Annotated in this window: 90 protein-coding genes and 1 other annotated feature; of the genes, 48 read left to right on the plus strand and 42 right to left on the minus strand. The window is 40.9% G+C overall.

The window, feature by feature from the left end; translation table 11 throughout:
• Positions 1–170: 170 nt before the first annotated feature.
• Complete coding sequence (gene rhtA, locus PSF27_RS00270; RefSeq protein ID WP_206085363.1) at positions 171–1,058, minus strand: threonine/homoserine exporter RhtA; 888 nt, start codon at positions 1,056–1,058, stop codon at positions 171–173.
• Between the two features lie 339 nt (positions 1,059–1,397).
• Between rhtA and PSF27_RS00275 the strand changes: the two genes are divergently transcribed.
• The 4 genes from PSF27_RS00275 to PSF27_RS00290 all read left to right on the plus strand — a co-directional run bounded on the left by PSF27_RS00275 (position 1,398) and on the right by PSF27_RS00290 (position 5,287).
• Positions 1,398–1,973 carry a TIGR00730 family Rossman fold protein gene (locus PSF27_RS00275; protein WP_206085364.1) on the plus strand — a complete coding sequence of 192 codons (576 nt, stop codon included), beginning with the start codon at positions 1,398–1,400 and terminating at the stop codon, positions 1,971–1,973.
• Positions 1,974–1,998: 25 nt separating this feature from the next.
• On the plus strand, positions 1,999–2,457 hold the full coding sequence (locus PSF27_RS00280; protein WP_272680663.1) for a GNAT family N-acetyltransferase: 459 nt from the start codon (positions 1,999–2,001) through the stop codon (positions 2,455–2,457).
• A gap of 186 nt (positions 2,458–2,643) precedes the next feature.
• Positions 2,644–3,483 carry a taurine dioxygenase gene (tauD, locus tag PSF27_RS00285; RefSeq protein WP_206085366.1) on the plus strand — a complete coding sequence of 280 codons (840 nt, stop codon included), beginning with the start codon at positions 2,644–2,646 and terminating at the stop codon, positions 3,481–3,483.
• A gap of 205 nt (positions 3,484–3,688) precedes the next feature.
• Positions 3,689–5,287, plus strand: a complete 1,599-nt coding sequence (locus PSF27_RS00290) for an ABC-F family ATPase (RefSeq protein WP_206085367.1) — start codon at positions 3,689–3,691, stop codon at positions 5,285–5,287.
• Between the two features lie 80 nt (positions 5,288–5,367).
• On the opposite strand, the gene PSF27_RS00295 is transcribed toward PSF27_RS00290, so the two are convergent.
• The 3 genes from PSF27_RS00295 to moeA all read right to left on the minus strand — a co-directional run bounded on the left by PSF27_RS00295 (position 5,368) and on the right by moeA (position 7,886).
• Positions 5,368–5,703, minus strand: a complete 336-nt coding sequence (locus PSF27_RS00295; protein WP_206085368.1) for a zinc ribbon domain-containing protein YjdM — start codon at positions 5,701–5,703, stop codon at positions 5,368–5,370.
• Positions 5,704–5,886: 183 nt separating this feature from the next.
• Positions 5,887–6,639, minus strand: coding sequence for a molybdopterin-synthase adenylyltransferase MoeB (gene moeB / locus PSF27_RS00300; protein ID WP_272538814.1), 753 nt, complete (start codon positions 6,637–6,639; stop codon positions 5,887–5,889).
• A 5-nt stretch (positions 6,640–6,644) separates the two neighbouring features.
• The gene (gene moeA, locus PSF27_RS00305) at positions 6,645–7,886 is read right to left on the minus strand and encodes a molybdopterin molybdotransferase MoeA (RefSeq protein ID WP_272680624.1); all 1,242 of its coding nucleotides are present in this window, start codon (positions 7,884–7,886) and stop codon (positions 6,645–6,647) included.
• Between the two features lie 250 nt (positions 7,887–8,136).
• Here moeA and PSF27_RS00310 point away from each other — a divergent pair, with 250 nt between their 5' ends.
• The 3 genes from PSF27_RS00310 to yeiB all read left to right on the plus strand — a co-directional run bounded on the left by PSF27_RS00310 (position 8,137) and on the right by yeiB (position 11,322).
• Positions 8,137–9,318 (plus strand): YbfB/YjiJ family MFS transporter, encoded by a 1,182-nt coding sequence (locus PSF27_RS00310; protein WP_272516337.1) that lies wholly within the window; start codon positions 8,137–8,139, stop codon positions 9,316–9,318.
• A 201-nt stretch (positions 9,319–9,519) separates the two neighbouring features.
• Positions 9,520–10,179 (plus strand): GTP cyclohydrolase I FolE, encoded by a 660-nt coding sequence (gene folE, locus PSF27_RS00315; RefSeq protein ID WP_206085371.1) that lies wholly within the window; start codon positions 9,520–9,522, stop codon positions 10,177–10,179.
• Between the two features lie 3 nt (positions 10,180–10,182).
• Positions 10,183–11,322 carry a DUF418 domain-containing protein YeiB gene (gene yeiB / locus PSF27_RS00320; RefSeq protein ID WP_272680625.1) on the plus strand — a complete coding sequence of 380 codons (1,140 nt, stop codon included), beginning with the start codon at positions 10,183–10,185 and terminating at the stop codon, positions 11,320–11,322.
• Between the two features lie 13 nt (positions 11,323–11,335).
• Here yeiB and sanA read toward each other — a convergent pair whose 3' ends face one another.
• On the minus strand, positions 11,336–12,040 hold the full coding sequence (sanA, locus tag PSF27_RS00325; protein WP_206085373.1) for an outer membrane permeability protein SanA: 705 nt from the start codon (positions 12,038–12,040) through the stop codon (positions 11,336–11,338).
• A gap of 375 nt (positions 12,041–12,415) precedes the next feature.
• Between sanA and PSF27_RS00330 the strand changes: the two genes are divergently transcribed.
• The 5 genes from PSF27_RS00330 to PSF27_RS00350 all read left to right on the plus strand — a co-directional run bounded on the left by PSF27_RS00330 (position 12,416) and on the right by PSF27_RS00350 (position 17,261).
• On the plus strand, positions 12,416–13,108 hold the full coding sequence (locus PSF27_RS00330; RefSeq protein ID WP_206085374.1) for a carbohydrate-binding family 9-like protein: 693 nt from the start codon (positions 12,416–12,418) through the stop codon (positions 13,106–13,108).
• A 170-nt stretch (positions 13,109–13,278) separates the two neighbouring features.
• Positions 13,279–14,196, plus strand: coding sequence for an N-acetylmuramic acid 6-phosphate etherase (murQ, locus tag PSF27_RS00335; RefSeq protein WP_206085375.1), 918 nt, complete (start codon positions 13,279–13,281; stop codon positions 14,194–14,196).
• A 58-nt stretch (positions 14,197–14,254) separates the two neighbouring features.
• Positions 14,255–15,616 carry a PTS transporter subunit EIIC gene (locus PSF27_RS00340; protein WP_206085376.1) on the plus strand — a complete coding sequence of 454 codons (1,362 nt, stop codon included), beginning with the start codon at positions 14,255–14,257 and terminating at the stop codon, positions 15,614–15,616.
• A 17-nt stretch (positions 15,617–15,633) separates the two neighbouring features.
• Positions 15,634–16,479: a MurR/RpiR family transcriptional regulator gene (locus PSF27_RS00345; protein ID WP_272680626.1), complete on the plus strand. Its 846-nt coding sequence runs from the start codon at positions 15,634–15,636 to the stop codon at positions 16,477–16,479.
• The gene (locus tag PSF27_RS00350) at positions 16,479–17,261 is read left to right on the plus strand and encodes a sulfite exporter TauE/SafE family protein (RefSeq protein ID WP_206085378.1); all 783 of its coding nucleotides are present in this window, start codon (positions 16,479–16,481) and stop codon (positions 17,259–17,261) included. Before PSF27_RS00345 ends, PSF27_RS00350 begins: the two co-directional genes overlap by 1 nt.
• Positions 17,262–17,306: 45 nt before the next feature.
• Here PSF27_RS00350 and PSF27_RS00355 read toward each other — a convergent pair whose 3' ends face one another.
• Positions 17,307–18,206 carry a rhomboid family intramembrane serine protease gene (locus tag PSF27_RS00355; protein ID WP_272680627.1) on the minus strand — a complete coding sequence of 300 codons (900 nt, stop codon included), beginning with the start codon at positions 18,204–18,206 and terminating at the stop codon, positions 17,307–17,309.
• 161 nt (positions 18,207–18,367) lie between these two features.
• On the minus strand, positions 18,368–20,065 hold the full coding sequence (locus tag PSF27_RS00360; protein ID WP_206085380.1) for an NAD-dependent malic enzyme: 1,698 nt from the start codon (positions 20,063–20,065) through the stop codon (positions 18,368–18,370).
• Positions 20,066–20,468: 403 nt separating this feature from the next.
• On the opposite strand from PSF27_RS00360, the gene PSF27_RS00365 reads away from it, so the two are divergent.
• The 4 genes from PSF27_RS00365 to PSF27_RS00380 are packed head-to-tail and all read left to right on the plus strand — an operon-like array spanning position 20,469 to position 23,854.
• A complete protein-coding gene (locus PSF27_RS00365; RefSeq protein WP_272680628.1) occupies positions 20,469–21,104 on the plus strand; it encodes a hypothetical protein in 636 nt (211 codons plus the stop codon).
• On the plus strand, positions 21,097–21,732 hold the full coding sequence (locus PSF27_RS00370; protein ID WP_272680629.1) for a hypothetical protein: 636 nt from the start codon (positions 21,097–21,099) through the stop codon (positions 21,730–21,732). Before PSF27_RS00365 ends, PSF27_RS00370 begins: the two co-directional genes overlap by 8 nt.
• A gap of 32 nt (positions 21,733–21,764) precedes the next feature.
• A complete protein-coding gene (locus PSF27_RS00375; protein ID WP_272680630.1) occupies positions 21,765–22,463 on the plus strand; it encodes a hypothetical protein in 699 nt (232 codons plus the stop codon).
• 8 nt (positions 22,464–22,471) lie between these two features.
• Complete coding sequence (locus PSF27_RS00380) at positions 22,472–23,854, plus strand: serine protease (protein ID WP_272680631.1); 1,383 nt, start codon at positions 22,472–22,474, stop codon at positions 23,852–23,854.
• A 110-nt stretch (positions 23,855–23,964) separates the two neighbouring features.
• On the opposite strand, the gene cdd is transcribed toward PSF27_RS00380, so the two are convergent.
• The 3 genes from cdd to PSF27_RS00395 all read right to left on the minus strand — a co-directional run bounded on the left by cdd (position 23,965) and on the right by PSF27_RS00395 (position 26,219).
• On the minus strand, positions 23,965–24,852 hold the full coding sequence (cdd, locus tag PSF27_RS00385; RefSeq protein ID WP_272538806.1) for a cytidine deaminase: 888 nt from the start codon (positions 24,850–24,852) through the stop codon (positions 23,965–23,967).
• Between the two features lie 204 nt (positions 24,853–25,056).
• Entirely contained in the window at positions 25,057–25,752 is a 696-nt protein-coding gene (locus PSF27_RS00390) for a CidB/LrgB family autolysis modulator (protein WP_206085389.1), read from the minus strand.
• On the minus strand, positions 25,752–26,219 hold the full coding sequence (locus tag PSF27_RS00395; protein ID WP_272538805.1) for a CidA/LrgA family protein: 468 nt from the start codon (positions 26,217–26,219) through the stop codon (positions 25,752–25,754). Before PSF27_RS00395 ends, PSF27_RS00390 begins: the two co-directional genes overlap by 1 nt.
• A 305-nt stretch (positions 26,220–26,524) precedes the next feature.
• Here PSF27_RS00395 and PSF27_RS00400 point away from each other — a divergent pair, with 305 nt between their 5' ends.
• Genes PSF27_RS00400 through PSF27_RS00415 form a run of 4 tightly spaced genes read left to right on the plus strand, consistent with a single transcriptional unit; the run spans position 26,525 to position 29,925 of the window.
• Positions 26,525–27,553 carry a threonine aldolase family protein gene (locus tag PSF27_RS00400; protein ID WP_272680632.1) on the plus strand — a complete coding sequence of 343 codons (1,029 nt, stop codon included), beginning with the start codon at positions 26,525–26,527 and terminating at the stop codon, positions 27,551–27,553.
• Positions 27,554–27,585: 32 nt separating this feature from the next.
• Positions 27,586–28,098: an MFS transporter gene (locus PSF27_RS00405; RefSeq protein ID WP_272680633.1), complete on the plus strand. Its 513-nt coding sequence runs from the start codon at positions 27,586–27,588 to the stop codon at positions 28,096–28,098.
• Positions 28,089–28,736: an MFS transporter gene (locus tag PSF27_RS00410; RefSeq protein ID WP_272680634.1), complete on the plus strand. Its 648-nt coding sequence runs from the start codon at positions 28,089–28,091 to the stop codon at positions 28,734–28,736. Before PSF27_RS00405 ends, PSF27_RS00410 begins: the two co-directional genes overlap by 10 nt.
• Entirely contained in the window at positions 28,714–29,925 is a 1,212-nt protein-coding gene (locus PSF27_RS00415; protein ID WP_272538801.1) for an ATP-grasp domain-containing protein, read from the plus strand. The genes PSF27_RS00410 and PSF27_RS00415 overlap by 23 nt, the downstream gene beginning before the upstream one ends.
• Before the next feature lie 88 nt (positions 29,926–30,013).
• On the opposite strand, the gene metG is transcribed toward PSF27_RS00415, so the two are convergent.
• Positions 30,014–32,041: a methionine--tRNA ligase gene (gene metG, locus PSF27_RS00420; protein ID WP_272538800.1), complete on the minus strand. Its 2,028-nt coding sequence runs from the start codon at positions 32,039–32,041 to the stop codon at positions 30,014–30,016.
• Positions 32,042–32,309: 268 nt separating this feature from the next.
• Between metG and apbC the strand changes: the two genes are divergently transcribed.
• From apbC to asmA, 6 genes are all read left to right on the plus strand, one after another.
• Positions 32,310–33,422, plus strand: a complete 1,113-nt coding sequence (gene apbC, locus PSF27_RS00425) for an iron-sulfur cluster carrier protein ApbC (RefSeq protein ID WP_206085392.1) — start codon at positions 32,310–32,312, stop codon at positions 33,420–33,422.
• Between the two features lie 197 nt (positions 33,423–33,619).
• On the plus strand, positions 33,620–34,180 hold the full coding sequence (locus PSF27_RS00430) for a LemA family protein (RefSeq protein WP_272680635.1): 561 nt from the start codon (positions 33,620–33,622) through the stop codon (positions 34,178–34,180).
• A gap of 85 nt (positions 34,181–34,265) precedes the next feature.
• Positions 34,266–35,222 carry a zinc metalloprotease HtpX gene (gene htpX, locus PSF27_RS00435; protein ID WP_272680636.1) on the plus strand — a complete coding sequence of 319 codons (957 nt, stop codon included), beginning with the start codon at positions 34,266–34,268 and terminating at the stop codon, positions 35,220–35,222.
• Between the two features lie 181 nt (positions 35,223–35,403).
• Positions 35,404–36,048, plus strand: a complete 645-nt coding sequence (gene udk, locus PSF27_RS00440) for a uridine kinase (RefSeq protein ID WP_272680637.1) — start codon at positions 35,404–35,406, stop codon at positions 36,046–36,048.
• 38 nt (positions 36,049–36,086) lie between these two features.
• The gene (gene dcd / locus PSF27_RS00445) at positions 36,087–36,668 is read left to right on the plus strand and encodes a dCTP deaminase (protein ID WP_206085396.1); all 582 of its coding nucleotides are present in this window, start codon (positions 36,087–36,089) and stop codon (positions 36,666–36,668) included.
• Between the two features lie 131 nt (positions 36,669–36,799).
• A complete protein-coding gene (gene asmA, locus PSF27_RS00450; protein ID WP_272680638.1) occupies positions 36,800–38,638 on the plus strand; it encodes an outer membrane assembly protein AsmA in 1,839 nt (612 codons plus the stop codon).
• A 79-nt stretch (positions 38,639–38,717) separates the two neighbouring features.
• On the opposite strand, the gene PSF27_RS00455 is transcribed toward asmA, so the two are convergent.
• Positions 38,718–39,251, minus strand: a complete 534-nt coding sequence (locus PSF27_RS00455) for a hypothetical protein (protein ID WP_272680639.1) — start codon at positions 39,249–39,251, stop codon at positions 38,718–38,720.
• Positions 39,252–39,439: 188 nt separating this feature from the next.
• On the minus strand, positions 39,440–41,023 hold the full coding sequence (locus PSF27_RS00460; RefSeq protein WP_272680640.1) for a TerC family protein: 1,584 nt from the start codon (positions 41,021–41,023) through the stop codon (positions 39,440–39,442).
• A gap of 241 nt (positions 41,024–41,264) precedes the next feature.
• On the opposite strand from PSF27_RS00460, the gene gndA reads away from it, so the two are divergent.
• Positions 41,265–42,671, plus strand: a complete 1,407-nt coding sequence (gndA, locus tag PSF27_RS00465; RefSeq protein ID WP_272680641.1) for an NADP-dependent phosphogluconate dehydrogenase — start codon at positions 41,265–41,267, stop codon at positions 42,669–42,671.
• Positions 42,672–42,865: 194 nt separating this feature from the next.
• Positions 42,866–44,059: a multidrug effflux MFS transporter gene (locus PSF27_RS00470; RefSeq protein ID WP_272680642.1), complete on the plus strand. Its 1,194-nt coding sequence runs from the start codon at positions 42,866–42,868 to the stop codon at positions 44,057–44,059.
• A gap of 56 nt (positions 44,060–44,115) precedes the next feature.
• On the opposite strand, the gene PSF27_RS00475 is transcribed toward PSF27_RS00470, so the two are convergent.
• Positions 44,116–46,986, minus strand: a complete 2,871-nt coding sequence (locus PSF27_RS00475) for a M66 family metalloprotease (RefSeq protein WP_272680643.1) — start codon at positions 46,984–46,986, stop codon at positions 44,116–44,118.
• 353 nt (positions 46,987–47,339) lie between these two features.
• Between PSF27_RS00475 and PSF27_RS00480 the strand changes: the two genes are divergently transcribed.
• Positions 47,340–47,981 (plus strand): CatB-related O-acetyltransferase, encoded by a 642-nt coding sequence (locus PSF27_RS00480; RefSeq protein ID WP_272680644.1) that lies wholly within the window; start codon positions 47,340–47,342, stop codon positions 47,979–47,981.
• A 46-nt stretch (positions 47,982–48,027) separates the two neighbouring features.
• Here the strand turns inward: PSF27_RS00480 and PSF27_RS00485 are convergent, their stop codons facing one another.
• Positions 48,028–48,525, minus strand: a complete 498-nt coding sequence (locus tag PSF27_RS00485) for a YbaK/prolyl-tRNA synthetase associated domain-containing protein (protein WP_206085404.1) — start codon at positions 48,523–48,525, stop codon at positions 48,028–48,030.
• A 333-nt stretch (positions 48,526–48,858) separates the two neighbouring features.
• Between PSF27_RS00485 and PSF27_RS00490 the strand changes: the two genes are divergently transcribed.
• Both PSF27_RS00490 and PSF27_RS00495 read left to right on the plus strand, forming a co-directional pair.
• A complete protein-coding gene (locus tag PSF27_RS00490) occupies positions 48,859–51,036 on the plus strand; it encodes a TonB-dependent receptor (protein ID WP_442958933.1) in 2,178 nt (725 codons plus the stop codon).
• A gap of 55 nt (positions 51,037–51,091) precedes the next feature.
• Positions 51,092–52,078 (plus strand): ABC transporter substrate-binding protein, encoded by a 987-nt coding sequence (locus tag PSF27_RS00495; RefSeq protein ID WP_272680645.1) that lies wholly within the window; start codon positions 51,092–51,094, stop codon positions 52,076–52,078.
• Positions 52,079–52,112: 34 nt separating this feature from the next.
• Here PSF27_RS00495 and hisIE read toward each other — a convergent pair whose 3' ends face one another.
• The 8 genes from hisIE to hisG are packed head-to-tail and all read right to left on the minus strand — an operon-like array spanning position 52,113 to position 59,189.
• Positions 52,113–52,724: a bifunctional phosphoribosyl-AMP cyclohydrolase/phosphoribosyl-ATP diphosphatase HisIE gene (gene hisIE, locus PSF27_RS00500; protein WP_206085407.1), complete on the minus strand. Its 612-nt coding sequence runs from the start codon at positions 52,722–52,724 to the stop codon at positions 52,113–52,115.
• A complete protein-coding gene (gene hisF, locus PSF27_RS00505; protein ID WP_272680646.1) occupies positions 52,718–53,494 on the minus strand; it encodes an imidazole glycerol phosphate synthase subunit HisF in 777 nt (258 codons plus the stop codon). Before hisF ends, hisIE begins: the two co-directional genes overlap by 7 nt.
• Positions 53,476–54,213, minus strand: coding sequence for a 1-(5-phosphoribosyl)-5-[(5-phosphoribosylamino)methylideneamino]imidazole-4-carboxamide isomerase (gene hisA, locus PSF27_RS00510; RefSeq protein WP_206085409.1), 738 nt, complete (start codon positions 54,211–54,213; stop codon positions 53,476–53,478). Before hisA ends, hisF begins: the two co-directional genes overlap by 19 nt.
• 5 nt (positions 54,214–54,218) lie before the next feature.
• On the minus strand, positions 54,219–54,812 hold the full coding sequence (gene hisH, locus PSF27_RS00515; RefSeq protein WP_272573462.1) for an imidazole glycerol phosphate synthase subunit HisH: 594 nt from the start codon (positions 54,810–54,812) through the stop codon (positions 54,219–54,221).
• Positions 54,812–55,879: a bifunctional histidinol-phosphatase/imidazoleglycerol-phosphate dehydratase HisB gene (gene hisB, locus PSF27_RS00520; RefSeq protein ID WP_272680647.1), complete on the minus strand. Its 1,068-nt coding sequence runs from the start codon at positions 55,877–55,879 to the stop codon at positions 54,812–54,814. Before hisB ends, hisH begins: the two co-directional genes overlap by 1 nt.
• 13 nt (positions 55,880–55,892) lie before the next feature.
• Positions 55,893–56,963 (minus strand): histidinol-phosphate transaminase, encoded by a 1,071-nt coding sequence (hisC, locus tag PSF27_RS00525; protein WP_272538790.1) that lies wholly within the window; start codon positions 56,961–56,963, stop codon positions 55,893–55,895.
• Between the two features lie 3 nt (positions 56,964–56,966).
• On the minus strand, positions 56,967–58,283 hold the full coding sequence (hisD, locus tag PSF27_RS00530; protein ID WP_272680648.1) for a histidinol dehydrogenase: 1,317 nt from the start codon (positions 58,281–58,283) through the stop codon (positions 56,967–56,969).
• Positions 58,284–58,289: 6 nt separating this feature from the next.
• On the minus strand, positions 58,290–59,189 hold the full coding sequence (gene hisG, locus PSF27_RS00535) for an ATP phosphoribosyltransferase (protein WP_206085414.1): 900 nt from the start codon (positions 59,187–59,189) through the stop codon (positions 58,290–58,292).
• A 40-nt stretch (positions 59,190–59,229) separates the two neighbouring features.
• Positions 59,230–59,356, minus strand: a sequence feature (His leader region).
• A gap of 267 nt (positions 59,357–59,623) precedes the next feature.
• Here hisG and PSF27_RS00540 point away from each other — a divergent pair.
• The gene (locus PSF27_RS00540; protein ID WP_272680649.1) at positions 59,624–60,451 is read left to right on the plus strand and encodes an SDR family oxidoreductase; all 828 of its coding nucleotides are present in this window, start codon (positions 59,624–59,626) and stop codon (positions 60,449–60,451) included.
• Here the strand turns inward: PSF27_RS00540 and PSF27_RS00545 are convergent.
• On the minus strand, positions 60,444–61,067 hold the full coding sequence (locus PSF27_RS00545; RefSeq protein ID WP_272680650.1) for a glutathione S-transferase family protein: 624 nt from the start codon (positions 61,065–61,067) through the stop codon (positions 60,444–60,446). The two genes, PSF27_RS00540 and PSF27_RS00545, sit on opposite strands and share 8 nt — an antisense overlap.
• 230 nt (positions 61,068–61,297) lie before the next feature.
• Here PSF27_RS00545 and PSF27_RS00550 point away from each other — a divergent pair, with 230 nt between their 5' ends.
• On the plus strand, positions 61,298–62,503 hold the full coding sequence (locus tag PSF27_RS00550; protein WP_206085417.1) for a serine hydrolase: 1,206 nt from the start codon (positions 61,298–61,300) through the stop codon (positions 62,501–62,503).
• Positions 62,504–62,733: 230 nt separating this feature from the next.
• On the opposite strand, the gene PSF27_RS00555 is transcribed toward PSF27_RS00550, so the two are convergent.
• The 3 genes from PSF27_RS00555 to ybjG form a co-directional block, all read right to left on the minus strand.
• Complete coding sequence (locus PSF27_RS00555; RefSeq protein WP_272680651.1) at positions 62,734–64,101, minus strand: L-serine ammonia-lyase; 1,368 nt, start codon at positions 64,099–64,101, stop codon at positions 62,734–62,736.
• Positions 64,102–64,175: 74 nt separating this feature from the next.
• Positions 64,176–65,492 (minus strand): serine/threonine transporter, encoded by a 1,317-nt coding sequence (locus PSF27_RS00560; protein ID WP_206085419.1) that lies wholly within the window; start codon positions 65,490–65,492, stop codon positions 64,176–64,178.
• Between the two features lie 852 nt (positions 65,493–66,344).
• Positions 66,345–66,953 (minus strand): undecaprenyl-diphosphate phosphatase, encoded by a 609-nt coding sequence (gene ybjG, locus PSF27_RS00565; protein WP_272680652.1) that lies wholly within the window; start codon positions 66,951–66,953, stop codon positions 66,345–66,347.
• A 193-nt stretch (positions 66,954–67,146) separates the two neighbouring features.
• Here ybjG and PSF27_RS00570 point away from each other — a divergent pair, with 193 nt between their 5' ends.
• Complete coding sequence (locus tag PSF27_RS00570) at positions 67,147–67,575, plus strand: secondary thiamine-phosphate synthase enzyme YjbQ (RefSeq protein ID WP_272680653.1); 429 nt, start codon at positions 67,147–67,149, stop codon at positions 67,573–67,575.
• A 253-nt stretch (positions 67,576–67,828) separates the two neighbouring features.
• Here the strand turns inward: PSF27_RS00570 and PSF27_RS00575 are convergent, their stop codons facing one another.
• The gene (locus PSF27_RS00575; RefSeq protein WP_047756603.1) at positions 67,829–68,092 is read right to left on the minus strand and encodes a GrxA family glutaredoxin; all 264 of its coding nucleotides are present in this window, start codon (positions 68,090–68,092) and stop codon (positions 67,829–67,831) included.
• Positions 68,093–68,250: 158 nt separating this feature from the next.
• On the opposite strand from PSF27_RS00575, the gene PSF27_RS00580 reads away from it, so the two are divergent.
• The 3 genes from PSF27_RS00580 to rlmC all read left to right on the plus strand — a co-directional run bounded on the left by PSF27_RS00580 (position 68,251) and on the right by rlmC (position 70,367).
• Complete coding sequence (locus PSF27_RS00580; protein WP_206085422.1) at positions 68,251–68,586, plus strand: YbjC family protein; 336 nt, start codon at positions 68,251–68,253, stop codon at positions 68,584–68,586.
• Between the two features lie 122 nt (positions 68,587–68,708).
• Positions 68,709–69,224, plus strand: coding sequence for a YbjN domain-containing protein (locus tag PSF27_RS00585; protein ID WP_206085423.1), 516 nt, complete (start codon positions 68,709–68,711; stop codon positions 69,222–69,224).
• Positions 69,225–69,233: 9 nt separating this feature from the next.
• A complete protein-coding gene (rlmC, locus tag PSF27_RS00590; protein ID WP_272538782.1) occupies positions 69,234–70,367 on the plus strand; it encodes a 23S rRNA (uracil(747)-C(5))-methyltransferase RlmC in 1,134 nt (377 codons plus the stop codon).
• A 67-nt stretch (positions 70,368–70,434) separates the two neighbouring features.
• Here the strand turns inward: rlmC and artM are convergent, their stop codons facing one another.
• The 6 genes from artM to PSF27_RS00620 all read right to left on the minus strand — a co-directional run bounded on the left by artM (position 70,435) and on the right by PSF27_RS00620 (position 75,874).
• Complete coding sequence (artM, locus tag PSF27_RS00595) at positions 70,435–71,103, minus strand: arginine ABC transporter permease ArtM (protein ID WP_206085425.1); 669 nt, start codon at positions 71,101–71,103, stop codon at positions 70,435–70,437.
• Entirely contained in the window at positions 71,100–71,840 is a 741-nt protein-coding gene (artQ, locus tag PSF27_RS00600; protein WP_047756239.1) for an arginine ABC transporter permease ArtQ, read from the minus strand. The genes artM and artQ overlap by 4 nt, the downstream gene beginning before the upstream one ends.
• A gap of 12 nt (positions 71,841–71,852) precedes the next feature.
• The gene (artJ, locus tag PSF27_RS00605) at positions 71,853–72,596 is read right to left on the minus strand and encodes an arginine ABC transporter substrate-binding protein (protein ID WP_272680654.1); all 744 of its coding nucleotides are present in this window, start codon (positions 72,594–72,596) and stop codon (positions 71,853–71,855) included.
• A gap of 18 nt (positions 72,597–72,614) precedes the next feature.
• The gene (artP, locus tag PSF27_RS00610; RefSeq protein ID WP_206085427.1) at positions 72,615–73,343 is read right to left on the minus strand and encodes an arginine ABC transporter ATP-binding protein ArtP; all 729 of its coding nucleotides are present in this window, start codon (positions 73,341–73,343) and stop codon (positions 72,615–72,617) included.
• A gap of 98 nt (positions 73,344–73,441) precedes the next feature.
• Entirely contained in the window at positions 73,442–74,923 is a 1,482-nt protein-coding gene (locus PSF27_RS00615) for a DUF2867 domain-containing protein (RefSeq protein ID WP_206085428.1), read from the minus strand.
• A 51-nt stretch (positions 74,924–74,974) separates the two neighbouring features.
• Positions 74,975–75,874 (minus strand): lysine exporter LysO family protein, encoded by a 900-nt coding sequence (locus PSF27_RS00620; RefSeq protein ID WP_206085429.1) that lies wholly within the window; start codon positions 75,872–75,874, stop codon positions 74,975–74,977.
• Positions 75,875–76,249: 375 nt separating this feature from the next.
• Between PSF27_RS00620 and PSF27_RS00625 the strand changes: the two genes are divergently transcribed.
• From PSF27_RS00625 to macB, 3 genes are all read left to right on the plus strand, one after another.
• The gene (locus PSF27_RS00625) at positions 76,250–77,914 is read left to right on the plus strand and encodes an ATP-dependent nuclease (RefSeq protein ID WP_206085430.1); all 1,665 of its coding nucleotides are present in this window, start codon (positions 76,250–76,252) and stop codon (positions 77,912–77,914) included.
• A gap of 148 nt (positions 77,915–78,062) precedes the next feature.
• On the plus strand, positions 78,063–79,169 hold the full coding sequence (gene macA, locus PSF27_RS00630) for a macrolide transporter subunit MacA (protein ID WP_272680665.1): 1,107 nt from the start codon (positions 78,063–78,065) through the stop codon (positions 79,167–79,169).
• Between the two features lies 1 nt (position 79,170).
• The gene (gene macB / locus PSF27_RS00635) at positions 79,171–81,114 is read left to right on the plus strand and encodes a macrolide ABC transporter ATP-binding protein/permease MacB (protein WP_272680655.1); all 1,944 of its coding nucleotides are present in this window, start codon (positions 79,171–79,173) and stop codon (positions 81,112–81,114) included.
• A gap of 58 nt (positions 81,115–81,172) precedes the next feature.
• Here macB and PSF27_RS00640 read toward each other — a convergent pair whose 3' ends face one another.
• The gene (locus tag PSF27_RS00640; RefSeq protein ID WP_272680656.1) at positions 81,173–82,606 is read right to left on the minus strand and encodes a hypothetical protein; all 1,434 of its coding nucleotides are present in this window, start codon (positions 82,604–82,606) and stop codon (positions 81,173–81,175) included.
• 486 nt (positions 82,607–83,092) lie between these two features.
• Between PSF27_RS00640 and PSF27_RS00645 the strand changes: the two genes are divergently transcribed.
• The 4 genes from PSF27_RS00645 to PSF27_RS00660 all read left to right on the plus strand — a co-directional run bounded on the left by PSF27_RS00645 (position 83,093) and on the right by PSF27_RS00660 (position 87,207).
• A complete protein-coding gene (locus PSF27_RS00645; RefSeq protein ID WP_206085434.1) occupies positions 83,093–84,439 on the plus strand; it encodes a purine-cytosine permease family protein in 1,347 nt (448 codons plus the stop codon).
• A 10-nt stretch (positions 84,440–84,449) separates the two neighbouring features.
• Positions 84,450–85,283 carry a nitrilase-related carbon-nitrogen hydrolase gene (locus tag PSF27_RS00650; protein ID WP_206085435.1) on the plus strand — a complete coding sequence of 278 codons (834 nt, stop codon included), beginning with the start codon at positions 84,450–84,452 and terminating at the stop codon, positions 85,281–85,283.
• Entirely contained in the window at positions 85,280–86,029 is a 750-nt protein-coding gene (locus PSF27_RS00655; RefSeq protein ID WP_206085436.1) for an IclR family transcriptional regulator, read from the plus strand. Before PSF27_RS00650 ends, PSF27_RS00655 begins: the two co-directional genes overlap by 4 nt.
• A gap of 245 nt (positions 86,030–86,274) precedes the next feature.
• Positions 86,275–87,207: a DUF1177 domain-containing protein gene (locus PSF27_RS00660; RefSeq protein ID WP_206085437.1), complete on the plus strand. Its 933-nt coding sequence runs from the start codon at positions 86,275–86,277 to the stop codon at positions 87,205–87,207.
• 76 nt (positions 87,208–87,283) lie between these two features.
• On the opposite strand, the gene cspD is transcribed toward PSF27_RS00660, so the two are convergent.
• Entirely contained in the window at positions 87,284–87,532 is a 249-nt protein-coding gene (gene cspD / locus PSF27_RS00665) for a cold shock domain-containing protein CspD (protein ID WP_272680657.1), read from the minus strand.
• Between the two features lie 391 nt (positions 87,533–87,923).
• Here cspD and clpS point away from each other — a divergent pair, with 391 nt between their 5' ends.
• Positions 87,924–88,244 (plus strand): ATP-dependent Clp protease adapter ClpS, encoded by a 321-nt coding sequence (clpS, locus tag PSF27_RS00670; RefSeq protein ID WP_272573472.1) that lies wholly within the window; start codon positions 87,924–87,926, stop codon positions 88,242–88,244.
• 31 nt (positions 88,245–88,275) lie between these two features.
• On the plus strand, positions 88,276–90,561 hold the full coding sequence (gene clpA / locus PSF27_RS00675) for an ATP-dependent Clp protease ATP-binding subunit ClpA (RefSeq protein WP_206085440.1): 2,286 nt from the start codon (positions 88,276–88,278) through the stop codon (positions 90,559–90,561).
• A 62-nt stretch (positions 90,562–90,623) separates the two neighbouring features.
• Here clpA and infA read toward each other — a convergent pair whose 3' ends face one another.
• The 6 genes from infA to trxB all read right to left on the minus strand — a co-directional run bounded on the left by infA (position 90,624) and on the right by trxB (position 98,411).
• Entirely contained in the window at positions 90,624–90,842 is a 219-nt protein-coding gene (infA, locus tag PSF27_RS00680) for a translation initiation factor IF-1 (RefSeq protein ID WP_004244560.1), read from the minus strand.
• 141 nt (positions 90,843–90,983) lie between these two features.
• On the minus strand, positions 90,984–91,685 hold the full coding sequence (gene aat, locus PSF27_RS00685; RefSeq protein WP_206085441.1) for a leucyl/phenylalanyl-tRNA--protein transferase: 702 nt from the start codon (positions 91,683–91,685) through the stop codon (positions 90,984–90,986).
• A gap of 8 nt (positions 91,686–91,693) precedes the next feature.
• Entirely contained in the window at positions 91,694–93,436 is a 1,743-nt protein-coding gene (cydC, locus tag PSF27_RS00690; RefSeq protein ID WP_272538774.1) for a heme ABC transporter ATP-binding protein/permease CydC, read from the minus strand.
• A 2-nt stretch (positions 93,437–93,438) separates the two neighbouring features.
• A complete protein-coding gene (cydD, locus tag PSF27_RS00695; RefSeq protein ID WP_272538773.1) occupies positions 93,439–95,205 on the minus strand; it encodes a heme ABC transporter permease/ATP-binding protein CydD in 1,767 nt (588 codons plus the stop codon).
• A gap of 397 nt (positions 95,206–95,602) precedes the next feature.
• Positions 95,603–97,282, minus strand: a complete 1,680-nt coding sequence (locus tag PSF27_RS00700) for a DUF7057 domain-containing protein (RefSeq protein ID WP_272680658.1) — start codon at positions 97,280–97,282, stop codon at positions 95,603–95,605.
• Positions 97,283–97,451: 169 nt separating this feature from the next.
• The gene (gene trxB, locus PSF27_RS00705) at positions 97,452–98,411 is read right to left on the minus strand and encodes a thioredoxin-disulfide reductase (RefSeq protein WP_206085445.1); all 960 of its coding nucleotides are present in this window, start codon (positions 98,409–98,411) and stop codon (positions 97,452–97,454) included.
• 538 nt (positions 98,412–98,949) lie between these two features.
• Between trxB and lrp the strand changes: the two genes are divergently transcribed.
• Both lrp and PSF27_RS00715 read left to right on the plus strand, forming a co-directional pair.
• Positions 98,950–99,444, plus strand: a complete 495-nt coding sequence (gene lrp, locus PSF27_RS00710) for a leucine-responsive transcriptional regulator Lrp (RefSeq protein WP_004918089.1) — start codon at positions 98,950–98,952, stop codon at positions 99,442–99,444.
• A 413-nt stretch (positions 99,445–99,857) separates the two neighbouring features.
• Positions 99,858–101,815 (plus strand): DNA translocase FtsK 4TM domain-containing protein (locus PSF27_RS00715; protein WP_272680659.1); only part of this gene is annotated, 1,958 nt, incomplete at its 3' end.

A 101,815-nucleotide genomic window follows, 5' to 3' on the forward strand; every position in this document is an offset into this window, starting at 1 on the left:
ATTTTTTGCAATAAGTGCGATAGGTCAAGGTTATATTAATTTAAAACAATTTTAATAAATAAATATGACAAGAAAATGAAATGTTAATGGCAAGATAACAGGTTAATAAACCGAATGAATAAGTTTATTAACCTAATTAATGCTTCAAAAAACAAGATATTATTTGTTTTTTATGAGACTTCTTCAATTTTTGATTTCGGTGAGGCTGTGGATGTTGACCCGATAGAGGCACAAACAATACACAGCAGAGCCAGCCATTGGGTTAATGTCAGGTGCTCTTGCAAGAAAACAATACCGAGGAATGCGCCCATGCATGGCTCTAGGCTCATTAATGTGCCAAACGTTTTTGCTGGTAGGCGTGTTAAGGCAATCATTTCAAGGGTATAAGGAAATGCTGTCGATAAGATGGCAACGGCTAAAGCGAGGGGTAAAATTGCTGGGTCAAACATCACCTCAAAGCCTGTCTGCATAAGTCCGATAGGGAAGAAAATCAGAGCAGATATAAAGGAACCAACTGCCACGGTTGCTGCGCCGTAACCAGCACCTGCACGTTGGCCAAATATAATGTAAATTCCCCAACATACGCCAGCCCCTAGCGCATAAATAGCGCCGAGTGGGTCGATGGAATTAATGTTATCACCGATAGGTAGCAAAAAGAGTAACCCTGCAATAACCAGCCCAATCCACAAAAAATCGATAGGTCTGCGAGAAGAAAACATTGCAACCGCTAATGGGCCTGTAAATTCCAGTGCGACAGCAATCCCAAGAGGGATGCGCTCAAGTGATAGATAAAATAGGTAATTCATTGTTCCGAGAGATAGCCCATACGTTAACAATGGAACCAATGAGCTTCTTCTAAACTTCAAGCGCCAAGGTTTAAAAATAACAAACAAGATGATGGTGGCCAGCAATAAGCGTAAGCCTGTTACACCTGGAGCGCCGATAAGAGGAAATAGTGTTTTAGCTAAAGAAGCGCCACTTTGAATTGAGGTCATTGCTAGCAATAATAACCCTATTGGTAATAGTGGAAATGCGCTCTTTTTGGTATCGGCAGACATAAATAATAAAACCTCAGAAAAACGTCACTAAGTCAGTAAACACGCGATAACAGTGATTCGTGTTAAATAAAAATTAAAATATTACAATGAAAAATAATTTCACAGGATTATCGCATAAAATAAGACTGCTTTATATTTGTTTATTACCTTATAGCACTCGCTGATGGGGGATAAAATGTGATATAGGGAAATCGATATTGGTTTAGTGAAATAGCAATGGTATAAAAAGAGATTAATAGGGTTTTATTATGGCAAATAATCTGGGTTGAGCTTCTTTAACGCTCCCGTATAATCCTTTTTTTACCAAAAAGTCATAATAAAATGAAAAACGAGGACGTAATGGGAACAATTAAAAGTATTGCAGTATATTGTGGTTCTAGCATGGGTAAACATGAAATCTACCAGCAAAAAGCTATTGAGTTTGCTAAAGAGATGGTCAAGCGTGATATTGCATTAGTATATGGTGGTGCCAGTGTCGGTATCATGGGGACAATCGCAGATACTGTTTTATCGTTAGGTGGAAAGGCAATAGGTGTTATACCGTCATTGCTCGAAGAGCGTGAAATTTCACATAAGAACCTGACTGAACTGTATAAAGTTGAAACAATGCATCAGCGAAAAAATAAAATGATTGAGCTGGCGGATGCTTTTGTTGCTTTACCAGGCGGATATGGCACGTTAGAAGAATATGCGGAAGTGTTTACATGGAGTCAAATTGGCCTGCATACCAAGCCTTGTGCGTTGTTTAATATCAATAATTATTGGCAGCCATTAATTGATATGACAAATAAAATGGCGGATGAAGGTTTTTTACACGAAAAGTATCGTCATATGGCGATTGTCAACGATTCACCAGCAGCGTTAATTGATAGTTTTGAATCTTATATTGCACCACCAGTAAAAACATACGATTAAACTGCGTAAAAATAATGGGAAAATGATGATAAGAGAAGCTACACGTGATGATTTAAATGCTGTTTTATCCCTCTATCAAACCTTGTTTACGGAAATGGCCTTACTTGACTCTGAGCGTATGAAGCCTGCAGAACAATCACAAGAATTTATTGAAAATGCTATTGTTGATGATAAGTTTCATCTATTAGTCGCGGAATTTGAAGGCGAAGTTAAAGGGTTTTGTATTGCCGAGCACCAATCTGCGGCTCCCTATAATTGTATGGTTCCACGGGATTTTGCCTACGTTTTTGATTTGATTGTTTCCCCAGATTCTCGTGGTGAGAAAACAGGGCATCAATTACTTGATGGTATGAAACATTGGGCGAAAAACAAGCAGTTTAGCCACTTGGAGCTATCGGTGTTAGCACAAAACCATAATGCGATTCGTTTTTATGAGCGTGAAGGTCTATCTGAAATTACTCGCACCATGGGCATTAAGTTATAATTTACCTCATGTCGGCCGAAGACGGCCGATATATCCTATTTTACATATAAATTAGCAATCTATTACTAAGATAATTATATTTCTAATATATTGTTTTATATTAACTTTATTTTTTTTGATATTTTTAAAAAGCCTAATTTAGATTACTTTTATTTTTACATTAAAACTGAAGTGATTAGGAATTATATGGAATATCCTTTTAAAATAAAGCGAGTTTCACCCGCATTAGGCGCTCTCATCAGTGGTATCGATTTATCTCAACATATTGATGATAAACAGTTTACAGCGCTGAACTATGCGTTGCAGGCATATCATGTCCTTTTTTTTAGAAACCAACCTATACAACCTGAACAGCAAAAACAATTAGCTGAGCGGTTTGGTTTATTACACACACATCCCATTTACCCTCATACGCCTGAATGCAAAGAAATAATGGTACTTGATACGGATGAACAGAACCCACCCGATAACGACAATTGGCACACTGATGTTACATTTATTGAAACACCGCCAATGGGGGCGGTATTAGCGGCAAAGCATATTCCAGAATTAGGAGGTGACACATTATGGGCCAGTGGTGTGGTGGCTTATAGTGCATTATCTGCTCGGTGGAAACATATGCTAGCGGGTCTTCAGGCAGTACATGATTTTACAAAGTCATTCCCAGAGTATCGTTTTAGCCATTCAGAAGAAATTCATTCGAGATGGTTGAAAGCCAAAGAAAATAGCCCACCCGTATCACACCCTGTCGTTAGAACTCACCCAATTTCAGGGCGAAAAGCGTTGTTTGTTAATGAAGGCTTTACTACCCGTATCATTGGGTTAACGCCAAAAGAGAGCGAAATAACATTAGGTTTTTTGTTCCAACATATTAATAAACCAGAGTTTCAGGTGCGTTGGCAATGGCAAAAAGATGATATGGTGATTTGGGATAATCAAATCACTCAGCACTATGCGACAGCAGATTATTTACCCGAAAGGCGTATTATGCACAGGGCAACAATCATTGGCGGCGTACCTTATTAGAATGATTGCAGAATGACAATTATCAAAAACAGAACAAGATCTAAGCGCTCGATTATGGCATAATGCGCCGCTATTTATATCCGTCGTATTACATATCATAGAAATCGCTGTTTTCTTTACTGTTTAAAGCAGTGTTGTTGGCTTTTTCTATGATGCGCATTCTTTAAGACAGGTAACTCTACACCGTTTAATTTAAGGCATAGCAGTGTTAACAACCAACAATATCACTATGCAGTTTGGCAGCAAGCCACTGTTTGAAAACATTTCAGTTAAATTTGGTACAGGCAACCGTTACGGTTTGATCGGCGCAAATGGTGCGGGTAAATCGACGTTTATGAAGATCTTAGGTGGCGATTTAACCCCAACAGCGGGTAACGTCAGTACAACAGATCCGAATGAACGTATTGGTAAGCTTCGCCAAGACCAGTTTGCATTCGAAGAATATACGGTTCTGGATACGGTCATTATGGGCCATACTGAACTGTGGAATGTGAAACAAGAGCGTGATCGTATTTACGCACTACCTGAAATGAGCGAAGAAGATGGCTACCGTGTTGCTGACTTGGAAGTCGCATATGGTGAAATGGATGGCTACAGTGCGGAAGCTCGTGCGGGTGAATTATTATTAGGTGTAGGCATTCCTGTTGAGCAACATTATGGCCCAATGAGTGAAGTTGCACCAGGCTGGAAACTACGTGTATTGCTGGCACAAGCCTTGTTTTCTAACCCAGATATTTTGTTACTCGATGAGCCTACGAACAACTTGGATATTGATACTATCCGTTGGTTAGAGCAAATCCTGAATGATCGTAACTGTACTATGATCATTATTTCCCATGATAGGCACTTCCTCAACACAGTTTGTACGCACATGGCAGATTTAGACTATGGTGAGTTGCGTTTATTCACGGGTAACTATGATGAATATATGATTGCAGCGACACAAGCGCGTGAGCGCTTACTGTCTGATAATGCGAAGAAAAAAGCGCAAATTGCTGAACTGCAATCTTTCGTTAGCCGCTTTAGCGCTAACGCATCTAAATCAAAGCAAGCGACATCACGTGCACGTCAAATTGATAAAATTCAATTGGATGAGGTTAAAGCGTCTAGTCGTCAAAACCCATTTATTCGTTTTGAACAAGAGAAAAAACTGTTTCGTAATGCCCTTGAATTAGAGGCAGTAGCGAATGGTTACGATCAAGGCCCACTCTTCAAAAACGTTAATTTACTGCTTGAAGTGGGTGAGAAAATGGCGGTTATCGGAGCCAATGGTATTGGTAAAACCACTTTCTTAAAAACCTTAATGGGTGAGCACCCAGCAACAAGTGGGATGGTTAAATGGTCAGAAAATAGTCGTATTGGTTATTATGCACAAGACCACGCCGAAGATTTCGAAACTGATCTAAATGTTTTTGACTGGATGAGCCAGTGGAAAAACGAAGGTGATGATGAGCAAGCGGTGCGTAGTATCTTAGGCCGTTTATTATTTTCACAAGATGATATTAAGAAAAAAGTGAAAGTGTTATCGGGTGGTGAGCAAGGCCGTATGCTATTTGGTAAGTTGATGATGCAACAACCAAACATTTTGATTATGGATGAACCAACCAACCATTTAGATATGGAATCTATCGAGTCATTGAACTTAGCACTGGAGATGTACCAAGGAACGTTGGTGTTTGTTTCCCATGACCGCGAGTTTGTCAGCTCATTAGCAAGTCGTATTTTAGAAATCAAAGAAGATAAAGTGATTGATTTCAAAGGTACTTATGATGAGTACCTGACAAGCCAAGGCGTTGTTCTTTAAATAAGCTTTTCTCTAACATAAAGCCCCAGTAACGTGTATGTTACTGGGGCTTTTGTATTTAAAACAGAATTAGCTTTAACTTAGTTCTTTTTCACAAACTCAGATTTCAGCTTCATTTGGCCAAAACCATCAATTTTACAATCGATATTGTGGTCACCTTCGACTAAGCGAATGCCCTTCACACGGGTACCGATTTTGAGCATGTTAGAACTGCCTTTAACTTTCAGGTCTTTGATTACGGTGACTGTGTCGCCATCCGCTAACAGATTGCCGTTGGCATCTTTAACAATCAGTTCATCAATCTCTGCCACGGGTTCTGCGTCATTCCATTCGTGCGCACATTCAGGGCAAACATACATATCATTATCAGTATAGGTGTATTCAGACTGACATTTCGGGCAAGGAGGGAATTGCATATTCATACTCTCAGTAGCATTATAAAATAATAAAACGTGGTGATATTTATACGTACAGGTACCACAAAAGAGGAATAGTATAAGCTCAAAGGGCCATTAATTTGTTTTTTCGGAATAATCTTAATTTTGTACTTGGAAAGAGATTAATTAGGCGAAAATATTTTCGCCTAATTAAATAACTAGCTAGTTTGAGTTGCAGACTTCACAGTGCGGGTCTTTGCTCAGTTTAAATTGGCGAAAATCCATCGCCATCGCATCAAACAATAAGACTTTGCCTGAATTCACTTTGCCATAGTTGGCGAGGAGTTTAATGGTTTCCATTGCCTCTAATGTGCCTATAGTCCCAACTAGCGGAGACATCACTCCTGCCTCGACACAGGTTAAGCTATTTTCCCCAAACAAACGGCTTAAACAGCGGTAACAGGGGGTATTATCTTCATAAGTAAAAACAGACAGTTGGCCTTCCATACGAATGGCTGCGCCAGAGACTAACGGTGTTTTCTGCGCTAAACATAAACGGTTAAGTTGCTCACGAATAGCGACGTTATCGGTGCAATCTAAAATCACATCATGGCGAGTGATTAATTCACTAAGCTGCGCATCCTCAAGTTTGGCATTAACCGTATCAATATGAATATGTGGATTAATTGCACAAAGTTGCCACTTTGCAGAATCGACTTTGGGTTCGCCAATTGTGGTATCACGGTGCAAAATTTGTCGCTGTAAGTTAGAAAGCGATACGGTATCAAAATCAACTAATGTTAAATAACCAACACCCGCCGCAGCAAGGTATTGCGTTGCCGCGCAACCTAGCCCACCTAAGCCAATGACCAGTACTTTGCCCGCTTTGAGCTTTTCTTGCCCGTCAAAATCAAAACCGCGAAGAATTATCTGACGGTTATAACGCAGCATTTCGTTATCGCTAAGTTCTTGCACGGTAATTATTCGCTTTTCAATAAGTAGTTAAACATTTCAACATCAACGGTTTCACCTGCTTCTACTCGACCACGTTCTCTTTCTAGCACGATAAAGCAGTTGGCTAAGCTAAAGGAACTAAATACGTGTGAGCCTTGATGGCCTGTTGTGGCAACTTGAAGTTGCCCTTGCTCATTGGTACTTAAAATACCGCGTTGGAAATCCAGACGACCAGGCGTTTTTTTCAAAGGTGTGGTGACGGGTACTTTGAAACGTAGTGGGGCTTGCCATTGGCTATTTCCTGCTAAGCGTGCAATCAATGGCTGAACAAGTTGATAGAACGTGAGTGCAGCAGAAACGGGGTTTCCTGGTAAGCCACAGAACCAAGAATGACTCAGTTTACCAAAGGCAAAAGGTTTTCCTGGTTTGATGGCTAATTTCCAAAAACCAATCGTGCCCAATTCATCAAGGATTTGTTTAGTATAATCGGCTTCACCAACAGAAACGCCGCCACTGCTGATCACTAAATCCGCTTGTTGATCTGCTTCAATAAAGGTTTGTTTTAGTTTTTCAGGGGAGTCAGGGATAACGCCTAAATCTAAGACTTCACAATTGAGCTTTTCTAACATCAAGCGAACAGTAAAGCGGTTGGTATCATAGATTTGCCCATCATGAAGTGGTTGACCCACAGCTTGTAGCTCATCCCCCGTTGAGAACACAGCCACTTTTAAGCGACGATAAACTGTCACATCCGCAATACCAAGTGAGGCAATCAACGGTAATTGGGCGGTTGTAAGTAGGGTTCCTGCAGGGAACACTGAACTGCCTTGGGCTATATCTTCGCCGGCTTTACGGACGTTACTGCCTTTTTTAATTGGTTGAGTAAATAGGATGCCACCATCTGTTTGTTCAGTTGATTCTTGCATAACAACCGTATCTACACCTTGTGGAATAGGCGCACCAGTCATAATACGCACGCAACAGCCAGCTTTTAGTTCACCTTCCATCGGGTTGCCTGCAAATGATTTACCCGCAACAGGCATTGGCGTTTTTCCATCCCAATCTGCAAAACGCAAACCATATCCATCCATTGCTGAATTATCAAAGGGAGGGACATTGATAGGGGAAATAAGATCAGTGGCAATAATCCGTTGCGCTGATGAAGTCAGTGGAATGATTTCTGTATCTACCACAGTTTGGGTTTCAGAAAGTAATTTTTCCAATGCAAGATCTAAAGAAATCAAATCGTTAGTATGACACTGATCCATAAATAATGGCCCTCATTATTGTGAAATGCCTTGAGGCTTAAAATGTGTTCGTAATGCACATTATGGCAGAAATCATGAGTTGGGTGAATGAATAGAAATTGATTACAGATAGCTTTTGAGCAGATATTACGGTTATAAAGAACAAATAAATGCACTAAATGATAAAACGGTTTTTGTTGTATTAATGTTAAATAGTAAAAAAGTAAACTATTCTAGGTGCAATGTTTCTAGAACGTAACGAGTGAGAATTGTGTCAATAAAGCCGATTGTAACCTCACCAAGCCGCAGTGCTGCTGCTTTTCATATTGCTTTTACAGGTTTTCTGTCGTTAATTGTGGTAATGGGAATAGGGCGATTTACGTTAACGCCTCAAGTCCCCCTAATGATTGAAGAACACCAATTAACGTTATCGAGTGCCAGTATTGTGGCTGCATGTAACTACCTTGGTTACTTGCTAGGCTCTTTTGACGCGATGCGAGCACGTTCATATGTAGAAAGGCGTATGTGGTTGGGCGTGTGGGGGGCGGTAGTGATCACGTTACTGAGTGCATTGCTTAATGGTCCGATATTACACAGTATTGCCCGTTTTGTGATTGGCTGGGCAAGTGGCATTGCGTTAGTGTTGGTCGCAGCTTGGGCCAATGAAACCTTGGCGAGACTTAACCGACCAGCTCTTAGTGTGGCGGTATTTGCGGGAACGGGAACGGGAATTTTCGTTAGTGGTATGTTAGCGGTGGCGATCCAACGATGGCATTTAACGGCGAGTGAAGCGTGGGTAATTTATGGTGTATTGGCGCTGATTTTGAGCTTGTACATCAGCCGTTATTTACCCCGCTCGGGGCAATGGCAACGGCCAGCGGGGGAAATTAAAAAATTAACCCTAACCCCTGAAATCAAACGCTTGGTTTGGTGTTATGGGCTCGCTGGGTTTGGTTATATTTTGCCAGCTACTTTTTTATCACAAATGGCCGCACAACGTTTTCCTGATAGCTTATTTGCTCAGTTTGTTTGGCCTGTTTTTGGGGCATCTGCGGTAGTCGGTATATTATTTGCGATGTTGCTGCGAAATTTATCAACAACCCGTAATCGGTTAGCGATTAGCTTATGGCTACAAGGGATGGGGATATTGCTTGCAGAAGTGATCCCGAGTATTTCAGGGCTGGTTATCTCTGCAATATTGGTCGGAACAGGGTTTATGTGTACAGTGCAATTAGCATTACAACTTGGCCGCGAGTTGGCGCCTGATCACAATCGTTTTATGGCGGGGCTGCTGACTACCTTTTACGCTATTGGGCAGTTAGTTGGGCCAACACTGTCATTTATTTCCACCGCTTTAACAGGAAAATTAGAGCCTGCGCTGTATATCGCATTTATCGCATTGGTAGTGGGGGGATTATTGGTTTACTGTCGCGGAAGTAAACCGATTTATTAATAAATATTTAGCTAATCATATTTTATAAATGATAGTGATTTGCCGTAATGGGTTTACCATAGTGAATAATGTTGTTGATGCGAATGCAAATATTTCACACATGTTGTAACGGTTGTACTGGATTATCTGCACCTGCTGTTTTAGAGTACGGCGCACACCTGCATTTTTATAAAAATAGTCACACCATTTGTGGAGGATCACATGTCATCTCTCAGTAAAGAGGCCGAATTAGTTCACGCTGCGTTGGAAGCCAGAGGGCTGGAGACCCCTTTGCGTATTCAGCCAAAATCAGGCGATGAGCGTAAGCAACTGATTGAAGGGCACATGACAGAGATCATGAAGCTGCTCAACCTTGATCTAACTGACGATAGCCTCGCTGACACGCCTCGTCGTATTGCAAAAATGTATGTTGATGAGATCTTTTCAGGATTGGATTACGCCAATTTTCCTAAAATCACATTAATTGAAAATAAAATGAAAGTGGATGAAATGGTGACGGTTCGTGATATCACGCTAACCAGTACCTGTGAACATCACTTTGTGACTATTGACGGTAAAGCGATAGTGGCTTATATCCCAAAAGATAAAGTGATTGGGTTATCTAAAATCAACCGCATAGTGCAGTTTTTCTCCCAACGTCCGCAAGTTCAAGAGCGTTTGACACAGCAAATTTTAGTGGCATTGCAAACATTACTTGGAACCACGAATGTGGCGGTTTCCATTGATGCGGTACATTACTGCGTAAAAGCGCGTGGCATCCGTGATGCAACCAGTGCTACCACCACAACATCGTTAGGTGGGTTGTTTAAGTCGAGCCAAAATACACGGCAAGAGTTTTTACGTGCGGTTCGCCATCTATAATCTATGGCAATCATTACATCATCAAGCCGTATCAAGCAGCTTGATACCGTTCGTGGCATGGCAATTCTTGGTATTTTTTTATTAAATATCTTTGGTTTTGCTTTGCCATTAGCGGCCTATCTAAACCCTTATTACACTGCCAGCACACCACCTTCTGAAGCCTTTGTTTGGATTGTATTTAATCTGTTTTTTCAAGGGAAAGTCCTCGCTATTTTTTCGATTTTATTCGGTGCCACATTAGCGCTATTGCAGCCTCGAACTTTAAGGTGGAACCATCAACGTTTGTCTATTTTAGCCTTATTTGGGGTGATTCACGGCATTGGTCTTTGGGATGGTGACATTCTACTGGCTTATGCATTAACGGGGCTGGTGGCTACGTATTTATTGAATCAATACGATGATAGGGCGTTATTGAAAATAGCGGCATCCATTTATTTCATTGGTTTACTTATTCTGCTTATTTTAGGTTGGGGAGTTGACCCTCAAGGTTTTTGGCAGACCTCAGATGAACAAATATATTTCGAATACAGTGCAAAAACAGTGGGTGGTATTGAGGGCATTATTTATCGCATGAAAGAAATCCAAGCGATGCTTGAAATGCTATTTATTCAGTATGGTTGGCAGCTTATTGCATTGATGATTATTGGAGCATTATTAATCCGAAATGGTTGGCTACGAGGGCAATTTAGTGCCATGCATTATCGCCGTATGGCGCTGTTTTTTATTGTCCCTTCGCTGCTTATTCAAGTGGTTGCGTTATATGGGCAGAGCCAGTTTGGATGGAGTTATTTTTCTACCTCAATTATTGGCTACATCATTAATGAGCTAGTCATTCCTTTTCAGGCGCTGGGTTATATTGCCTTGGTATATGGTTTTTGGGGGCAGATTCAGCATGCTGTGGTTATTTCATGGTTACAAAATATTGGTCGAATGGCGTTGAGTAACTACATTTTACAAACGCTGATTTGCACCACTATTTTTTACCATCTGGGGTATTTTGCGCAATTTACCCGTTTTGAGTTATTGGCTTTTATCCCGCCTGTTTGGTTGGCAAATATTTTGTTTTCGTATTATTGGTTACGATTTTTCAATCAAGGCCCGCTTGAATGGGCATGGCGGAAGTTAACTGAGAAATTAAACTAAGTGAATGGATGAGTTAATTTAATTTGCTGACTTCATCAGGTGATACGGCTGGGTAGCCTTTGATGCCATCTGGCATTTTTATCGGAGCAGGAATGGATTCTTGCTCACCTAAAAACTTCGGTTCACGTTTTAAAATATACACATCAGCGAGAGCGCCTAAACGAGCGAACACTTCACGGACACGAACTTTGAACATCCCAGCAGGTGCTGGAACCGCATAGCACTGTGCATCAATCCCTTTATGTTTAGCGATAAAAACGGCACGCTCACAGTGGAAGCGTTGCGTGATGATCGTGAAGTTATCGGTATCAAACACTTTTTTGGTACGGACAACCGAGTCTAAAGTACGGAACCCCGCAAAATCCATCACAATCTTAGAGGCTGGAACACCCGCTTTAATTAAATCCTTACGCATATTGATGGGTTCATTGTAATTATGAGCGCCATTATCACCACTGAGTAGCAAATATTTTACTTTTCCACTGTGATAGGCTTGTGCCGCGCCATTGATTCGGTTGGTGTAATAGAGGTTAGTGGCGCCAGAGGTGTAGTATTTGGATGTGCCAAGTACCATGCCAACATCACGGGCAGGTAATTGTGCTACATCTTCATAGATATAGGGTGCAGTATCCCAGCTAATCCAGCGATCAAGTAGAATAATGGTCGTAACTGCTATCCCTGCAAGAATAAGAAGACCAATAAGCAGACGTTTCCTCATGTCCTAGCCTTGAAAATAAAAATCATAATAAGAAGGTGTTAGCCTCAGTAGACTCGCTTCTAGGCTACTTGACTTAAATTAGTGACGCAAGTCGCCCAACGTAAAGTCATGTCAATGTTGAGGACAGATTCAAAGTTGACCGCTATTAAACCTAAAAATCGATTTAAAATTAATCAGATATTGGATGAAAAATGGGTGAGTGAAGATTATTCAAACAGTGAGTTGCTTCACATAGCGAAATTTTTTACCACAGATTGTCTGTTTGTTTTGAAATTTTAATTCTATATTTAATCTAGATGATGAAATTTCATTTCTTTTGGGGTGGAAATCATCAGTCCATAAAACAAATATGAAAATCTGATACGTGAGGGAAATATGAAACTGACCACATTACTTGCCGCTGGTGCGATGTTAGTGACAGCCAGTGTTGCGGCGAAAGAGTACCAAATCAACCATACTGATCAATTAAAATCACTAAATGATGCACAAAACGAAGCCGTATGGCAGCAAGCTGAAGTGTTAACCGATTTTATTTATCCATGGGAAAAAGAAACACCACCAAAAACCGACTTCCGTGCGCTTTGGAGTGATGATGCCCTTTATTTTCGCTTTATCGCGGATGATAAAGACATTCAGCTAGGTGATAACGCCGATAAAGACCAAGCGGTGCTAGATTCTGACCGTGTTGAACTGTTTTTTGCTACCAGCCCTGAGCTTAAACCTTATTATACTGCGGAAATGGACCCAAAAGGCCGCACGTTCGATGCAAAAGCCAACTACTATCGTGAGGTTGACCCAAGTTGGAACTGGGAAACGTTGCAAACAGTGGGGGAAATGACACCGAATGGTTATGTATTAACAGGGAAAATCGATTTGGATGAATTCACGCGTCTAAACCTGTGGCAAGACAAAGACAAGCAAACGTTAATGTGTGCTATTTTGCGTGGTGAATTCAGCGCGGGTGAAGAAAAACAAGTTCGCAAATGGATTAGCTGGATTAAACCAGATTCTGTGAAACCAGATTTCCATATCCCATCAGCCTTTGGTACCTGCAAATTTGTGAAGTAACCTGATAGCCGGTCTTTCATGGCCGGCAAACACATCATTTTTCCTTGAATGAACTGTGAGAGCGATCATATTCGCTGACGAAAATATTCATTTGTTGTGATTTTATTTGAAATTAAAATTCATATATAGTAATTTTTTATGAAATATAATTTCAATGTGAGGGCGTTTTAATGTCTCTAGCGGAAAATACACTGAGCGACTGCCTAAAAAATGAATTCAACCATGAGACATTACAGTTTTCACGGTTGGAAACGTTAGCGATGGCTACTGCGATTAACCAAGCGGATGCGACAGTTGCTGGGGCTATCCAACAAGTTCTACCGAATATTGCGCAAGCGGTTGATGCTATCGCACAGTGCATGAAACAAGGTGGACGGCTATTTTATATTGGCGCAGGTACCTCTGGTCGTCTGGCGGTATTAGACAGTGCGGAGTGCCCCCCAACCTTTGGTACCTCCCCTGAATTAGTCCAATCCATTATTGCAGGTGGCCATAATGCCATGCTAAAAGCAGTTGAAAATATTGAAGATTCAACGGATGCGGCTATTGATGAGTTAAAAAAACGCCACCTCACTGCAAAGGATGTGGTTGTCGGTATCGCGGCGAGCGGGCGAACTCCTTTTACCCTTGCAGGTATTGAGTATGCCAATGAAGTTGGGGCGCTAACTGTCGCGATCACTACGCGGGGTCATGGGTTAATCAGTGATGTGGCGAAATTAGCTATCGCTCCTGACGTTGGGCCTGAAGTGTTATCGGGCTCAACACGGATGAAAAGTGGCACTGCACAAAAAATGATTTTAGGCATGTTAAGCACATGCGTGATGGGGCGTTTAGGACGCATTCACACCAATTTAATGGTTGATGTTGTCGCAAGTAATTATAAGTTATTGCGCCGTGCAGAACGCATTGTCAGTGAAGTTTGCGGTATTGATACCGAAGCCGCAGCACAGTTATTAGAGCAAGTGGACTACCATCCGCGACGCGCAATTTTGATGTTTGAATTACAAATTAATGCACAGCAAGCAACGGAACTCGTTCAACAACATCCAAATACTACATTGGATAGCTTGTTAGAAACTCGCCGTTAATAAATGGGAAAATGCGGGTAAGTTATGGAAATAGCTTTGCCAACATTAGGGGAACGATATGGCTAATAAAATAGAACATCTGGAAGTACTCGCCAGAGAAATAGAAAAATATGCGGGCGGCTTTGAGAACGTGGCAACATTGACTCACTGTATGACTCGCATCCGTTTAGTCTTAAAAGATAATGAAAAATTTGATGCCGAAGCTTTAAAGCAAATTGAAGGGGTAAAAGGCGTTATTTTTAACGGTGAACAACAGCAAGTGATCGTTGGTATGGGAACTGCGGCAAAAGTGTTTTCTGTGATGAATAAACGTATGCAAGGCAGCGGCGCAGCAAGCATAGAAAATACAGAACCTGAAAAGAAAAAAGGTTTCTCAATTCGCCGTACCCTCAATACATTAGCCGCGATTTTCGTACCAACCATTCCTGCACTAATTGGTTGTGGTCTGATTATGGGGCTGATTAATATCGTCCGTTTAGTCGCACCTGAAGTGGTCGATCAGTTCCCTGAGCTGTTCAAGTTATTGAAGTTAATTGGTAGTGCGGTGTTTGCTTACCTATCGATTATGATTGGGGTTAATACCGCAAAAGAGTTAGGGGCATCAACATCGATTGGTGCTGTGATGGCAGGCTTGTTGTCAATGCCAGGGTTAGCGGATATCACTTTATTTGGCTCAAAATTAGTGCCAAATAGCGGCGGTATTTTTGCGGTCTTGATGGTGGTGGTGTTCTCTTCCAAATTTGAAGTGTGGTTTAGAAGCATTATCAAAGAGAGTTTAGATCTGATAGTGACGCCATTTGTGACCATTTTAGTCTCAGCGATGGTGGCAATTGCGGTATTCCAACCTGCGGGTCATTATTTAAACCAAATTTTGGCGCAAGGGGTCTCCGTTGCGTTATTAAATAGTGGTGGCGGTGCGGTCGCAACGGGGGGGATCTTAGGCGGCAGCTTCCTGTTCTTATTGTTAACAGGTTTACACCAAGGCTTAATCCCAATCCACGCAGAAATCTTACAAACTTTTGGTTTAAATTACTTATTCCCTATCTTAGCCATGGGCGGTATGGGGCAAGTGGGTTCTTGTTTCTGGGTATTCTTAAAAACCAAAAACCAACGCCTGAAAAAAACCTTAGTCGGTGCGTTACCTGTGGGGATCTTTGGTGTGGGTGAGCCGCTGTTATTCGGTGTGTCATTGCCACTAGGCAAACCTTTCATTGCGGGTTGTATTGGTGGTGCAGCGGGCGGGGCGTTAATGGCGTTTTTCCATGTGGGTATTATCATTCCATTTGGTACCGCAGGGTTATCGTTAATCCCATTAGTGGGTGATGGCCAAATCCTTGATTTCCTCATTGCTGTTGCAGGTGCATGGATTGTCGGATTCATTGCCAGTATGATAATAGGCTTCACCGATCCTGAAAAATAATTAAATAAGGAATAGCCATGTCGACACTGACGGTAAAACTGGAAAGCTTGCAGACGAGAGGTAAGGGCACTGAACAGCGGATCGCGAAATTTTTACTTGATAATCGCGAAAGCTTAATTGCCATGAATGCTGCTGAGTTAGCTCAAGCGGCAGGGGTTAGTAGCGCGTCTGTTATTCGCTTTTCACGCCAAATGGGTTACCGTGGCTATCCTGAATTTAAGGTGGATTATCTCTCCGATGAGAAGCAACACAAAGCGGAAAGCCTGTATGGTAATTTGAGCCGCAGTGATGATACGTCTCAAATTATTGCAAAAACGGGGCAAATGTTTATTTCAGCGATTGAAAAATCCCTTGAGCTATTAGAACCGTCAACGGTTGATGAGGTCGCTAAGCGTATGGTTAATGCCAAACGTGTTGTGTTGTTTGGGATTGGCTCCTCAGCGATTGTGGCGAGTGATATTTTCCATAAACTGATCAGGGTAAACAAGCACACATTATTTAGCTATGACTTGCATGTTCAACTGAGCTATTCTGCAAATTTGAGTGCCGATGATTTTGCAATTGCAGTGACTGCGCGTGGAAATACACAAGAAATCAATAACATGTTGCGTTCCGCTAAAGAGGCTGGCTGTTCTACTGTTGCCTTATGCCGTTTTGGGCAAGATGAAGCAACAAAACTGGCCGATTTCACCTTACCGTACTTTTATGATGAACAGCACACGCAGCTTGGGGTCATTACCCCACAAGTTTTGCAGATGGTGACCTTCGATACGCTGTTTTTTAAATACCTTACTCTCGCAGACAGTGATGCTGATACAGCACTGCAAAAAGGGCGGCGAGCCCTGATACAAGGCAAGAATTAATGATTTTAACGGAGTTAGCCATCGGTGCAGTGATCGGATTGATTATTAGCACTACAGGAGTTGGCGGTGGGGTGATTGTTTTGCCAATACTCACCTACTTTTTCGGCTTAAATGCATTAGCTGCGGTGGCAACAGCGAACTTTTTATCGATGTTGATGAAAATATCCTCCTCATATATGCACTTTCGCCTCGGGAATATCCCATTCAAAGGGGCAATGATTGTTTTAGCAATTATGTTGCCAAGTACGTTTTTAGCCAGTTTGTTGGTGACATGGCTGGGTAGTCTTGAGGGATATGAAAAACAAGTTGAGTGGGGGATTAATCTTCTCGTTGCAGCTGCAATTATTTTTTCCCTTTATTTATTTGTACAGAGAATGTTTTTCGCCGCGCCAGCAAAGATAACTGTAGTGCAGGCCTCCCAATTGAAGTCCATGGCACTTCCTGCAGTATTAGCGGGGATTGTTCTCGGGGCGACAGGGGTTGGCGGTGGCGTGGTCGTCTTGCCCATGTTGTTACGTTACATGCAATTGAATATTAAGCAGGCGATAGGCACCTCGATTTTTGTCACAACGGTATTGTCGGGGTCATCGGCACTGGCTTATGCGCAGGAAGGGTATACTGACTTAAAACTGGCGCTTATTTTATGTGTGGGCGCATTGATTGTCATGCCAGTGGCGAAATATTTGCTGGTTCACCTGTCAGAGCGCACATTTCAATACATTACCCTGTTACTGATCACCTGCAGTGCAGTCATGATGACACTGAATTTATTCTCTTTTTAAACAGATAGCCCTATTATTGATATTGTGAATAATAGGGCAAGTGAGCTAATCTAAATCCCATTTCTTTAAGTGATTCAGTTCTTTTTCCATTTCTTGGTAAATAAAAACGCGCTCATCATTTAGGTCTTCATCTTGCGAGGACGAATAGTGCTGCAACGCGAAAATAAGTAATCCCGCTGCAATCACTGAAATCAATAGACTGGAAAGGTGTTTCGACAACGGCGTAGATTGCGGTGCGAGAACAAAGGCTCCACTAATGACTGCCCCTAAAATAGCCCCGCCGATATGGGCTGCGTTATCAATGCCAGACTGCAAACCATTCACTAAAGTTAAAGCAATCATCCCAATGATATTATACAGCGGGCGTTTTAATTGGTTTTTTTCTTCGATGGACAAGTTGGGGTTATTCAGGGCTTTTAAAAGATAAATAACCGAAGCGGCAGCAAGCCCCATAATGGCACCTGACGCACCAATACTCACAGTGATATAAACCGTATTATCAGGTAAATATAAGCTGTTCCATGAATTCATTGATGCACGGCTGGTGGCTTCACGAATACTCTCGCTATATTGCCAATAAGCACTAAAAAAGGCTGCACCAATACCTGAAAATAGGTAGATAGCGAGGTATCTGAATTTGCCGTATGTCCGCTCACATTCAATCCCTATTACAAACAGAGCCAAGGTATTTAAGGCGAGGTGAAAGCCCCCTGAATGCAACACCATACTCATCGGGTAGCGCCACCAATCCCCCGTTAAGGAGAGTTGGTAAACATTTGCACCAAATATTAATAAGTTATTTTCTTGGGAATCAAGGGGCGCTGCATAGGTAAGCTGATAAAAATAAACGGTGATATTTATGGCGACTATCAATAAGGTGAGTGCCATGGCCCAAATGGAAAACTTCGGTTTATGGGGAGTGTGTGTCTCTAAAGGGTCAGCCATTTCAATATCCTATCTTCGCTTTATATTGATATATTAAATAAGCTAAGCCATTAGCGCAATTTACCATTATCTGAACTCGGGTATTTTCTCTTTTTTCAGACAAATAAGAAAATAAAAAAAGGCACATAAAATATGCGCCTTTCAATTTAATAAACAACAAATTAGAACGAGGTACGTTTATAAGTACGGTATTCTGGTTTCCAGAAATTACGTTCAATGGCTTCATCTAAAGCGCTGTCAGAGGTGACGGTTGCTACACCTTGAATCTGCGCTTCTTTGGCAACTTGTTTGGCAATAACGCGCGAAACATCTTGGATATCCGATAGCAATGGTAATAAAGCACCTTCGCCATTTTTTGCCAGTGGTGAACAGCTTGCTAATGCGCGGCTCGCTGCCATCAACATACCATCAGTCACTCGTTTTGCGCCTGACGCGATAACCCCTAGGCCTATTCCTGGGAAAATATAGGAGTTATTGCACTGGGCAATTGGGAAAACTTGGTCTTTGTAAGACACTGGGCTAAACGGGCTGCCTGTTGCAACTAATGCTTTTCCGTCTGTCCAATTGATGATGTCTTCTGGGCGAGCTTCAACGCGTGAGGTTGGGTTAGACAATGGCATCACAATTGGGCGTTCACAGTGTTTATGCATCTCTTTGATGATTTCTTCAGTGAACAAGCCAGCTTGGCCAGAAACGCCAATCAAAATAGTTGGTTTGGCATTGCGAACCACATCCAGCAGCGAAATTGAATCACTGTCCACATCCCAACTGGCTAAATTAGCGCTATCTTGCGTTAATTTAGCTTGGAAATCGAGCAGGTTAGGGAGTTTATCCGTCAATAAACCAAAGCGGTCAACCATGTAAATGCGTGAGCGAGCTTCTTCGTCGCTTAACCCTTCGGATTTCATTTGGGCAATAATTTGCTCGGCGATACCACAACCAGCTGAGCCTGCACCCAAGAACGTCACACGTTGGTCACTTAATTTACTGCCTGCGGCATTGCTGGCGGCGATGAGGCTACCTAATGCTACGGACGCAGTCCCTTGAATATCATCGTTAAAGCAGCAAAGCTCATCACGGTAACGGGTTAATAACGGCATCGCATTTTTCTGTGCGAAGTCTTCAAATTGCAATAAAACATTTGGCCAACGGCGCTTAACTGCTTGCACAAACTCATCGAGGAATTCGTTATATTCGTCACCGGTAATACGTGGATGACGCCATCCCATATACAGCGGGTCATTCAAGCGTTGTGGGTTATTCGTTCCTACATCAATAACAATTGGTAAGGTATAAGCAGGGCTGATACCGCCACATGCGGTATACAGTGACAGCTTACCAATTGGAATGCCCATGCCGCCGATACCTTGGTCACCAAGGCCTAAAATACGCTCACCATCTGTGACAACGATGACTTTTACATTTTGTTTTGTGGCATTTTGCAGCATGTCGTCAATATGTGCGCGGTTTGGATAAGAAATAAATAACCCACGGGCACGACGATAGATATCAGAGAAATGTTCGCACGCTTCACCCACAGTTGGAGTGTAGATGATTGGCATCACTTCCGTTAAGTGGGCATCAATCAAGCGATAAAATAAGGTTTCGTTGGTATCTTGAATGTTTCTTAAGTAGATGTGTTTATCAATATCTGTTTTAAAATCAATTAATTGACGATAAGCACGCTCAACTTGCTCTTCGATAGTTTCAACTTGTTCAGGCAGTAAGCCATGCAGGTTGAAGTTCGCGCGCTCTTCTTCAGTGAACGCACTGCCTTTATTCAATAAAGGGAATTCAAGTAAAATTGGGCCAGCATAGGGGATATAGAGAGGGCGTTTTGTTTCGTATTCATGTTCCATGAAATATCACTCTTCGGACGATTAATCAACAAAGTCAGGGTAGATCCTAAGCTAAACAGGAAATATGTACAGTAAATAATGATGCAAAATCGTTAAAAATTTTATAGACATAATAAAGAATTTAGTTAAGGAATGAAACTAAAGCGTACTTTTAGGTTGTGATTACGACGGGTAGATCACGGTTAGCAACATAATGGTTTTAATCCATTTTTTAAATTTAAAGGTGTAAATTCAGTTTTCTTTATTATTTCTTGAATTTGTTAATTGATGTTTATCTTTTGTCTAATAAATGATCTTTTAACTAAATAGCGGTAAAACTATATTTAAAAATATTATATATTGCTGCATGTTTTTTATTGATTTATTTTTATGTTGATTTTTGTCAAAATAAAAGGCGGTAAATATGAGGTTTTTATTTTTTACTTTAATTTTATTACTAACAGCATGTAATGGCGGTCAAACGCTAAAGGTAAATAATGAGGATGAAAAGAATATAACATATGGGGAATCTGAATATAAAAAGGTAAAATTACTCGCCGGGTTGAATTTCAGTTATATGTATATCGCAATGAGAATGCCTGAAAATATAACTAAATATAAGCATAACAAGTTAGCTCATGTTAGGGTTATAGCGGATTTTATAAAGCTAGATAAAAAGTGTTTTGATGAAGGAATTGATTATAAAAAAGCAATTGTTTTATATCATGAATCATTAGATAAAAGGAATGTGTCTCGTACTATTTGGTTTTTTGAACATATTTTAAATGTAATAGATGAAAACGAAAGAGATATAGTATGGAAAGCCTATCTTTATACAATAAATAAAGGTGGTAGAAAGGATGAATTAGCATTAATTATGAAAATATGGTACGCGATGTTAATAGAAGCGGCTAAGCCACCATCTGAAAAACAACAAAGAAGCATTGAATGGCTTTCTATTGCAAGACAAATTTCGACAATAAATAAGATGGAGAAACACATTAATAGTATGTGGACTAATAATCTTAAAACTAAATCTATAGGATTTAGAAATGAATAGAGCAAAAAATAATTATAACATTATTATTTTATTTATTACTTTACTGCTTTTTTCATTTAAAACTTTAGGTTTGGAACCAAAAAATAAAAAACAAAGTATATTTATAGAAATTATCCATGACTATATGTATGTCACTATGGATGAATATAAAAGACCTTTATCAAAGGAAAATATGAAGAAGTTCCACTATGAATCAGCATTGGCACATATAGAGTTTTTAAAAAATTGGTTTGATGTAAATAAGGATAAAAAAACTAGAAAAGGGGATATTAATTTTCATGAAGCTGTCATGATAAATAAAAAAGGGTTTAAGGCATCAGATTTACCTTATGATGCATGGTTCTTTGCTGATATTTACGATGTTCTTGATGATGTTGAACGAGATAAATTTTGGCAAGATATTCTTAATGCTATTTCCCACCCAGAAACAAATGCTGAGGTAAACGTATTTATTAAGCTTTGGTCAAAAATGAGGCTCGAGACAGATAGCCAATCTGTTGATAAAAAGAAGCTAAGCCAGCGGTGGTTAAATAGAATGAAAAAGATCCCCTTAGTTATTGAAATGGTAAAAACCATGGAAGCTGTTGAAGATTTATTCATTTATTCTCATCCGGAGCTTATTCAATAATTTTTAAAGTAATATTAAGGTTTAAATAGAATATGCGATTGAATATTTATTTAATATTTCCATTAATACTATTCTCGTGTGTAATTAATGCAAACAACAGACCTGGGTTTGTATGTGGGAAGTTTAATAATACAATAGTTGAGGTGCCGAGTGACTATGTGTATACCTTTGCAGAATATGAAGGGTATAGTTATTTTGACCCAAGATTTATTGAAAATAAAAAAGGGTGTGAAGCTAATTTTAGAATTCTGCCAATGAGGATGTCTTGGTCTGATTTGAAACCATCTAATGAGGTTAGTAATGATGTTAAAATTATAGAGGTTTATGTTGAACCATTAAAGGGAGACCCTGAAAAATATTTGAGTTATAGAAAACACGTGTATTTAGATATGGGGTACCTCAAAAGAAAGGGGGAGTTATATTATGATGAAGAGTTGGATCTTTATTTTACTGAAGTGACTGTAAAAATACGAAGAAGTATTGGTCATAAAGAAGATATGTATTTTAATAAAAAAGGATATTATTGGAAGAAAATTAATAATGAAGTGATTTTTTTAATTGAGTGTGAATGGTTAGCAATTGATGAGAAGTATCATAAGTGTTTTCAATATTTTTTGATTCCAGAAATAGGAACTAAGGTTAAATTTTATTTTGATGCTAAAGAATTATCTAATAGCAATATAATGAGGGAAAAAATACGATTTTTTTTACTCGATCATGTTAAAAATTAGGAGATGATATGAGAAATCAAGAAATTAGAGAGGGTGATTTAGAGTTAACTCGTAGTGATGTTTCTAATGCAATTAAAATTTTATTAGTAACCAAAGAACCAAAGTTGATGTATGAATATTTGGAAAGTAAAGGAGACCGATATGCTAAATTAGCTAATAGTGTGGTTAAAGGTGATTCTCTTTCAGGTGCTTTTGCGCTTAATTATTTAGATGAAGCTATTTTAGAGTATATTGGAGTGCAAGATGAGTTTATAATTGAGCGTATTCGCTATGATATGGCAATAGCCTATGCTCAAACCCTAAAAAATAGATTTGAAGATGGAAAGGATGTAATCTATGGTGATATAAATCACATAGAGGCTAAATTATTTCATAGTAGTGTATTTTCTTATTATAATCTTCCTTCTGATGCATGGACTTTAGAACCTGTATTTTTTGTGTTACCTAGAGAACAAAGAGAGAGTTATTGGCAGAGAGCTTTAAATTCTGTAGGTGATATAGAAAGTGAAACATTATTAAGTATAAATACTAAAGATATAATGTTTAGAGCATTATATGAAGGTCCAGCGCATATGCAGCCTAAAATACATAGTTGGATTAAACGGGTTATGGATATTGATAATGTAGTAGATGGTGTGGTGGTTACAACCAAGAAATCTTATCAAAATATTATATCTCATATAGAAGAAGATAATATGGATAGAATAAATACAATTATTTATAACACAGGAAACCCTTTAATTGATAAAGGAACAGAGCGTTTTTCATTTTGGGATTATCCTTCACAACATTTAGAACCATTTCAAGTACAAACAGATTGGCGTGGCCAAACGGAATTTACACATAAAAATCTATTGTCTGAATATTATTTAGAAAGACCTGACTATATATTACCAGAAACAGGCTTATTTGATTCACCATCAGTTAATTATCAGCCAAATGTTGCTCATTATGATCATATGATTGATGATTTAAGGGGAAATATGCCATCAATAAACAACAAATCAACATCTCCAATTAAGTATTCACATAATATGGTAGATAAATCGATATCGGAAAGCACTTATCCGAAAGCCGAACCGAATAGACAATTAGCACCACGTACAATAAACCTACTTGATGGATTAAAGTTTAAGGATAATGTAACACCAACAAATCATTATCTAGAACGTCCAAGTGTTGTTCTTCCGGGAACTCCAGAATTTAAAGATTTCCCTACAGATACAATAAAAAATAATCATCATTTTGAAAATATGGTTGGTCAGCTAAGCGATAATATGTCATCAATGGATTCATTCGATGGTTTTTCTAATAACCATTTTTCAGACAGAACAGCATCAAATATACCATCTCGGTTTTCTGGCTATTCATCAAATTCATTTTTTAGTTAGTTACTGAATTAAAGTTTTATCAATTTATTAAAAATATATGAAATATAAAAAATGGTTATTGCCAATAACTAGTCTATTGACAATAACCATACATAGAGCATGAGAGAGAATTAATCCAAATAAGCTAATTCAATATTTTGGCAACCCAGTGCTTGTAATGTATTTTCGGTAACACACCAATGTTTGATAATCGCATCTTGCTTTTCAACAAATTTAGCTTGGTCGATGGCGTGAATATCTTTACCTGAGAGGTTAATCATAATTAACGCCGCTTGCAGTGGTGGCAAACTTGGGTTGAATGCGGCATTTTCTGCGTAGCGGCCTGTAAATAATGAACCATCTTTTAACTGTAACGCAATACCTGAATGGGATTGGCTATAAGGCGCATGAGATTGGTTTGCTGCCTCGATTGCAGCAGTTAATAACCTGTCACGGCTTTGGTTTTTATAACCATGGTCGACAGGGTCTAGCAGTAAAGTGGTAATATTGAGGTCAGAAGGCCCAAAAGAGTCGGGTAAATAGTGGTGCAGTACCGCAGGTGTGCGGCCAGGTAAATTCACCATAATTTTACCACCTTCGCGTAATTCATTCATAAACTGGCGGCAGTGGCCACATGGGGTGTAATTCACAGTGATCGACGTAATTTGCTTTTCGCCTTTCATCCATGAATGGGTGATCGCGCATTGCTCCGCGTGGATCACTTGCCCCATCGAAACATGGCTAAATTCCATATTGGCGCCGAAATATAAATTACCGCTAGCGCCGCAAGCGATTGCACCAACATGGAAATGGGAGATTGGCGTAACGGCATAGGCCGCTGCAAAAGGGAGTAGTGAGAATGCTAATTCTGAGTCGCTAACACCGCTTTGCGCTTTAATGTGCTGCACTTGCTCAGCCGTTAGCATTCCAGGAAAATCGGATTTATCAATGATAGGTCTAAGTACAGACTGTAGCTTCTCTGGAAGCTCGGCCCAAGCGGCCTTAAATCTTGAATGCATGAGTTACCCTCCCTATTTAATTGTTTTCATTCTATTCAATAAAGCACATATTGATATGTGATTTAAATCACCAATTTAAATGAAACATATGAAACAAATTCTTTAATTGAGAGATATATCTCATGTTTTTAGTGTTCAATGATAAGTAAGAGAACATCGTTTTCTCTTACTCATCATACTTAACGGAGTGTTTAACTAATAAGATTAGCTAAAAAGATGCAAAATGACAGGAAATATAAATGGCGCACTTAACGAGGTGATCACCCCACAGGTCATCAATGCGAGCGAACTATAAGCTCCCTCAATGTAATTAACCTCAGCGCAACGTGCGGTGCCTAATGCGTGGGAAGCCGTTCCCATCGCAAGCCCACGAGACGCATGGGTGCGTACACGTAAAGCATCAAATAAACTGTGGCCAAACATGGCGCCTAAAATCCCCACAAACAACACACAAGCGGCACTAATTGCAGGGATCCCACCAATTGAATCGGCAACCGCCATCGCAATTGGCGTCGTAACAGATTTCGGTAATATTGAGGCGGCGATATCTGGCGTTGCCCCAAGCCAAAATGCAATTGCTGCGCCACTGAACATCGCGACGATGCTACCCGCAAAGCAGATACTAAACAAAGATTTCCATTGGGCACGAATTTGGTGCATTTGCTCATACAGGGGGAAAGCCAATGCCACAACGGCGGGTTGCAGTAAATCATTCAGGATTTTACTGCCCGCAAAATAATGCTCATAGGATGTATTGGTGATAACCAGTATGGCAATAAGCACCGCAATGGTAATTAATAATGGGTTTAATATCGGTAATTTAAATTTCACTGATAATTTGCGGGCAAGGTAAAACACCACAATTGTCAGCGGTAACGACCACCAAATGTGCGTTAACATTATTCATTCCCCTTAGTTTTATCATTATTAATCACCGAAGAAATTGGCTCTTCAGGAGGAAGGGGAACTTCATCAGGTTTAGCACCCACGACAGGGCGTTCTTTGTGGATATAGTTGGAACTGATAGCGACGACTATCATTACAATTAAGGTACTGACCACACAAGAAACCACAATCGGGAGCAGCTGTTGACTCAGTAAGTCATAGTAATTCATGATCCCCACACCGATAGGCACAAATAGAATGGTCATATTTTTCAATAAAATACTGCATCCAGGTTGTGCCCAATGTGCAGGGATAACTTGCAGCGCCAGCAGTGCAAATAAAATGAGCATACCGACAATACTGCCAGGGATAGCAAAAGGAAGTAGGGTAGAGATAAGGTTTCCGATAATCAGGCAGAGGTAAAGTATTGCGAAAGCGCGCAAATACTGCCATCCCGTTATCAGTACCTGTTTAAATGACATGAGATCCGTCCTGTAGCTTGATATCTATTCATCATACAATTAACTAGAGAGTTGTGCTATAGATCACAAGAAAATATCTTAACATTCTGCGATGGGAAACTGAAACACACAGACTGCTAATGTACTCACGAAGACAAGGTTTAAGCTAATATCTTTGAGGTATACTTTATTAAATATTTATTACGTATATCACAGTTATTATTTTTTATTTTAAAAGTAGTTGAACTATAGCGTTTAGCCGATAAATTAAATAATTAAAGAGTATTTAAAATGATTGAATAATTGAATAATAAATAAGGAAATAAATGGATTATATAGATCTCAGAAGTGATACATTAACTAAAATTTCACCCAGTGATTTAATTAATATAAATTTTAGTAAGATAGGAGACGATTGCTACAATGAAGATGAATATGTTAAAGGGTTAGAATGTTTTGCCGCAACGTTATTTGGAAAAGAATCAGCATTATTTATGCCATCTGGAACAATGAGCAATCAAATAGGTCTTAGGGTACTAGCAAATCCTGGCGATGAGGTAATTACTGAAACAGGTTATCATATTTGTTATTTTGAATCTTCTCCAACATCTGCACTTAGCGGGATTGTTATTAATAATATTAAAACAAGTAGTGGGATATTAACGGTTAAAGATGTCATTGAAGCTATAAATAATAAATCAAGGTGGTCAAATTTATATGCAATTCCTAAGGTCATCTCGATAGAAAGTAGTATTGGAACCTATGGAGGATGTATATTTCCTATTGAAGAAATTAAGGCATTAAGAAAATTATGTGATGATAGAAACATTTCATTATATCTTGATGGCGCAAGGGTTTTAAATTCATGTGAGGCACTGAGTATTTCACCAGAATGCTATGTGAAAGACATAGATCTGCTCAATGTTTGTCTTTCAAAGGGGATTGGTGCGCCTTTTGGTTCAGTGTTTATTGGAAAAGAGCGGGATATCCAAATTGCAAGAAAGCTTAGGAAGTGGTATGGCGGCGCATTGCATCAATCAGGTTTAATGGCGTTTATAGCATTAAAAAAATTAAAAGAGTACAAAGTAAATATAAGGAAAGACCATGATAATGCTCAATACTTATGTAAAATATTGGAGGTTTTTTTTGAAATAAAATACCCAGTTGAAACTAATATTATTATGGTAAATAAAAAAAATGCACATGAGTTTTCTTTATTGCTTAAAGAATCTGGTATTTTAGCAACAGCATGGACGGATGAAATTATTAGGTTTGTTACTAGTTCAAATATAAATAAAGATAAATTAAATAAATTGAATGGAATACTTAATTCAATGGGGATTTTTAGAAAATAGAAAATAGAAAATAGAAAATAGAAAATAGAAAAATGAAAAATAAAATATTAGCGTCAAGGTTTTTGTCTGGTGTTTCATTTTATAGCTTTTTACCCTTCTACTCTCTTTACTTATTAAACTATAAAGAACTTACAAAAGAAGATATTGCAATTATATTATTTGTGTTCTTATTTGTAAGTAGAGGTTTTTCTTTACTTTCACACTATATTATTTTTTTGTTAGGCTATAAGATTACATTCATTATGAGCTATCTGCTAACATCATTAGCGATAGCTATGACCTACCTTTTAAGTGATGTTAGCTCATTTATTATTTTTTCTGCAATTATAGGTGCTGGGTTCTCAATTGCGAATATATGTACTAGTCTTTTTTTGGCTGAAAACTCTTTGCATTCAAATAGAATGAGAAATTTTTCTATTTTAAATGTCATCGTTAATATATCTTCAGCATTAGGTGGCGTTTTAGGCGAGTTTTTTTACAATAAGTCATATCCTGGTGTTATTTTATTTCCTGCTTTGATTATGCTTTTTATTCAATGGGAATAAAAGACAGTGCAATCTCTAATGAGAATAATAATAATACAATAAGAGTATCTGCAAGCTTTAGTGAGTGGTGTGTTTTTGTTTTGTATAGCGCTGTTTCTTTTTTCATGATAGGTGTGATACTAAGGAATCTTGCATATCACTATGAATTATACTCAAAGATGGAAATGAAATATATTTCAGTTTCATTACTTTTCGCTTTAAATGCAGGGATTATTATTACTCTACAAATGAAAGTGACAAACTTTTTAGCGAATAAAAATCTACTTATTCAAAATATTATCTATAAAATAAGTTTATTATTAACAGTAAGTATTTTGTTTTTTTTGGATTTTAATTCGGCAACCAGTTTGTATTTATTAATTGGTCTATTTTCTTTGTGTGAGTTAGTTTGGAGTCCGTATAATAATAGCCTTTCTATTATTAAATGTCCGTTTGAGAATAAAAAAATGTCATTATCCTTATGTGTTTTTTTCTGGGGTGTTGCAGAATCATGTGGCGCGTATTTTGGCCTTATAGCAGAACTATATCAATTAAATTATGTATTGCCTTTTTTTATTATAATATTACTTATTTTTTTATTTGGGGTTGAGCATTTTTTAACTAAAAGGAATAAATATGAAAACGATAGTTTTTGTTGAATGTAATATATCAGGCACAGGAGTCAGTGCGTTAAAAATTGCCAAGCGTTTAGGTTATCATACAGTATTGTTTACTAAGGAATGTGCATTTTATCGAAAGATACCCGATAACCCAACATTGTATGTTGATGATATTATTGAGTTAAACACAGACTGCATGGTGTCTGTTTTACATAAAGCAATGCAATATAACACAGTTGGAGTTGTGGCATTTGATGACTATCGTTTAGTGACGGCGGCGGCAGTATCTCATGCCTTAGGCTTGCCATCCCCAAGTATTAAAGCTTTAGTTTCATGCCGATATAAAAATATATCGCGGGAAATACTTTCTAATAAAGAAGAAAACATTAAATTTAAAGTCTGCCAGATTGGAGAAAATATAGATTTTTCAGAGTTTACGTTTCCTTTAGTTGTCAAACCTTGTGATGATAGCGGTAGTAGTCAAGTCACGATTTGTTCTAATATTGAAGAGGCTAATATTGCTGTTACAGAGCTAATTAATTTTCGAATTAATAATCGAGGTTATAAATTATCATCGTATTATTTAATTGAAGAGTTTATTCAAGGTAGTGAATACAGCGCTGAAGTATATTGGAATATTGAATTAAATCAATGGGAAGTATTAGGTATAACCGAAAAAATAACTACGCAAGGGAAATACGCTGTAGAAATAGGGCATAATTTTCCTTGTAAATTGGAATTAAAAAATAAAATAGAGGAGACAATTATTGGCTGGTTAAACCGGCTTGGATTGTCACATACAGTTGCTCATGTTGAGTTTAAACTCGATAATAATAAAATCAGGTTAATTGAAGTAAATCCAAGAGTCGCGGGAGGGATGATTGATAATCTTTGTGAAAACGTAACAGGTTTTAGTTTAGTTGAATGTTACTTATCGTTGCATGTGAAGGGGATGTCATATATACCGCAATCTGTTGTTGAAAATCGATTTGCATCAATTCGTTTTATAACACCTACAAAATTAGGAACGATTAAAACGATTTCTACAGCACTTGTGTTATCACCATCATTACTATACAAATTTGTTTCGACCCCTATTGATGCTAAAGCTCTTAAAGATAGTTATAGCCGTCTTGGTTACATTGTCGTTTATGGAACTTGCGCTGAAGAGGTTATTACTTCGGTGGAGAGCAAATTACAGCAAATAAAAATTGAGTATATTGAGTAATATTTGGTGGTAGAAAACAACCCTAATGACTTAGTGTATAAGTATTAGGGTTGTTATAGCGTTTAATTAATAGATACTAATACAGATGTTACTTAACTTGCATACCTGGCTGTGCGCCGCTATCAGGGCTGAGCAGATAAATGTCTTTTCCACCAGGGCCTGCTGCCATGACCATACCTTCGGAAATACCAAAGCGCATTTTACGTGGAGCAAGGTTTGCGACCATCACCGTTAAACGGCCTTCTAATGCTTTCGGGTCTGGGTATGCAGAGCGAATACCAGAGAACACTTGGCGCGTTTCACCACCAATATCTAACTGTAATTTCAGTAATTTGTCTGAACCCTCAACAAAATCAGCCTGTTTGATTAGTGCAATTCGCAGGTCGATTTTTGCAAAATCATCAAAGGTGATCGTATCTTGAATTGGGTCATCCGCCAGTGGGCCAGTGACTTGCTGGATTGGCTTGATGCTCTCTTTTGATGCTTCAACCATTGCATCTACTTTTGTCATTTCAATGCGGTTAAATAGCGCTTTGAAAGGTGCAACACTGTGACCAAGTAATGGTGTGTTAATCGCATCCCAAGATAACTCAGTATTTAAGAACGCTTCTGCACGTTTGGTCAGACCTGGTAAAACGGGTTTCAGGTAAGTCATCAATATACGGAACAGGTTAATCCCCATTGAGCAGATATCTTGCAGCTCTTGGTCTTTGCCTTCTTGTTTAGCAACTACCCAAGGGGCTTTTTCATCAACATAGCGGTTAGCAATATCCGCTAGTGCCATGATTTCGCGGATCGCTTTGTTGTATTCGCGATTGCTATAATCTTCACCAATGACTTTTGCCGCATCAACAAACTGTTGATATAACTCAGGCTCTGCTAAGTTTGCAGATAACTTGCCATCGAAGCGTTTAGCAATAAAGCCTGCGTTACGCGAAGCTAAGTTAACCACTTTGTTTACAATATCGCTATTGACGCGCTGAACGAAATCTTCAAGGTTTAAATCAATATCATCGATACGAGAAGACAGTTTTGCCGCGTAGTAATAACGTAAGCAGTCCGCGTCTAAATGGTCTAAATATGAACGCGCAGTGATAAAAGTACCACGCGATTTAGACATTTTCGCGCCATTAACCGTGACATAACCATGGACAAATAGGTTAGTTGGTTTACGGAATTGGCTGCCTTCTAACATCGCAGGCCAGAACAGGCTGTGAAAATAGACGATATCTTTACCGATAAAGTGGTAAAGATCTGTTTTCGAGTCTTTATTCCAGAATTCATCGAAACTCAGGTCACCGCGTTTGTCGCACAGGTTTTTAAATGAACCCATGTAACCAATTGGTGCATCTAACCAGACATAGAAATATTTACCTGGCGCATCTGGGATTTCAAAGCCGAAATACGGTGCATCGCGGGTAATATCCCACTGTTGCAGACCTGATTCGAACCATTCTTGCATTTTGTTCGCGACTTGTTCTTGCAGCGCACCCGAGCGAGTCCATGCTTGCAGCATGTCGCTAAATGCAGGTAAATCAAAGAAAAAGTGTTCTGAATCACGCATTACAGGTGTTGCACCAGAGATAACAGAACGCGGGTTGATTAATTCTGTTGGGCTGTAGGTTGCGCTACACACTTCACAGTTATCACCGTATTGGTCTTCTGCTTTACATTTCGGGCAAGTACCTTTAACGAAGCGGTCTGGTAAGAACATGCCTTTTTCTGGGTCGAAAAGCTGAGAAATAGTGCGGTTTTTAATAAAACCGTTATTTTTCAGTTTCCCATAAATCAGTTCTGATAATGCTTTATTTTCTTCACTGTGTGTCGAGTGATAGTTATCATAGCTAATGGAAAAACCTGCAAAATCGTTCTGATGTTCTTGGCTCACTTCAGCAATCATGGCTTCAGGCGTGACACCTAGCTGTTGTGCTTTAAGCATGATTGGGGTTCCGTGCGCATCGTCAGCACAGATAAAATGAACCTCTTTGCCGCGCATTCGCTGATAACGGACCCAAATATCAGCCTGAATGTGCTCCAGGATATGACCAAGATGGATTGAACCGTTAGCATAGGGTAACGCACAGGTTACCAGTAATTTATTCGCGACTTGAGACATAGTAACTTTCTTACTTCCATTATTTGAAAAGGGTCTTTGATGTTAACCGATCAAAACCATCGCTGCTAGGGATATAAAAGATTAATTGGAAATTTGTTGGAAAAAGAAATTTTCGCCTCTTCTTGGCTTTTCCTGCGCTTGGCAATCACTATTTTTTATGTTCTCTGTTATGATTAACCTCAGTCAAAGTATATCCGTCTAATCTCAGGTAGCTTATCGAGTTATATAGGATATCTATAAGTTCAAAAATATAAATAAAGGAGCCGGGATGAACGATAAATCCCCCGAGCAGAACAAACCAGAACTGCTGACTGAACAAGTCTCCAAAGTTTTGGCTTCATTTACACACCCAACGCTGCAACGTAATCTGATTTCCATCAAAGCGTTACATCATTGTGCAATGTTGGACAATGTGCTGCACGTCGAATTAGTCATGCCATTTGTTTGGAAAGGGCCTTTCCAAACGCTGATTAGCGAAAAAACGGCAGAACTGAAGCAGTTAACTGGCGCTCATGCGGTTGAGTGGAAACTGCGTCACGATGTGACGACGCTAAAACGCGCTAACGATTTGCCTGGTATCAAGGGTGTGCGCAATATTCTGGCGGTGAGCTCAGGTAAAGGCGGTGTGGGTAAATCCAGTACTTCTGTCAACCTCGCGCTAGCACTGGCGCAAGAAGGGGCGAAAGTTGGTATCCTTGATGCGGACATTTATGGTCCGTCAATTCCAAATATGCTAGGCACAACACTAGAGCGCCCAACGTCTCCTGATGGCCAGCACATGGCGCCGATTATGGCGTATGGCTTAGCGACTAACTCCATCGGTTATTTAGTCACTGACGATAACGCAATGGTATGGCGTGGCCCAATGGCAAGTAAGGCGTTAATGCAAATGCTGCAAGACACCTTATGGCCTGATTTAGACTATTTAGTGATCGATATGCCACCAGGAACAGGGGATATCCAATTAACTCTGTCACAAAACATCCCTGTAACAGGCGCGGTTGTGGTGACAACGCCACAAGATATCGCACTGGTTGATGCCATGAAAGGTATCGTGATGTTTAAGAAAGTGAATGTGCCAGTGTTAGGCGTAGTAGAAAATATGAGCGCACATATTTGCAGTAACTGTGGCCATGTTGAGCCAATTTTTGGTACTGGTGGTGCAGAAAAACTGGCTGAAAAATACAACACGAAACTGTTAGGCCAAGTTCCGCTGCATATTTCTTTGCGTGAAGATCTCGATCGTGGTCAACCAACTGTTATGCGTGATCCTGAAGGTGAGTTTGCGGATATCTATCGTGAAATTGCATCGGGCATTTCAGCATTAATGTATTGGGAAGGGGATAAAATCCCAACGGAAATTTCATTCCGCGCGGTGTAGTTCACCATAATCTATTAGGGGCTATTTAGTGTTTAACATTAAATAGCCTTTTTTTATTTGTATTGCTTTCCTATCCAACCCACTTTCCCTTTTTCTGATTTATCTGTGGATTGTTTCTATATTGGGAAAGGATAGCGTAGAATAAAGTGATATTGTTGATGAATTCTTTTCCTATGGGCAAGGCCTAAAAGGTGATTATGAAATTTTTAATTTTTATTGTCGTCGTGGTGCTGATCGTTATTTATTTTTATAACCGTATCGTGGCATTACGCGAAGCCGTAGTTTCCAGCGAAACTGAAATTTCAGTTCAATTAGACAGACGCGGAAAAGTGTTTGATAGCTTACTTGCGACGGTGAAAAAATACTTAAGCCATGAAACGGAAGTGTTCAGTAAAATTACAGAGCTACGCACTCAGGCACAAAATTCAACGGGTGATAAAGCACGCGAAGCGGAAGATGCGCTATCCAAAATGGTGAGTAGTGGGGCGATTAATATCGCAGTTGAAGCCTATCCAGAGCTGAAATCTGATGCAATCATGGCTAACTTGCAAGAGGAAATCGTTTCTTCAGAAAATAAGCTGTCTTTTGCAAAACGCGGTTATAACCGTTCATTAGAAACCTATAATGCGTATATTGCATCCATGCCAGCTGCGCTTATTGTTGGCATTATTCCGAGCTTAAAAATATCAAAAGAATACTGGCGTCTTGACGAAGAGGCGATTAAGTCTGAAGAATCACGTCGCATTAATTTTGACTAATTATCGGTTTATCGTCATTTGGACAAATTATCGGGACAGCTTAGGACGTTCCGATAATTATCTGTGATAGAAAGCAGGGTATTTTATGGATTTTCGTAACGTCATACGTAAAAATAATATTCGGACTCGTTTTGTGGTGATGAGCTATATTTTTATTATGCTTATCATTGGGTTATTAGCGGATATTGCCACGCATCCAAATGAGCAATTAGATTTGTATGATAATGCAATGGAATTTGTGACGTTAAAAGAAATGCCAATTGCGACATTTATCGTTTTAGGTTTGACATTCCTTGGGTTGGTTTATATTCATTTTCGTGGTCATAAAATGATGTTGGCAGGGATGAATGCGAAAGAAATCAACCCAGAAAATGCCACCAGTTCAGAAGAAAAACAGCTGTTTAATATTATTGAAGAGCTGAGTTTAAGTGCAAGTTTAGGCTATATTCCTCGTTTATATATTTTAGAAAGTGATGAGCCAAATGCATTTGCCGCAGGTTGGAATGGCCGTAATGCATTGGTTGGGGTGACGCGCGGTCTGCTTCAAACGCTGAACCGCCAAGAAGTACAAGCCGTTCTGGCACATGAAGTCGGCCATATTATACATGGTGACTCGAAGCTGACTTTGTATGTGGGGATTTTAGCGAACGTGATTTTAACGATAACCAACGTATTTAGTCAGATTTTTATTCGTACCGCAGGGCGAAGCCGTAATAATGCTGCCAATAAAGCCCAAATGATTTTATTGGTGTTGAATTTTGTGTTGCCGTGGATCACACAAATTCTGTATTTTTATTTGTCCCGCACCCGTGAATATATGGCAGATGCGGCGGCCGTCGATCTCACGTCTGATAACCAAGCGATGATCAGTGCATTGAAGAAGATATCAGGGATGCATGAGACGCATCAATATGATGATACGAGTACTGGACAAGCTTATCGAAAAGCGGCTTATATTTTTAATAAGGGGGATTCTGTTTTTTCCACTCACCCGTCTATTGAAAACCGCATTGCCGTTTTAGAAGGGAAAAAGCAGTTTTAGCCACATAAATTAAAGGGCTAATTGGAAATCCCCCCTTTTTCATTAAATATTGGCGTTTTTTTTAGCGAACTTTGCCGAAGGGCGCTGGAACAACACGCCATTACCCCCTATAATTCCGCCAACGTAACATTTTGATGTTATGTATTTTCATTTCTAAAATATTTAACTAGGTTATCATTTTATGGCTGACATAGCGCATCACTGTACCATTGTAGGTATATCGGGAGCCTCTGCATCTGGCAAAAGCTTAATTGCAAGCACTCTATATCGTGAATTACGAGAAAAGGTCGGTGATCATAATATCGGTGTTATTCCAGAGGACTGTTATTATAAAGATCAAACAGATGTCCCAATGGAAGAACGGCTTAAAGTGAACTATGACCATCCAAACTCAATGGATCACAGTTTGCTTTATGAACACCTCAAATCACTAAAAAGTGGTCAAGCAGTAGAAATTCCGCAATACGACTATGTCGCTCACACTCGCAAAGAAAAAACCATTACATTCAAACCTAAAAAAGTCATTATCATTGAAGGCATTTTATTGTTAACCGATAAACGCTTACGTGGTGAGATGGATTTTTCGATTTTTGTTGATACACCACTGGATATTTGCTTGATGCGTCGTATTAAACGTGATGTAAATGAACGAGGCAGAACATTAGATTCCGTGATTGACCAATACAATAAAACGGTTCGCCCAATGTTTTTACAGTTTATTGAACCATCGAAGCAGTATGCCGATATTATTGTGCCTCGTGGCGGGAAGAACCGTGTGGCAATTGATATCTTAAAAGCGAAGATCGGGGAATTTTGCCAAGAGTAATCAAGGCAAAAACTAACATTATGAAGGGGGAAACAGCCATGCGTCTTTGTGACCGCGATATTATTCAATGGATGGATGATGGCAAATTAGTCATTAGCCCGCGCCCACCTGTTGAACGGATCAATGGTGCGACCGCAGATGTCCGTTTAGGAAATCAGTTTCGTGTTTTTCGTGGACATACCGCGGCATTTATCGATTTAAGTGGCCCAAAAGATGAAGTGAATGCTGCACTGGATCGTGTGATGAGTGATGAGATCGTGCTGAGCGAAGACGAGCCATTTTTCTTACATCCAGGGGAATTAGCACTTGCAGTGACGCTTGAGTCTGTTACGCTCCCAGATAACCTTGTGGGTTGGCTTGATGGTCGCTCATCACTGGCTCGATTAGGCTTGATGGTGCATGTTACCGCGCATCGTATTGACCCTGGCTGGAAGGGGCAAATTGTACTAGAATTTTATAATTCAGGTAAGCTACCATTAGCATTACGCCCTGGCATGGTCATTGGGGCGCTAAGCTTTGAGCCATTATCAGGCAGTGCAGATCGTCCTTATAATAGCCGCCAAGATGCAAAATATAAAAACCAACAAGGGGCTGTTGGTAGCCGTATCAGTGAAGACTGATATTCGCTAAACTTCGCGGAAATTGTGTCATTAATGGATTTTAATGGTGTAATTTTCGCCCATTTTCAGGGAAAGTGATGGTGTGAGTTCACGTTGGTGATGGTCGCAGGTAGGGTTTAAGAGAGGGAAGCATGAAACGTTTTTTAACGACACTGATTATTTTACTTGTCGTCATTGTTGCGGGTCTGACAACATTAGTGATGTTGGTAAATCCGAATGATTTTCGTCATTATATTGTCGAGCAAGTAGAGAAAAAAAGTGGTTATCAGCTTGAATTTAATGGGGATATGCGTTGGCATGTTTGGCCAACGTTGAGCATTATCACTGGTCCCGTCTCTTTAACTGCACCAAATGCATCCAAGCCTGCCCTGAGCGCTGAAAATATGCGTTTAGATGTTGAACTGTGGCCTTTGATTTCCCACCGTTTATCTGTTGAACAAATTGTGATTGATGGTGCAGTGATCCGTAAAACACCAGAAAGTGAGCCTCAAGCACATAGTAGCGACCCGATTGCACCTGGTGGCTCAACCTCTCAGACTTCCACTATTGATAAGAATAACTGGTTGTTAGATATTGAAAAAGTTGATATTTCTAACAGTTTAGTGATTTGGCAAACACCAAAAGATGAATTTAACCTCCGCAATATTAATCTGTCACTGAAAAAAAATAATAATAAGCAGGTGGCGGTAAAATTCAGCGGTAACCTAAATAAAAACCAACAAGAATTTGTATTTAATCTACGTGCAGATATCGATTTATCAGATATTAATCAAAAGATTAACGGAAAATTAACTCAGTTTGACTATAAATTAAGTGGTGTCGATTTACCTGAAAGTGGAATTGAAGGGCAAATAACAAGTGATTTCCTATATAGCAAAGGGAAAGTGGAAAGTGCGAGTTTAAACAATTTGGCAATAACGGCTAATGATAGTGTTCTATCAGGGAATGGCAGTATCCAATTAACGGTTCCCCCCAAAATTAGGGTTAATTTAGTCGCCGAGAAATTAGATTTAGATAATCTATTAGGGACAGCATCTGCCAGTAGCAGTGTAGAATCAGAGACAAATAATAACCGTGTCGGCGTTAAACCAGTTATTTCTGGGGCTAATCCTCAACAGTATGATTTATCAGGCTTGCAGGCATTTTCCGCCAATCTCAATTTAACCATTAATCAGTTAATTTATCGTGGAATGATAGTCAGTGATGTGGTTTTTGAGGCACAAAATCAAACTCCTCGTTTGACTGTTTCAAAACTACAAGGTAAGGCATTTGGTGGTGATTTTTCATTACCAGTGACATTTAATTATAGTTCAACTCCTACTTATGTTTCAGCAAAGCCAGATTTAAAAAATATCGACTTAACACCGCTATTAAAAGCCTTCGATATGCCACAAAAATTAAGTGGAATAATTTCGTTAAATGCGGCGTTATCGGGTGTGGGTTATGATGACAATGCAGTGAAAAACCAGTGGCAAGGGCCGGTTAATTTTGAGTTAAGAAATGCGAAATTACAGGGGCTGAATATCCCGCTATTAATTCAACAGTCGGTTTCCAGAGTAACCAATAAAATTAATGCCCCTGTCAATACGGGTAATTTCACCGAAGTAGATTTATTCACGGTGGCTGGTAAATTAAACAAAGGTAATTTGAATATTGCTTCTATGAATGCCACCTCATCATTAGTGAATATCAGTGGTCAAGGGCGCTTGAATATTCCGAATGAAACTATCGATGTTAATTTAGGGGTTAATATTGCCAATGGCTGGGGGGGAGACTCTCGTTTAGTTAAACAATTACAAGCCATGACTATTCCATTACGTATTTATGGAAATTGGAATAGCCTAAAGTATCAATTAGATGTGGAGAAATTACTGCGTAATGAGTTACGGGCTCAAGCCAAAGATGCCCTTGGTAATTTTTTAAAGAGAGAAGAAAATAAAGGGCTTAACGATTTATTGAATGCATTGTGAATATAAGTTTATATTTTATATATGAATGGCATAAAAATGGAGCCGCTTAAAATAGGTGGCTCCATCTGTTGGTAATAATTTATTGTTCAAATTTGGATGGTGCTTTTTTGCCCATCAGTAAGTCATTAGCTCTTTGATTGTTATCCTTGTAAGCTTGGTGAGTTTGAGTCATATCGAAACTATCTTGCTTTACTAACTTTTTTATCTCTTTCTGCACGTCTTTTACTTGATCTGATGCATTATTGAGTGTTTTTGGCTTCGAACTATGATGCTTGTATGAAGAACTCTGTAACTTACCTGTATATTCATCGATTTGTTTTTGTATAACATTTAATCTTTTCCCAAAATCGCTGATATTACCCTTAGTGTAGGCCCCACTTGCTTTGCCGCTTTTAAGATCGTCAAATTTTGAAGTAATATCACTTAATAGTTTTGTAATGGCATTACTCAGTTGTTTAAGATCTTTTTTATGAACGGTTTTTTCGGATGTAGTTATAGGGCATTTTTGATTATCATTGCTAACGCTGCGAGTATTCCCACTTAGGCCTTTCGGTGAATTATTGTTATTTATAGAATGAATAGTTTTATTTGCTTGATTACCAGTGACTTGCATAATATTACCTTTATTAAAGTTAATTGTATTTGATTGGCTTAATTATTCAGTGTTTAAATGCTAACTTCTTTAATAAAACGATACTGTTTTTATTGTTAACGGGGGCAAGGGTAATATCTTGAGATTTTACGTAAAAAAATACCGACCCTATAGGCCGGTATTTATAGAACAGGAATAGATGTTAGTGGTTAATCATCTTCAAATTCATAACCACTCCCTTCTGGTGCGGGAGGTGTGATTAACACTTTATTGATTCGGTGACTGTTCACTTCAAGAGGTTGGAATATGCAACCATTGATAGTGACTTGCTCGCCGACTTCAGGAACACGTTGTAAATGTTCCATTAGAAGACCTGCGATAGTTTCATATTCACGTTTATCATCTAATTCCATCGGAACAAACATAATTAAATCTTCCAATGGCATGAAACCGTTGGCCACCCATGTGCCATCATCCAGTTTTTGAATATCATGGCGTGAATCATTTTCTTCATCGCCGACAGGCAAGTTACCTGCGATGGTTTCCATCACGTCGGTCAATGTTACGATACCTTCGATAGAACCAAACTCATCGACCACAAATGCAAAGTGAGTATGCGCCTTACGGAATTGCTCTAACGCTTTTAACAGTGATAACCCCTCAGGGAAGATCAACGGTTGGGTTATTAGCGCTCGTAAATTTAGCGGCTGACCACTTAATTGCTGTTTAACTAAATCCATTACGTGGACAACACCGACTGGCTCGTCACTAATGGTTTCATCAATCACCACAAGGCGTGAGTGGGGGTTTTTCTCCATCAATTGCAGTAAATCTTCTGAAGATTTATTGATATCAAGATAATCCACATCATGGCGTGAAGTCATGATACTTTCGACGTTACGTTGTGCCATACCAAGCACTCGGGCAATCATTAAACGCTCTTGCGGATCAAAAACGGATTGGTTATCTGCAATGAGATCGGAAGTGTGTGGGTCTAATTCTCCACGCTCGTTATTACCGCTAAGAATACGTAATACCGCCTCTGCTGTACGTTCACGTAGTGGACGGCTACCTTTAAGGAATTTACGTCGATTAAATTGTGCGAATTGGTTTAATACTTCAATCATAATAGAGAAGCCAATTGCAGCGTATAGATAACCTTTCGGAATGGCATAACCAAACCCTTCGGCCACTAAGCTGAAACCAATCATCAATAGGAAGCTTAAACACAGTATGACAATGGTTGGGTGTTGGTTAACAAAACTAGTTAACGGTTTACTTGCCCAAATCATTAATGCCATAGCAATGGTAACAGCGGCAATCATCACTCCGATATGGTCAACCATACCGACTGCGGTGATCACTGAGTCCAAGGAGAATACGGCATCAAGCACAATAATTTGTGCAACTACTGCCCAGAAATTCGATGTTTTTCTTTGCGTATTACCATGCTCGTCTTTCCCCTCTAACCGCTCGTTCAATTCCATTGTGGCTTTGAATAAGAGGAATAATCCCCCGACTAACATAATTAAGTCCCGGGCACTAAATGGGTGCTCAAAGAGCGTTATTATCGGTTTTGTAAGGGTAATGAGCCATGACAGGCTAAATAGAAGCACAATACGCATAATCAGGGCTAATAAAAGTCCAGTTACACGGGCTCTATCACGCAGCTTTGGCGGGAGCTTATCTGCCAGAATGGCGATGAAGACGAGGTTATCAATACCAAGAACGATTTCTAGAACGATTAGGGTAGCGAGGCCCGCCCAAATCGAAGGATCTGCGATCCATTCCATACAGTTTGTTTTACCTTCTGATATGACGGCTTATACCGACTGGTGAATAATGCGGTTTGTTGAACGAAATATCAATAAGAAATCACTTTAGTTGGATAATTCTTGACAAAAAAAGGGAGAATACGTCATCGATTGCATCAATAACTACCATGCAACACAATCCTAGGTTAATATGTGATCCCGTTAACAGAATGTCAGCACGGTCGAGGCTGACTTGGTCCTAATCAGACAGGAGTTGTTCATGTCAAAGCAGCAGATTGGTGTTGTCGGAATGGCAGTCATGGGGCGTAACCTTGCGCTCAACATTGAAAGCCGTGGTTACTCAGTGTCTATCTTTAATCGTTCTAAAGATAAAACAGACGAAGTGATTACCGAAAATCCAGGGAAAAACCTCGTTCCCAACTATACAATTGAAGAGTTTGTTGACTCTCTGGAAAAACCTCGCCGCATCTTGTTGATGGTAAAAGCGGGTGAAGCAACGGACAAAACAATTGCCTCGCTGACTCCTCATCTGGACAAAGGAGATATCTTAATTGACGGTGGTAATACTTTATTTACTGACACTATCCGTCGTAATCGTGAATTATCTGAGCAAGGTTTTAATTTCATCGGTACTGGTGTTTCAGGTGGCGAAGAAGGCGCATTAAAAGGTCCTTCAATTATGCCTGGTGGTCAAAAAGAAGCTTACGAATTGGTTGCGCCAATCTTAAAAGAAATCGCAGCGAAAGCGGAAGGCGAGCCTTGCGTGGCTTACATGGGGCCAGACGGGGCAGGTCACTACGTTAAAATGGTACATAACGGTATCGAATATGGTGATATGCAATTAATCGCTGAAGCTTATTCATTGTTAAAAGGTTCATTAAACCTGAGTAATGAAGAGCTGGCAGGCACCTTTGCAGAGTGGAATAAAGGTGAATTGAGCAGCTACCTGATTGAAATTACAGCAGATATCTTCAAGAAAAAAGATGAAGAAGGTAAGTACCTTGTTGACGTGATTTTAGATGAAGCGGCAAACAAAGGCACTGGTAAATGGACGAGCCAAAGTGCGCTGGATTTAGGCATTCCTCTGACATTAATCACGGAGTCTGTTTTCGCTCGTTATATTTCTTTCTTAAAAGACCAACGTGTTGCAGCGTCTAAAGTCTTAACTGGCCCAGTCTTAAAACCGGTTGAAGGGGATAAGAGCGCGTTTGTTGAGAAAGTACGTCGCGCGCTGTACTTAGGTAAAATCGTCTCTTATGCGCAAGGTTTCCAACAGCTAAAAGCGGCATCAGACGAGTACAATTGGGACCTGAACTACGGGGAGATTGCAAAAATCTTCCGTGCAGGCTGTATCATTCGTGCACAATTCCTGCAAAAAATCACGGATGCCTACAACCAAGATGCGAAAATTGCCAACTTACTGTTAGCGCCATATTTCAAACAAATTGCGGACGAATACCAACAAGCACTGCGTGATGTTGTGTGCTACGGTGTACAAAATGGTATCCCAACACCAACCTTCTCTGCCGCTATCTCTTACTATGATAGCTACCGCTCAGCGGTATTACCTGCAAACTTAATCCAAGCGCAGCGTGACTACTTTGGTGCTCACACCTATAAACGTACGGATAAAGACGGTGTTTTCCATACTGAGTGGATGGAATAATTCCAACATCATCCTTTACCGATGATACAAAAGGCGCTAAATTTAGCGCCTTTTTTGCCTTTCATTGGCAGCATGAATAAATGATGAATTTATTCTATCATTTCTTTTTTGATAGTTAGATTAATAGTTTCCGCTACATTATTCATCAATTGTTGAATGACATAACTTTTATTACGGTATCTGAGCATAGTTTTATGCGTAACTTTCTTATTTTATTACTTTTATTAGTATTGCTTGGCCCATTGGGTATTGATTTATACCTGCCGACTATCCCTGATATTGCGAAGGATTTAGGTAGCAGTGAATCCGTGATTCAATCGACCATTGCACTATTTATTTTAGTCCTAGGCTTAGGGCAATTGATTTCTGGGCCACTGGTCGACCGATACGGGCGAAAGCCCATCGCGATAGTTGGTATGGTGCTCTACATTATTGGGGCTGGTGTTGCCATTTCAGCCACGACGCCAACGGTATTTATTGCCTCGCGTTTACTGCAAGGGGGTGCAGTCTGTTGTACTTCTGTGGTGGCATTTAGCTGTGTTCGTGACCGCATGAATGGCACTGAAGCGGCTCGTGCATTTGGTTTTCTTAATGGCACATTGAATATTGTGCCTGCACTCGCGCCGCTATTAGGCGGTTTGCTGGCAGAAGCATGGGGTTGGCGTGCACCGTTTTGGTTCCTTGCGTTATATGCTGTCATCATATTGGTATTAATCGCGGTATTTTTACCTGAGACACGACCGACAAATTTGCCTAAAGTGAAAATTATTCCTTTGGAAACCTATTGCCGTATTTTAGGTCATCGCCAATTTATCATTTTTGCTCTCGTCAATGCAGGTACGATGGGGATGGCATTAACCTATGTTTCCCTTGCACCAACGGTGTTGATGGGGGAGGCCCAGTTGAGCCCGTTAGCGTTTTCCATTGTGTTTGGGATTAACGGTTTTTGGATTATGTTTGCCAGTTATATTGCTAACCATTTTATTCATAAAATCGGGCGTCCTGCCTGCTTGTTGGTTGGTAGCTCAATGATGGCGATCGGTTGTTTAGGGTTGATATTAGGTTTTGTTGTGTTGCCAGAAGCTATTCAAAGTCATTGGGTTGTTTATATGTTGCCTGTGGCTTGTGCGTGTACAGGCCTTGCCTTTATGATGGGAACTGCAACCAGTTATGCTCTTGAGCCTTTTGGTAATGAAGCGGGGACGGCATCTGCGTTGGTAGGATTTGTGCAAATGGCTGGCGGTGCAGCACTGGGTCTTTTAGCTATAGCATTACCGATCGCGCCAAAGTTATCGTTAGCGATTGTGATGCTAGTCGGCTGTATTTTTGGTTTAGTGGCAAGAAAGGCCAGTTTAAAATTAAATTTGAGTCCCCCCACGAGTGATTAATAAGATTTAAGACTCTATTGATTATATTTTCATAGAGTCTTAAATCGACTTAATGATTAAATGATATAGCCATTAACTGTGGTAGCAAGCTTATTTGGTTTAATATCAATATGCTGTGTATGAACAAGTTTGTTATGCACATAAATATTGGCTTTTATTGGATTAAGCGCTTTTTCAATATTTATATGAAATTTGTTCATGACGTCTTTTGATTTTCTAACGTCGCTTAATTGGTATTTGTGTATTTTACCATTTTGTAAAATGACTTCTATGTAGGGAGCATAAGCCCCAATTTGCGTATCAGGTTGATAAACCATCCCGTATGACCCATAAATAGGAATGCAGCTTTGTTTCTCAATTTTACCTTCAGGGTCATAAAAACCAGTTAAGCTCACGATGGGAACACCTTGTTTATATGGTTTTTTAGTTATTATATGGGAAGCTGATTTTACCCACTTATAGCCATCTGAAATATAGGTGTTTGTTTCATTATTGCTTATCAATTCTATATCATCATTGACATGTATTTTGCTTTGCCAAAGTGCCAATGAACTAATTTTTATAACAGCACCATTATTTTCTTGACTGGCAGCTGGAATATAAAGGTTAGGGCTATGATAGCCATTTCCGCTATTGATATGAATATATTTATGTTTGTTTATCAATTTATTAAATTTTTCGATAGTGAATGTTTCACCATTATGTACTTGGTAATTAAAGAAATAAAAGGCGGAAAGGTCTAAGGGAACATCCTCCATTTTTTGAGTAATAGGGTCCCATTTTTGATATCCTGTTTTGGATTTAGCAGAGAAAACATAACTATTTTCAAGCCGTTTTTGGATAGCTGCCAGTGAATTTGGTGTGTACATGGTGTATGCGTTATATCTATCATCATAAGGGCTTCCTCCTGACATCGCATCGGTGTTGAATTTGCCTTCTTTTGTCAGATTGGGAATGAAAAAGTTATAATCAGCATCCCATAACCATGAAGAGTTTTTTTTGTCTGCTGGGGCATGTGTTCCCCCCTCAGTTCCCCCATAATAGTCGCCTAACCCAAAATTATGTCCTAGCTCATGACTGAGTTCGTTACCTCTTGAATTATACAGTGTAACTTTCCCTGCACCTCCTGACCAGCCATGCACTTGCTCACCATTTTCATATACCCCTATAGAATTATGTACAGTGACTTGGAAAGATGGAATAAACGAAAATTCTGCGGCAGTGCTATTAATACCATAGTTGGCTAAATTAATACCGTCAGAGATAAGGTCTTTTCCTATTTGATGGCGCATATTTCCACTGTGCCCACCACCATTTCCTGTCGCTTTTTCGGTGAAAACATCGCCATTAGGCATGACGACCTCAGTTAAGTGAACAGGCTCATACTGAGCAACAATCAGCTTTTCTGCAGGGATAGTTTGAAAATATTGGCGATGTAACTCTGGGTGAGATTGGAAATCAAACTCATTTCTTGGTGGTGTTAGCATACCGATATCAATTGTATTAATTAAAATTTTATTGGGAGCACCAATGGGAATATTGGATAAGACCCCTTTAGTATCTGAGGTATTAAAAATAAACTGAATACCTGGTTTTATGTGCTCTTGTGAAATACTCGCGGACCATGTGTTCTTCGTATAACTTAAGTTTGCAACGGGCTCAGGTGAAGCTTGTTCCGTAATCGGGAGCCATTTTTTGTTCGGGTCATAGACAAAGGTAATACTTTCCCCTTTGGTTAATTTGTACTGTTTATTACCATAGCGAATATAGCTATCAAGAGTTGCTTTCGAGTTAAACGTCATTTTTTTTTTATAAAAATGGTTGTTGGCTCTCAAAGTGAAAAATCTTGCCCAGTTTCCATCACTTGTTTCAATTTTTATTGAGTTATTTTCTTTAATTAACTTGCTTAAGTATCTATTTTCTTTTGCTATTTTAGATATTTCATCATTTTTATTGATGGTCAGGTCGTACCGCATAGGAACACTAAGAGCGGGTGTAAGCACAGAGTTTTTTTGTTTTATAAATAATTCTGACTTTTTAGGTTTTAAGGAATAATACTTGGAAATTAAAGCATCACTTTTAGTTACCCAATGGCCATTTTCATCACAAATTAGTTTAATACTACTACCCTTATTTAATGTTATAGAATTTTTGCTATAGTATATTTTTATGTCTCTATTCATTCTGTTTTTGACTTTAATGTGCATATTTGCCAATTTTTTATTACTGGCTAATATCAAGGGAGTTATATTTGATTCATTATTAAATTCTAACTGAATATAATTTTTATTATTAAATTTTTTTTCTAGCTGGTTAAACATATTCAAAAATTGAGCTGTTTCATTTTTAATCTTTAAATTTAAATTCCATGGGCCAGAAAAGTCTTTAGGTCGTATATTGGTCTTTTGAATAGCATCATTGGCGAGTTGGGGAAGCTCGGAAGGTGGGTGCATTTCCTGAGTGACTAACAGATTTTTGTCCTTATCATAAATACTTAATGTCATTTTTGAATCATAGTCCAAGTACATTTGGGGTTTGAACATGAGTAATGTTTTTCGTCCCGAAACTAGCCTTGGTTGGGTATCACCTTCAATTCGGTTAATTGCGGGGAACAGTGAGCTTTGAGCTAAATAAACAGTGCCTTTTAAGTCTCCTGTTGTATCACTTAACTCTTGGTTAGTTGTGGCATCAAAATATTTATTTTTATTATAAATATTCATATCAGGAATATCTTCATAGATGGCCTGAGGTGATGAGGGCTCATTAGATAATGTCTCATTCATTATGATAGAGGAATACCTGATCTCATTAAGCTGGTGATGTTGAGTTTTAAAATCATTAAAATATTCAATGGAATAATTTTCTATTATGTTAGGTAAGTTAGTGAGATTTTTAATCAACGATAAGGGGGAATAATCCATTAACATAATTTTCCTTTTGTTCTCTTTACTAGTTTCATTATTTTAATTTAATTCATTTTCTTTTAAATTATAAGATTTTAAATTAGAAGTTTTTCTTAAAAATCAATGTAGTTATGTTTATAATTAAATTATTAATTTTCAATTAAATGAAAATTGAATTATTCTATTTTTGATTAAAGTGATATGATTAAAGTGATATTATTAAAGTTATTGGCTAAGACAGTACTATAGTGATTGATATGAGAAACCCATTATTAAATCAGCCTAGAGTGGCTAAAGGTGATGTATTTTGAGCGCGAATACATCACCATAGAAAGCGTTCTATGGTAATCATAAACAAATAAAATAGGTTTATTACCATGAATAAGAAACATTGGTCAAAATACCAATTACTTCACGAAGTTGTGCAAAATCCCAATATTCATATCAAAGGAAAACACAGTTATTACAGTGATTGCTACGATAATGGCTTTGAAGACTCCGTTGTGCGTTATTTACAAGGGGATGCGCAAAGTCGAGATTGGCAACTGGCATGGGATGTGGACCAACTGTATATCGGCGATTATGTTTGCATTGGCAGTGAAGCGGTGATTTTGATGGGGGGAAATCATACGCATCGAATGGACTGGTTTTGCTTGTATCCTTTTCTTGAATATATTGAGGAAGCTTATATCGGGAAAGGGGATACCATCATTGGTGACGGTGTGTGGATTGGCATGCGGGCGTTTATTATGCCTGGCGTCAAAATCGGTGAGGGTGCCGTCATTGCAACTAACAGTGTGGTGGTTAAGGATGTTGAACCTTATTGTATTGTGGGGGGAAACCCTGCGAAGCCTGTTAAATACCGGTTTTCACCTGAAGTGATTGCCGAGCTATTGGCGCTGAAAATCTATGATTGGCCAGAAGCAAAATTCACCGCATTAAAGCGTGTTATTTGTGGTTCTGATTTTCAGGTGCTAAAACAAGCCAGTATCGAATACGACCAACAACGTTATTCGTAATTGTTATAAGGGGGTTCTGCGGAATCCCCTTTTTACTATTAGACAGTTAGCTTTCTTCCGTGCGAATAAATTCAACCAATGTAGGCTGTGCAATGCGTTGGTAATCTTGTGTATTTAAAATAATTGATCGCTCTAACGTCCCTGCATTGAATGCCAGTTCATCAAAACGTGCAAACAATAACGGATCGGCAATAAGCCGTAAATTGGGGTGAAAGCTAAACGGGGGGATCGCACCAAATACACACTGAGTCAGCTCATCCACTTCTTTTGGGCTTGCCAGTGATGCACGAGTTCCACCAATGGCGATGGCTATTTTGCTTAAATCGGCTTGCTTGTCCGCAGGTAAAATGGCTAGAACATGTTGCTTCACCCCATTTCCTTTTACATGACAGACTAAACCCTTTGCACCTTGCCCTAATTGCGTTCCACGAATTTTTGCCACTTCCTCGGATTTCCCCGCGGTGGAGTGTTCCATCACACGGTATTTGGCATGATTGTCATCTAATAGCTGAGTTAATTGCCTAAAAATTACGTTCTCTGACACCGTTTTTTCCCTTTAAAACCCGATCAATATCAGGGAATGATAACAAGTTCATTAGGAGATACAACCGCAAAACGTAAGAGCCAATAACGGGGTAAATTTGGGAAATAGTATAAATTGCATATCAGATGCGGTTTTTACTTGTTTTGTCCATCCGTTCACGGATTTTATTATGGTATGTCCTGAAGTGTTTTTATTATCTAATAAATTCAATTAATTATAAATCACGATTACATGTTAGTAATGAGAATGTTTATTGTTAAGAATTGAGCTTGATCATTTACGCTCTGTTTTATTCTCGGTAATATAATTTTTTATATAACGAAAATAGATAACATGAAACGTAAAACCCACTTATATGTCATCACGTCATTGATCGCAGGGATCGCGCCATCCATCGTTGCTGCTCAAGTTTCCGAACAAATCAGCAAACCGAAACAAGATAAAATGCTCGTCACGGCAGCACCGACAGATGTCACCGCTGAAGCCCAAGCTGGCGCAGGTTTCTTTATTTCTCAAATTGACCTTGGGCCATTAGGCGATGTGGAATGGATTGATACCCCTTATTCCACCACCACAATCAGTCGTGAAATGATAGATAACCAGCAAGCGAAAAGTGTCAGCGAGCTGCTGAAATACGCCCCAAGCGCACAGATGCAAGCACGCGGTGGGATGGATGTCGGCCGTCCTCAAAGCCGTGGTATGCAAGGTAGTGTTGTTGCAAATAGCCGTTTGGATGGACTCTATATGGTGTCGACAACGGCATTCCCTGTGGAAATGCTCGACCGCTTAGATGTCATTAACAGTTTAACAGGAGCACTGTATGGCCCAGCGAGCCCAGCAGGGCAGTTTAACTTCACCGCCAAACGTCCTGAAGATATTCAACGTTTATCATTAGGTTACCAAAGCCGTAATGCTTACAGCGGGCACGTTGACCTTGGAGGGTATTTCGATACCGATAAACGCTTTGGTTACCGTTTGAATTTAATGGATGAAGAAGGGACGGGTAACTTAAAAGATAGCACCTTACGCCGCAAGCTGGCATCGGTTGCTTTTGATTGGAATATTCAACCAGGCACACAATTGCAACTGAACGCCAGTCACTACAATTTTGTGCAAAAAGGCTATGTTGGCAGCTTTAGTTATGGTCCTGACATTAAATTACCCAAAGCACCAAACCCACAAGATAAAAACTTAGCTCTGCATACCGCGGGGAATGATTTAACCACCGATACCGTTAGTACACGTTTAATTCATGATTTCAATGAAGACTGGAAATTGACAGCGGGTGTTGGCTTCCAACAAGCGGACAGGGCTATGCGCACAGTTTCAAGTCAGATTGTTGATAACCAAGGTGGGATAAAACGCTCATTGTCAGACTCCCCCGCATCAGGGCGTTTTCGCGTCCTGAGTAACTCAGCGGTACTTAATGGCCATGTGGACACGGGCTCAATTGGCCATGATTTATCATTCGCCACTAACGGCTATGTTTGGTCAATTTACAGTGCAAAAGATGGCAGCATTAAACGAGATTTAGGCTCAACCAATATGTTCAACCCTTCACCGATGGAAGAGCCATCTGATGGACGAATTCATACGGGGGGCTCTCGTTATAAAGCTAGCGAAAACCGCCAACAAAGTATCACGGTAGGTGACACCATTACCTTTGACTCGCAGTGGGCAGTGATGTTTTATTTGAGCCAAAGTTGGATTGAAAGCCAAAGCTTTGACAAACAACATCATAAAACTAGCCAAACTAATGATAACGGGCTAAGTCCACAGGCGGCAGTGATGTATAAAATTAGCCCAAAAGTGATGACTTACGTGAGCTATGCGGATTCTCTGGAAGAGGGGGATACCGCGCCATTGAATCAATACATTAAAAATGAAGGGCAAACGCTTGATGCCTATCGCAGTAAGCAATATGAAATTGGGATTAAAGCGGATGTGGCTGATTTAAACCTCGGTGCGGCACTGTTTCAGTTAGAGCGCCCATTTGCTTATGTCGATAATAATGATGTATTTCGCAAACAAGGGGAACAAGTCAACAGGGGGCTTGAACTCACGGCTACAGGCCATGTTTGGCAAGGGTTGAATGTTTATAGTGGTATTACTTTCTTAGACCCGAAATTGAAAGACACGAAAAAAATCGAAGCGCGTGATAAACGTGTTGTGGGGGTGGCTAAAGTTCAAGCGAATATGTTAGTGGAATATGCTCTGCCATCTATGCCTGAATTGGTGTATAGCGCCAATGTGCATTACACCGGTAAACGTGCCGCTAATGACACCAATACCAGTTGGGCGGGAAGTTACACGACATTGGATCTTGGCACTCGCTACAGCACAAAAATCAATCAAACCCCAACAACGGTTCGTTTATCGGTGAATAACGTCACTGATGAGCGTTACTGGGCATCCATTTTCCCATCAGGGATCAATGGTGAAGGCCGTGGTGGGAGTGCCTTCTTAGGTGCAGGCCGTGAAGTTCGTGCAACGGTTACGTTCGATTTCTAATGATAAAAGTTTAGGAGCACGCCGTTTTATATCAAGGTAAAGCGGCGTGATAAATATGAGAAAAACTATTTTCCTGCAATCGGTCATTTTACTGTTTGGGCTGCTAATGGGCAGTGCAATACAGGCGAAGACAGATAACCCGCAATTACGCATCGCAACACCTTGGCCTGCACAAAATACCATTATTATGATGCTCGGTTATGGCGAGCAAATTGTCGGCACTTCGGTGATTGCGAAAAAAATTCCGTTGTTTCGCCAAATGCTGCCAAATATTGATGATGTCCCAGTGATCAGTATTAGCAACCAATTGAGCCCAGAACAGATCATTTCATTACGTACGGAATTACTGTTTGTCGCCAAAGGAATGGAGGTTCCACAGCGTGATTTATTAGAAAATGCAGGGGTAAAAGTGGTTGAATACCCCGCTAATTCTTTAAAATCGTTACAAGAAAGGGTACAGGCAACTGCAAAAGAGCTGGGCCCAGATGCGCAAAGTAAAGCGATTGAATACCAACGTTATTTCGACCGTAATGTGGCATTGGTTAATGCACGGCTGGCGGGCTTAACGGAAGCGGAAAAACGCACGGTTTACCACAGTATGGGGAGCACATTGTTTACCTCGGGGCGACCATCGTTAAATCAAGATTGGATGGATTTAGCTGGGGCAAAAAATGTGGCAGAAACATGGTTTGCAGATAAAAAAAATAACTCAGGTGAGGTATTACTGGAAACCATCATCGCAGCGAATCCAGATGTGATTGTGGCGATGAATAAGGAAGATGCCAAGATCATCAAATCATCTTCCCAATGGCAAGAGATGGACGCGGTTAAAAACCAGCAAGTGTATGTGAACCCAAAAGGCATGTTTTGGTGGTGTCGTGAAACGTCTGAAGAAGCGTTGCAGTTTTTATGGTTAGCTCAAACACTGTACCCAGAGCGTTTTGCGGATATCAATATGCAGCAAGAAACGGCGGATTTTTACCTGAAATTCTTTGGCATTTCACTGAGTGAGGTGCAAATCGATAATATTTTGCACCCATAAAATAACTCTGCCTGCTAAACAGGCAGTTTATCAACTACTGATGACGCTCTTTTAAGCGTTTGATAATCGTGCTTAAATCGAGGTCTTGGTCTTGCAGTAACACCATTAAATGGTACATCAAATCCGCAGCTTCGTTTGTCAATTCAGCACGGTCATTAACAGTTGCGGCCAGTGCGGTTTCAACGCCTTCCTCACCCACTTTTTGTGCGATACGTTTTGTGCCGCTGGCATACAGGCGGGCGGTATAAGAGCTCTCTGGCGATGCCGTTTTACGCTCTTTTAATAGCGTTTCCAGCTCAAACAAAAAGCCCCAGTCACTTTGTGCGGGTGCAAAACAGCTTTGTGTGCCGTTATGACATGTTGGGCCATCTGGCAGGGCGAGGGCTAATAAGGTGTCGCTATCGCAATCAGGGTAAATATCTAATAAATTCAAAAAATTATTGGAGGTTTCCCCTTTTGTCCACAAACGCTGTTTGGTTCTTGAATAAAAGGTCACTTTGCGGCTCTCTAAGGTGACTTGCAGTGCTTCAGGGTTCATGTACCCCAGCATCAGCACATCCCCTGAAACCGCGTGTTGTACGATAACTGGCATCAGATTATCGACTTTTTGCCATGCTAGTTGGCTACATTGTTCTGTGGTTAACATACTCTAATTTGAACTCCCTTTTCGGCTAGGTATTGTTTTAATTCACCGATATTAATAATTTGTTTGTGAAAGACGGAAGCGGCTAAGGCACCATCAACACCAGCATCAGCAAAGGCATCAAGGAAGTGAGCTTTTTCACCTGCGCCCCCTGAAGCAATTAACGGCACTTGGCAAACCTCACGAACTTTTTTCAGTTGTACCAAATCATACCCTTGGCGTACTCCATCTTGGTTCATCATATTTAAGACGATTTCGCCCGCGCCGCGTTGCTGGGCTTCTTTGACCCAATCCAAGGTTTTCCAGCGGGTTTGTGTGGTACGTTTTTCATCCCCTGTAAATTGGTAAACTTGATATTCATTAGTACTGTCATCAAACCAAGTATCAATGCCCACCACGATACACTGAACACCAAAGCGGTCGGCTAAACAGGTGATTAACGTTGGGTCAGACAGTGCGGGGGAGTTAATCGAAATTTTGTCTGCGCCAAAAGATAAAATCTGCGCTGCATCTTCCACTCTCTTAATACCGCCTGCCACACAGAACGGAATATCAATCACTTCTGCAACTTTAGCAACCCAGCTTTTATCGACAACGCGGCCATCAGATGATGCAGTAATATCATAAAAAACCAGCTCATCGGCACCTTCTTGTGCATAGCGCTGCGCTAATGGCACGATGTCGCCGATAATTTCGTGGTTACGAAATTGCACACCTTTAACGACTTGCCCGTCGCGAACATCCAAACACGGAATTATGCGTTTTGCCAACATTCGATTGCCTCCGCAACGGTAAATTTACCTTCGAGTAATGCTCTGCCCACAATAACCCCAGCAGCACCAGACGCTGGAATAGCCGCGATATCCGCTAAATTGCCAATGCCACCAGAGGCTTGAAAGGCAATATCAGGGAATTTCTGGCTGATTTCTTGGTACAGATTGACGTTTGAGCCAGCCAGCGTGCCATCTTTTGAAATATCGGTACAAAGAACGTGTTTTAAGCCATAAGGGCGATAAATTTCAATAGCTTGCTCTAAGGTTAAATTAGAGTTTTCTTGCCAGCCGCTAATGGCGATTTCTTTCACACCTTCGGCATTGATCCGCACATCTAACGCCAACACAATTGCTTCACCGCCGTAGGTTTCAAACCAGGTTTTCACCAGTTCAGGCTTGGTGACAGCCGTTGAACCAATCACCACGCGAGTTGCACCCGCATCTAATAATGCTTTGACATCGTCTTCGGTACGAATACCACCGCCTACTTGTACTGGGACACTCACACCCGCTAACAGTTTTTTCAGTAGCGGAATTTGGCGTTTTTGTGGGTCTTTTGCCCCCGTTAAATCCACAAGATGTAGGAGTTTCGCGCCTTCTTTTTCATATTGTTGTAAACGCGGGAGTGGGTCAGTGCCGTAATCCGTTTGCTTGGCGTAATCCCCCTGATGTAACCGCACCACGGTGCCATCAATTAAATCTAATGCAGGAATGATCATGGTTCTTACATCTCCAAAAAGTTTTGAATCAAGCGAGCGCCAGCGGCACCTGAACGTTCAGGGTGAAATTGCACACCGAAAAAGTTGTCGCGATTTACTGCACTGCTAAATGGGTTGCCATATTGGGTTTGCGCGATGGTATTTTCTGAAATTGGCATCGAATAGCTGTGCACAAAATAGAAATAAGCATCATCAGCAATCCCTTTGAATAACGGGTTCCCCGCGAGGGCTTTCACTTGGTTCCAGCCGCTGTGGGGAACGGGTAAGCCATTGGCATCCATTTTGCGCACAGGACTATCAATCAGACCAAGTAACGGAATTTCCGTTTGACCTTCTTCGCTGATGCTGCCGAGTAATTGCATGCCCAAACAAATCCCTAAAACAGGTTGAGTTAATGCTCTGATTAAGGGCACTAATTCACGCTCTACGAGTTTTTCCATCGCTGCGCTTGCAGTACCTACACCGGGTAAAAACACCTTATCGGCTTGTAAGATAGTGTTGGTATCACGGCTAACCACAGGGCGGTAACCTAGGCGTTGCACCGCATAGGTTACCGACGCTAAATTTGCACAGCCAGTATCTAGGATGACAACGTTCATCAAAGAACCCCTTTTGAGCTTGGTAAAGTATCCCCTTCAACACGGATAGCTTGGCGCAATGTACGACCAAACACTTTAAATAAGCTTTCAGCTTTGTGGTGATCGTTTTTCCCTTTAGTTTTCAAGTGTAACGTACAACCCATAGCGTAAGATAACGAACTAAAGAAGTGCTCAATCATTTCGGTGCTTAAATCCCCCACGCGCTGGTATTTAAATTCGGCTTTATATTCAAGGTGAGGGCGTCCTGAAATATCTAGCGCACAGCGTGCTTGGCACTCATCCATCGGTAGCACAAAGCCAAAGCGTGCGATGCCGCGTTTGTCACCCAGCGCCACTTTCAATGCCTCGCCTAAAGCAAGGCCCGTGTCTTCGACGGTGTGGTGGTCATCGATAAATAAATCCCCTTTGACTTCAACATTTAAGCGGAAACCACCGTGGGTTGCGATTTGGTCTAGCATGTGGTCAAAGAAGCCAACACCAGTGTTAATTTTGCTGCCACCTTCTTGGTCTAACCAAACCTCCACCAGAATATTAGTTTCTTTGGTGACGCGCTCAACACGTGCATGGCGGTCGCGTTTGGTTAATTGGGCAGTGATGGTTTCCCAATCGAGGTCGGTCGCACTATAGCGTAACCCTTTGATCCCCATGTTTTTAGCTAGTTGAAGATCAGTTTCACGGTCGCCGATGACATAGCTATTGTCGCTGTCGAGCACATTGCTGTCTAAATAACGCTCAACTAATTGAAGTTTAGGTTTGCGACAAGCGCAGTTATCTTCGGGTTTGTGCGGGCAAATCAGGACTTCATCAAATTTTACACCTTGCGATTCAAAAAGTTGCATCATCAAGTTGTGTGGTGGCTCAAAGTCTGCGGTTGGGAAGCTATCGGTACCTAAGCCATCTTGGTTGGTTATCATCACTAAACGGTAATTGGCTTTTTGCAGAGCAAGTAAACTTGGAATGACGGCCTTTTCAAAGGCAAGTTTACTTAAGCTATCCACTTGGAAATCAGTCGGTGGCTCGGTAATTAATGTTCCATCACGGTCGATAAATAAAATTTTCTGGCTCATGAGTCATTCCTAATTAGCAAAGTGCTTCAATAGCTTCAATAACACGGACATTTTCAATTTCTGTCCCGATAGTAATGCGCAGGCAATTTTCCAGTCCTGGCTGCTTGCTTTGGTCACGTAAGATAATGCCTTGATCCCACAGGGCTTTAAACACTTTATTGCCGTCAGTAAAGCGCACCAAAATATAATTGGTTTCGCTTGGGTAAACTTTTTCGACAACTGATAAATCACGCAGAGCTTCAGACAGGGCAATACGGTTTTCAGTTACGGTTGCTACACGGCTTTTCATGGTGGCGATGCCTTGAGCATCAAGGGCTTGCGCTGCAATCATTGCAACTGGGGTCGATAATGGGTAAGGGGCGATAACTTTTAATAATATCTCAATCACTTCAGCTGATGCTAACGTGAAACCACAGCGCAATCCTGCTAATGCAAAGGCTTTTGATAACGTTCTTAAAATAACCAAATTAGGGTATTTTGCTAACCAGCTTGCGACGCTGTACTGTGGACAAAACTCAATATAGGCTTCATCAACCACTACCAGTGCACGGCCTGCTGCCATCTCTAACACTTCCTGTAAATCTTTATTATCGATGATATTGCCAGTTGGGTTATTTGGGCTACAAATATAAATAAGTTTAGTATTTGTGAGGTTTTCGCGAATAGAAGCCACATTTAATGACCAATCTGGCAGAGCCATAATTCTTTTCTGCTCGACGCCAAAGGTTTCTGCACTGACGCTGTACATGCCGTATGTCGGAGGACAGAACATTACAGCATCTTTGCCAGGTTCGCAAAATGCGCGGATCAGCAATTCAATGGATTCATCCGCACCACGGCACACTAAAACTTGCTCAGGGGTAATGCCTGCGTAGGCCGCATAGTTATTGATTACAGCCACAGGTTGGCATTCAGGGTAACGGTTTAGGTTGCGCTCACTAAATTGGTAATCTGGTGCGATAGGATATTCGTTAGCGTTGAGCCAAACGTCCCCATTTCCCCCTAAACGGCGCGCAGACATATACGGGGTCATGGTTTTGACATTTTCACGCGCAAGGCTGGCAGCATTAAATTTTTGGCTCATGACTTACTCCTGATTTTGTTTTTTTAGTTCTGTGACACGTAAAGTCACCGCATTTTTGTGGGCAGTCAGTTGTTCCGCCTGCGCTAACGTTTCAATGGTGTTGGCTAAGCCTAATAAACCCTGTTTAGACAGTTTTTGCACGGTCATGCGCTTCATAAAATCTGCAAGGCCGAGGCTTGAATAGGTTGCTGTGTAACCATAGGTCGGTAAAACGTGGTTGGTGCCTGAAGCGTAATCCCCAGCAGACTCTGGTGACCAATCACCAACAAAAACAGACCCTGCACTGGTGATGTTCGCCACTAAATCATCGGCATCACGAGTTTGTAAAATCAAGTGTTCTGGCCCGTAACGGTTACTGATTTCCACACATTGTTTGATAGAGTCAGCAATAATGACGCGGCTGGCGTTCAGGGCTTCTCGCGCAATCGCAGCACGTGAAAGCTGGGCGAGCTGTTTTTCTGTTTCTGCTATCACGCGCTGGGCGAAGTTTTCATCATCGGTTAATAAAATGACTTGAGAATCTGGGCCATGCTCCGCTTGGGATAACAAATCAGAGGCGGTAAACGCTGGGTTCGCTTGGCTATCAGCAATCACTAACACTTCAGATGGGCCCGCTGGCATATCAATCGCTGCACCTTCGTGGCTTTGGCTGACTTGGCGTTTTGCTTCAGTCACATAAGCATTGCCTGGGCCAAAAATTTTATCGACTGCAGGGATGCTCTGTGTCCCAAAGGCCATCGCAGCAATCGCTTGCGCACCACCGACTTGGAAAATTGCTGTAATGCCACACAGTTTTGCCGCATACAGAATTTCATCGGCAATAGGGGGTGGGGAACATAAAATAATTTTGCGGCAACCCGCGATATTAGCGGGTGTGCCTAACATCATGACCGTTGATAATAACGGCGCTGAGCCACCTGGAATATACAAACCAACTGCATCAATCGGGCGTGTGACTTGCTGGCAAACAACACCCGCTTGGGTTTCTACCGTTATGGGGGTGGGGATCTGCGCTTCGTGAAAACGGCGAATATTACTAATGGCCGTTTTCATTGCTGTTTTAATCTCATCACCGAGGCGTGCTTCAGCTTCATCAACTGCATTTGGTGCAACACGTACGGTATCAATTTCGGTTTTATCAAAACGGCGGCTTAAGGCTTGGAGGGCGTTATCGCCCTCTCGACGAACTTGATTGATAATCTCACTGACTGCGGTGCTAATGCTACCAGAGGCAGCAATAGCAGGGCGCATCAGTAATGCACTTTGTTGTTGTTCGTTGCAATCTGCCCAGCGAATTGGCTGGTTGAATCCCATTTCCATGATGACTTACTCCATCATTTTTTCGATTGGCAGAACAAGAATTGAACTTGCACCTAATGCTTTTAGTTTTTCCATGGTTTCCCAGAATAAGGTTTCTGAGCTGACCATGTGCATAGCAACGCGGCTGTGGTCACCTGCTAGCGGCAGAATAGTTGGACGCTCAGCCCCTGGCAGTAGCGCGATGATGTCATCCAGCGTTTCACTTGGTGCGTGCAGCATGATGTATTTAGATTCGCGAGCTTGGATAACGCCTTGAATACGGGTCATCATACGGTCAATAAGTTGTTGTTTGTCCGCAGACATTTCGCCATCACGTTGAATTAAACACGCTTTAGAGCGATAAATCACTTCCACTTCTTTCAGGCCATTAGCTTCTAAGGTTGCCCCCGTTGAAACGAGGTCACAGATGGCATCGGCTAAGCCAGCACGAGGAGCAACTTCGACAGAACCATTCAGTAAGCAAGATTTAAACTGAATACCTTTTTGGTCGAAGTAGCGTTTTAGCAAGTGTGGGTAAGAGGTGGCAACGCGTGAGCCATTTAAGCATTCTGCCCCTGTATAGTTAAAATCTAATGGTGCAGCTAAAGAGAGGCGGCACCCACCGAAATCCAAGCGGCGCAATGTTTTGTACTGAGGGTCTTCCCCTTGTGCGCGGCGATTTAATAACTCTTCTTCAAGGACGTTTTCACCGATAATACCTAAGTCCACTACACCGTCCATAACCAGCCCTGGAATATCGTCATCACGCACACGAAGTAAATCAATAGGCATATTTTCTGCATAAGCAATCAAACGTTGTTGTTGTAAATTGATTTTGATCCCGCAGCGAGCCAATAACTCTCTTGATTCTTCGCTTAAACGACCTGACTTTTGAATAGCAATACGTAAACGTGATTTATCCAACATAACCTTACCCCATATTCCTTTAGTAACTTTTTGTTTTAATATAAAAAAACCCTCGGAAGATTATCTTCCGAGGGTTCTCTCATTTGCATTTCAGCCACCGGAAGATTCGTTGATCGTCTTCCAGCACACATCGCCCGAAAGACTAATCAGGATGATGGTGATGATGATGGTTGCGTGAAATACGATTCATAATGTCTTCCGTTCTCTTATTTAACTGAATGACTAAACATTCACTGTGCTAACTAAATACTCATTGGTATCCAACCTATCCGATTTCCCCCTATGAATGCAACCTTTTTTTAAAAAATAACCAATAATAATTCGTTGGGCAGGTTTTATAGTGATTAATCCCCCCGAAAATCCATTCGGAAGTTTTATGGTTTTCAGCTAATCTAAGAAAAAACTCAGTGCCTTAGCAGATTTGGAGTCGAAGCATGAAAAAAGTCACAATTATTGGATTGGGTTGGCTGGGGTTACCATTAGCACAGGCTTTACTTTCCAAAGGTATCCAGGTAGTGGGAACCAAAACAACGCCAGATGGTATTGAGGCCGCTCGAAGTGTGGGGATTGAGTGTTACTCATTAAAACTGACACCTGAGCTAGAATGTGACGCTGATGATTTAACGCAATTGATGGAAGGTAGTGATGCGCTAGCCATTTTGTTGCCACCCTCTAAAGTGAATGTGGAACATTATGTGTCAGCGATTGAAACGCTGGTAAATAGTGCGATTACCTTTAAGGTGCCCAAAGTAATTTTTACCTCTTCGACGGCGGTGTATGGTGAGCAAAATGGTGAAATGACGGAAGGTTCTCCGTTAGAAGGCGTAACGGCTTCCGCACAGGCGTTGATTGATACCGAAAACTGGTTACATCAATTGCCAAATATCTCGGTGGATATACTGCGTTTAGCGGGGTTAGTGGGGGAAAAACGTCATGCAGGGCGTTTTTTAGCCGGCAAAACAGGGGTTAAAGGTGCCATGCAGCCTGTGAATATGGTGCATCAAGATGATGTTATTGAAGCGATTCTTGCATTACTTAACCAATCAGAGGGCGGACATCTTTATAATTTGTGCGCACCTATTCACCCAACGCGACGAGCGTTTTATACCCAAGCTGCTAAATCATTGGGGCTCGTTCCTCCTGAATTTATTGACTCATTGAATGAAGCAGAAGGAAAGTGGATTAACGGCGATCGAATTTGCCAAGAAATCGGGTTCGAATACCAATATCCAAACCCGAATAGCATGTTGATGACTATTTAATTGGGATCATCACAATTTTTTGGAACGCAGGGCGTGTGGTGAGCTGTTGGTACCAGCGCTCTAAGTTTTTAAACTCAGGGCGTTCGGTGACAATTTCGTGCCATGGGTAAAATAATGGCGCAATGGCAATATCGGCAATACCGAATTTATCACCGCTAAAATACGCCTGATGGGCTAAGGCATCATCAGCAATTTGCAGTAATTTGTTGATATTAGCATAAATGATTTTTGCTTGCTCTGGGTCTCTATCGGCTTCTGGGGCACGGACGATTTTGTTCATCATCTGTTTAATGTGATCAAACAAATTCGCGTTGCTCCAATCCATCCATTTATCGGCTGCTGCTCTTTCTTGTACATCCTTAGCCAGTAATAAGTGAGAGTGATCAAATTTTTCCGTAAGGTAACGTAAAATTGCATTTGATTCCCACAGAGCAAAGTCATCATCCTGTAGAGTTGGGATTGTGCTGTTTGGATTCATTTTTTTGTATTCAGGTGTATCAAGCCCACCAAATGGGCCACCCACATCTTTTTGATTATAAGCCACATTTAATTCTTCTAAGCACCAAAGTACTTTTTTGACATTGGAAGAATTGGCACGTCCCCAGACAGTTAACATTGCAGTCTCCTAATTGATTTTTGTCATTAGCCATATCATTAACCATAGTTAAGATAGATTAAATTCGCTTTCAGGCAAATCTTTATTTCCTATAGGTGGTCTTAGTGGAAATAAAGCCTTATATTATGATGAGTTAGCAATTTTTATCACGGCGAAGGGTTCATCGTTTAGTGATGGTGAGTAAGAAGATAGTCATTTTAAATATTTAGCATTAAGTGAAGGAATAACCGATGAGTAAAAAAATGTTGTCCCTAAAAACCCGCCGCGCTGGTATTGGGTTGAGTCTTTTGATGGCCGTTAGCACCAGTGGTTATGCGGCCGAGACACCGGTTGCTCCTCAAATCGATGCCAAAGCATATGTCCTGATGGACTACAACAGCGGGAAGATTTTAGCATCAGGAAACCCTGATGAGCGTTTAGACCCAGCCAGTTTAACCAAGATCATGACAAGTTATGTGGTGGGGCAGGCAGTGAAGGCGGGGAAAATAACCACGCAAGATATGGTAACAGTCGGGGAGGATGCATGGGCGACAGGGAATCCTGTCCTGAAAGGCTCTTCGTTGATGTTTTTGAAGCCAAAAGACCGTGTTTCGGTATTGGATTTGAACAAAGGGATTGTTATTCAATCAGGTAATGATGCCAGTATTGCTCTTGCGGACTACGTTGCAGGGAGCCAAGATTCGTTTGTGAGTTTGATGAACCAATATGTTCAACAAATTGGTTTGAAGAACACACATTTTAAAACCGTCCATGGGCTCGATTCTGAAGGGCAATTTAGTACGGCTCGCGACATGGCGTTATTAACACAAGCGATGATCCGCGATGTGCCTGATGAATATGCGCTGCATAAAGAAAAAGAATTTACCTTCAACAAAATTCGCCAGCCTAACCGTAACCGTTTGTTATGGAATCAAAATTTAAAAGTGGATGGCGTGAAAACGGGGCACACGAGCGGTGCTGGCCATAATTTAGTGGCGTCAGCAACTGAAGGGGATATGCGTTTGATTTCGGTTGTGCTTGGCGCGCCAAGTGACCGTGTACGTTTTACCGAAAGTGAAAAGTTACTGACTTGGGGTTTCCGTTTTTTCGAAACAGTCACACCAATTAAAGCAGATGCGACATTGAAAAAGCAGCGTGTCTGGTTTGGAGATAGCTCTGAAGTGGCATTAGGCGTGGCGGATGATGTGTCTGTGACTATCCCTAAAGGTCAGTTGAAAAATCTGAAAGTCGATATTCAGATGACCAATGATTCGTTAGAAGCACCATTAGCGAAAAATCAAGCCGTTGGGACGATTAACTTTATTCTTAATGATGAAGTGATTGAGCAGCACCCACTTGTGGCAAAATCAGCGGTTGAAGAAGCGGGATTCTTTGGGCGTATTTGGGATTATATTATGAAAACCATTAGTGGCTGGTGGAGTGCAATTTTTGGTTAATTAATCCGCCATGTTTGAATTACGAAAACGCCTGCAACTGCAGGCGTGAGGTTGTTGACAAAGCAGGATAAAAGCGTGGTTTTTCCTGCTTTGTGTTATCAGCCGAAAATCAATAAATTGATTTTCCTAATTTATTTTCAAAACCTATCCAACCTGCCGTCAAACCTTATCGGTTTGTCTGCAGTCTGACGCCTGCAACTGCAGGCGTTTTTTATCAGTTAGTGAATAAATTATTCACAGTGCGCGAGTTTAATTGCTAAACCGCCTTGGGAGGTTTCGCGATATTTAGCGTTAATGTCTTTACCCGTTTCATACATCGTCTCAATGACTTTATCGAGACAAACACGTGGATCACTGACGCGGCGTAATGCCATACGTGCGGCGTTAACGGCTTTAACAGAGGCAATTGCGTTACGTTCAATACAAGGCACTTGAACTTGGCCGCCAACAGGGTCGCAAGTAAGGCCGAGGTTATGCTCCATCGCAATCTCCGCGGCGATGCACACTTGCTCAGGGCTACCGCCCATTAATTCAGCAAGCCCAGCGGCCGCCATTGAACAGGCAACGCCCACTTCACCTTGACAACCGACTTCCGCCCCTGAAATGGAGGCATTCATTTTGTATAATGCACCAATCACACCAGAAACTAGGAAATAGCGGGTATAGGAGTTCTCATTCACAGGGCGAATGAATTTATCGTAATAGGCGAGTACCGCAGGAACGATACCACAAGCCCCATTTGTTGGCGCTGTCACTACACGTCCACCCGCAGCGTTCTCTTCATTGACTGCAAGGGCGTACATATTGATCCAATCAATAACTGCCATTGGGTCCATGTTGGTGCTATCCGTGGTGACAAGTTGGCGGCGTAACGCGGCTGCACGACGCGGAACACGCAGTGGACCAGGTAATAGGCCCTCCGTAGTGACCCCACGTTCAATGCCTGCTTTCATCACATCCCAAACGGAGGAAAGATATTGTTGGATTTCATCTTTGCTGCGTAATGCTAATTCATTTTGCATGACGAGCGCAGAAAGTGATAACCCCGTTTCTTTGCAATGCTTTTGTAAATCAGCTGCATATTTAAAAGGATAAGGGACTTGAACGGCATTTTCGTCGATTTTACCGAAATGTTCTTCATCAACAATAAATCCGCCGCCAATCGAGTAATAATTTTTGGTATACAGAACGTTATCACCCGCAAATGCGGTGATTGTCATGCCATTTTCATGGAGTGGTAAATTTGTGCTGTGAAAATTCATGCCGCCATCGACAGGGAAATCGACTTCATGTTGCCCTTGAGCAAGTAAAAGTTTACCTGTTTGTTCGACGTTGCGCATAAATGCAGGAATAGCGTCAATATCAATGGTATCGGGTAAGTTACCCGCAAGACCCATGATGATAGCCATATCGGTAGCATGGCCTTTACCTGTCAGGGACAGCGAGCCGTAAACGTCAACGGCTATGCGCGTTGTGTTAGTCAGTAAATTTTGCGCGATAAGGTCATCAACGAATTGTTTGCCCGCTTTCATTGGGCCGACGGTGTGAGAACTTGAAGGGCCGATACCGATTTTGAAGATATCAAATATACTAATCATATTCAGTGCTTCCTTTTGTAGAAAGTCATTGAAATCAGGTAGCTATCATTATTAATAGCTACCTGGGGCTTCAATTAGAAGAATAACTTATATGTCGCCGCAGAGATAGCGACCAGACCCATAATTACGATAAATACATTGCTGATTTTGCCTGAGTATTTACGCATTGCAGGGACTTTACTGATGGCATACATTGGCATCAAGAACAGTAAGATAGCAATAACAGGGCCACCAAGACTTTCGATGATATCCAGAACACCTGGGTTTAATGTCGCAACAATCCAAGTGGTCACTAACATAAAGATAGCGGTGCCGCGGTTTAATTTGCGAATATCGACAGTTTTGCCTTTTGCACGGTATGCACGTTCAACTAAACCATTGAAACCTTCACGAGCACCTAAATAGTGGCCTAAGAATGATTTGATAATAGCAATAAATGCGATGATTGCTGCTGCATATTTGATGAATGGCTGATCAAAATAGCCAGACAGATAGTCAAGGATACTGATGTTTTGTGCTTTTGCTTGCGCCAGGTCAGCTGAAGATAACGTAAACACACAGCTAATCACAAAGAACATGACTGTCAGAACCATCAGGATGTGTGCTGATGCTAAAATACGTGAACATTTTTGTTCTGCTTCATCGCCGTATTCTTCACGTTTTGCGACAGAGAATGCAGAGATAATTGGTGAGTGGTTAAAGGCGAATACCATGACGGGGATGGTTAACCAAATGGTGATCCAAATGCTTTGACCTCCTGTATTTTTGGTAGCTTCTGCGATGCCTTCGAAGGTTAAGGTATTCAGTACATCACCAGACCAGTGCGGGATCATATATAAAGAGAATGCAACCAGCACTGCAATGAATGGGAACACCAGCATACTCATGACTTTAACGATGTATTTTTCACCGAAAGCAACGATAGCCATAACGCCCCCGACCAGAATTAAGGCCAGTAACCAACGTGGTGGTGCACCAACACCTAATAATTCGGTTAAGAATTTATTGACGTTATTGGTGATAGAAACACCATAAACGAGCAGAATAGGATAAATAGCAAAAAAATACAGCAGAGTGATCCAGTTACCCGCGGTACGTCCAAAGTGTTCTTCAACAACTTCAGTGATATCGCCATCTTTTTTAGAACCAGAAAGAACGAAACGTGTTAAGCCACGATGAGCAAAAAATGTCATTGGGAAGGCTAGAACAAGCATCAATAGAACAGGAAGTAATCCGCTCATACCCGCATTAATAGGCAAAAACAGAACACCAGCACCGATAGCTGTACCATATAAACCCAGCATCCATACTGTGTCAGTTTTACGCCAAGCTTTACTGCTCCCTGTTTGCGAGGCTGTTTTGTCGATGGAACCAACTTTAGTTGCATCCATAATAGTCTCCAAAAATAAAAGTCAAAAAATTCATTTTAAGTAACAGCCAAAGGCGTTACTGGGTTTTAATCTTTTGGTACGAATAATCTCTTAATAAAAAGGGCTTTCTTTTACGTAACAATCTGATTGGAAATAAAACTAAAATTTGGACTAAATTCATTTTCAATCAGTTTTGTAATTTTATCAGTTATTTTTAAATCTGGTTTTTGAGGGTGTGAATTTATATTTTACCAGAACAAAATGCCGTGATCATTATCTCAAAAGAGAAATATCCCCTGAGATTGCGTAGAAACATCAGATTTTATAAAATTGTTAATGAAATTTAACTTAAGATTATTTATTGTCATGTTTTTCCTGTTTGGAAAATTCAATTCATTAAAATAAACAAGGGTAGAATAATATTCTGTGAGAAAAATATTATTATATTAATGAATATTTTTGTGTTGTTTGATTTGTAATCTATATTAATCTAATTATTGAGCTGTACTGTGATACTGCTACATAGGATGTATGGATGAGTTTGTTTAACCTATTGATAATCAACTGTTAATTTTAAATTTCAATAATGATTTAGTGAGTGATTAATTAGGCCATTTCGCCCTGATTTTAGGGGCACATATTAATTAATTTTTGTTTTTTTAGATAGTATTTAGTGCACTTTTTTTGCGTCGAAAAAAATAATTAAAAAAGGTAACAAAATATTTGTTACAGAGTTGTTTATTAATTAATTTGATAATTTAAAATTAATTTTATATAACGATAAAAAAATAAAGAGAAAGTTTGATTTGGCGCAATTTTTTAAAAGTGGAAAAGTACTGATGTTTATTGCCACCAGTACTTAAAAAGAAATGATTAAGGTTGGAACCAACCTTTGCGAATGAATGAACCAAAGATGAGATGATAGAGTTGGGTGATTGGTGCTTGGATTTTACTAATGCCAAGTGACCACAAAATTTGAGCTAAACCACAGGCAACGATAGCAAGGATAAATGCGCCTGCCATATCTAAAGGCCAGTGAACACCAAGGTAAATTCGTGACCAAGCAATCACAATGGCAGGGATCATCATCACAAGGCCAACCCAAGTCCGTAGCCAGAATAAGAAAGCAAATGCAAAGGTAAATACGATAGTGCCGTGGTTACTTGGGAATGATGGTGTTGCGTCGTGATCAGAAAAATTAGTGCCGATCCCCATCACAAATGGGCGGTCATGGGGGGCAAAATAGCCAATTAGCCATGAGATAGTAAGCCCTAACACAATGGCAATCGCCGCTTTACAGGCAAAAGCGCGTTGGCGAGTCATGTTTGGCTGGGCACCCCAAAACCAACAAGCAACTGTAAATATTGGGAAAATAAGAACTAAGCGCTTAGCAATTATATTCGCCATCGCAATCGTTCCGCTTGCAGTTTCAGGTGCGGCATTGATCAGGTTAAATAGATCAAGATTGAGTTGTTCCAGCACAGTTTCGTACCTCAGACAGAGAGTGGGTCAGTAAGACAAAGAAAAACAGAGCTTAAAGTCTCAAGCTTCACAGGTAAAGTCCCTTTGTCTTATTATTGATACTATTACGCGACAAATTTACGTGTGGTTTAAGAATTACTCAATAATTATTTCACTCATCTAAAGTTCGATTTGGCGAAAGAAGGGAAAACAAATGTGGTGGCAAAAACAGATACAGCTGAATGCGCGGGAAAGAGGATTTCATTTAATCACTGAGGAGATTTTAAGGCAAGTTCCTGAGCTCAGTTCGCTTCGTATTGGGATGATGAATATATTCATTCAACATACCTCTGCCTCATTAACGATTAATGAAAATGCGGATTATACCGTGCGAGAAGACTTTGAGAGCTTCTTCAATAAGGCAGTTCCTGAAAATGAACCTTATTATAAGCATGACTATGAGGGCAGTGATGATATGCCAGCGCACCTGAAAAGTAGCTTACTGGGTGCGAGTTTAACAATCCCAGTGACAAACGGTCGTTTAAATATGGGGACGTGGCAAGGGATTTATTTATGTGAACATCGAAATTTTGGCACAAAGCGCAAAGTAATCATTACATTGCAAGGTGAGGTCGATGGCTAGAAATAGGCAATAAAAAACCCGATAGCATTAAAACAGAGAGTTGGCTATCGGGCTCCTCAATATGGGGACATCAAAGAAAAGCAGTGGCATAAATTAAGACTCCATCTAAAAAGGAAAGTTCTCTTGTTGATGAAAAAAAATGCAATTTGGGGTGGGATTTGACTTAAATAGCACAAAAAGAACAAGCAAAGCATATTTCAGCCTAAGTAGTGAGATGTTTTGCTTGTTAATAATCGAAAATTAGAGGGGGTAACTATTTGTAAAGATTTAAATTTTCTTTTGCGTAAGCTTCAAAATCAGTGCAACCACCGATGTGCTTCTCATCAATGAAAATTTGTGGGACAGTTTCCACAGGTTTACCAACAGTTTTAGACAAATCTTCTTTTGAAATACCTTCTGCTTGGATATCGACATAGCGGTAGTCAAAATCTTCACGTTCGTTTTTCAGTTTTTCTGCCAGTTCTTTCGCACGAACACAGTATGGGCAGCCAGGGCGACCAAAAATAACAGTATACATAGTATCTCCTTTTTATCTCAAACTCAGATTCGAGTCACAATGCTCAATACTATGCCTATATAAATTATGAAATAAAAGTCGAATTTTCCTTTTATAGCTATAGGTATGTCATATAATTCGTGAAGTAAAATGCCAAATCACAGTGAAATGGGGGTTGAATGAACAATAAACCACAATCAAAGAGAACCATGCGTTCATTAGCAGACATGCCAAAACCTATCTTAGTCTTAGAAGGTGTTGGGATAATCCTCTTGATTTTAATCTTACTCACGCTGAATGATTATATTGTTTTGCCTGAGCCACTTATGCACCAAGGGGCGATAGTGACCATTATTATGGTTGCGATTGGGTGTTTGGTCCCTGCAATGATTAATATTGTGTGGCGAGCTATTCATGGGTTAACTTTTTTAGGTATAGATAATAAGCAGTCAGAAAACCCGAGGAATAAAAAAAATAATATTCAAAATGATAAACAGGATGAAAAGCCCGAATAGCCGTGGTTTTGCTGGCATTTTTCTTGGTGATGTGTGAAAATTACCCGCTTTGCGCTGGGGATGTCATTCTCTAGCAAACTGTTTTTGCATTATTATTTTTGAGTTGAAGAAGGTTACTGCCCATGGATTCTATTCGTTACCCTGACATTGCACAATTACGTGAATGGTTAGAACAACTCAAAACGTCTTATTTCGAGTGCGACTCTTGTGCTGCGCTGCATTTACCTCATATGCAAAATATTGAGGGAATTTTTGATGCAAAACTCGATATCGTCAATAATGTGTTGGTATTGTCCGCATTAGCGGAGCTAAAACCCACCGCGATAATTACATTAGTTGCTAATATTAGCCAAATTAACGCGAGTTCATTGACGGCAAAAGTTTTTCTCGAAATAAATGATGAAAACCTGCCAAAGCTAGTGGTTAGCCAGTCATTTTCATTAGAGGCTGGGATGACCTATCGCCAATTCTGCCATTTCCTTCAGCAAGCAGAAGACCAAATTTCAGCGATTGTCTTTGAGATCTTTAGTAATAATTTACTGTATGCAGCTCAAGATGAGTTTAGTGAAGAAGAGGATAATGGCGAGGATGAATCCGAACTTACCCCAGATGATAAACCCGCTATTATTATTCATTAAGTTTTAATTATGCATTGTGAAAAATATATTGCGGGTGAATGCCGTTCTTGCCAATGGTTAGAATTCTCACCTGAGCAACAAATCACCCAAAAGCAGCAGCAACTTTCCGCGTTATTGCCGACAATCGACCCTGCTATTTTTGCCCCACCCGTGACAGGGCCTCAAATAGGTTTTCGTAATAAAGCCAAAATGGTGGTGAGTGGAAGTGTAGAAAGGCCGATTTTTGGTATTATTGGGAAAGATGGCGCAGGTGTCGACTTAACTGGCTGCCCATTATATCCCACTGCATTTTCTGAAGTTTTCAGCGTACTCACACCGTTTATTGCAAAGGCAGGGCTCACACCTTATAACATTGAGCGCAGGCGTGGTGAGCTTAAGCACGTGTTGCTAACACAAAGTTGGCACACAGGGCAGTTTATGCTGCGTTTTGTGCTACGCTCAGAGAAAAAACTGGAACAGCTCAAGAATGCTTTACCTTGGTTGCAAGCGCAATTACCACAACTTGGGGTGATCACAGCAAATATTCAGCCAGTGCATATGGCAATACTTGAAGGCGATGAGGAGATTTTCTTAACGGAGCAACACACGCTGCGTGAAGAGTTTAACCAAGTGCCTTTATTTATTCGCCCACAAAGTTTTTTCCAAACGAATCCTGTTGTCGCAGCTAAATTATACCAAACAGCAAGGGCGTGGGTTAACGCATTAGATATTCATAGTATGTGGGATCTGTTTTGTGGTGTAGGTGGCTTTGGATTGCACTGCGCTGAAAAAGATACGCGTTTAACAGGCATTGAAATCAGCGCCCCTGCCATTGCTAGCGCACAACAATCAGCAGATGAAATTGGATTAAAAAATGTTGAGTTTAAAGCCCTTGATTCAACGCATTTTGCCACCGCACATCAAGATATCCCTCAGCTTATTTTAGTTAATCCGCCACGAAGAGGAATTGGTAAGGCATTATGTGATTACCTTTCTCATATGCAGCCCAAATATATCCTTTATTCAAGCTGCAATGCACAGACTATGGCGCAAGATTTACAATTGCTGTCGGGTTATCAAGTGTGTAGGGTGCAGCTGTTTGATTTATTTCCACACACGGCTCATTTTGAAGTACTGACATTGCTAAAGCGAAAGAATAATTAAAAACGAATTTATGAAAAAAAAGCTTGGTGTTTAGCCAAGCTTTTTCTTTAACGTATTGAATTAAGTATTAATTTCGGTGTTCGAAAGCAAGTGCTTTGCGTTCGATTAAACGCATTAGAATGGTTAAGATGGCATTAACCACTAAATAAATAATCCCAGCCGCAACAAACGCCATCACATCCCATGTCTGACCAAATACTTGGCTACTGTAACCCATGATGTCTAACATGGTGATCGTACTGGCCAGAGAGGTACTTTTAAACACTAACACCACTTCATTGGAATAAGAGGATAAAGAGCGTTTAAAGGCGTAAGGCAGGATAATGCGCATAGTTTGCACTTTACTCATCCCCAATGCTTGGCATGACTGCCATTGCCCTGATGGAATCGCTTTTACGGCACCGTGGAACAGTAAAGTTGAATAAGCGGCACTGTTTAACGCTAATGCAATCATTGCACAGAACCAAGGTGTTGAAATTAGCTCCCAAAATAGAGGATAGTTTTGCAACGACTTAAACTGGCTCGGGCCATTATAGATTAGGAAAAACTGCACTAATAATGGCGTTCCTGTAAAGATGGTGATATACACCTTCACAATTTGCGAAATGACTTTGGTTTTCAGGGATAAAATTAACGTAAATAATCCCGCTAACAGAAAAGCCACAAGTAACGCACTGAACGTCAGTGATAAACTGGTTGGTAGCCCTGGTAGAATTTTTAGGATCATGTCAATCATTTGGATTCACCTCGTTCAAAGCGCGTAGTTCGCAATTCAATACGCTTTAATACCTGTTGGCTAATCAATGTAATGACAAGGTAAATCAGACCGACGATAACGTACCAAGTAAAAGGTTCGCCAGTACGGTTAACAATAGTTTTTGTCTGTAACATCAAATCGTTCACGCTGATTAAAGACACTAACGCGGTATCTTTTAGCAGAACTAACCATTGGTTCCCTAACCCTGGCAGGGCATGGCGCCACATTTGCGGCATAATAAAACGAAAGAAAATCGTGCGTTTTTTGAGGCCGAGTGCAAAACCTGCTTCCCACTGGCCATAAGGCACTGCTTTGAGTGCGCCTCTTAACGTTTGTGAAGCATAAGAGGCATACAATAGGGCGAGGGCAATGACACCACAAACGAACGGCGTGTAGTCAAATTCGCCGCTATCGGCAAAGAAGATGCTAGGATCAATTTGCACTGTGGTTTGCCAAAAACCGAGGTTAATATCAAACCCATCCCCGAGTAGGTTGATAAGCTGTAATGTCCCAAAATAGACGAATAGGACGACCAGCAGTTCAGGTAACCCACGGATTAGCGTCACCCAGCACGTGCCTAAAAAGGCAATTGGCTTAAAGCGGACAGACTCCCATGCGGTAAATAGCATGGCAAGAATTAAACCCAAGATTAGGGCAGAAACAGCAAGGCCGACGGTGATACCGGCGGCACTTGTTAAAAATAGAAGGTTGTTCATTAATTATATCGATTACTGTTGAAACCATTTTTTGTGGATAGCATCATAAGTGCCGTCAGCTTTAACTTCTGCTAAGGCTTTATTCATTTTATCCAACAACTCTTTATTTCCTTTACGCACTGCGATACCTAAACCGATACCGAAGTATTGTGGATCGGTAACTTTCTCACCCACAGCGGCTAAGTTTTCGTTGCCTTTGGTTTTTAACCATTCGTCAGCAACGGCAGTGTCACCGAATACAGCATCAATACGGCCATTTTGCAGGTCTAAAACCGCAGATTGGTAGTTATCATAAGGCACAGTGGTCATGCCTTTATGTTGTTCCATGATATATTTTTGGTGTGTGGTTCCGTTTTGGACGCCGATTCTTTTGTCTTTCAGCTGGTCAACGGAGCTAATTTTTTCTTTCACTGCAATAAATTCTGCAGAGTTAGGGTAATAAGTTTCGGTGAAGTCTACTTGTTGTTGACGCTCAGGGGTAATGTCGATACCTGCCATTAATGCTTCAAAACGACGAAATTTCAGGCTGGGAATTAAGCTATCGAAAGATTGGTGAGTAAATGTACAGCTCGCATTCATTTTTTCACACATCGCATTAGCTAAATCAACGTCAAAACCGACGATTTGATTGTTTTTATCAAACATTTCAAACGGCGCGTAAGTTGCTTCAGTTGCAAAACGAATGGTTTCTTTTTCCGCAGCAGTTGCCGATAGGGCTACAGCGCCCAGCAGCGCAGCTAATATAATTTTTTTCATTGCTTAATCCTATATCTATTAATGTGACAGATAATTTGCAAAGGCGTCAGTTTGAGGTGCTGAGAAACGACTAGCATCTCCCTGTTCTACGATATGGCCGTTTTCCATATACACCACACGGCTAGCGGTTTTGCGAGCAATCTCCACTTCGTGAGTGACGATCACTTGCGTAATACCTGTCGCAGACAATTCACGAATAATATCGACAACTTGAGCCGTAATTTCTGGGTCAAGCGCTGCGGTTGGTTCATCAAATAATAGAACCTTAGGTTCCATCATGAGTGCCCGTGCAATCGCCACACGTTGTTGTTGACCACCTGATAAATGCAGTGGGTAACGGTCTGCAAATTGAGATAAACGTAAACGGTCTAAAAGCTTAGCGGCTTTTGCATGTGCTTCTTGCTTCGATAATTTTAATACACGGCATGGGGCTTCAATTAAGTTGTCCATCACACTAAGATGCGGCCATAAATTATATTGTTGGAATACCATGCCAACATTTTGGCGTAAGTCACGAATAGACTTTGCATCTGGTGTCGATGAAAAATCAAATTGCTGCCCAGCAATATTCAAATGACCTGAACGTGGCATCTCTAATAAATTGAGAACACGTAATAGCGAACTTTTACCTGCACCACTTGGCCCGAGTAATACCATAGTCTCACCAGCAGAGCACTCTAGATTGATATCAAAGAGTGCCTGATGGGAACCATAGAAACAGTTGATGTTTTTTAATTGAATGCTCATGCTTACCAATAATATCCTTTTTAACTACCAGCGATATTAATCCTGTAAGCATATTTATGCAATAATTTCTGCATAAAAAATTGGTTTTTACACTGAAATTAGTCAGATTTTTCGGTTGGATGATCTGTTTGCTGTTGTTTGGCGAGTTGTTTATCTCGTTCAAACGCGAGGTCGCTAATGCGTTTTGCCATTCCTTTAAAGATAAAAAGATGGGCTGGCATCATAGCAAACCAATAGAGTAGACCGCAAAAACCCGCAGGGTGCCACCAAGCGCGCACATCTATAGAGCGTCGGCTGCCGCTATCGTGGATAGTAAAGGTTAAACGCCCCAGCCCAGGGGCTTTCATACCAAACAGTAAACTGAGTTGTTTGTTCGGCTCAAGGTTAATCACTCGCCAGCCATCAACTTCATCGCCAAGTTGCAAGTATTCTCTGTCGGGGCGACCATATTTGACTTTATTCAACATCATGTCATCCATGATGGCACGGGTTTTCCATAGGCCATTGGCGTAGAAATAACCATCTTTGCCCCCAATTTGTTGTATGGTATGCCATAGCGATTCTGAGCTCGCTGTTGTGCCAAGGGTTGACCCCGCTTGTTTGGGATAATAGCCATAGCCTGGGCGCCAGCGTTTTCTTACTTCAGGGTCATAACCCCAATCAGCATTGTCTATCGCATCTGCTTCCTCAGCTAATGTGGTTCTTACTGCATCATCAAAGGAAATTAGCGTTTGTGGAATAAGCTCTCGTAGTGCTTTATCGTTAGCGGGAAGGTCGTGTTGTAGTCCTTGAATCAGCTCTTTTGCAATAGTCGGTGGCACCGAGGTAATCAAGCTAATAAAATGCACCGAAATCATGCTAATAGGAATAGGAATCGGGATCAGCAAGCGGCGTTTACCACTAACTTTGATAAATCGTTTGAATAGTTCTTGATAGCTAATAAACTCAGGACCGCCTGCATCAAATATGCGGTTTTCATTTGTTGGTGTTTTGGCGAGCTGAGTTAAGTAATATAGGATATTCGACAATGCAATAGGCGATGATTTAGAGCGTACCCAGCGCGGAGGCGTTAGAATCGCTAAGTTGTACACCATATCCCGCATAATTTCGAAGGCTGCAGAACCAGACCCAACAATAATTGAAGAGCGAATCTCAGTAACAGGAATATTGCTTTCACGCAGGATGTCCCCAGTTAAGCGCCTGGCTATCAGGTGCGGGGAATAGGTGTGGCCATGTTGTAATGCGCTGAGATAAATAACGTGTTTAACATCTGAACCTTCGAGAGCTTGTTGAACATTACGCGCAGCGCTACGCTCACGCTCAATAAGATTAGCTTGGTCAGCCATGCTGTGCACAAGGAAATAGACAATGTCGATTTCCTTCATGACATCTTTTAAAGTCTCAGGATCATGTAAGTCAACAAAGATACAGCGAGTATCTTGCCAGCCTTGAGAAAGCATCCAATCAACACGACGTGCAGCCGCAGTAACGTCATAACCTTGTTCAATCAGTTGGGGGATAAGATTTTGCCCAATATAGCCGCTAGCGCCCAACACTAAAACACGTTGTTTTTCTGTCATGTTAATTTCCTGTTTCACGCAAATTAACGGCTATTGTGACTGAAATTTTACCTATGTAAAGAAGGCCATAAGAATTGGCGTAATAAGACTCAGTACGAAGCCATGAACAATCGCGGCAGGCACAATCGAAACACCGCCACTGCGTTGCAAAACAGGAAGGGTGAAGTCCATGGATGTTGAGCCACAAATGCCCAATGCCGTTGAACGGTAGCGATTGATAATGATAGGGATCAACATGATCGCGGCTAGCTCGCGGGCTAGGTCATTAAAAAAGGCGGCGCTCCCCATCACAGGGCCATAGGCATCAGTTAACACGATCCCTGTGAGTGAATACCAACCAAAGCCCGATGCGAGAGCTAGCCCCATTTTAACGGGTAAGCCCAGTAATAATGCCGCCAGCGCTCCTCCCGCTAATGCACTGATTCCCATCACAAAGGCAATGGTTGTCCCGCGGCGATTAATTAAAATTTGTTTAATGCTCATTCCGCTGTTGCGTAATTGAATGCCGACTAATAATAGCAGGAGCATTAGAGCAATTTGGCTACCCTTATCCGCATAATGCAGAAAATCAAAACCTGTTAAGCCCACTATAAAGCCTAAAAGCAGGACGCCACACAATTGTAGAGATTCAAGCACCATTTTAATGCGTGACGGCGGTTTTTCTTGCTTATGTTGTGGAATTTTCCACGGATCTAACTTATCGAGTAATAACAGTGAGATAATATTAAGTGAAAAAATACAAGCAAAGAAGGTAATGGCGTAAATGAGAATAGAAAAGAGGTGTTCACTTAAGTTTTCAAGCAGTGCGAGGGTGATCCCCATTAAAAATAAAATCACATACACCATTGAATTTAATGATTGATGCACACGGTGAAGAATTTGTTTGTTTTTAATAGGAATAAGATAACCGAGAGTTAACGGTAGAAGAATAATTAAGAGTCCTGAATACATCGCCGCATCCTTAGTGGTTATCCCATCAATATAATCAATGAGTTATATTTGTTTTTTTATTTTCGTTATGTGAAATTTAACTCGCCGTGCTAATGCATTTTTTTTCGATAAAATTTTATTATTGGTGACTGAGTGAAAAATAGGTCAAAAATACTAAAAAAGAAAGTTTTACTATTTTATAACACTGCTATTGCTAGCTCAACTCAGTTGGCAATTTTGTCACAAAGATTTTTTATTTTGCAGACATACTTATAGTAAAACCATGGGTTAATCGATAAGCTCTAAATGTGCGTTTTGTCAGCACCATTATTGATAATTTGAATGCAAATTGACGAGTTCAGAGTATATTAAAGAAAATATGACAAGGAGTGAGATATGTATCTGGAACGTGTTGAGATATACGGATTTAGAGGGATCAACCGCCTTTCCTTAGAGCTCAATAACAGTACTGTTTTGATCGGGGAAAACTCATGGGGTAAATCCAGTCTTCTTGATGCGCTCGATTTGCTTCTCTCACCAGAACATCAAGATTACCAATTTAATCTGCACGATTTTCATCACCCCACAGGGGACAACGCTTCCCGTTATCGGTCATTGCAAATTGTTTTAAAATTTTGTGAAAGGCATAAAGGCCGCCACCAATCTTATCGTTTTCATAATCTTAGCTCAGTTTGGGTTGATAATGGTGATGATCTAAAACATATTTTTTATCGAGTGAGTGCTGAGCTGCGAGATGACAATACGATTGCGGTGGATAAAAGCTTTTTAAATTCAGGGGGAAATAAGCTTTCTCTGGACAATGTGGGTAAGTATATCAAAGAGATTATTCGATTATACCCTGTTATTCGCCTGCGTGATGCGCGTTTTTTACAAACCCTCAACCCTGAAACCATCGTCGTTGGTGAAAAAGAGTTTCGTGATGCATTTAATATACGTATCAAAGAATTAACCAGTGCTCTAGTGAATAATCCAGAACGTTTAAGTGATGATGAATTAAGTGACGGTGTAGACGCCATGCAGCAGTTATTAAGTCACTATTTTTCAGGGCAAAGTGCCCATATGATCAAGCTTAATGACAATATGGTGAATATTGAGCCGCGCAAGCAAGGCTGGAAAGCGTTGGATAACATCAGCCGTTTGATTGCAAAACCTAATCAACGAAATATTCGTTTGATTATCTTGGGGATGTTTTCTTCTTTATTACAATCCAAAGGCAATATTCATTTAGATAAACACGCCCGCCCGCTCATTATTGTTGAAGACCCCGAAACTCGCCTGCATCCGATTATGCTGTCGATTGCATGGGGATTACTAAGCTTGTTTGCGCTGCAACGGATTACCACGACAAATTCAGGGGAGTTACTTTCTCAAGCTCCCCTTGAAGACTTATGTCGTTTAGTACGTGATACTAATAAAGTTTCTGCTTATCGTTTAACGCCAAATGATCTCAGTACAGAAGAATTGCGAAAAATTTCGTTTCATATTCGTTTTAATCGACCATCATCATTATTTGCACGTTGTTGGTTATTAGTTGAAGGCGAAACAGAGATTTGGCTAATGAGTGAATTTGCTCGCCAATGTCACTACTATTTTGAAACCGAAGGAATTAAAGTTATTGCGTTTGCACAAAGTGGCTTGAAACCACTATTAAAATTTGCCAATAAAATGGGAATTGAATGGCATGTTTTAACCGATGGCGACGAGGCAGGGCGTAAATATGCTGCAACTGCGACCCACTATGCGAATAAGATCAATTCACCCGATAGGGATCGCTTAACCATGCTCACTGCGCCAGATATGGAACATTTCCTATATCGTGAGGGGTTTAAAAGCCTTTATCATGAAATTGCTGACATACCAGAAAATGCACGGGTGTCGACACGCCGTGTGATTATTAAAGCGATTTCTCGAACGTCAAAGCCTGACTTAGCGTTGGCTACGGTGAACCGTTCTGCAGAACTAGGCCCTGATAGCATTCCATTACAGCTAAAAAGTATGTTTTCTCGGGTAGCATGGTTAGCGAGGGGGAAAGCGTATTGATAACGAAAGTGAATATATTGTTGATTGAATATTTATAGATAGCGGGTGTTTATCTATAGTATGTTTAATTAAACGATAACTTAAGTGATATAGCATAGTATTTAGAAGGGGGCGTCGCCCTCTTTTTAATGATAGGAAGTGAAGAGTGATGAAGGTAAAACCGAAAAAAAAGTGGCCGATTTATTTGGTGATCCTGATTGTTGTCGTTAGCGCTGCTGCCTTTCTCTTTAAAGGTGAGAAAGAAGAGGTTTTCCAAACCGTTGACGTGACGCGTGGTGACTTAGATAAACAAGTTCTCGCGACGGGCAAGTTAGATGCTGTACGTAAAGTTGATGTGGGTGCTCAGGTTAGCGGGCAGTTACAAACCTTATATGTTAAAGAGGGTGACTACGTTAAAAAAGGCGATTTACTGGCGGTTATCGACCCGAAAAAAGCACAAAATGATGTCACTGAGTCTGAAGCGACCACACGTGAACTTGAGGCTAATTTATCGTTAGCACAAGCAGAATTGAAACTGGCGCAACTGACTTACCAACGCCACTTGAGCTTAGCCAAATTGCAGGCTGTCGCGCAACAAGAACTGGACAAAGCCAGAACTGATGTGGATGTAAAAAAAGCACAGGTAGCGACTTATCAAGCTCAAATTAAACGCAACCAGGCCACACTAGATACGGCAAAAACCAACTTAAAATATACGCAAATCACCGCGCCGATGGACGGCATTGTCACGTTTATCAAAACGTTACAAGGGCAAACCGTGATTGCAGCGCAAGAAGCACCAACGATTTTAACATTAGCAGATTTAGACACTATGTTGGTTAAAGCGGAAGTGTCTGAAGCGGATGTGATTTATTTAGAACCAGGCCAAGAGGCTTCATTTACGGTACTCGGTGCGCCAGACAAAAAATTCTCAGGTCAATTGAAAGATATCTTGCCAACCCCTGAGAAAATCAATGATGCTATTTTCTATTATGCGCGCTTTGAAGTCCCTAATCCTCAGCATCTCCTAAAATTACAGATGACTGCACAGGTCAAAATCGATCTCGATTCACGTAAAGATGTGCTGATATTACCCCTTTCTGCGTTAGGGGATGAAGTTTCACCGCAGGTTTATGATGTGGAAGTGCTAGAAGGGCAAAAAGCAGAGAAAAAACAGATTGAAATTGGTAGTCGCAATGATGTGTCAGTCGAAGTGGTTAAAGGACTGAATGAAGGTGATAAAGTGATTATTGGGCACAGTGGTTCGGAGAGTTAAGATGGCCACACTCATTGAGCTCCAGGGGATCACTCGCCGTTATGGTGAAGGTGAAAATGAGGTTACTGTCTTAAAAAACGTTTCTTTGCAAATAAATGCAGGTGAAATGGTTGCGATTATCGGTGCTTCAGGTTCAGGTAAATCCACCCTGATGAATATCATTGGTTGCCTCGATAAGCCATCATCTGGAGAGTACCATATTGATGGGCAAAATATGGCGTTGCTAGACAACGACCAACTCGCAGAGCTTCGCCGTGAACACTTTGGTTTTATTTTCCAACGCTACCACTTATTAAACCACCTTAGTTCTGAGCAAAACGTTGAAATCCCTGCTGTATATGCAGGTTCTGGAAAAGCGGAGCGGCGCGAACGCGCGACGCAATTACTTCAGCGCTTAGGGCTTGGCGAGCGGGTTAATTACCGGCCGAGCCAATTGTCTGGTGGGCAACAGCAACGAGTCAGTATTGCGCGTGCATTAATGAATGGAGGGCAAGTTATTCTTGCCGATGAGCCTACGGGGGCCTTAGATAGCCATTCAGGTGAAGAGGTGATGAAGATCCTTAAAGACCTTTGTGCTCAAGGCCATACGGTGATTATCGTTACTCACGATCCATCCGTCGCACAACAAGCTGAACGTATTGTCGAAATCAAAGATGGCGAAATTATTCGAGATTCAGGTTCAAAAAATAGTAAATTAGCCAAACCGTTATCAAAAGCCCCTACAAGGAAACTATCCCTTGGGCAGATTTATGGTCGATTTAGCGAAGCATTGTTGATGGCTTGGCGTGCCATGGTGGTCAATAAAATGCGTACCTTGTTGACCATGCTAGGGATTATTATCGGGATTGCTTCAGTGGTTTCTATTATGGTCATCGGCGATGCTGCCCAAGGTATGGTACTTAATGATATCAAGTCGATTGGTACCAATACGATTTCAATTTATCCTGGCACTGATTTTGGAAGTGATGATGCACAAAATCGACAATCTTTAAAAGCCTCGGATATTGATGCTCTTGCTAAGCAGCCTTATGTTCACGCGATTTCAGGCCAGATAAATGGTTCCGCACGTTTAAGGAAAGGGAATTTAGATGCATCTGCACAGTTAACAGGAATTGGCCGCGATTATTTTAATGTGTATGCTTCAAAATTTTCAGAGGGCATGAATTTTACGCAAGACATGGCGAATAGGCGTGCTCAAGTGGTCATTATTGATGAGAACACGAAACGGCGTTTTTTCCCAAAACAAGCTAATGTAGTAGGGGAAACCTTGCTCATCGGTAATATGCCAGCGACAGTAATTGGGGTGTTGGAAGACCAGAAATCAGTATTTGGCTCCAGTAAATCGTTGTCTGTTTGGCTCCCTGATACCACGATGAACAGCAAGATTTTAAATCGACCTTATTATGACAGCATTACGGTGCGCGTTAAGGATGGGTATGACGCCAAAAACGTCGAGCAGCAACTGACGCGTTTATTAACGTTACGCCACGGTAAAAAAGATGTTTTCACCTATAACCTTGATACTTTTGTAAAAACAGCGGAAAAAACCACCCAAACCATGCAACTGTTTTTAACCTTAGTGGCGGTGATTTCGCTGGTGGTCGGGGGGATTGGTGTGATGAATATCATGTTAGTGTCGGTGACAGAAAGAACTCGCGAAATTGGTATTCGTATGGCAGTTGGTGCGAGAACCAGTGATGTAATGCAGCAGTTCCTCATTGAGGCGGTATTGGTGTGTTTAATGGGGGGCTTGATGGGAATTGCACTTTCTTATGGGATCAGCTTACTGGCGCAAATGGCGCTACCTGGTTGGACGTTCGCGTTTGATCCTGTCGCGCTTATTAGTGCGTTTGTCTGCTCAACCGCGATTGGGGTTATTTTCGGCTTCTTGCCCGCACGCAGCGCCGCACGTTTAAACCCAATTGATGCATTAGCAAGAGAGTGATTTGTTAATATATATTCTCCTGTGTAGCTCAGTGACTACAAAGGAGAATAAAGTAAGGTTAACGAAGCCGATAAAATATTTTCCCTAAAGAATTTATACAAATTTTTGCTGATGTTAATAAAGGAACTTTATTTATCGAGTTAGTGATTAACGCTATAGTTGAATGAATGTCACACAAGGTCGAATAAATGGTAAAAGTATCCCCCTCCTTTTTTAGTTTCATTGTCAATTTATTATTACCTTGAGAATACTCATCAAAAGTGAGTTTGGTACTTTTATCTAAATCGATGCTTACTTTACTCTCAGTAAGCTGTTTTTTGATTTCAGATTGTAGCTCTGCATTGTTGATTTTCGGTAATTTCATTTTTTTTGAGTGTGTTCGTGTTTTTTGTAGTTTCCGTATATAACCAATAGTTACATCAGTCTCTTTTTTTTGTGTAAAAGCAATAGGAAGTGTATTTTTGAGGCTTATAATTTGTTTTAAAAAATCAATAAATTCATTTGTATTAGATGATTGTATTAACCCATAATTTGGTTCAAAAAAACTAAAAAGGTATCTTTGTTTTTGTGGGTAATATTTCCCGCAAATTGCCATTGCATGATTATTTGAACTGTAAATTATAGCAACATCTTGTTTTTTAATGTTTTTTTCAGTAATTAGTTTCTCTAATTGTTTAAAGGAGATACTCTCCCAACTAGGTTCTACATTAATAGAGGACAAAGGAGAACAACGATTATCAATTGTCAATCCTGAATTTAAGTTAAATAGTGCTGTCTCACTTGCATAATGTAACATGCAATATGCATATATCTCTTTAATAAAGGACTGCATTTCATTTAGAGTGATATCTTTATCTTTTTTAATCTTATCATATAGGCTTTGTTCTGCTTTATATTTCCTTGGAGTAGGTGTTTCATTACCAAATCTTATTTTGTTATATAGGTCATAGGTGATGTCTTTTTCTATTTTAATATTAGGATTAAAACAGGGTTCTATATTCTTAGAATATATATTTTTGTTATTTTCTTCTAAGCATTGAATGATATATTCAATGTTTGTTATTCCTTTAGGTTTTTGTACTGTGTTAATGGTATAATAACTATTATATAGGTCATTATAGCCGTTATATTGGTATTGATTTATCTGTACATCAAAAATATCAGTACAACGTTCAGCTAACAAATTTGAAATGCATTTTAAGTAAGCTTTTTCTACACATTTGTTGACTTCTTTATAAGCGGATGTTGATGGTATAAAGGGATTTAAGCAATTTTTGAGCTGGTGTAGAGATTCAGCCCCCAGTCCGTCCATCTCATAAGCCGCGAATATGTGTGATAAACCTTGGCAAGCACCATTTTTACATGCATATGTAATATTGGCGATGTTTTTGAGTTGTTGGGCAAGTTTGCTTATTAGGGGGTCATTCTTAAATACATAGTTCAATAGGTCATTCTGACAAAATTTAATAGGGTAGTTTATTTCAGCTGGCATGTTATGTTTCCGATGTTAACTATTTATAGCAGCCTACCAACTCAACTATCCCCATTTCTTTCATAAATCATTTATTCCTACTAAAGCTAAATTTTTTTTCTAATCGTATAACTTCGGACTAGGACACTCCAAATTGGAGTGATTGCTGCTACCTAGAAGGAAATTACTGCTACCTAGAAGGAAATTACTGCTAAAGAATAGTCCTATTTTATGGAACTGAGTTCCTCACTCCAATTCTGCTAATTAAACACGTAATTTTTAACCTATTCATTTATCGATAAAATTTTTTATTAGTGTGGTATTTCCTCGCTCCGTGAAATATTCCATAATAAAAAAGTTATCTGAAAAGATAAATTCTGCTTGCGATTCGATATCGATCATGGATATTATTTGCATGTAGAATAAATGAAACCTAGTTCCATATAATGGAACAAACAATTAAAGCCAGTAAAAACTAAGCAAAGACAACCACACAGCAGGTGCAAAATGGCGAATAAAGCAGGTGAAGATTATTCTTTGGCTCGAGTACCCCAAAGTGCTCGTAGACCGTTCTATGAAGTGTTAATTCTACGAATTGGCGCACTCGCTTGTGTTTCACAAGTGATGTTAGGTGCAGCCCTCGGTTACGGGTTAACTTTTTGGCAGGCGTTTTGGGCGACCATCCTTGGCTCTGTAATTTTACAGGTAGTCAGTTGGGGGCTTGGAGCAGCTGCATGCCGCGAAGGAATGTCAATCAGTCTACTGTCAAGGTGGTCTGGTTTTGGAAAGTTAGGTTCAGCTCTTATTGGTGGCGCGATTGCCATCTCCTTGATGGGCTGGTTTGGCGTCCAAAATGGTTTCTTTGCGGATGGAATGTATAAAGCGACTAATGTGCTAACACCAGGGACTTGGTCACTTATTACAGGTATTGCGGTGACGATTATTACGGTATATGGGTATCGATTTTTATCTATTACCGCCAATATTTCAACGCCGCTCTTTTTATTCGCGTTAGGCTGGGCAACGTATAATTTATTATCAGGTCAGGATCTTGGTGCGCTTATCAATGATACTGCCCCTGCTGGGCCTTTAATGACAATGCCTGCGGCAATTACTATGGTTGCAGGTGGTTTTATTATTTCAGCGGTTACCACACCAGATATTAGCCGCTTTATGAAAAAACCGAAGGATGTATTTTGGATGACGTTAATCGGTACATTTTTTGGTGAACTTTTAGTTAATATGATAGCGGTGCTGATGGCTCTGGCATTACGTACCAGCCAAGTATTTGACTTGATGATGGCATTAACGGGCTTATTAGGTGCATCGATTGTTATCTTTGCCACTATAAAAATGAATGACATCAACCTGTATTCATCATCACTCGGGTTTTCAACGCTGCTTAACGCTATCTTTAATAAGCGTTTTGACCGTCGCTATTTAACATGGGTAATTGGTGTTTTCGGTACGATTGCCTCCATGTTAGGTATTTTAGACAATTTTATTAGTTTCTTGATTTACTTAGGCATTGCTATCCCACCAGTCGCTGGGATCATGGTTGTTGACTATTACATCTTAAAACGCGATCGCAAAGAGCTTGATATCACCCGCGAACAAGGTGTGCTGCCATCTAGCTGTGAAGCTTATAACCCTGTGACACTCGTTGTGTGGTTGTTAGCTGTTATTGTGGGGTGGGGAACATCAGAATTAGGTCCATTCCATGCCGATTATGGCATTCCTGCACTTAACTCTTTAATTACAGGTGCGCTGGCTTATTGGATTGGCATGCGCTGGCAAGCGAAAGCAAAAGGTGTCGATACGGTGCATTTTCGCAAAGTGGCTCACTTAGATTAAGGAAAGTGCGATGTCAGGTAGCAAGGTCAAAGTTGCCCTTGCTCAGTTTGATTCTGAACTGGGGAATAAACAAGGTAACTTGCAGCGTATGGCGCTGTTATGTGAACAAGCGGCAGAGTCTGGGGCGAAACTGATTTGTTTTCCAGAGCTTGCCACAACAGGTTATCGCGGTGATTTGTTAAATACGAAGCTGTGGGATCTCAGCGATTCTACTGGAAGCGAAACATATCGTTTATTTAGCGAGCTTGCGACACGCTTGAATATCACTATCGTGAGTGGTTTTGTGGAACGAGGTGACTACCTTGGGGATATCTATAACGCGGTTGGCGTGTGGAACCCAGGGTGTGAAGGTATCAGCGGTGTGTTTCGTAAAGTACATGCTTTTGGTATTGAGAAACAATGGTTTAGTCGTGGTGATAGCTTCCCTGTATTTGATACGCCAATTGGCAAAATTGGCATCATGATTTGCTATGACATGGGGTTTCCTGAGGTTGCGCGTATTTTGACCCTTCATGGCGCAGAGCTGCTAATCGCACCTTCTGCTTGGTGTGTACAAGATAAAGACATGTGGGACATTAATACGGCATCCCGTTCTTTGGAAAATGGTGCACATTTACTGGCCGTTAACCGTTGGGGTCATGAAGGGGATTTACACTTATTTGGTGGTAGCAAAGTGTTAGGCCCTCGTGGGCAAGTGCTTTGTGAAGCCACATGTGATGGTGAAGCGTTGTTAATTGGCGAAATTGATTTTGTTTTACAAGCCCATACACGTTTAACCATTCCATATTTACGTGATAGAAAGCCTCAAGATTATGGCATTCTTACTCAAGGTTTTGATTCATGAGCATTTTAAATAGCGTCGTTGATGTTTATCAATTATTTCTACGCTCAGGTAATGAGCTTACCGTTACGACGTTAGTTAATGAATTAGGCATGCCGAAAAGTTCTGCTTCTCGCTTACTAAAGCAAATGTCAGAACTGGGGCTGTTAGAAAAGAAGAATAATGCTCCCATTTATCGGCCAGGGTTATTAATCATGGAGTTGGCTCACCGTGCGCGTGGGATGAACCCATTGATAGATATGACGTTAGAAGCCCTTGATGAGTTGACGAAAGATACTGGGTTTACCAGCTATGTTTCGGCGCTCGATGATGAAATGGTAAGGGTTGTCCATGCACGCTTCGGTAATAGCATGTTGCAGGTGATCACACAGCCTGGTACACGTTTGCCAATTCTTGGAACTTCAACGGGGCGGGCTCTGTTAGCGCGCTTACCGTTGCAGGAAAGAGCAAACATTATCGGCCGAGAAGATAAAGAATTACAAGTGAAGTTAACAGAACAGATGAATCTGATCAATGAACGTGGTTGGGAATTTTCAATTAACGAGTCTGTTGCAGGTGTTGCCTCGGTTTCGAGTACCGTGTTTGATCCATCGCTGAACACGTTATATGCATTATGTCTAAGTTTGCCAGAAACCCAAATGAATGAACAGGTTATGGCGCAACTTTCAACTAACCTATGCCGTAAGGCCTCTTACCTTGGTTGTATGGTTGGAGATCCTTATTGGTTACAAAGAAGTACCAGCAAATAGCGTTATGTCATGTAGTAAAAGTAAGTAGTAAAGGTAAGTAGTAAAAGTAAGTAGCACACCATAAGTAGTTTATATTATTAGTATTTTATTTTAAGTGCGTGAATACGCCTTCATCAGGAAAAATAAGGCTTTTTTAACAGTTAAGCCTTAACTTGGGTGAAATGAAATTAAGTCATATTTTGTGTGAGTTAATTTCAAAGTAGCCCTACAATCAAATAAAAATTATTAAAATTCAAGGAAGTACAATGAGTCTAAAGCAAACCCTTTGTGCGTATGAGCTAATCGATTGCGCGAACGTTAAGGGGGAAGATGTTGTTGCATTGTTCAAGACTTTCCCAGCAATTGAAGTTTCTTCTAAAACGGTCAAAGACCTGAAAGGTCAAAGTGATTTTGTCCGTATTCTTATTCCAGGCACCCAAGGTAAATCTCAAGGTCATCAAGCACCTACATTAGGTATTATTGGCCGTTTAGGGGGGATTGGTGCAAGGCCGTCACGTATTGGGGTAGTTTCAGATGCCGATGGGGCGATTGCGGCCATTGCAACAGCATTGAAATTAGCAAAAATGCATGAAAAAGGCGATAAATTGGTAGGTGATGTGGTGATTACAACTCATATTTGCCCTAATGCGCCGACTCGCCCTCATACCCCAGTTGATTTTATGGACTCTCCTTTAGAAGATGTCACGATGAACCAACATGAAGCGATCCCTGAAGCGGATGCTATTTTGTCGGTAGATACCACCAAAGGTAATAACCTGTTGAATCATAAAGGTTATGCATTATCACCAACGGTTAAAAATGGGTACATTTTACCTGTTTCTAATGATTTACTCCGCTTAATGGAGTGGAGCAGTGGGCAGCGTGCGGTGACATTTCCTTTATCCATTCAGGATATTACACCGTATGGTAATGGCCTTCATCATATCAATAGTATTATGCAACCCGCGGTATCTACCTCAGCCCCTGTTGTTGGTGTGGCGATCTGTTCTGAAACCGTGGTACCTGGTTGCTCTACGGGAGCAAGTCATGAGATTGATATTGCTGCTGCGGTGAAATTTATGATTGAGGTGGCGAAAGCCTTTACGCAAAAACAGTGTGATTTTTATGATGCAGAACAGTATGCATTATTGATGTCGCTGTATGGTGATATGTCACATTTACAAACTTCGGGCCGTTGAGCTTATAAAATAGTCACAGTTAATTATTAACAGCATCAATAATATAATTGAAATAATTAACTGTGCTCTATATGCGTCAGGGCAAAATTGATTCTGATGTGCCTTCTATGGTTTCTCCCATTTCAATGGGGATGATAACATCCGCATGATTACCTTTTGGTCCAATTGTCACGCTAAATTGCACTTTTTGACCTGCTTTTAGTGTCCTGTAACCGTCCATTTTGATGCAGGAATAATGAGCAAAAATATCCTCTCCGCCATCAGCCGGGCAAATAAAACCAAAGCCTTTTGCGTTATTGAACCACTTAACGATACCCGTCTCCATATTTTATCCTTTCGGTTTGCTAGTTGTGTTTTGCAGATATGTATAAAATACACACAGAAACTAAGTAAATATACGCTAAAAACTGTTCGTAAAACATACTGTAGTGAATTGCATTCTAAGGTCAAGAGGGGAGTTTCAGGAATTATGGTAAAGTGGTAAGAATTCGATAAGCGCCAAATGTTATTTTCTGTGATATTTGATATAGCTCACAGATTGCTAAAGATAAGCTATGAGGTTAGTGGCATGATACACTGCAAATGAAAGGCTTGTTTAAGAAAAGCCATGAAAGAATGTAATGGTATAGTTTTATAACGCTATCATGTGGATTGATAGAAATCGTTGATAATAAAGACTATGCTTAATTTGAAGTTAAACACTGAGCAAGAAAGTAATGAGCGATTTTCTGGGCACATTTAAAACAGACGTCATATTCAAAGACGAAGTGGAACAAACCTTACAGCCACCGTCGATGTATAAGGTACTATTAAATAATGATGATTACACTCCGATGGATTTTGTTGTCGAAGTGTTACAAAAATACTTTTCTTTTGATGAAGAACGCGCTACACAGATAATGTTAGATGTGCATATTCAGGGAAAGGGAATTTGTGGGATTTTTACCGCAGAGGTTGCAGAAACAAAAGCGGCGCAGGTCAATACATTTGCCCGTGAACATGAGTATCCTTTGCTTTGTACTATAGAGAAAGTCTGATCTGGTTTAATATCAATTTTGGGAGGTGCTTATGCTCAATCAAGAACTGGAGCTTAGTTTAAACGTAGCTTTTACGAAAGCGAAAGACAGTCGCCACGAATTTATGACTGTTGAGCACCTATTGCTGGCGTTACTGAGTAATATCTCGGCACGCGAAGCTTTAGAAGCTTGTAAGGTTGATCTTGTCGCTTTACGTCAAGAACTGGAACACTTCATCGCGCAAACTACACCCTTGTTACCCGAAAATGATAACAGAGACACCCAACCGACGCTCAGTTTTCAGCGTGTGTTACAAAGGGCGGTATTTCATGTGCAGTCATCGGGTCGTAGCGAAGTTAGCGGGGCAAATGTGCTTGTCGCGATTTTCAGTGAGCAAGAATCTCAAGCTGCGTACTTATTGCGTAAGCACGATGTTAGCCGCTTAGATGTGGTCAACTATATTTCTCATGGTACGGTAAAAGGTGAAGAATCGTCATCGTCAGATAACGATATGTCCAATAATAGTGCACCGAATGAAGAGCCACCAGTCTCAGAAGACCACATGGACAACTTTACGACCAATCTGAACCAACAGGCCAAAAAAGGGAATATCGACCCGCTGGTGGGCCGTCAGGCTGAATTAGAGAGAACGATCCAAGTCTTGTGTCGCCGCCGCAAAAACAACCCGTTGTTAGTGGGGGAGTCTGGTGTTGGGAAAACGGCGATAGCGGAAGGCCTTGCATGGCGTATCGAACAGGACGATGTGCCTGATGTCATGAAAGGTTGCACGATTTACTCCTTAGATATCGGTTCATTGTTAGCGGGAACGAAATACCGTGGGGATTTTGAAAAACGCTTCAAAGCCTTGCTCAAAATGTTGGAAAAAGACCCCAAAAGCATACTGTTTATCGATGAGATCCACACTATTATTGGTGCTGGGGCTGCATCAGGTGGGCAAGTGGATGCTGCTAACTTAATTAAGCCACTACTTTCGGGTGGGCGTATTCGCGTGATTGGTTCAACCACCTATCAAGAATTTGGCAGTGTGTTTGAAAAAGACAGGGCGCTAGCTCGTCGTTTCCAAAAAATTGATATTGTTGAACCGACACCAGAAGAAACCATTCGTATTATTAATGGGTTAAAACCGAAATACGAAGCACATCACGATGTGCGTTACACTGCGAAAGCCATCCAGGCAGCGGTAGATTTATCGATTAAATATATCACCGACAGGCATTTACCAGATAAAGCCATAGACGTGATTGATGAAGCTGGCGCGCGTACACGTTTAGTTGCACCAAGCAAACGCAAAAAAACGATTGGTGTTCCTGAGATCGAAACTGTCGTTGCACGTATTGCGCGAATTCCAGAAAAAACAGTTTCATCGAGCGATAAAGACAAACTCAAAACCCTTGATTCACGCTTGAAGATGTTAGTATTTGGGCAAGATAAAGCGATTGAGGCGTTGTCTGAAGCGATCAAAATGAATCGCGCAGGGTTAGGGTTAGAAAATAAACCTGTCGGCTCCTTCTTGTTTGCAGGGCCTACAGGGGTAGGTAAAACGGAAGTCACGGTTCAATTAGCCAAAGCGCTGGATATTAAATTATTGCGTTTTGATATGTCTGAATACATGGAACGTCATACCGTCAGCCGTTTAATTGGTGCGCCTCCAGGCTATGTAGGCTTTGATCAAGGTGGCTTACTGACTGATGCGGTGATCAAGCATCCACACTCTGTGGTGTTATTGGATGAGATTGAAAAAGCGCATCCAGATGTATTCAACATTTTATTGCAAGTGATGGACCACGGCACACTTACCGATAACAACGGCCGTAAAGCGGATTTCCGTAACGTGATTGTCGTCATGACCACAAACGCAGGGGTTCAAGAAACGCAGCGCCGCTCGATTGGTTTCGCAGAGCAGGATAACAGCACGGATGCGATGTCGGAAATCAAGCGTGCTTTCTCGCCTGAGTTCCGTAACCGTCTTGATGGTATTATCTGGTTCAATTCACTGACGCCAGAAATTATCACCCTGGTTGTTGATAAATTCATTGTTGAGTTACAAGCGCAGTTGGATGAGAAAGGCGTGTCAATTGAGGTGAGTGCGGCAGCACGTCATTGGTTATGTGAAAAAGGCTATGATAAAGCAATGGGTGCCCGACCTATGGCGCGCGCAATTCAGGAGAACCTGAAGAAACCATTAGCAAATGAATTGCTATTTGGTTCACTAACCAACGGCGGCTCTGTGAGTATCGGGCTTGATGAAAAAAGTAACACACTGACATACAGCTTCAGTAGCGTGCACAAGGCCTCTCCGGAGGATGCGGTATTCTGACATAATTAACCACAGGTGTCTCATGCACCTGTGGTAATGTCAGGCCTTGCCTGAAGAGGTAATCAACGGCTACGGAAAATGATTCGGCCTTTGCTCAGGTCATAAGGGGTTAACTCTACAGTTACCTTGTCGCCTGTCAGGATGCGGATATAGTTTTTACGCATTTTACCAGAAATATGAGCAGTCACCACGTGACCGTTTTCCAGTTCAACACGGAACATTGTATTTGGCAGGGTATCTAAAACTGTGCCCTGCATTTCAATATTGTCTTCTTTGGCCATCTAATCCTCTAAGTTTAATAACCGTGATTTTTAACGGGCAAGATAATGCCCAAAAACCCGCACTAAGTAAAGAAGTGTCGCATTTTAATGCGATCTTTATGCTTATGTGAAGGAATAAAATTAATAATAAACCAACGTTCACTAATTGAAAATTGGCGGTAATTCAATCGATTGCGGTATCCAGCAGGCGGGGTCTATCCCTTTGTCACGCCACCGATAAAGAATATGTAAAAAATCCCTACGGGATATTTCTTTTGCGCCAAGTGAGGCGGTGTGGTGGTTAAGTACCTGACAATCAAAAAGCTGCCCATTATAGCGCAAAAAATGAAAATAGAATGTAATAAAAGCAAATTTGGATGCATCATTCATTCTACTGAACATGGATTCCCCACAAAATAGATGGCCCATATTCACACCGTATAGGCCGCCAACCAGTTTGTCGTCATACCAAGCTTCAATAGAATGAGCCATCCCTTCGTGGTGTAACTCAAGGTAACCTGCTTGCACTTCAGGTAAGATCCAAGTTCCTTCTTCACGCACAGAACACGCTTCAATAACATCCTTGAAAGCGTGGTTAACCGTAATACGATAAATCTGCTTTTTTAACACTTTTTTCATTGAGCGGCTGATGTGTAAATCGCCCATCAATAATACCGCTCTTGGGTCTGGTGACCACCATAAAGGCATCTCACTTGGATTGAACCATGGGAAGATACCATCATAATACGCTGCTTGCAGCCTTTTTGATGAAAGATCGCCTCCAATAGCTAATAAACCATTGGGTTCCCGCATCGCTTCCGAGACGGGAGGGAACAAATATGAGTCATCATCGAGTTGGTACATATTGCGCCTCAGTGTGTTTTCTGAGCCCAATGGCGCTGGCGGAATTGGTAGTATTGACCTTGCCTATCTAACAACGCTTGATGGGTGCCTTGCTCGACAATTTTACCACTATCCATTACGCAGATGTTATCCATTTCTTCTAAGCCTTGCATGCGGTGGGTGATCACAATCAAGGTTTTGTCAGCACATTTTTCTTTTAGTAACGCTAAGATTTGCTGTTCAGTTTGTGCGTCTAAGCCTTCTGTTGGTTCATCCATCAACACTAGCGGTGTGTTGTGCAACAATGCACGGGCAATGCCTAAGCGGCGCTGTTCACCACCAGATAATTGGCGACCACCTTCCCCCATCCACGCATTGAGTTTCAACTCGTTTTCGAGCAAATTGCCTAAGCCGACTTGTTGTAAAACTGCATTCAATTCAGCATCGGTAGCTTGCTCATTCGCTAATAATAAATTATTACGCAGAGTATCACTAAACACATGCACACGTTGCGGTACAACCGACATGATGCTACGGAGTGATTTTTCACTAAATGCATTAATTGGCTGACCATTTAATGTAATTGTACCGCTATCGACATCCCATGCACGGGTTAATAATTGTAAGAGTGTTGATTTACCACAGCCTGTTTTCCCAAGTAGGGCGAGGTGTTGGCCTTTAGCTAAGCGCAATGACACGTTATCGAGGACGGCAAATGGCTGTTCAGGGTAGGTGAACGAGATATTATCGACAGTCAGGCTTTCTAGTGTTGTGATTGAAGGGCTTTCGCTTGGGAACGTCACTTCAGGTTTTGCTGTCATTAATTGGGAAACCCGTGTTGCAGAAGCAATTACTTGCCCCATATGCTGAAAGGCGACGGCGACAGGCCCTAAGGCTTCGAAGGCGGCTAACGCACAGAACACAAATAGCGCAATCAATGCACCAGGTTTAGTATCTCCACCGACGTGCTCAGCGGCCATCCACAGCAGTAAGGTAGCAGTGATCCCCGATGCGAATAAAATAATAGCTTGGGATAACCCTGTTAGTGCAGCTTGTTGCTGCTGGCGAGCTTGCCAGCAGTTTTCAATTGCCCAAAGGTTTTGGCGAAAACGTGTGGTTGCACCAAATAAGGTTAACTCCGCTTGCCCTTGCAGGGCTGAAGTTAAGATAGTGCGATAGTCACCGCGTAGCTCTGTGAGTTCGCGACCAATAGGCTTACCTGCACGGTAAAAAACAAATGGCATTGTGAACAATAAGAACAACATGACGCCACCTAGTGTCCAAGCAAGGCGTGGGTCAAGGTAGCTTAAACCGAAAATCAAGACAAATGTGACAAAAAATGCCGTGATAATCGGCGATAATACACGTAAATAGAGGTGATCAAGGGTTTCGACATCAGCCACTAAGCGGTTTAATAGCTCCCCTTGGCGAAAACGGCTAATGCCCCCCGGAGAAAGGGGTAACACTTTACTAAAGGCAAAAACACGTAAGTGAGCAAGGACTTTGAATGTTGCATCATGGCTGACTAAGCGCTCGCCATAGCGTCCTGCAGTACGGAATATTGCCGCACCACGTACGCCAGCTGCGGGCAGCATATAGTTGAAATAATATAAGCCAGGGAAGCCCGCAATCGCGGTGCCAGCTAAGAACCAACCTGAGAGGGTTAATAGCCCAATACTGGCAAGCAATGTCACGATGGCGAGTATGATCCCAAGCGTTATTAAAAACCAATGGCGGCGGTAGAGGGCTAAGAAAGGATATAAAATTTTCATTATCAGAGCTCCTCACTGCGATGGGCTAATAACTGGGCAAAAGCGCCTTCAGACTGACTAAGTTGAGAGTAATTCCCTTGCTGAATGATTTGGCCGTTTGCCATCACCCAAATTTGGTCGTAATCCAAGGTTTCTTCCAGTAAATGAGTGACAAGCAAAGTGGTTTGCTGCTCAGATAGCTGGTTCAGTGTGTGCATGACACGTTGCTCACTGTGCGAATCAAGGCTTGCTGCAGGTTCATCAAGCAGTAGTAATCGTGAGGGTTTTAATAAAATCCGAGCGACAGCAACACGTTGTGCTTGGCCCACTGAAAGCCGCGCGGCGTAATCACCAAGGCGAGTATTTAAGCCATTGGGTAAGTGAGGTAAAAACTCGGAAACATATGCTTTATCAATAGCGTGTTGAATTTCTGCCTCAGATGCATTTGGTTTACCTAAACAAATATTTTCAATGAGTGTTTGTTCGGGTAAATGTGGGTTTTGCCCAACCCAGCCGAGCAATTCACGCCATTTTTCAGGGCACAACTCACGCAGTTCAATATCATTAACTGTCACTGAACCGTGGTAAGGCAAAAAGCCAAGTAATAAGTTGAGTAATGAGCTTTTACCTGCACCACTTTGCCCAACCAGTGCGATACGCTGTTGTGGCTCGATGGTGAAATTTAACGGGCCAGCAAGGCGTACACCGTCGTGGGATAAAATTTCGAGCTGGCTGGCTTGAATGCGAATAGGGCCATCAGATAACGTTTTTATACCTTGTTGCGGTTTTTCTTCCCCTTCACTATTTAGCAGTGTCTCTAAGGTTTCAGCAGCACCTACTGCTTGAGCTTTAGCATGGTAATAAGTGCCTAAGTCACGCAGTGGTTGGAAAAATTCGGGGGAAAGGATCAGAGCAAGGAAGCCTGCAAACAACGTGACAGGTAAGCCATAGCTACCAAAGTTCATTTCACCCAAATACGAAAAACCGAAGTACACGGCAACCACAGCAATAGAAATTGAGGCGAAAAACTCTAATACGCCAGAAGATAAAAATGCCATACGCAACACTTCCATCGTTCTGGAACGGAAATCTTCAGTGGATTCACGAATTTGCTGAACTTCTGCTTTTTCACGGAAGAACAGGCGAAGGGTATCGAGCCCTCGGAGTCTGTCTAAGAAGCTGCCACTTAAACGGCCAAGTGCGATAAAATTGCGGCGGTTCGCATCAGCGGCGCCTAAGCCAACTAACGCCATAAAAATAGGGATTAAGGGGGCAGTGACAAACAGGATCATCGCGGCTGCCCAATTGAATGGGAAAATGGCGATAAGGATCATGATGGGCACAATCCCTGCTAAATACATTTGAGGAAGATAGCGTGAATAGTAATCTTGCATATCTTCAATTTGCTCAAGGATAATGGTTGCCCAGCTTCCTGCGGGTTTACCTTTAACCCAAACAGGGCCGAGTTCTTGGAGTTTATCTAATACGCGAGTGCGAATTTCTTGGCGCACAACTTGGCCACAACGAAAACCAACCCGTTCTCGAATGTAAGTCACAATGGCACGTAAAACAAATACGCCAATCAGAAGGCAAAATGGGGTCAATAGCTGTTCTCGCGGGGTGCCATCCATAATCAGTGCTTGTAGGATGACGGCTAAGAACCAAGCTTGAGCTATGATCAACAATCCACTGACCATGCCTAACAGCATGGAGATCCGCAACCAGCGCTTAGCAGGTGCACTGTGTTGTTTTAACCAACGTACCAATTCAGTCTGTCTTGATTTATCCATAATGATTTAGTTAGCAGGTGTCGTTTTAATGTCATTGAGTATAGTTAGGTTATGAAAACCTAACAGCGTTTTGTCGTTCACTGTGAGTCAAATAACATCAGGGCGGAAAATAATGATCAAACAACGCATTTAATAAAAATAGTGAGAGCGGTGTTTTTGATCTCGACCTGTAATTCGATTATTTACGCTACATCATAACAGCTTAAGTGGCAGAAGTTGCATAATAAAAGTCGGTTATTTAATGTGGAAAGTGCTTTGTTATCAAATTGTTCTGTAAAGGTAAACTGAATATTTCAATTTAAAAAAGCATAAAAGTGATGGAATGCTACTGTATTTTTACGTAATGAGAAGACGGCTTAACACAAAATTGTTAAGCCGTTGGCATTTTTATGGAAATTTAAGGTGTGGGAGTTATATTTAGCCACTCTTTCGGTTTTAAGGTAAATTGTCCGTTAAGTAAATTATCCCAAGCTTTATCTTTTTTCTGCACGGTATTGAATGAATGGCTTTGTGTATCGACAACTTCCCAGCTTTGTTCTATTTCCTGCCAAATATTGCAATCAATAGTTGAGCTAGTCGGGTAGGAATAACACATAACCACATCATCTTTCCCATCTTGATTCACATCTGCCATAAAACCTAAGCATGAATAAGGTTCATGTTTTGATGTGCAATACCACGCACTGCTGAGGTTATCACCCAAATCAAACCAGTTATCTGGCAACGTAGGGCTGTTTTTCGCTTGTATGAGTACCTCTTTGAGTGGTTTTTGTTGCTCTTCAGCATAAGGGCTGGTTTGGAATTGTTTTTGGTACTCAGGATTGCTATTTAGTTGTTCAAACGCGAGCTTACCTTCAGCACCTAATTGCTTTAAGTCATAAGCGAGCGAGCTATTCACTTTGATTTTGCCGTTATTCACGCCCGCTACAATGCTATTGATGGTTATGGTTTTGAAATTGGCGATAGGGCTATTGATCACGAAAATAATGGCGATAAGGGAGAGAATACCGACTTTATTAATCGTGCCGAGTGAGGTCATCCACAATGTTTTTTTGCGAATGATTGCAAGGCTATAGGCTAAAACAACCAAAGCTAAAAATAGCGCGACGGTAAAAGCATATAACCGCTCGATGCTCCAACTGTATTGATTCACCCGCACAAGAATGCCGTACAGTGAAAGCCCAGAAAAAGCATTGAGCAAGATAATATTTATTAAAACAAAGGCATTCAGCCCTTTACGGAATTGGTATTGTGTACTGCCATCCCCATAGACAAAATTAATAAAAATGAGATTAAGGATCACAAACCACAGCATTACGGCAGAGCCTAAGCCTGCGGAGTCCAACCCAGAAAAATAGGAAATAACAAAGCCACCTAAGAAAATGACCGCAACGACGTTTAATAATGGCAGGAAGAAACGGGCAATAAAGCTCACGAAGTTACTGAGTTGAATATCAACAGTTGCACGTAAAAATGTTAAGCCAATATTAAAACCAAGGGTAAAACAGACCCAATAAATGACTTCATTATCAAGAATGTCACTTAAAAAGTGCAAATTAACAATGCTAAACAAAAAGCTGGCTAATTTCACAATTAAGGTCAAGAGCCCACCAATTGCCGAGGCTAATACACCTAAGAAGGTATTTTTAATATATAGCCCCATTAAGCAACCGTAATTGATTTTCCATGACTGTGTTGCTTGCAGTAATTGCATCCACGGGAGCATGAAAAATAACAGAACAGTCAGCGTAAGGAATGCAATAAAGGGGTTGGCATCAGAAGGGGTTTCAAAGTCTTGACTATGCCAAAAGTTAACCCAACAAGTTAAAGCAATAGTTAAAGCGATACTAAGATAGAAAACCACAGATTTGGCGTTAGTGATTAAGTAGCTAACCACTGATGGCACGAATATCGCCAGTAACATGGGTAGGAATACCGTAGTTGCATCTAACTGGCTGTCAGAGCGAATAGAGTAATCCGTTGTTGCGGCAATGACGATGCCCTGAATGATGGCGAGTATGATAACAATAAAATACGAATAGCCACGAACGATATCACGCCCTGATGGTTGCTCCATATCAATACCTATAAAGTTAAGATCATGTAAAAACAGTATAGGCAGTACAGGAGAAGGGCAATATAAACTTGCTCTTAAAAATATGTCGCGATGTGAAGTATTGAACGGTAAACAATAAAAAAGGCAGTCACCGATTACGGTCACTGCCTAAACCAAAAGCATATGGCGATTATTTAGACGCTAAACCGTCAAGATAGCGCTCGGCATCTAGTGCCGCCATACAGCCAGTACCAGCAGAGGTAATCGCTTGGCGGTATATATGATCCATCACATCACCAGCTGCAAATACACCTTCTACAGAGGTTTGTGTGGCATTACCTTGGGTACCTGATTGTACTTTGATATAGCCATTATCTAAATCGAGCTGACCATCAAAAATAGCGGTATTTGGGCTATGGCCAATCGCGATAAAGGCGCCCATTACTGGGATATCTTCAGTGGTATGCGTTTTCGTACATTCAAGGCGCACACCTGTCACACCCATATCATCACCTAACACTTCATTTAAGGTGCGATCCGTATGCAGTACGATATTGCCGTTTTCGACTTTATCCATTAAACGGTTGATCAGAATTTTTTCTGCGCGAAAGCTATCACGGCGGTGAATTAAATGTACCTCGGAGGCGATATTGGATAAATACAGGGCTTCTTCAACCGCTGTATTACCACCCCCAACGACAGCAACTTTTTGATTGCGATAGAAAAAACCATCACATGTTGCACATGCAGAAACACCGCGACCTTTAAACGCTTCTTCAGAAGGTAAACCAATATAACGTGCAGATGCCCCCGTTGCGATGATTAGCGCATCACAGGTATATTCGTTTTCATCACCAAATAAGCGGAATGGACGTTGTTTTAAATCCACTTTATTGATGTGATCAGAGATAATTTCGGTTTCAAATTTAGCAGCGTGTTCATGCATACGGTCCATGAGGCCTGGACCCGTTAGGCCTTCAGGGTCACCAGGCCAGTTTTCGACTTCCGTTGTGGTCGTCAATTGACCGCCTTTTTCCACCCCAGTAATCAGTGCAGGACTTAAATTTGCGCGAGCTGCATATACAGCTGCTGTATAACCTGCGGGGCCTGAACCTAAAATGATTAACTTGCGATGTGTGGTTGTGCTCATGAATTCCTCTTTTAATCTCAAAAAAAGCATGCTTAGGATTGTAGGAGAAATAGGAAGGTAACAAAAGTGATTTAAGTGCGACTTAGTTTTATGCCACTTATTTCTCTGATAGGCAAGACTCGCCAAATGTAAAAAAATGTGACAAAAAGGTAGGGGAGTCACGCTTCATGATTTTTAGGAATTATCTTGAATTAGCGCTGCGAAACGTTTTACTGGAAAAAAAAGCGAAATCTTGTACTGATTTTTATTCATTTGCTTTGACAATCGGCTGCGCATTTGCGAAAACATCTATGTAAGAGTTAATTATCTAGCAGGTCAATGGAAATGGCGCATTTTTGTTCTTGCTGGAAAATTAGCTTTACACTACTTACAAACTTAAAAAATGAGTCACGATTGTGAATGATGATTACATTCACACGAACTTCAGCACTATAAATAGAATTTGCCCTGAACACGAATTCCTAATAAAAAAGGTAGTTGGCAAGGGGCTCATTTTATAGATGTAGAAAATAACAATTAGAGAAAGAGAGATAAAGAGATGATTGACAATAAAAAGCGTCCTGGCAAAGACCTTGACCGTATCGACAGGAATATATTAAACGAACTACAAAAAGACGGGCGTATTTCTAACGTAGAATTATCCAAGCGTGTTGGTTTATCCCCAACACCTTGTTTAGAGCGTGTACGCCGTCTTGAAAGACAAGGTTTTATTTCAGGCTATACAGCCTTGTTGAACCCGCATTACTTAGATGCATCCCTATTAGTGTTTGTTGAAATTACATTAAACCGTGGTGCGCCAGACGTGTTCGAACAGTTTAATACTGCAGTTCAAAAGCTTGAAGAAATTCAAGAATGTCACTTAGTTTCAGGTGACTTTGACTACTTGTTGAAAACGCGTGTGCCTGATATGTCCGCATATCGTAAGCTACTAGGGGAAACGCTGTTACGTTTACCAGGTGTAAACGACACACGTACCTACGTAGTGATGGAAGAAGTTAAACAAAGCAACCGTTTAGTGATTAAAACTCGCTAATCAAGGCTTTTTTGACCTCACTTCAGCACAGCATTATTGGCTTTGTTGTCGCACTGCAGTTTCAACGCTGAGTTTACTCAGCGTTGTTCCGTTTTAGCTCCCTAATAATTTCTTCAATTTTTCTTTTTAAATCGGTAAGTTAACAGCTACTAGTGCCTTTCTTACGTTCTTTTACGAAATTCCCTTGTTTATCGATAAGTTTTATTATCAATTTATTGATTTTAAAGCTATAAATAATTAGGAGTTTTGACGATAAATAGAAATTGAATCCAAATACATTAGATGAAATACTGAGTTACTATATATTAATCGGGCATTTATTTGTCTTAGAGCCAGCAAAACAGGCATTTTAGGGCGATTAATGTTAGAATAATCAGAGTCAGTGAAGAACATCAGTCAGTAAAGAAACAATAATGAGCCAAGAATACACAGAAGATAAATACATCAAATTTAAAAAACTCAGTAGCGGAAGACGGCTATTAGAGGTGATTTTGCTCGCGATTTGCTTAAGTGCCGTTTTTCTTATGGTCGCGTTATTAAGTTTTAGTCCTTCAGACCCGAGTTGGTCACAAACAACGTGGAACGCCCCTGTGAAAAACTTGGGGGGAAGTGTGGGGTCGTGGAGCGCTGATATTTTGTTTTCTGCCTTTGGCATTTTGGCTTTTGCTATTCCACCACTGTTGTTATTGGGTTGTTGGGCTATCTATTATTATGAAAGCCAGCGTCGCTACATAGATTTTTTCTCGCTTTCTTTACGCCTTATCGGTGGCCTTGCATTGATCCTTTCTTCCTGTGGATTAGCCGCCTTGAATTTTGATGATTTACCCAACTTTGCTTCTGGTGGCGTGATTGGTAGTGTATTTAGCAGTGCCATTATGCCTTGGTTTAATTCATTAGGTGCCACATTGGCACTGTTGTTCTTATGGGCGATTAGCTTCACGTTGTTTACAGGTTGGTCATGGTTGACAATTGCAGAAAAAATTGGAGCGGCTGTCCTGCTTCCAATTACGTTATTAACCAACCGTGCGAGAGGCGATGACCTGGATGATTATGAAGTAGAGGAAACTGAAGATGCGCTACAACGAGCGCAAGAGGCAGAGCACTTAGCGAATGATAATGAACAATTACTCGATTCCGATGATGTGCTGTTTTCAGCGCCAACTGTTGCTGAGTTAGTTACTGAAAATACGTCGCAGCCAGAGTCCATTGAGGTGCAAAGTCGTATTGAGGCTCAGCCAGAAACCTCTACGGTAGTTGAGTCAGATGCTTTACCCTCTTTCTCAGCGGTAGATGAACCGAATACATACCACTTTGAGGTTCCTGATGATTACCAGCCACAAGCCAGTGGGCGTTTTGATAACTTAGCGGAGCCTGTTGTTTCTCAATCAGATCATGTTCCTGCAGCGCCATCTGCATTTAGTTCTGTCAATGATCATGAGTTAAAATATCAAGAAAAACAAATAGTTGATAATGAATTCAACACATCAGCGATGCCTGTAGAACCCGCATCACAAAATACATTCGCCGCTCAAGTCCCCTCAGAATTATTTACACCTGCGCCAGTTGTTACCGATGTCCCTGTTAGTTCTTCCGTTACTGAGCGGGTTGCTGATGCGAGTGCTTTAGCTGCAGCGGGTATTTCTATTGCTGCGCTTGAGCGCCACGCACAAGTTAAGCAAAATATGGAGCCTGAACTGCCAAGGCCTAATCCTGTTCGTTTGCCGACACGCCGCGAGTTATATGGAATTCGGATCCCATCCCAGCGTGATGCAGAGTTACAACGTCGCCAAGAAGAAGCCTCTAAACGCGAAGAAATTTATCAGCAGTGGTCAACAAATGACGTTGAAGATGCACAAAATAGTAACGATTCGCAACAAGATGAATTACTACGTGCTCAATTCTTAGAGCAGCAACGTGAGCGCTATGGTGAAGTGGATAGCACGGACTATGAGCCGCCTGTTACGCAAACCGCGCCAACAGAGTTCCCCGACGTGCAGCATGTGGAGCAAGCGGAACAATCGCCAGCCAACACATGGACGCAGCCAACCATTGAGCATCGTTGGCCATCTTCATCTGATTTATCCGCCAATACGCATAAATTTGCTGAACCTGAAGTGGCATCTATTATTCCTAGTGATGCTTTTGAAAGCCAATTTGATGATGAGCAAAAAGACGTCGAACCGAAGATTGATTTACGAAGAGAATTCTCGGTATTGGATAGCTTTTCTCCTGTAGATGATTTAGTGGATGACGAGCTTGCTGATCCACTCTTTATGCCAACATTTACCACTGTTGAATCGCCAATAGTTCCACCAAATAATTCGCATTCAGGGCTTGGCAATAGCCAACCTGCAACACACACTTTTGCACA

It is taken from the genome of Providencia sp. PROV129, from assembly GCF_028482245.1.
Classification (GTDB): Bacteria; Pseudomonadota; Gammaproteobacteria; order Enterobacterales; family Enterobacteriaceae; genus Providencia; species Providencia vermicola.

What these genes read in the sequence shown, in the direction of transcription:
- folE (WP_206085371.1), top strand. Translation starts at nt 9,520, where the DNA reads ATGTCATCTCTCAGTAAAGAGGCCGAATTAGTTCACGCTGCGTTGGAA.
- PSF27_RS00585 (WP_206085423.1), top strand. Translation starts at nt 68,709, where the DNA reads ATGGATTCTATTCGTTACCCTGACATTGCACAATTACGTGAATGGTTA.
- PSF27_RS00580 (WP_206085422.1), top strand. Translation starts at nt 68,251, where the DNA reads ATGAACAATAAACCACAATCAAAGAGAACCATGCGTTCATTAGCAGAC.
- PSF27_RS00545 (WP_272680650.1), bottom strand. Translation starts at nt 61,067, where the DNA reads ATGTTAACTGTCTGGGGACGTGCCAATTCTTCCAATGTCAAAAAAGTA.
- trxB (WP_206085445.1), bottom strand. Translation starts at nt 98,411, where the DNA reads ATGAGCACAACCACACATCGCAAGTTAATCATTTTAGGTTCAGGCCCC.
- artJ (WP_272680654.1), bottom strand. Translation starts at nt 72,596, where the DNA reads ATGAAAAAAATTATATTAGCTGCGCTGCTGGGCGCTGTAGCCCTATCG.
- aat (WP_206085441.1), bottom strand. Translation starts at nt 91,685, where the DNA reads ATGTACCAACTCGATGATGACTCATATTTGTTCCCTCCCGTCTCGGAA.
- PSF27_RS00615 (WP_206085428.1), bottom strand. Translation starts at nt 74,923, where the DNA reads ATGACAGAAAAACAACGTGTTTTAGTGTTGGGCGCTAGCGGCTATATT.
- PSF27_RS00495 (WP_272680645.1), top strand. Translation starts at nt 51,092, where the DNA reads ATGAGAAAAACTATTTTCCTGCAATCGGTCATTTTACTGTTTGGGCTG.
- PSF27_RS00700 (WP_272680658.1), bottom strand. Translation starts at nt 97,282, where the DNA reads ATGGAGCAACCATCAGGGCGTGATATCGTTCGTGGCTATTCGTATTTT.
- macB (WP_272680655.1), top strand. Translation starts at nt 79,171, where the DNA reads ATGGCCACACTCATTGAGCTCCAGGGGATCACTCGCCGTTATGGTGAA.
- PSF27_RS00345 (WP_272680626.1), top strand. Translation starts at nt 15,634, where the DNA reads ATGTCGACACTGACGGTAAAACTGGAAAGCTTGCAGACGAGAGGTAAG.
- PSF27_RS00365 (WP_272680628.1), top strand. Translation starts at nt 20,469, where the DNA reads ATGAGGTTTTTATTTTTTACTTTAATTTTATTACTAACAGCATGTAAT.
- PSF27_RS00550 (WP_206085417.1), top strand. Translation starts at nt 61,298, where the DNA reads ATGAGTAAAAAAATGTTGTCCCTAAAAACCCGCCGCGCTGGTATTGGG.
- PSF27_RS00570 (WP_272680653.1), top strand. Translation starts at nt 67,147, where the DNA reads ATGTGGTGGCAAAAACAGATACAGCTGAATGCGCGGGAAAGAGGATTT.
- hisH (WP_272573462.1), bottom strand. Translation starts at nt 54,812, where the DNA reads ATGAACGTTGTCATCCTAGATACTGGCTGTGCAAATTTAGCGTCGGTA.
- cydD (WP_272538773.1), bottom strand. Translation starts at nt 95,205, where the DNA reads ATGGATAAATCAAGACAGACTGAATTGGTACGTTGGTTAAAACAACAC.
- hisF (WP_272680646.1), bottom strand. Translation starts at nt 53,494, where the DNA reads ATGTTGGCAAAACGCATAATTCCGTGTTTGGATGTTCGCGACGGGCAA.
- PSF27_RS00655 (WP_206085436.1), top strand. Translation starts at nt 85,280, where the DNA reads ATGAGCATTTTAAATAGCGTCGTTGATGTTTATCAATTATTTCTACGC.
- PSF27_RS00490 (WP_442958933.1), top strand. Translation starts at nt 48,859, where the DNA reads ATGAAACGTAAAACCCACTTATATGTCATCACGTCATTGATCGCAGGG.
- lrp (WP_004918089.1), top strand. Translation starts at nt 98,950, where the DNA reads ATGATTGACAATAAAAAGCGTCCTGGCAAAGACCTTGACCGTATCGAC.
- htpX (WP_272680636.1), top strand. Translation starts at nt 34,266, where the DNA reads ATGGATTTTCGTAACGTCATACGTAAAAATAATATTCGGACTCGTTTT.
- PSF27_RS00415 (WP_272538801.1), top strand. Translation starts at nt 28,714, where the DNA reads ATGAAAACGATAGTTTTTGTTGAATGTAATATATCAGGCACAGGAGTC.
- hisD (WP_272680648.1), bottom strand. Translation starts at nt 58,283, where the DNA reads ATGGAAATGGGATTCAACCAGCCAATTCGCTGGGCAGATTGCAACGAA.
- PSF27_RS00295 (WP_206085368.1), bottom strand. Translation starts at nt 5,703, where the DNA reads ATGCAATTCCCTCCTTGCCCGAAATGTCAGTCTGAATACACCTATACT.
- PSF27_RS00330 (WP_206085374.1), top strand. Translation starts at nt 12,416, where the DNA reads ATGAAACTGACCACATTACTTGCCGCTGGTGCGATGTTAGTGACAGCC.
- cspD (WP_272680657.1), bottom strand. Translation starts at nt 87,532, where the DNA reads ATGGAGACGGGTATCGTTAAGTGGTTCAATAACGCAAAAGGCTTTGGT.
- PSF27_RS00360 (WP_206085380.1), bottom strand. Translation starts at nt 20,065, where the DNA reads ATGGAACATGAATACGAAACAAAACGCCCTCTCTATATCCCCTATGCT.
- PSF27_RS00620 (WP_206085429.1), bottom strand. Translation starts at nt 75,874, where the DNA reads ATGTATTCAGGACTCTTAATTATTCTTCTACCGTTAACTCTCGGTTAT.
- gndA (WP_272680641.1), top strand. Translation starts at nt 41,265, where the DNA reads ATGTCAAAGCAGCAGATTGGTGTTGTCGGAATGGCAGTCATGGGGCGT.
- PSF27_RS00650 (WP_206085435.1), top strand. Translation starts at nt 84,450, where the DNA reads ATGTCAGGTAGCAAGGTCAAAGTTGCCCTTGCTCAGTTTGATTCTGAA.
- hisB (WP_272680647.1), bottom strand. Translation starts at nt 55,879, where the DNA reads ATGAGCCAGAAAATTTTATTTATCGACCGTGATGGAACATTAATTACC.
- PSF27_RS00280 (WP_272680663.1), top strand. Translation starts at nt 1,999, where the DNA reads ATGATAAGAGAAGCTACACGTGATGATTTAAATGCTGTTTTATCCCTC.
- PSF27_RS00400 (WP_272680632.1), top strand. Translation starts at nt 26,525, where the DNA reads ATGGATTATATAGATCTCAGAAGTGATACATTAACTAAAATTTCACCC.
- PSF27_RS00460 (WP_272680640.1), bottom strand. Translation starts at nt 41,023, where the DNA reads ATGGAATGGATCGCAGATCCTTCGATTTGGGCGGGCCTCGCTACCCTA.
- cydC (WP_272538774.1), bottom strand. Translation starts at nt 93,436, where the DNA reads ATGAAAATTTTATATCCTTTCTTAGCCCTCTACCGCCGCCATTGGTTT.
- yeiB (WP_272680625.1), top strand. Translation starts at nt 10,183, where the DNA reads ATGGCAATCATTACATCATCAAGCCGTATCAAGCAGCTTGATACCGTT.
- apbC (WP_206085392.1), top strand. Translation starts at nt 32,310, where the DNA reads ATGAACGATAAATCCCCCGAGCAGAACAAACCAGAACTGCTGACTGAA.
- rlmC (WP_272538782.1), top strand. Translation starts at nt 69,234, where the DNA reads ATGCATTGTGAAAAATATATTGCGGGTGAATGCCGTTCTTGCCAATGG.
- PSF27_RS00555 (WP_272680651.1), bottom strand. Translation starts at nt 64,101, where the DNA reads ATGATTAGTATATTTGATATCTTCAAAATCGGTATCGGCCCTTCAAGT.
- udk (WP_272680637.1), top strand. Translation starts at nt 35,404, where the DNA reads ATGGCTGACATAGCGCATCACTGTACCATTGTAGGTATATCGGGAGCC.
- sanA (WP_206085373.1), bottom strand. Translation starts at nt 12,040, where the DNA reads ATGAGGAAACGTCTGCTTATTGGTCTTCTTATTCTTGCAGGGATAGCA.
- PSF27_RS00540 (WP_272680649.1), top strand. Translation starts at nt 59,624, where the DNA reads ATGAAAAAAGTCACAATTATTGGATTGGGTTGGCTGGGGTTACCATTA.
- asmA (WP_272680638.1), top strand. Translation starts at nt 36,800, where the DNA reads ATGAAACGTTTTTTAACGACACTGATTATTTTACTTGTCGTCATTGTT.
- PSF27_RS00575 (WP_047756603.1), bottom strand. Translation starts at nt 68,092, where the DNA reads ATGTATACTGTTATTTTTGGTCGCCCTGGCTGCCCATACTGTGTTCGT.
- PSF27_RS00470 (WP_272680642.1), top strand. Translation starts at nt 42,866, where the DNA reads ATGCGTAACTTTCTTATTTTATTACTTTTATTAGTATTGCTTGGCCCA.
- dcd (WP_206085396.1), top strand. Translation starts at nt 36,087, where the DNA reads ATGCGTCTTTGTGACCGCGATATTATTCAATGGATGGATGATGGCAAA.
- PSF27_RS00410 (WP_272680634.1), top strand. Translation starts at nt 28,089, where the DNA reads ATGGGAATAAAAGACAGTGCAATCTCTAATGAGAATAATAATAATACA.
- PSF27_RS00370 (WP_272680629.1), top strand. Translation starts at nt 21,097, where the DNA reads ATGAATAGAGCAAAAAATAATTATAACATTATTATTTTATTTATTACT.
- moeA (WP_272680624.1), bottom strand. Translation starts at nt 7,886, where the DNA reads ATGGATCAGTGTCATACTAACGATTTGATTTCTTTAGATCTTGCATTG.
- PSF27_RS00640 (WP_272680656.1), bottom strand. Translation starts at nt 82,606, where the DNA reads ATGCCAGCTGAAATAAACTACCCTATTAAATTTTGTCAGAATGACCTA.
- clpS (WP_272573472.1), top strand. Translation starts at nt 87,924, where the DNA reads ATGAGCGATTTTCTGGGCACATTTAAAACAGACGTCATATTCAAAGAC.
- PSF27_RS00475 (WP_272680643.1), bottom strand. Translation starts at nt 46,986, where the DNA reads ATGTTAATGGATTATTCCCCCTTATCGTTGATTAAAAATCTCACTAAC.
- tauD (WP_206085366.1), top strand. Translation starts at nt 2,644, where the DNA reads ATGGAATATCCTTTTAAAATAAAGCGAGTTTCACCCGCATTAGGCGCT.
- hisG (WP_206085414.1), bottom strand. Translation starts at nt 59,189, where the DNA reads ATGTTGGATAAATCACGTTTACGTATTGCTATTCAAAAGTCAGGTCGT.
- macA (WP_272680665.1), top strand. Translation starts at nt 78,063, where the DNA reads ATGAAGGTAAAACCGAAAAAAAAGTGGCCGATTTATTTGGTGATCCTG.
- PSF27_RS00455 (WP_272680639.1), bottom strand. Translation starts at nt 39,251, where the DNA reads ATGCAAGTCACTGGTAATCAAGCAAATAAAACTATTCATTCTATAAAT.
- PSF27_RS00355 (WP_272680627.1), bottom strand. Translation starts at nt 18,206, where the DNA reads ATGGCTGACCCTTTAGAGACACACACTCCCCATAAACCGAAGTTTTCC.
- clpA (WP_206085440.1), top strand. Translation starts at nt 88,276, where the DNA reads ATGCTCAATCAAGAACTGGAGCTTAGTTTAAACGTAGCTTTTACGAAA.
- PSF27_RS00380 (WP_272680631.1), top strand. Translation starts at nt 22,472, where the DNA reads ATGAGAAATCAAGAAATTAGAGAGGGTGATTTAGAGTTAACTCGTAGT.
- artM (WP_206085425.1), bottom strand. Translation starts at nt 71,103, where the DNA reads ATGATTGACATGATCCTAAAAATTCTACCAGGGCTACCAACCAGTTTA.
- PSF27_RS00350 (WP_206085378.1), top strand. Translation starts at nt 16,479, where the DNA reads ATGATTTTAACGGAGTTAGCCATCGGTGCAGTGATCGGATTGATTATT.
- hisC (WP_272538790.1), bottom strand. Translation starts at nt 56,963, where the DNA reads ATGAGCCAAAAATTTAATGCTGCCAGCCTTGCGCGTGAAAATGTCAAA.
- hisIE (WP_206085407.1), bottom strand. Translation starts at nt 52,724, where the DNA reads ATGTTAACCACAGAACAATGTAGCCAACTAGCATGGCAAAAAGTCGAT.
- murQ (WP_206085375.1), top strand. Translation starts at nt 13,279, where the DNA reads ATGTCTCTAGCGGAAAATACACTGAGCGACTGCCTAAAAAATGAATTC.
- PSF27_RS00480 (WP_272680644.1), top strand. Translation starts at nt 47,340, where the DNA reads ATGAATAAGAAACATTGGTCAAAATACCAATTACTTCACGAAGTTGTG.
- rhtA (WP_206085363.1), bottom strand. Translation starts at nt 1,058, where the DNA reads ATGTCTGCCGATACCAAAAAGAGCGCATTTCCACTATTACCAATAGGG.
- PSF27_RS00390 (WP_206085389.1), bottom strand. Translation starts at nt 25,752, where the DNA reads ATGTTAACGCACATTTGGTGGTCGTTACCGCTGACAATTGTGGTGTTT.
- cdd (WP_272538806.1), bottom strand. Translation starts at nt 24,852, where the DNA reads ATGCATTCAAGATTTAAGGCCGCTTGGGCCGAGCTTCCAGAGAAGCTA.
- PSF27_RS00430 (WP_272680635.1), top strand. Translation starts at nt 33,620, where the DNA reads ATGAAATTTTTAATTTTTATTGTCGTCGTGGTGCTGATCGTTATTTAT.
- PSF27_RS00395 (WP_272538805.1), bottom strand. Translation starts at nt 26,219, where the DNA reads ATGTCATTTAAACAGGTACTGATAACGGGATGGCAGTATTTGCGCGCT.
- PSF27_RS00660 (WP_206085437.1), top strand. Translation starts at nt 86,275, where the DNA reads ATGAGTCTAAAGCAAACCCTTTGTGCGTATGAGCTAATCGATTGCGCG.
- PSF27_RS00340 (WP_206085376.1), top strand. Translation starts at nt 14,255, where the DNA reads ATGGCTAATAAAATAGAACATCTGGAAGTACTCGCCAGAGAAATAGAA.
- PSF27_RS00375 (WP_272680630.1), top strand. Translation starts at nt 21,765, where the DNA reads ATGCGATTGAATATTTATTTAATATTTCCATTAATACTATTCTCGTGT.
- infA (WP_004244560.1), bottom strand. Translation starts at nt 90,842, where the DNA reads ATGGCCAAAGAAGACAATATTGAAATGCAGGGCACAGTTTTAGATACC.
- PSF27_RS00560 (WP_206085419.1), bottom strand. Translation starts at nt 65,492, where the DNA reads ATGGATGCAACTAAAGTTGGTTCCATCGACAAAACAGCCTCGCAAACA.
- PSF27_RS00625 (WP_206085430.1), top strand. Translation starts at nt 76,250, where the DNA reads ATGTATCTGGAACGTGTTGAGATATACGGATTTAGAGGGATCAACCGC.
- PSF27_RS00405 (WP_272680633.1), top strand. Translation starts at nt 27,586, where the DNA reads ATGAAAAATAAAATATTAGCGTCAAGGTTTTTGTCTGGTGTTTCATTT.
- artQ (WP_047756239.1), bottom strand. Translation starts at nt 71,840, where the DNA reads ATGAACAACCTTCTATTTTTAACAAGTGCCGCCGGTATCACCGTCGGC.
- hisA (WP_206085409.1), bottom strand. Translation starts at nt 54,213, where the DNA reads ATGATCATTCCTGCATTAGATTTAATTGATGGCACCGTGGTGCGGTTA.
- metG (WP_272538800.1), bottom strand. Translation starts at nt 32,041, where the DNA reads ATGTCTCAAGTCGCGAATAAATTACTGGTAACCTGTGCGTTACCCTAT.
- PSF27_RS00275 (WP_206085364.1), top strand. Translation starts at nt 1,398, where the DNA reads ATGGGAACAATTAAAAGTATTGCAGTATATTGTGGTTCTAGCATGGGT.
- artP (WP_206085427.1), bottom strand. Translation starts at nt 73,343, where the DNA reads ATGAGCATTCAATTAAAAAACATCAACTGTTTCTATGGTTCCCATCAG.
- PSF27_RS00645 (WP_206085434.1), top strand. Translation starts at nt 83,093, where the DNA reads ATGGCGAATAAAGCAGGTGAAGATTATTCTTTGGCTCGAGTACCCCAA.